This is a genomic window from Terracoccus sp. 273MFTsu3.1, assembly GCF_000383675.1.
GTDB lineage: Bacteria > Actinomycetota > Actinomycetes > Actinomycetales > Dermatophilaceae > Terrabacter.
The window spans coordinates 171,811-285,959 of sequence record NZ_KB911822.1; the positions used below are offsets into that span (position 1 = coordinate 171,811).

The 114,149-nt window shown below is 71.5% G+C and carries 106 protein-coding genes and 2 riboswitches (2 of these 108 only partly in view); of the genes, 61 read left to right on the forward strand and 45 right to left on the reverse strand.

Translation table 11 applies throughout. From position 1 onward, the window contains the following. The 4 genes from cobM to H283_RS0111080 all read left to right on the forward strand — a co-directional run. Positions 1-458 carry the 3' portion of a precorrin-4 C(11)-methyltransferase gene (gene cobM / locus H283_RS0111065; RefSeq protein ID WP_020143587.1) on the forward strand. The gene continues 307 nt to the left of window position 1, outside the view, so only the last 458 of its 765 coding nucleotides appear in the window; its start codon lies off the left edge, out of view; the stop codon is at positions 456-458. A 30-nt stretch (positions 459-488) separates the two neighbouring features. Beyond that, positions 489-676, forward strand: a riboswitch (cobalamin riboswitch). 29 nt (positions 677-705) lie between these two features. Further along, positions 706-912 (forward strand): CbtB-domain containing protein, encoded by a 207-nt coding sequence (locus H283_RS0111070; RefSeq protein ID WP_020143588.1) that lies wholly within the window; start codon positions 706-708, stop codon positions 910-912. 1 nt (position 913) lies between these two features. Beyond that, positions 914-1,687: a CbtA family protein gene (locus H283_RS0111075; RefSeq protein WP_020143589.1), complete on the forward strand. Its 774-nt coding sequence runs from the start codon at positions 914-916 to the stop codon at positions 1,685-1,687. 56 nt (positions 1,688-1,743) lie between these two features. Beyond that, the gene (locus tag H283_RS0111080; RefSeq protein WP_020143590.1) at positions 1,744-2,091 is read left to right on the forward strand and encodes a hypothetical protein; all 348 of its coding nucleotides are present in this window, start codon (positions 1,744-1,746) and stop codon (positions 2,089-2,091) included. Positions 2,092-2,100: 9 nt separating this feature from the next. Here H283_RS0111080 and H283_RS0111085 read toward each other — a convergent pair whose 3' ends face one another. Then, positions 2,101-2,553: a hypothetical protein gene (locus H283_RS0111085; protein WP_020143591.1), complete on the reverse strand. Its 453-nt coding sequence runs from the start codon at positions 2,551-2,553 to the stop codon at positions 2,101-2,103. Between the two features lie 18 nt (positions 2,554-2,571). After that, positions 2,572-2,862, reverse strand: a complete 291-nt coding sequence (locus H283_RS0111090; protein WP_020143592.1) for a DUF1905 domain-containing protein — start codon at positions 2,860-2,862, stop codon at positions 2,572-2,574. A 40-nt stretch (positions 2,863-2,902) separates the two neighbouring features. On the opposite strand from H283_RS0111090, the gene H283_RS0111095 reads away from it, so the two are divergent. Continuing rightward, positions 2,903-3,334, forward strand: coding sequence for a DUF1801 domain-containing protein (locus H283_RS0111095; RefSeq protein WP_020143593.1), 432 nt, complete (start codon positions 2,903-2,905; stop codon positions 3,332-3,334). 10 nt (positions 3,335-3,344) lie between these two features. Here the strand turns inward: H283_RS0111095 and H283_RS0111100 are convergent, their stop codons facing one another. From H283_RS0111100 to H283_RS0111115, 4 genes are read right to left on the reverse strand one after another with little or no spacing between them, the layout of a single operon-like run. Further along, positions 3,345-4,874 (reverse strand): precorrin-2 C(20)-methyltransferase, encoded by a 1,530-nt coding sequence (locus H283_RS0111100; RefSeq protein WP_020143594.1) that lies wholly within the window; start codon positions 4,872-4,874, stop codon positions 3,345-3,347. Further along, positions 4,871-5,539, reverse strand: coding sequence for a precorrin-8X methylmutase (locus tag H283_RS0111105; protein WP_020143595.1), 669 nt, complete (start codon positions 5,537-5,539; stop codon positions 4,871-4,873). The genes H283_RS0111100 and H283_RS0111105 overlap by 4 nt, the downstream gene beginning before the upstream one ends. Next, a complete protein-coding gene (locus H283_RS0111110) occupies positions 5,530-6,672 on the reverse strand; it encodes a precorrin-3B synthase (RefSeq protein WP_043649131.1) in 1,143 nt (380 codons plus the stop codon). The genes H283_RS0111105 and H283_RS0111110 overlap by 10 nt, the downstream gene beginning before the upstream one ends. Before the next feature lie 54 nt (positions 6,673-6,726). Further along, positions 6,727-7,506 carry a GNAT family N-acetyltransferase gene (locus tag H283_RS0111115; RefSeq protein WP_156023129.1) on the reverse strand — a complete coding sequence of 260 codons (780 nt, stop codon included), beginning with the start codon at positions 7,504-7,506 and terminating at the stop codon, positions 6,727-6,729. Between the two features lie 47 nt (positions 7,507-7,553). Further along, positions 7,554-7,688: riboswitch (cobalamin riboswitch) on the forward strand. Between the two features lie 40 nt (positions 7,689-7,728). On the opposite strand from H283_RS0111115, the gene cobN reads away from it, so the two are divergent. Both cobN and H283_RS0111125 read left to right on the forward strand, forming a co-directional pair. Continuing rightward, complete coding sequence (cobN, locus tag H283_RS0111120; RefSeq protein WP_020143598.1) at positions 7,729-11,382, forward strand: cobaltochelatase subunit CobN; 3,654 nt, start codon at positions 7,729-7,731, stop codon at positions 11,380-11,382. Positions 11,383-11,439: 57 nt separating this feature from the next. Then, complete coding sequence (locus H283_RS0111125) at positions 11,440-11,892, forward strand: hypothetical protein (protein WP_020143599.1); 453 nt, start codon at positions 11,440-11,442, stop codon at positions 11,890-11,892. Positions 11,893-11,910: 18 nt separating this feature from the next. Here the strand turns inward: H283_RS0111125 and H283_RS27200 are convergent, their stop codons facing one another. The 3 genes from H283_RS27200 to H283_RS0111140 all read right to left on the reverse strand — a co-directional run bounded on the left by H283_RS27200 (position 11,911) and on the right by H283_RS0111140 (position 13,461). Further along, entirely contained in the window at positions 11,911-12,393 is a 483-nt protein-coding gene (locus tag H283_RS27200; protein WP_081633842.1) for a DUF2510 domain-containing protein, read from the reverse strand. Positions 12,394-12,499: 106 nt separating this feature from the next. After that, positions 12,500-12,871 carry a VOC family protein gene (locus H283_RS0111135; RefSeq protein ID WP_020143601.1) on the reverse strand — a complete coding sequence of 124 codons (372 nt, stop codon included), beginning with the start codon at positions 12,869-12,871 and terminating at the stop codon, positions 12,500-12,502. After that, on the reverse strand, positions 12,868-13,461 hold the full coding sequence (locus tag H283_RS0111140) for a helix-turn-helix domain-containing protein (protein ID WP_020143602.1): 594 nt from the start codon (positions 13,459-13,461) through the stop codon (positions 12,868-12,870). The genes H283_RS0111135 and H283_RS0111140 overlap by 4 nt, the downstream gene beginning before the upstream one ends. A 61-nt stretch (positions 13,462-13,522) precedes the next feature. On the opposite strand from H283_RS0111140, the gene H283_RS0111145 reads away from it, so the two are divergent. Beyond that, on the forward strand, positions 13,523-14,098 hold the full coding sequence (locus tag H283_RS0111145; protein ID WP_020143603.1) for a dienelactone hydrolase family protein: 576 nt from the start codon (positions 13,523-13,525) through the stop codon (positions 14,096-14,098). 18 nt (positions 14,099-14,116) lie between these two features. Here H283_RS0111145 and cobF read toward each other — a convergent pair whose 3' ends face one another. Both cobF and H283_RS0111155 read right to left on the reverse strand, forming a co-directional pair. Next, the gene (cobF, locus tag H283_RS28430; RefSeq protein ID WP_020143604.1) at positions 14,117-15,493 is read right to left on the reverse strand and encodes a precorrin-6A synthase (deacetylating); all 1,377 of its coding nucleotides are present in this window, start codon (positions 15,491-15,493) and stop codon (positions 14,117-14,119) included. Beyond that, entirely contained in the window at positions 15,490-17,004 is a 1,515-nt protein-coding gene (locus H283_RS0111155) for a cobyric acid synthase (protein ID WP_020143605.1), read from the reverse strand. The genes cobF and H283_RS0111155 overlap by 4 nt, the downstream gene beginning before the upstream one ends. Positions 17,005-17,059: 55 nt before the next feature. On the opposite strand from H283_RS0111155, the gene H283_RS24815 reads away from it, so the two are divergent. Then, entirely contained in the window at positions 17,060-17,581 is a 522-nt protein-coding gene (locus H283_RS24815; RefSeq protein WP_020143606.1) for a nitroreductase family deazaflavin-dependent oxidoreductase, read from the forward strand. Positions 17,582-17,649: 68 nt separating this feature from the next. On the opposite strand, the gene H283_RS0111165 is transcribed toward H283_RS24815, so the two are convergent. Beyond that, positions 17,650-18,360: a PadR family transcriptional regulator gene (locus H283_RS0111165; protein WP_020143607.1), complete on the reverse strand. Its 711-nt coding sequence runs from the start codon at positions 18,358-18,360 to the stop codon at positions 17,650-17,652. A gap of 396 nt (positions 18,361-18,756) precedes the next feature. On the opposite strand from H283_RS0111165, the gene H283_RS0111170 reads away from it, so the two are divergent. The 4 genes from H283_RS0111170 (at position 18,757) to H283_RS0111185 (ending at position 22,345) form a co-directional block, all read left to right on the forward strand. Beyond that, the gene (locus tag H283_RS0111170) at positions 18,757-19,191 is read left to right on the forward strand and encodes an ATP-binding protein (RefSeq protein WP_020143608.1); all 435 of its coding nucleotides are present in this window, start codon (positions 18,757-18,759) and stop codon (positions 19,189-19,191) included. A 19-nt stretch (positions 19,192-19,210) separates the two neighbouring features. Continuing rightward, entirely contained in the window at positions 19,211-20,683 is a 1,473-nt protein-coding gene (locus tag H283_RS0111175) for an LLM class flavin-dependent oxidoreductase (protein WP_020143609.1), read from the forward strand. A gap of 100 nt (positions 20,684-20,783) precedes the next feature. After that, on the forward strand, positions 20,784-21,599 hold the full coding sequence (locus H283_RS0111180) for a DUF5926 family protein (RefSeq protein WP_020143610.1): 816 nt from the start codon (positions 20,784-20,786) through the stop codon (positions 21,597-21,599). 14 nt (positions 21,600-21,613) lie between these two features. After that, positions 21,614-22,345 carry a glycosyltransferase gene (locus H283_RS0111185; RefSeq protein WP_020143611.1) on the forward strand — a complete coding sequence of 244 codons (732 nt, stop codon included), beginning with the start codon at positions 21,614-21,616 and terminating at the stop codon, positions 22,343-22,345. Positions 22,346-22,614: 269 nt separating this feature from the next. Here H283_RS0111185 and H283_RS0111195 read toward each other — a convergent pair whose 3' ends face one another. Further along, positions 22,615-24,807 (reverse strand): hypothetical protein, encoded by a 2,193-nt coding sequence (locus H283_RS0111195; RefSeq protein WP_051103609.1) that lies wholly within the window; start codon positions 24,805-24,807, stop codon positions 22,615-22,617. Positions 24,808-24,904: 97 nt separating this feature from the next. Here H283_RS0111195 and H283_RS0111200 point away from each other — a divergent pair, with 97 nt between their 5' ends. Beyond that, positions 24,905-25,405, forward strand: coding sequence for a DUF4446 family protein (locus tag H283_RS0111200; protein ID WP_020143613.1), 501 nt, complete (start codon positions 24,905-24,907; stop codon positions 25,403-25,405). Continuing rightward, positions 25,402-26,352 (forward strand): prephenate dehydratase, encoded by a 951-nt coding sequence (pheA, locus tag H283_RS0111205; protein ID WP_020143614.1) that lies wholly within the window; start codon positions 25,402-25,404, stop codon positions 26,350-26,352. The genes H283_RS0111200 and pheA overlap by 4 nt, the downstream gene beginning before the upstream one ends. 33 nt (positions 26,353-26,385) lie before the next feature. Here the strand turns inward: pheA and H283_RS0111210 are convergent, their stop codons facing one another. Next, the gene (locus H283_RS0111210; RefSeq protein WP_156023131.1) at positions 26,386-27,159 is read right to left on the reverse strand and encodes a peptidoglycan-binding protein; all 774 of its coding nucleotides are present in this window, start codon (positions 27,157-27,159) and stop codon (positions 26,386-26,388) included. A gap of 436 nt (positions 27,160-27,595) precedes the next feature. Between H283_RS0111210 and H283_RS0111215 the strand changes: the two genes are divergently transcribed. The 4 genes from H283_RS0111215 (at position 27,596) to H283_RS0111230 (ending at position 32,909) form a co-directional block, all read left to right on the forward strand. Further along, positions 27,596-29,161, forward strand: coding sequence for a S8/S53 family peptidase (locus H283_RS0111215; protein ID WP_028785520.1), 1,566 nt, complete (start codon positions 27,596-27,598; stop codon positions 29,159-29,161). Continuing rightward, on the forward strand, positions 29,158-29,739 hold the full coding sequence (locus tag H283_RS0111220) for an RNA polymerase sigma factor (protein WP_020143616.1): 582 nt from the start codon (positions 29,158-29,160) through the stop codon (positions 29,737-29,739). Before H283_RS0111215 ends, H283_RS0111220 begins: the two co-directional genes overlap by 4 nt. Position 29,740: 1 nt before the next feature. Continuing rightward, positions 29,741-30,247 (forward strand): carboxypeptidase-like regulatory domain-containing protein, encoded by a 507-nt coding sequence (locus H283_RS26640; protein WP_020143617.1) that lies wholly within the window; start codon positions 29,741-29,743, stop codon positions 30,245-30,247. A gap of 106 nt (positions 30,248-30,353) precedes the next feature. Further along, on the forward strand, positions 30,354-32,909 hold the full coding sequence (locus H283_RS0111230) for a CHAT domain-containing protein (protein ID WP_020143618.1): 2,556 nt from the start codon (positions 30,354-30,356) through the stop codon (positions 32,907-32,909). 51 nt (positions 32,910-32,960) lie between these two features. Here H283_RS0111230 and H283_RS0111235 read toward each other — a convergent pair whose 3' ends face one another. Beyond that, positions 32,961-34,142 carry an NAD(P)/FAD-dependent oxidoreductase gene (locus H283_RS0111235; protein WP_020143619.1) on the reverse strand — a complete coding sequence of 394 codons (1,182 nt, stop codon included), beginning with the start codon at positions 34,140-34,142 and terminating at the stop codon, positions 32,961-32,963. 80 nt (positions 34,143-34,222) lie between these two features. Here H283_RS0111235 and H283_RS0111240 point away from each other — a divergent pair, with 80 nt between their 5' ends. Continuing rightward, positions 34,223-35,086, forward strand: a complete 864-nt coding sequence (locus tag H283_RS0111240; RefSeq protein WP_156023133.1) for a methyltransferase domain-containing protein — start codon at positions 34,223-34,225, stop codon at positions 35,084-35,086. A gap of 27 nt (positions 35,087-35,113) precedes the next feature. Here H283_RS0111240 and H283_RS0111245 read toward each other — a convergent pair whose 3' ends face one another. Further along, positions 35,114-35,791: a DUF2461 domain-containing protein gene (locus H283_RS0111245; RefSeq protein ID WP_020143621.1), complete on the reverse strand. Its 678-nt coding sequence runs from the start codon at positions 35,789-35,791 to the stop codon at positions 35,114-35,116. Between the two features lie 113 nt (positions 35,792-35,904). Between H283_RS0111245 and efeU the strand changes: the two genes are divergently transcribed. From efeU to efeB, 3 genes are all read left to right on the forward strand, one after another. Beyond that, a complete protein-coding gene (gene efeU, locus H283_RS0111250) occupies positions 35,905-36,783 on the forward strand; it encodes an iron uptake transporter permease EfeU (RefSeq protein ID WP_020143622.1) in 879 nt (292 codons plus the stop codon). 72 nt (positions 36,784-36,855) lie between these two features. Further along, positions 36,856-38,037 (forward strand): iron uptake system protein EfeO, encoded by a 1,182-nt coding sequence (gene efeO / locus H283_RS0111255; RefSeq protein WP_020143623.1) that lies wholly within the window; start codon positions 36,856-36,858, stop codon positions 38,035-38,037. Next, complete coding sequence (gene efeB / locus H283_RS0111260; protein ID WP_020143624.1) at positions 38,034-39,329, forward strand: iron uptake transporter deferrochelatase/peroxidase subunit; 1,296 nt, start codon at positions 38,034-38,036, stop codon at positions 39,327-39,329. Before efeO ends, efeB begins: the two co-directional genes overlap by 4 nt. A 15-nt stretch (positions 39,330-39,344) precedes the next feature. Here efeB and H283_RS0111265 read toward each other — a convergent pair whose 3' ends face one another. Next, entirely contained in the window at positions 39,345-40,451 is a 1,107-nt protein-coding gene (locus tag H283_RS0111265; protein WP_020143625.1) for a diacylglycerol kinase family protein, read from the reverse strand. An 80-nt stretch (positions 40,452-40,531) separates the two neighbouring features. Between H283_RS0111265 and H283_RS0111270 the strand changes: the two genes are divergently transcribed. The 4 genes from H283_RS0111270 to H283_RS0111285 all read left to right on the forward strand — a co-directional run bounded on the left by H283_RS0111270 (position 40,532) and on the right by H283_RS0111285 (position 43,228). Further along, entirely contained in the window at positions 40,532-41,080 is a 549-nt protein-coding gene (locus H283_RS0111270; protein ID WP_020143626.1) for a DinB family protein, read from the forward strand. Next, a complete protein-coding gene (locus H283_RS0111275; protein ID WP_020143627.1) occupies positions 41,077-42,132 on the forward strand; it encodes a Gfo/Idh/MocA family protein in 1,056 nt (351 codons plus the stop codon). Before H283_RS0111270 ends, H283_RS0111275 begins: the two co-directional genes overlap by 4 nt. Before the next feature lie 66 nt (positions 42,133-42,198). Then, positions 42,199-42,699: a hypothetical protein gene (locus H283_RS0111280; RefSeq protein ID WP_020143628.1), complete on the forward strand. Its 501-nt coding sequence runs from the start codon at positions 42,199-42,201 to the stop codon at positions 42,697-42,699. Positions 42,700-42,781: 82 nt separating this feature from the next. Next, on the forward strand, positions 42,782-43,228 hold the full coding sequence (locus H283_RS0111285) for a DUF2500 domain-containing protein (protein ID WP_020143629.1): 447 nt from the start codon (positions 42,782-42,784) through the stop codon (positions 43,226-43,228). A gap of 19 nt (positions 43,229-43,247) precedes the next feature. On the opposite strand, the gene H283_RS0111290 is transcribed toward H283_RS0111285, so the two are convergent. Then, the gene (locus H283_RS0111290; RefSeq protein ID WP_020143630.1) at positions 43,248-44,267 is read right to left on the reverse strand and encodes a hypothetical protein; all 1,020 of its coding nucleotides are present in this window, start codon (positions 44,265-44,267) and stop codon (positions 43,248-43,250) included. Positions 44,268-44,354: 87 nt separating this feature from the next. Further along, the gene (gene zwf / locus H283_RS0111295) at positions 44,355-45,788 is read right to left on the reverse strand and encodes a glucose-6-phosphate dehydrogenase (RefSeq protein WP_020143631.1); all 1,434 of its coding nucleotides are present in this window, start codon (positions 45,786-45,788) and stop codon (positions 44,355-44,357) included. A gap of 99 nt (positions 45,789-45,887) precedes the next feature. On the opposite strand from zwf, the gene H283_RS0111300 reads away from it, so the two are divergent. Further along, positions 45,888-46,958: a YhjD/YihY/BrkB family envelope integrity protein gene (locus H283_RS0111300; RefSeq protein ID WP_081633844.1), complete on the forward strand. Its 1,071-nt coding sequence runs from the start codon at positions 45,888-45,890 to the stop codon at positions 46,956-46,958. Between the two features lie 28 nt (positions 46,959-46,986). Beyond that, on the forward strand, positions 46,987-47,250 hold the full coding sequence (locus H283_RS0111305) for a GlsB/YeaQ/YmgE family stress response membrane protein (protein ID WP_020143633.1): 264 nt from the start codon (positions 46,987-46,989) through the stop codon (positions 47,248-47,250). A 12-nt stretch (positions 47,251-47,262) separates the two neighbouring features. On the opposite strand, the gene H283_RS0111310 is transcribed toward H283_RS0111305, so the two are convergent. The 3 genes from H283_RS0111310 to H283_RS0111320 all read right to left on the reverse strand — a co-directional run bounded on the left by H283_RS0111310 (position 47,263) and on the right by H283_RS0111320 (position 51,049). Continuing rightward, complete coding sequence (locus H283_RS0111310) at positions 47,263-48,921, reverse strand: ABC-F family ATP-binding cassette domain-containing protein (RefSeq protein ID WP_020143634.1); 1,659 nt, start codon at positions 48,919-48,921, stop codon at positions 47,263-47,265. Positions 48,922-49,106: 185 nt separating this feature from the next. Beyond that, on the reverse strand, positions 49,107-49,817 hold the full coding sequence (locus tag H283_RS0111315) for a response regulator transcription factor (protein WP_043649264.1): 711 nt from the start codon (positions 49,815-49,817) through the stop codon (positions 49,107-49,109). After that, positions 49,814-51,049, reverse strand: a complete 1,236-nt coding sequence (locus H283_RS0111320; RefSeq protein WP_156023134.1) for a sensor histidine kinase — start codon at positions 51,047-51,049, stop codon at positions 49,814-49,816. Before H283_RS0111320 ends, H283_RS0111315 begins: the two co-directional genes overlap by 4 nt. Before the next feature lie 186 nt (positions 51,050-51,235). Between H283_RS0111320 and H283_RS0111325 the strand changes: the two genes are divergently transcribed. The 3 genes from H283_RS0111325 to H283_RS24830 all read left to right on the forward strand — a co-directional run bounded on the left by H283_RS0111325 (position 51,236) and on the right by H283_RS24830 (position 54,295). Then, positions 51,236-52,135, forward strand: coding sequence for an ABC transporter ATP-binding protein (locus tag H283_RS0111325; protein WP_028785525.1), 900 nt, complete (start codon positions 51,236-51,238; stop codon positions 52,133-52,135). Next, complete coding sequence (locus tag H283_RS0111330) at positions 52,132-52,989, forward strand: ABC transporter permease (RefSeq protein WP_020143638.1); 858 nt, start codon at positions 52,132-52,134, stop codon at positions 52,987-52,989. The genes H283_RS0111325 and H283_RS0111330 overlap by 4 nt, the downstream gene beginning before the upstream one ends. Before the next feature lie 274 nt (positions 52,990-53,263). Continuing rightward, positions 53,264-54,295: a ScyD/ScyE family protein gene (locus H283_RS24830; RefSeq protein ID WP_196805969.1), complete on the forward strand. Its 1,032-nt coding sequence runs from the start codon at positions 53,264-53,266 to the stop codon at positions 54,293-54,295. A gap of 84 nt (positions 54,296-54,379) precedes the next feature. Here the strand turns inward: H283_RS24830 and H283_RS0111340 are convergent, their stop codons facing one another. Next, positions 54,380-55,966, reverse strand: a complete 1,587-nt coding sequence (locus H283_RS0111340; protein ID WP_020143640.1) for a catalase — start codon at positions 55,964-55,966, stop codon at positions 54,380-54,382. Positions 55,967-56,032: 66 nt separating this feature from the next. Here H283_RS0111340 and H283_RS0111345 point away from each other — a divergent pair, with 66 nt between their 5' ends. The 3 genes from H283_RS0111345 (at position 56,033) to H283_RS26645 (ending at position 60,854) form a co-directional block, all read left to right on the forward strand. After that, positions 56,033-56,563 (forward strand): hypothetical protein, encoded by a 531-nt coding sequence (locus H283_RS0111345; protein WP_020143641.1) that lies wholly within the window; start codon positions 56,033-56,035, stop codon positions 56,561-56,563. A 210-nt stretch (positions 56,564-56,773) separates the two neighbouring features. After that, on the forward strand, positions 56,774-58,099 hold the full coding sequence (gene serS / locus H283_RS0111350) for a serine--tRNA ligase (RefSeq protein ID WP_020143642.1): 1,326 nt from the start codon (positions 56,774-56,776) through the stop codon (positions 58,097-58,099). A 262-nt stretch (positions 58,100-58,361) separates the two neighbouring features. Next, positions 58,362-60,854 (forward strand): hypothetical protein, encoded by a 2,493-nt coding sequence (locus H283_RS26645; protein WP_020143643.1) that lies wholly within the window; start codon positions 58,362-58,364, stop codon positions 60,852-60,854. Here H283_RS26645 and H283_RS0111360 read toward each other — a convergent pair. The 6 genes from H283_RS0111360 to H283_RS0111385 all read right to left on the reverse strand — a co-directional run bounded on the left by H283_RS0111360 (position 60,791) and on the right by H283_RS0111385 (position 66,209). Beyond that, complete coding sequence (locus H283_RS0111360) at positions 60,791-61,963, reverse strand: Gfo/Idh/MocA family protein (protein WP_231372267.1); 1,173 nt, start codon at positions 61,961-61,963, stop codon at positions 60,791-60,793. The genes H283_RS26645 and H283_RS0111360 overlap by 64 nt on opposite strands. A gap of 47 nt (positions 61,964-62,010) precedes the next feature. Beyond that, positions 62,011-62,751, reverse strand: a complete 741-nt coding sequence (locus H283_RS0111365) for a GntR family transcriptional regulator (RefSeq protein ID WP_020143645.1) — start codon at positions 62,749-62,751, stop codon at positions 62,011-62,013. Between the two features lie 66 nt (positions 62,752-62,817). Beyond that, on the reverse strand, positions 62,818-63,231 hold the full coding sequence (locus H283_RS0111370) for a universal stress protein (RefSeq protein ID WP_020143646.1): 414 nt from the start codon (positions 63,229-63,231) through the stop codon (positions 62,818-62,820). 13 nt (positions 63,232-63,244) lie between these two features. Beyond that, complete coding sequence (locus H283_RS0111375) at positions 63,245-64,060, reverse strand: ATP-binding cassette domain-containing protein (protein WP_020143647.1); 816 nt, start codon at positions 64,058-64,060, stop codon at positions 63,245-63,247. A 1-nt stretch (position 64,061) separates the two neighbouring features. Further along, on the reverse strand, positions 64,062-65,123 hold the full coding sequence (locus H283_RS0111380; RefSeq protein ID WP_020143648.1) for an ABC transporter permease: 1,062 nt from the start codon (positions 65,121-65,123) through the stop codon (positions 64,062-64,064). An 84-nt stretch (positions 65,124-65,207) separates the two neighbouring features. Beyond that, positions 65,208-66,209, reverse strand: a complete 1,002-nt coding sequence (locus H283_RS0111385) for a substrate-binding domain-containing protein (protein ID WP_020143649.1) — start codon at positions 66,207-66,209, stop codon at positions 65,208-65,210. A 561-nt stretch (positions 66,210-66,770) separates the two neighbouring features. On the opposite strand from H283_RS0111385, the gene H283_RS0111390 reads away from it, so the two are divergent. From H283_RS0111390 to H283_RS0111440, 11 genes are all read left to right on the forward strand, one after another. After that, positions 66,771-67,775, forward strand: coding sequence for a Gfo/Idh/MocA family oxidoreductase (locus H283_RS0111390; protein WP_028785527.1), 1,005 nt, complete (start codon positions 66,771-66,773; stop codon positions 67,773-67,775). 14 nt (positions 67,776-67,789) lie between these two features. Further along, entirely contained in the window at positions 67,790-68,803 is a 1,014-nt protein-coding gene (gene iolC, locus H283_RS0111395) for a 5-dehydro-2-deoxygluconokinase (protein WP_051103624.1), read from the forward strand. Continuing rightward, complete coding sequence (locus H283_RS0111400) at positions 68,800-69,723, forward strand: hypothetical protein (protein WP_020143652.1); 924 nt, start codon at positions 68,800-68,802, stop codon at positions 69,721-69,723. The genes iolC and H283_RS0111400 overlap by 4 nt, the downstream gene beginning before the upstream one ends. Further along, positions 69,720-70,640, forward strand: coding sequence for a 5-deoxy-glucuronate isomerase (gene iolB / locus H283_RS0111405; RefSeq protein WP_020143653.1), 921 nt, complete (start codon positions 69,720-69,722; stop codon positions 70,638-70,640). Before H283_RS0111400 ends, iolB begins: the two co-directional genes overlap by 4 nt. Further along, positions 70,637-72,607, forward strand: coding sequence for a 3D-(3,5/4)-trihydroxycyclohexane-1,2-dione acylhydrolase (decyclizing) (iolD, locus tag H283_RS0111410; RefSeq protein WP_020143654.1), 1,971 nt, complete (start codon positions 70,637-70,639; stop codon positions 72,605-72,607). Before iolB ends, iolD begins: the two co-directional genes overlap by 4 nt. Then, positions 72,604-73,485: a sugar phosphate isomerase/epimerase gene (locus H283_RS0111415; RefSeq protein ID WP_020143655.1), complete on the forward strand. Its 882-nt coding sequence runs from the start codon at positions 72,604-72,606 to the stop codon at positions 73,483-73,485. The genes iolD and H283_RS0111415 overlap by 4 nt, the downstream gene beginning before the upstream one ends. 98 nt (positions 73,486-73,583) lie before the next feature. Then, a complete protein-coding gene (locus H283_RS0111420) occupies positions 73,584-75,083 on the forward strand; it encodes a CoA-acylating methylmalonate-semialdehyde dehydrogenase (RefSeq protein ID WP_020143656.1) in 1,500 nt (499 codons plus the stop codon). A gap of 32 nt (positions 75,084-75,115) precedes the next feature. Further along, positions 75,116-76,048: a TIM barrel protein gene (locus H283_RS0111425; RefSeq protein WP_020143657.1), complete on the forward strand. Its 933-nt coding sequence runs from the start codon at positions 75,116-75,118 to the stop codon at positions 76,046-76,048. A gap of 31 nt (positions 76,049-76,079) precedes the next feature. Then, positions 76,080-77,084 (forward strand): Gfo/Idh/MocA family protein, encoded by a 1,005-nt coding sequence (locus tag H283_RS0111430; RefSeq protein WP_020143658.1) that lies wholly within the window; start codon positions 76,080-76,082, stop codon positions 77,082-77,084. A 182-nt stretch (positions 77,085-77,266) separates the two neighbouring features. Continuing rightward, positions 77,267-79,084, forward strand: coding sequence for an amino acid permease (locus H283_RS0111435; protein WP_020143659.1), 1,818 nt, complete (start codon positions 77,267-77,269; stop codon positions 79,082-79,084). Positions 79,085-79,087: 3 nt separating this feature from the next. After that, on the forward strand, positions 79,088-79,984 hold the full coding sequence (locus tag H283_RS0111440; protein WP_020143660.1) for a universal stress protein: 897 nt from the start codon (positions 79,088-79,090) through the stop codon (positions 79,982-79,984). Positions 79,985-80,014: 30 nt separating this feature from the next. Here the strand turns inward: H283_RS0111440 and uvrA are convergent, their stop codons facing one another. The 3 genes from uvrA to H283_RS0111455 all read right to left on the reverse strand — a co-directional run bounded on the left by uvrA (position 80,015) and on the right by H283_RS0111455 (position 83,578). Then, positions 80,015-82,501, reverse strand: a complete 2,487-nt coding sequence (gene uvrA / locus H283_RS0111445; RefSeq protein WP_020143661.1) for an excinuclease ABC subunit UvrA — start codon at positions 82,499-82,501, stop codon at positions 80,015-80,017. 56 nt (positions 82,502-82,557) lie between these two features. After that, a complete protein-coding gene (locus tag H283_RS0111450) occupies positions 82,558-83,022 on the reverse strand; it encodes a hypothetical protein (RefSeq protein WP_020143662.1) in 465 nt (154 codons plus the stop codon). Positions 83,023-83,134: 112 nt separating this feature from the next. Beyond that, positions 83,135-83,578 carry a PA2169 family four-helix-bundle protein gene (locus H283_RS0111455; protein ID WP_020143663.1) on the reverse strand — a complete coding sequence of 148 codons (444 nt, stop codon included), beginning with the start codon at positions 83,576-83,578 and terminating at the stop codon, positions 83,135-83,137. A 205-nt stretch (positions 83,579-83,783) separates the two neighbouring features. Between H283_RS0111455 and H283_RS26650 the strand changes: the two genes are divergently transcribed. Next, positions 83,784-84,902: an ANTAR domain-containing protein gene (locus tag H283_RS26650; protein ID WP_020143664.1), complete on the forward strand. Its 1,119-nt coding sequence runs from the start codon at positions 83,784-83,786 to the stop codon at positions 84,900-84,902. A gap of 63 nt (positions 84,903-84,965) precedes the next feature. On the opposite strand, the gene H283_RS0111465 is transcribed toward H283_RS26650, so the two are convergent. The 5 genes from H283_RS0111465 to H283_RS0111490 all read right to left on the reverse strand — a co-directional run bounded on the left by H283_RS0111465 (position 84,966) and on the right by H283_RS0111490 (position 88,826). Next, positions 84,966-85,529 carry a DUF6529 family protein gene (locus H283_RS0111465; RefSeq protein ID WP_020143665.1) on the reverse strand — a complete coding sequence of 188 codons (564 nt, stop codon included), beginning with the start codon at positions 85,527-85,529 and terminating at the stop codon, positions 84,966-84,968. 159 nt (positions 85,530-85,688) lie between these two features. Next, complete coding sequence (locus H283_RS24845; RefSeq protein WP_081633845.1) at positions 85,689-86,525, reverse strand: Ltp family lipoprotein; 837 nt, start codon at positions 86,523-86,525, stop codon at positions 85,689-85,691. A gap of 108 nt (positions 86,526-86,633) precedes the next feature. Next, positions 86,634-87,038: a DUF1294 domain-containing protein gene (locus H283_RS0111480; RefSeq protein ID WP_020143668.1), complete on the reverse strand. Its 405-nt coding sequence runs from the start codon at positions 87,036-87,038 to the stop codon at positions 86,634-86,636. A 161-nt stretch (positions 87,039-87,199) separates the two neighbouring features. After that, positions 87,200-87,805: a dihydrofolate reductase family protein gene (locus tag H283_RS0111485; protein ID WP_028785529.1), complete on the reverse strand. Its 606-nt coding sequence runs from the start codon at positions 87,803-87,805 to the stop codon at positions 87,200-87,202. A 157-nt stretch (positions 87,806-87,962) separates the two neighbouring features. Next, complete coding sequence (locus H283_RS0111490) at positions 87,963-88,826, reverse strand: patatin-like phospholipase family protein (protein ID WP_020143670.1); 864 nt, start codon at positions 88,824-88,826, stop codon at positions 87,963-87,965. A 190-nt stretch (positions 88,827-89,016) separates the two neighbouring features. Here H283_RS0111490 and H283_RS0111495 point away from each other — a divergent pair, with 190 nt between their 5' ends. From H283_RS0111495 to H283_RS0111515, 5 genes are all read left to right on the forward strand, one after another. Next, positions 89,017-89,229 carry a helix-turn-helix domain-containing protein gene (locus H283_RS0111495; protein ID WP_028785530.1) on the forward strand — a complete coding sequence of 71 codons (213 nt, stop codon included), beginning with the start codon at positions 89,017-89,019 and terminating at the stop codon, positions 89,227-89,229. 4 nt (positions 89,230-89,233) lie between these two features. Beyond that, a complete protein-coding gene (locus tag H283_RS28635) occupies positions 89,234-89,872 on the forward strand; it encodes a Clp protease N-terminal domain-containing protein (RefSeq protein ID WP_020143672.1) in 639 nt (212 codons plus the stop codon). Positions 89,873-90,108: 236 nt separating this feature from the next. Beyond that, positions 90,109-91,518, forward strand: coding sequence for an alkaline phosphatase family protein (locus tag H283_RS0111505; protein WP_196805970.1), 1,410 nt, complete (start codon positions 90,109-90,111; stop codon positions 91,516-91,518). 49 nt (positions 91,519-91,567) lie between these two features. Next, positions 91,568-91,768, forward strand: a complete 201-nt coding sequence (locus H283_RS0111510) for a hypothetical protein (RefSeq protein WP_020143674.1) — start codon at positions 91,568-91,570, stop codon at positions 91,766-91,768. A 61-nt stretch (positions 91,769-91,829) separates the two neighbouring features. After that, on the forward strand, positions 91,830-92,390 hold the full coding sequence (locus H283_RS0111515; protein ID WP_020143675.1) for an NYN domain-containing protein: 561 nt from the start codon (positions 91,830-91,832) through the stop codon (positions 92,388-92,390). A 14-nt stretch (positions 92,391-92,404) separates the two neighbouring features. On the opposite strand, the gene H283_RS0111520 is transcribed toward H283_RS0111515, so the two are convergent. After that, positions 92,405-92,815, reverse strand: a complete 411-nt coding sequence (locus H283_RS0111520; protein ID WP_020143676.1) for an MmcQ/YjbR family DNA-binding protein — start codon at positions 92,813-92,815, stop codon at positions 92,405-92,407. A gap of 78 nt (positions 92,816-92,893) precedes the next feature. On the opposite strand from H283_RS0111520, the gene H283_RS0111525 reads away from it, so the two are divergent. Continuing rightward, a complete protein-coding gene (locus H283_RS0111525) occupies positions 92,894-93,487 on the forward strand; it encodes a GNAT family N-acetyltransferase (RefSeq protein ID WP_020143677.1) in 594 nt (197 codons plus the stop codon). Positions 93,488-93,524: 37 nt separating this feature from the next. On the opposite strand, the gene H283_RS0111530 is transcribed toward H283_RS0111525, so the two are convergent. Then, positions 93,525-94,202 (reverse strand): Type 1 glutamine amidotransferase-like domain-containing protein, encoded by a 678-nt coding sequence (locus tag H283_RS0111530; RefSeq protein WP_020143678.1) that lies wholly within the window; start codon positions 94,200-94,202, stop codon positions 93,525-93,527. A gap of 117 nt (positions 94,203-94,319) precedes the next feature. Between H283_RS0111530 and H283_RS0111535 the strand changes: the two genes are divergently transcribed. Continuing rightward, positions 94,320-94,679: a VOC family protein gene (locus H283_RS0111535; protein WP_020143679.1), complete on the forward strand. Its 360-nt coding sequence runs from the start codon at positions 94,320-94,322 to the stop codon at positions 94,677-94,679. Between the two features lie 22 nt (positions 94,680-94,701). Here the strand turns inward: H283_RS0111535 and H283_RS27700 are convergent, their stop codons facing one another. Then, on the reverse strand, positions 94,702-94,842 hold the full coding sequence (locus tag H283_RS27700; protein WP_020143680.1) for a hypothetical protein: 141 nt from the start codon (positions 94,840-94,842) through the stop codon (positions 94,702-94,704). A 446-nt stretch (positions 94,843-95,288) separates the two neighbouring features. Here H283_RS27700 and H283_RS28445 point away from each other — a divergent pair, with 446 nt between their 5' ends. Continuing rightward, positions 95,289-95,474, forward strand: a complete 186-nt coding sequence (locus H283_RS28445; RefSeq protein ID WP_231372269.1) for a GNAT family N-acetyltransferase — start codon at positions 95,289-95,291, stop codon at positions 95,472-95,474. Continuing rightward, positions 95,471-95,593, forward strand: a complete 123-nt coding sequence (locus H283_RS28600) for a hypothetical protein (protein WP_020143682.1) — start codon at positions 95,471-95,473, stop codon at positions 95,591-95,593. Before H283_RS28445 ends, H283_RS28600 begins: the two co-directional genes overlap by 4 nt. Before the next feature lie 47 nt (positions 95,594-95,640). On the opposite strand, the gene H283_RS0111555 is transcribed toward H283_RS28600, so the two are convergent. Further along, positions 95,641-96,093: a hypothetical protein gene (locus H283_RS0111555; RefSeq protein ID WP_231372270.1), complete on the reverse strand. Its 453-nt coding sequence runs from the start codon at positions 96,091-96,093 to the stop codon at positions 95,641-95,643. 150 nt (positions 96,094-96,243) lie between these two features. On the opposite strand from H283_RS0111555, the gene H283_RS24855 reads away from it, so the two are divergent. After that, positions 96,244-96,843 (forward strand): DUF2231 domain-containing protein, encoded by a 600-nt coding sequence (locus H283_RS24855; RefSeq protein WP_020143684.1) that lies wholly within the window; start codon positions 96,244-96,246, stop codon positions 96,841-96,843. Positions 96,844-96,873: 30 nt separating this feature from the next. Here the strand turns inward: H283_RS24855 and H283_RS24860 are convergent, their stop codons facing one another. Then, positions 96,874-97,899, reverse strand: coding sequence for a molybdopterin-dependent oxidoreductase (locus H283_RS24860; RefSeq protein WP_020143685.1), 1,026 nt, complete (start codon positions 97,897-97,899; stop codon positions 96,874-96,876). Between the two features lie 57 nt (positions 97,900-97,956). Between H283_RS24860 and H283_RS0111570 the strand changes: the two genes are divergently transcribed. Then, positions 97,957-98,373: a nitroreductase family deazaflavin-dependent oxidoreductase gene (locus tag H283_RS0111570; RefSeq protein ID WP_020143686.1), complete on the forward strand. Its 417-nt coding sequence runs from the start codon at positions 97,957-97,959 to the stop codon at positions 98,371-98,373. A 24-nt stretch (positions 98,374-98,397) separates the two neighbouring features. On the opposite strand, the gene H283_RS0111575 is transcribed toward H283_RS0111570, so the two are convergent. Next, the gene (locus H283_RS0111575) at positions 98,398-99,267 is read right to left on the reverse strand and encodes an oxidoreductase (RefSeq protein ID WP_020143687.1); all 870 of its coding nucleotides are present in this window, start codon (positions 99,265-99,267) and stop codon (positions 98,398-98,400) included. Positions 99,268-99,684: 417 nt separating this feature from the next. Here H283_RS0111575 and H283_RS0111580 point away from each other — a divergent pair, with 417 nt between their 5' ends. Together H283_RS0111580 and H283_RS24865 are read left to right on the forward strand one after the other, a co-directional pair. After that, positions 99,685-109,080 (forward strand): SpvB/TcaC N-terminal domain-containing protein, encoded by a 9,396-nt coding sequence (locus tag H283_RS0111580; protein WP_081633847.1) that lies wholly within the window; start codon positions 99,685-99,687, stop codon positions 109,078-109,080. Positions 109,081-109,307: 227 nt separating this feature from the next. Continuing rightward, a complete protein-coding gene (locus tag H283_RS24865; protein ID WP_020143689.1) occupies positions 109,308-110,909 on the forward strand; it encodes an alkaline phosphatase PhoX in 1,602 nt (533 codons plus the stop codon). An 82-nt stretch (positions 110,910-110,991) separates the two neighbouring features. Here the strand turns inward: H283_RS24865 and H283_RS0111590 are convergent, their stop codons facing one another. Together H283_RS0111590 and H283_RS0111595 are read right to left on the reverse strand one after the other, a co-directional pair. After that, a complete protein-coding gene (locus H283_RS0111590; RefSeq protein WP_020143690.1) occupies positions 110,992-111,978 on the reverse strand; it encodes a sugar phosphate isomerase/epimerase in 987 nt (328 codons plus the stop codon). Between the two features lie 51 nt (positions 111,979-112,029). Further along, positions 112,030-113,208: a Gfo/Idh/MocA family protein gene (locus tag H283_RS0111595; RefSeq protein WP_020143691.1), complete on the reverse strand. Its 1,179-nt coding sequence runs from the start codon at positions 113,206-113,208 to the stop codon at positions 112,030-112,032. Positions 113,209-113,372: 164 nt separating this feature from the next. Between H283_RS0111595 and H283_RS0111600 the strand changes: the two genes are divergently transcribed. Continuing rightward, positions 113,373-114,149, forward strand: partial view of a LacI family DNA-binding transcriptional regulator gene (locus H283_RS0111600; protein ID WP_020143692.1) — the 5' portion only. 291 nt of this gene lie beyond the right edge of the window; only the first 777 of its 1,068 coding nucleotides appear in the window; it begins with the start codon at positions 113,373-113,375; its stop codon lies off the right edge, out of view.

Genomic DNA, 114,149 nt, shown 5'->3' on the forward strand with positions numbered 1-114,149 from the left:
CGTGGGACGTGACGCCCGGCGTTCCCGCGTACGCCGCCGCGGCAGCCCTCATCGGCCGCGAGCTGACGGTTCCCGAGGTCGCGCAGTCCGTCGTGCTGACCCGGGCGCACCGCGACTCGACGCAGATGCCCGAGACGGAGTCGCTCGCCCAGTTCGCGCGGTCCCGGGCCACGCTCGTGCTGCACCTCGCGATCCGACGCACGCGCGAGCTCATGGCGTCGCTCGTCGGCGACTACGGCGACGACTGCCCCGTGGTCGTCGTCGCCAACGCCGAGCAGCCCGACCAGCTCGTGCTGCGCGGCACGCTGGCCGACATCGCCGACCAGGTCGAGGCCGCCGGTCTGCGCCAGGCCGCGGTCATCCTCGTCGGACGCGCGCTCGCCGCGCGCGACACCGACGACTTCGTCGAGTCGCACCTCTACGGCACGCGGATCACCCGAAACACGCCGGGCGCCTAGGGTCCCCGTGGCGTGTCCGGACGGGCTGTGTCAGGATGCGAGTGCCGCAGTGCACGGGAAGTCGGTGTGATTCCGACGTGGTCCTCGCCACTGTGACCAGGGAGCAAGTCCCCACCATTCGCCACTGGTGACCTCAGGTTGACGCCGGGTCGCTGGGAAGGCTGGGGAGGCGTGACGATCTGGAAGCCAGGAGACCGGCTGCGGCGCGATCTGTCCACGAGGCATGGAACGAAAGGGTCAATCTGCCATGACCACTGCTGCATCGGCGTCTGCCGTCTCCCCGTCCACGAGTGTCCGCGTCCCGGTCTGGGCGTGGGCCCTGCTCGCGTTCGCGGTCTTCGCGCTCTACTTCGTCTCGCAGGAGAACGGGGCCCTGCTCAGCGCGCCCGCTGCGCAGATGCTCCACGAGCTGACGCACGACGCGCGTCACGCTCTCGGCGTCCCCTGCCACTGAGGTGGGCCTGAGCTTCGGCTCCGTGCTGCGGCGCGGAGTCCTTGCCGGCGTGTCCGCAGGTCTCACGGCCGCCGTCGTCATCTGGCTCGTCGTCGAGCCCGTCATCCGGCGAGCCCTCGCCATCGAGGACCTGCGCTCGATGCACGGTGGCCAGTCGGCGCCCGCCGGCCTGCCGGCCCACGGTGGCGATGAGCCGCTCGTGTCGCGGGCCGCCCAGGTCGTCGGTGGCGCCGTCACGGCGGTCCTCGTCGGCGTCGCTGTCGGCATCATCTTCGCCGTCGTCTTCGCCAGGATGCGCGAGCGGCTCCCCGGTCGGGGCGACTTCGGCCGCTCGATGGTGCTCGCCACGATCGGCTTCGGAGCCGTCAGTCTCCTTCCGGCACTGAAGATCCCGTCGAACCCGCCGGCGGTCGGCGACCCGGAGACGGTCGGGCAGCGCACGATGCTGTATGCCCTCGTCCTCCTCCTCGGGGTCGCGATCGCCCTGCTCGTGCCGGTGCTCGACCAGCGCCTCGCGGCGCGTGGGACGGTGCCGTCGACGCGGTGGGCCGTCGACGTCGTCGCGACGGTCGTCCTCGTCGTCCTCGTGCTGGCGCTCGTGCCGGGCTCGCCCGATGCAGTGCCTGCCGACGTGCCTGCGGCCCTGATCTGGGACTTCCGGCTCGCGTCCCTGGCGCAGCTCGCGACGATGTGGCTCACGTTGGGTCTCGTCTTCGGGCTGCTCCTGGAACGGGTCGCGGCACCCAAGCGGGCTCTCGAGCCCGTGGCGGCGTGACGGCATACGCAAACGCCTCTGCTGACAGCGATTCCGCACGCACGTGCATCGTCCGCGTGTGTCGTGACTGCTGCTGCGGCACGGAACGCAAGCACCCCGGGGTCGACCACGACGGGCTCCTGGCCCGGCTCGAGGTCGACACCCGGGGGAGCGCCCGAGTGCTGCGGAGCGCGTGCCTGCTCGCGTGCGACGAGTCGAACGTCGTCGTCGTGACGCCGTCGGTGGCCGGTCGCCGCGCCGGTGGGCGCCCCGTGTGGGTGCGCGCGGTGCTCGACCAGGCGGCGGTCGACGCGATCACCGAGTGGGTCGCGCTCGGCGGTCCCGGTGTGGCGCCGGTGCCTGCGAGCCTCGACGACCGGGTCTTCGCGCCGAGCGGGCTGTCGCTGACGTGGACCGATGTCTGAGGACGGCGGTCAGACGAAGGACTCCAGGTCGTCGCGCATCCGGCTCAGGTCGGGCTGCTCACCGTAGAAGGACTCGAGCGCAGCGAGGGCACGGAGCACGGCGGCGCGGCCCTCGTCGTCGATCTGTCCGGTGAGGCGCAGCAGCGTGAAGCCGGCACCGACGACGATGGTCGCGGCGTCGACCCCGTCCTCGTCGTCGAGCTCGGCGAGCATGCCGTCGACGTCGGACGGCTCGTCGAAGCCCTCGGCGAGCAGGTCGCGGACGGTCGACGTCGGGCTGAGCTCGTCGGCGCGGGCCGCCCACTCGGCCAGGAGGTCCGCGCCCTCGTCGGTGCCGAAGGGCGTGAACTCCCCGGCGGGGTCGTCGTAGATCGGGCTCGTGAAGTGGTCGGTGAAGGCGTCGTCCGCCGGCGGGTCGATGCCCGGTCGGGTCTCGTCGTCGAGGGTGGTCTCGTCATCCATGGGATCCAGCATGCCGCGTCACGGGTCGGCGCGGACGTCCAGCCCCACGTCGACGGTGTCGCCCTCCTCGACGTCCTCGGCCCGGCGCACGGCGACCTTGAGGGGGACGACGTAGCCGCCGTCCTTGGGCCACAGCGACGTCGTCCACCGGGTGCGCCCGATGCGTGCGGTGACCGGGATCATGCCCCAGCCGTAGCTGACGTGGGCGACGTCATGGAGGGCCTGCGACTCGTCCTCGGGCACGGTGACGAAGTAGTACGGCGACGGACCGCGCCACTCCCAGACCTCTGCCGTGAACTCCAGCTCCATGCCCACAGGATGCCCTGAGGTCGCTAGCATCTCGACCGAGATGGACATTCCTCAGCAGGTCGAGGCCTACCTCGCCGGTCAGCCCGAGCCCAAGCAGACCGAGCTCCGAGAGCTGCACGCGCGGATGCTCGCAGAGTTCCCCGCGTGCAGGCTGTGGTTCATCGACGGGTCGGACGAGCAGGGCAAGGTCGTGGCCAACCCCAACATCGGCTACGGCGTGCGCACCATCACGTATGCCGACGGGTCCTCGCGCGAGTTCTACCGCGTCGGGCTCAGTGCGAACACGACGGGCATCTCCGTGTACGTGCTCGGCCTGGAGGACAAGACCTACCTCGCGCGCACCTACGCGGACTCGATCGGCAAGGCCAGCGTGACCGGCTACTGCATCAAGTTCAGGCGCCTCTCGGCCGTCGACGCCGATGCGCTCCAGGCGGCGATCCGCGACGGCATGACCGGCGACCAGGCGGGCTGAGCCGGAGGGGTCACCGGACGAAGCGGGGGGTCCAGACCTGGCCGGCGCCGGTGACGCGGGTGCCGGACGCGCAGACGATGACGAGGCACTTCATGTCGATCGCTGCGGGGTCGAGGTCGGTGAGAGTCGTCACCGTGAGGGACTCCTCGGCACGGCCGACGTCCCGCCCCACGACGACGACGGTGGCGGGGTCGCGCTTCTCGAGGAAGACCTCACGGGCCCGCGCGATCTGCTCGGTGCGGCTGCGCGAGGCGGGGTTGTAGAGGGCGACGACGAGGTCGGCCGCTGCTGCGGCGCGGAGCCGCTTCTCGATGACGGTCCACGGCTTGAGCCGGTCGGACAGCGACATGATGGCGAAGTCGCCGCCCAGCGGTGCGCCCGCGCGGGCTGCCACGGCCTGGGCGGCCGTGACTCCGGGCAGCACGCGCACCGGCACGTCGGTGTAGCCGTGAGCATCGGCCGCCTCGAACACGGCCGACGCCATGCCGAAGACGCCTGCGTCGCCGCCGGACACGACGGCGACCCGCTCGCCCTTGCGGGCGAGCTCGAGTGCGTCCCGGGCGCGGTCCACCTCGACGGTGTTGCCGGACGCGTGGCGCGTCAGCCCCTCGCGCTGGGGCACTCGGTTGACGTAGGGCGCGTAGCCGACGACGTGTCCGACCTGCGCGAGCTCGGCGGACACCTCTGGCGTGATCCAGCGGTCCGGCCCGGGACCGAGACCGATGACGACGACCTCTCCCTGACCGGATCCCTCCGGAACCCCCTGTGGGGCATGCGCATCGGCAGTACGCGAGGACTCTGCACGCCCGGCCGCGTCGGCCCGCAGGTCGCGTCCTGGCACGACGACCATCGACATGTACGGCACGGTCGAGGCGTCGACCTCGGCGACGGGAACCACCCGCTCGGCCTCCGTGCTGGCCCGCTCGACGTAGCGCGCCTCGTCGAGCCGCCCGGCCTGTCGCAGGGCTTCGCGGACGTTCTCGAAGGTGCGGCCGAGCTTCATGACGACGGCAGCCTCGGTGTCGGCGAGCCGGCGCGCGAGCTCCGGCACCGGCAGCGTCCCGGGCAGGATCGTCAGCACGTCCTCGTGCCGGCAGAGGCCGGTGGCGACGGCGGCTGCCGACCCGCTGACCGACGTGACACCCGGGACGACCGCGGTGTCGTAGCGGTCGGCGAGTCGGTCGTGGAGGTACATGTAGGTGCCGTAGAAGAGCGGGTCACCCTCGGCGAGGACGACGACGTTGCGGCCCGAGTCCAGATGTGCGGCAAGGCGATCGGCCGACTCGTCGTAGAAGTCGGCCATGAGGCCGTGGTAGCCGAGCGGGTGGTCCGTCGCGCCGGTGGTGACGGGGTAGACGAGGAGCTCCTCGACGACTCCCTCACGGAAGTACGAGGCGGCGATGCGGCGGGCGATCGAGTCGCCCCGCGGCCCGCTGTGGAAGGCGACGACGTCGGCCTCGCCGATGAGCCGCGTCGCCTTGACCGTGACGAGCTCGGGGTCGCCCGGCCCCACGCCGACGCCGCGGAGCCAGCCGGTCACAGCTCCTCCTCGCGGGCCAGGGCGTTGACGGCAGAGGCCGCGAGGGCCGAGCCGCCGCGCCGGCCGTGGACGACGAGCCATGGGATGTCGAAGGGGTTCTCGGCGAGGGCGACCTTCGACTCCGCGGAGCCGATGAAGCCGACGGGGATGCCGATGATGGCGGCCGGGCGCGGGCCCCCGTCGGCGATGGTCTCCAGGAGGTGGAAGAGCGCCGTGGGCGCGTTGCCGATCGCGACGACGGCACCTGCGACGCGGTCGCCCCAGAGCGAGACGGCGGCGGCGGATCGCGTCGTGCCCCAGGCCTGTGCGAGAGCCGGAACGCGCTCGTCGCGCAGCGTGCAGACGACCTCGTTGGCGCGGGGCAGCCGGGCCCGGGTGATGCCGGAGGCGATCATGTGCGCATCGGTGAGGACGGGAGCACCGGACTGCAGCGCGGTCCGCGCCGCCGTGACGAGCCGCGGGTGCACGGCGATGTGCTCGGTGAGGTCGACGTCGCCGCTCGCGTGCACCATGCGGACCGCCACGACGCGGGCGTCCTCGGGCAGGTGGTCGAGGCGGGCCTCCGCGCGGATCGTGGCGAAGGACCGGCGGTAGATCTCGGCCCCGTCCGTGACGTAGTCGTAGCGTCGCGTCGGCGCGTGCCGTGTCTCGGTGTTCACGTCCATGGGGACTCCTGCTCGGCGATGGTGGACAAGGCTTCCTCCGTGGACCGTGGGGTCAGCACGTCGACGTATGCCGTCGCCGGCGTTCCGCACCGTCGCTCGCACCCGCTGACGTGCACGGGAAGGTGGCCACGCGGCAGGACCGGAGCGAGGTCGCGGGCCAGGGCGCGGGTGTCGAGGGCGGACCGCGCGCAGCCAGGGAGGCCGGCGCAGGCGTGCAGTCGCGTCCAGGGGGAGTCGACGTGCGTCACGAGGCCGGCGGCCTCGAGCTCGGGTAGTGCCGGCGCGGCGTTCTCGACGACGAGCGAGCGCCACGGGGTCACGAGCACGCGATCCGTGACACGGGCGAGCGTGGCCACGTGGTCGGGTCGGAGGAGGCCCAGGGGCACGGCCACGACGGCGTGGTCGCCGACGGCCCCGCGCGGGCGCTCCGGTGGAGGTGGCAGGTCGAGCCCGGCCGTCGGCTCGGTCCCGAGTGGCATCGCGAGCTCACTGACGTGCCAGACGGACTCGTCGCCGCCGGCCCGCTCGACGAACTCCTGCGCGAGGGCCACCAGCCGAGGCACGGCGGCCGCCAGCGGCACCTCCCAGCCCCGGTCCGTGCCGCCGACCAGCACGACGCAACGCCCGGGTCCGGTCGCGAACACGCCCAGGTCGAAGGACTCGCCCACGACGTCACCACGCCCGTCGTCGAGGACGAAGAGGAAGCGGCCACCGAGGTGGGCGAGGACGGGGTCGGCGCAGAGCGCGGTGTCGAGCGCGCGGGTGACGGGACGCAGGTCACAGTGCCCGGCGCCGTCGAGGCCGGACAGCGGTGACGCGACGACGTTGCGGACCAGCTCGTGGCTCGCCGACGGGACGAGCCCCGTGGCCCGGATCGCCTCACGGATCCGCGGGGTCAGCGGGTCCGGCAGTCCGCGCAGCTGAAGGGCTCCGCGGGAGGTCAGCTGGATCGCTGGATCCGGTTGGACCGCAACGACATCCATGAGGCGGGACAAGGCGTCGACGGGCACGGTCCGGCCAGCCGGGCGGAGCCGCACGATCGAGCCGTCGGCCGCCACGAAGGGTCGGCTGACACCGGGGCAGGCGTCGCCTGCCCGGCGCTCTCGGCTCGACGGGGCGGTCACGCGGCACATGGTAGGCCCGACCACCGTGAGTGCAAGACGGCCGTCTCGGGCGTCGGCCGCGCGTCAGTGACTCGGCGTCCAGACGTACTGAGGGGTCTGGCACACCTCGACGAAGCCCAGTCGCTCGTAGGTCGGGCGACCCATCTCCGAGGCCATGAGGACCGCCTCACTGCACCCGCGGCCTCGTGCAAGGTTCATCAGGGTGGCCGTGACGGCATGTCCCAGCCCTCGTCGCCGAGCGGACTCGATGGTGGCGATGTTGTAGATCCCCACCGTTCGCCCGGTGACGAAGGCCGACCCCGCGCTCACGGCCGCGCCGTCGACCCGGGCGACAACGTGGAAGAGGACCTCCGGTCCGAAGTCGGCCAGTGCCAGCCGCAGCGGCTCCACGACGAAGGCCGGGAAGCCGAAGCCCGAGGCCATGACCTCCACGAGCTCCCCGGTGACCGGGCTGGGTGAGATGTCGACACCAGTCCCGAGACGCGGGTCCACGTCTCGGGTGAGCTCGACGTGCATTCCCGGCTCGGGGCTGGGTTCGATCCCCCGGGACCGCAGCACGGCGTCGATCTCGGGCGTCATCGTCGACGGCGTGGCCCACCACAGGAAGGGCAGGCCCCGGGCGATGTAGCCGTCGACCAGCGCGGCCGCCCGCTCCGTCTCCGAGCCCGGCCTGAACCGGGCTCCGCAGATCGCGTTGAAGAGGGGGAAGGCGAGGTCGCGCGTGAACGCCACGACGTCGTCGTCCGGGAGGGCGGTGACGTGCTCGGTGCTCGCCAGCAGCCGGAACTGCGCGATGAGGTTCTCCTCCACCGCCGCCACCCGAGGATCGCCGTGACCGCCCACGTTCGCACCGTAGCCGGACGCCGAGCGGGCCGCCGGGAAATGTGCGCGCACCACGGGCTAGGGTGGGCGCAGCGTCGTCGATCCAGGAACCCGGTGAGAATCCGGGACGGTCCCGCCACTGTGAGTCGCCACCCGTTGAGGGAGGCGGTGAGTCAGGAACTGCCGGCAGCGCTTCTCTTTCCTTTCGACCGCGGGGCGCGGACACCCCGCCGAGGAGTTCCAGTGACGCGCATCGCGCTGCTCTCGACGTCTGACACCGACCTGCTGTGCGCCCGCGGGAGCGGTGCCGACTACGTGCTCGCCAACCCGTCCCGGCCCGGTCACACGTCGATGGCCGAGGCGATCGAGGCTGCCGACATCGTCGTGGCTCGCATCCTCGGCGGTCCCCAGGACCTCTGCGACGGCTTCCGCCGGATCCGGGCCACGGAGAAGCCGATGGTCGTGCTCGGCGGCGAGCAGACCCCGCACGCCGCCCTCATGGAGCTCTCGACGGTCGCCCCCGGCGTCGTCGCCGAGGCGCACCGCTATCTCGCGGAGGGCGGGGCGGCCAACCTCCGCGAGCTGCACGCCTTCCTCGGCGACACGCTCCTCATGACGGGTGAGGGCTTCGATCCGCCCGTCACCCTGCCGACGTGGGGTGTCCTCGACCGCCCCGAGCCACAGCCCGCGGCCGACGGCCACCCACGTCCTCGCGTCGCGATCCTCTTCTACCGGGCCCAGTTCGCCGCCGAGAACACCACGTACGTCCACGCCCTCGCCGACGCGATCGACGCGGCCGGCGGCATCGGCGTGCCCGTGCACGTGTCGTCGCTGCGCGACGCGCCCGCCGACCTGCTCGAGCACCTCGCGGCATACGACGTCCTCGTGACGACCGTGCTCGCAGCGGGCGGCACCAAGCCCGGCACCGCGAGCGCCGGCGAGGACGACGAGGCGTGGGACGTGCAGGCGCTGGCCGCCCTCGACGTCCCGATCATCCAGGGCCTCTGCCTGACGTGGAGCCGCGACCAGTGGGGGGCGAGCGACGACGGGATGAGCCCGCTCGACGTGGCCACGCAGGTCGCCGTGCCCGAGTTCGACGGCCGCATCATCGGAGGCGTCTTCTCCTTCAAGGAGACCGACGCCGACGGCCTGCCGCACTACGTGCCGGACCCCGAGCGCTGCGCACGCCTGGCCACGCTCGCCGTCAACCACGCCCGCCTGCGCCACACGCCGCCGGCCGAGCGCCGGATCGCAGTCGTCCTGTCGGCCTACCCGTCCAAGCACTCGCGCATCGGCAACGCCGTCGGTCTCGACACGCCCGTCTCGATCATCCGGCTGCTGCGGGCGATGCGCGACGCCGGCTACGACCTAGGCGAGCCGGGCGAGATCCCCGGCACCGGGCCCCTCGAGCCGGTCGACGGCGAGTCAGCCGACACGACCGCGGGCAACGCCCTCATCCACGCGCTCATCGAGGCCGGCGGCCAGGACGAGGACTGGCTGACGCAGGAGCAGCTGAGCGGCCAGCCGGTGCGCATCCCGGCCGCCCGCTACCGCGAGCACTTCGACGCACTCCCGGCCGAGCTGCGTGATGCCGTCACGGAGCACTGGGGAGTCGCGCCCGGCGAGGTCTTCGTCGACCGCCACGCGGACCCCGAGGGCGAGCTCGTCGCGGCGAGCATCCGGGCCGGGAACGTCGTCGTCCTCGTCCAGCCGCCGCGCGGCTTCGGCGAGAACCCCATCGCGATCTACCACGACCCCGACCTGCCGCCGACGCACCACTACCTCGCCGTCTACGACTGGCTCGCAAGGGAGTTCGGCGCCCACGCCGTCGTCCACATGGGCAAGCACGGCAACCTCGAGTGGCTGCCCGGCAAGAACCTCGCCCTGTCCGCGGCGTGCGGGCCTGACGCGACGATCGGCTCGATCCCGCTCGTCTACCCCTTCCTCGTCAACGACCCCGGAGAGGGCAGCCAGGCCAAGCGTCGCGCCCACGCGACGATCGTCGACCACCTCGTTCCTCCCATGGCGCGCGCCGAGTCCTACGGCGACATCGCCCGCCTCGAGCAGCTCCTCGACGAGTACGGCAACGTCTCCGTCATGGACCCGGCCAAGGCGCCGGCCCTGCGCGCCGAGATCTGGACCCTCATCCAGTCCGCCCAGCTGCACCACGACCTCGGGCTCGAGGACCGTCCTGACGACGACGCCTTCGACGAGTTCGTCATGCACGTCGACGGCTGGCTCTGCGAGGTCAAGGACGTCCAGATCCGGGACGGACTCCACGTTCTTGGCGAGGCCCCCACGGGGGAGGGCCTCGCCAAGCTCGTGCTCGCGATCCTGCGGGCCAACCAGGTCTTCGCCGGTGCTGTCGCCGCGGTGCCTGGGCTGCGGACGGCGCTCGGCCTGAGTGAGGGGCACGCCGAGCGCTCGTCCGTCGACGACGCCGAGGAGCAGGCGAGCGCCCTCGTCGCCGCTCTCGCCGGGGCCGACTGGGACGAGGACGCCGTGCCCGGCATCGTGCGCGCGCGGCTGGGCGCGGACCCGCGTGTCGACACCGTCGGCGTATGCCGTTCGCTGGCCTTCGCGTGCCGCGAGGTCGTCCCGCGGCTGCGGGCGACGACGGGCGAGATCGACGCGGTCCTCCATGCGCTCGACGGCGGCTACGTCCCGGCCGGGCCCTCGGGGTCGCCCCTGCGCGGCCTCGTCAACGTGCTGCCGACCGGCCGCAACTTCTACTCCGTCGACCCCAAGGCGATCCCGAGCCGGCTCGCCTGGGAGACCGGACAGCGCCTGGCCGACGACCTGCTGGCCCGGCACCGGGCCGACACCGGCGAGTGGCCGCGCTCGGTCGGGCTCTCGGTGTGGGGCACGTCGGCGATGCGCACGTCGGGCGACGACATCGCCGAGGTGCTGGCGCTCCTCGGCGTCCGCCCGCGCTGGGACGAGATGTCGCGCCGGGTCGTCGGGCTCGACGCCATCCCCCTCGCCGAGCTCGGCCGCCCCCGCATCGACGTCACGGTCCGCATCTCCGGCTTCTTCCGCGACGCCTTCCCGCACGTCATCGCCATGCTCGACGACGCCGTGCAGCTCGTGGCCGGGCTCGACGAGTCCCACGACGACAACTACCTCAGGGCCCACGTCGCCGGCGACCTCGCCGAGCACGGCGACGCCCGCCGCGCCACGACCCGGATCTTCGGCAGCAAGCCGGGCTCCTACGGCGCCGGCATCCTCCCGCTCATCGAGTCGGGCAACTGGCGCTCGGACGCCGACCTCGCGGAGGTCTACGCGACGTGGGGCGGCTTCGCGTACGGGCGCGAGCTGGACGGCATACCTGCTCGGGCCGACATGGAGCGCACGTACGCGCGGATGGACGTCGCCGCCAAGAACATCGACACGCGCGAGCACGACATCGCCGACAGCGACGACTACTTCCAGTACCACGGCGGCATGGTCGCCACGGTCCGCGCGCTCACCGGTCGCGAGCCCAAGGCGTACGTCGGCGACTCCACGACGCCGGACGCGGTGCGCACGCGCAGCCTCACCGAGGAGACGGCGCGTGTCTTCCGAGCGCGTGTCGTCAACCCGCGCTGGATCGCGGCGATGCGGCGGCACGGCTACAAGGGCGCGTTCGAGCTCGCGGCGACGGTCGACTACCTCTACGGCTTCGACGCGACAGCCGGCGTCGTGACGGACTGGATGTACGAGCAGCTCGCCCAGACCTACGTGCTCGACAAGGAGAACCGCGACTTCCTCCAGCACGCCAACCCGTGGGCGCTGCACGGCATGGTCGAGCGGCTCCACGAGGCGGTCGACCGCGGGCTCTGGGAGGAGCCGGACGCCCAGCTGATGGCGGACCTCCAGCAGGTCTACCTCGACGTCGAGGGAGACCTCGAGGACTGAGGTGACCTCTCCCGCCATTGCCCGGACGCGGGAACGACCCCGGTCCTACCGTGGGGCATGGTCGGTCGGTGGGGTGGTCGGACACGGGGTGGCCTCGGGGTCGCCGCCGTCGTCGTGATGCTTGCGGGTCTGGCCGGCTGTGGCGACGACGACCCGGACACGGTGGGCGACAAGAGCTGCGAGCTGGCGATGAAGACGCTCGCGGCCGGCCTCGAGGACTTCGCGCGCACCAAGGCTGTCGGGAAGTTCCTCGACGACATCTCCCAGCCCGCCTCGGTCCCGTGCCGCAACGCCATCGCCAACCTGGCGCAGGGCCAGCCGGTGACCTTCGACCTGCTGCGTGAGGACGGGACGGTCTCGACACTCGTCGTGCCGCCGAAGGTGCTCGAGCCGGTCATCGGGCTCCCGGGTGGAACAGGTGCCGCCAGTCGAACGGCACGCTGCGCCAAGACCTTCGGAGGCAGTTACCTCTACAACCCGTGCCTCAACGGCGTCATCGACCCCTTCTGACCACGCGATCCCGGGGGGCTAGCTGAGAATGCCATGACGGGCGTTCCAGCGCCTCGCGCCCCGGGCGGCGTCGACCATGCCCCACACCCAGAAGCCGAAGACGCCGACGATCCCGACGAGGACGATGACGAAGATCCAGCTCACGAAGTAGCCGATGAGGATCCCGATGCCCTTGGCCACGTCGCCGTTGACCATGCTGCCGAGTCCCGGGACGAAGAAGGACGCGAGCACGGAGAGGGCTGGGCTCTTCGGAGCGACCTGCGCGTAGTAGACCGGTGCGCCGGCCATGCCGTACGGGCCGGGGGACGGTGTCGGCGGCGGCCACCCTGTTGGTCCCCACGGCGCGCCGGCCGGCTGGTGCGGCAGCCCGTGGACATCGGTCGCCGCGACCGGCGGCGGCATCGGGGGCCTGGTGTGCGGCGTCCACGCCCGCCCGTCCCAGTAGCGCTCGCCCTCACCGGCCGGGTACCAGCCAGGTGGAGCCGACGGTCCCTCGTTCATGCTCGACCTCCTCGTCAGCGTGGTCAGCGTGGTCAGCGTGGTCAGCGTCGTCAGAGTCCTGAGACTCCGAGCGTATGTCGGGACGCGGGCACGTCTCGACGTTTTGTCAGGGAGCGAAGGGTGTCAGGCAGAAGGGATGGCCGGCGGGGTCGAGTAGCACGCGCCAGCGGGTGTCGGGCTGGGGGTCCGCGAGGCGGGCGCCCAGTCCGAGGGCGCGCTCGGCCTGGGCGTCGAGGGCGTCGGCGTCGACCGTGACGTCGAGGTGCACGATCGAGTGGTGCGGCCACGTCGGCTCGCGATGGTCCTCGACCTCCTGGGCCACGAGGACCAGCCCGCCGACGTCGACAGCCGACGCGTGACCGTGAGACCAGAGCACCGTGCCGTCGAAGAGCTCCGCGTAGAAGGCCGCGAGCGCCGCGTGGTCGGCGCAGTCGAGCGAGACGGCACTGACGCGAAGGGGGCGCGGGTCGGCAGTCATGGTTTCTCCTCGTCGGCGGGCTCGGCCTCGGGCAGGACGGGCTGGTCGGTGGGGTAGAGGCCGACGGCGAGGCCGTAGACGGTGTCGCCCGAGCGGGGCAGGGCGGTGAACTCGCGCACGAGTCCCTCGACGCGGCGCCAGAACTCCGACGCGCTCTCCCTCGGGATCCTGACGTGCCGGAGCGTGGAGTAGAGCGTGTCGTCCTCGTGGGCCGGGACCGACTCGGCCGCGGCGACCGAGAGCCCGTTGACGCAGACGGGGACCGTCGGGTCACCGGGGTGGCGGGCGACGCCGATGGTGATGGTGCGGCCGGTGCGGCCGTAGAAGCGCTCGTCGATGGCGCGCACCCGGCGGGTCCGGACGACCCGCAGCATGCCGGCGTCGACGAGCACGCCGACGTGGTGGGCGACGGTGCTCCTGGGCCGGCCGACGGCAGCGGCCAGCTCGGCGACGGTGGCCGCCCGCTCGAGCACGAGGTCGAGCAGCGTCGACCGCAGCGGGTCGGCGATGGCGCGCAGCTGGGCAGGTGTCGTCAGCTCCACCGCGTCGGGGAGCTCGTAGTCGGGCAGCTGCGGGCTATTGATCGACATTGTTGGATCAGTCTAGATTGTTGGATCAACAGCAGGGAAACCATCGAGCACAGGAGCAAGCATGGCCGACGTCCTCCTCCTCCACCACGCCCAGGGCCAGACCCCGGGCTTCCTCGCCTTCGCCGACGCCCTCCGTGCAGCCGGGCACACGGTCCACACCCCCGACCTCTACGGCGGCGAGAGCTTCGCCACCCTCGACGAGGGCATGGCCAAGGCGCGATCGATCGGCTTCGGCACCCTGCAGGAGCAGGGCGTCGCCGCGGCCGAGGGGCTGCCCGAGGACCTCGTCTGTGCCGGCTTCTCGCTCGGCGTCATGGCGGCGCAGCGGCTCACCCAGACCCGGTCGGGCGCGCGGGGCGCCATCCTGCTCGACTCGGCCATCCCGCTCGGCGAGTTCGCGCCCGACTGGCCGGCCGGTGTCCCCGTGCAGATCCACGGCGGAGAGGCCGACGAGTACTTCATGGACGAAGGTGACGTCGATGCCGCCCGCGCCATCGTGGCGGCCGCCGAGGACGGTGAGCTCTTCACCTATGCCGGGTGCGGGCACCTCTTCGCCGACGCCAGCACCACGGCCTACGACCCCGAGGCCGCAGCCCTCGTGCAGCAGCGCGTCCTCGACTTCCTCGCCCGCCTCTGAGGGCTCAGGCCGGGGGTTTCACGCTGGGGGTTCAGGCTGGAGGGCCTCGCGCGTCAGGGAGTAGTAGATCTCGTCGGAGCGGGTGCCGTCCGGGTTGGGCAGACGGCCGCTGAGCCGGCCCTCGGCGCGGAAGCCCGCCTTGGCGGCCACCCGGCCCGAGGCCTCATTGCCCACCTTGTGGCCGAGCTCGAGGCGGGCGAGTCCCGTCTCCTCGAGCGCCCACCGCGACACGAGTCGCAGGGCCCGGGTCGTGAGGCCGCGACCCCGGAAGGCCGGGAGCACGCCGTAGCCGATGAGCCCGGTGCCGGGCGGGCCCATCCGCAGGACGCCGATGACGCCCGCACCCTCACCGGAGGCGACGTCGACGACGACGAACCGTGCCGCCCGCCCGCGGCGCCACTCGAGCGCGGCCGAGGCCGCCCGGCGTCGCGCCTCGTCGTCGGTCAGTGGCCGGCCCGCGAAGTCCCAGCGCAGCGACTCGTCGTTGTTGTGCTCGTCCCGCACCGTCTCCCAGTCGGCGGTGGTCATCGGCCGCAGCGTGACGACGCCGTCGGTCAGCGGCTCCGTCTGCGGGAAGGGGGTCGGGCCGGGGCCGGTCGGCGCGTCCGCGGGTGGCCGGAGTAGGTAGGTGTCCATGACCCAGCCGTGGCGCTCGCGGGCCTCCGCACGGACGCGGCGCACCTCGTCGACGACGTCGGCGAGCCGTCCGTGCACGAGCAGCTCGTCAGGCGTGCCGAGGTAGGCGCCCCACCAGAGCTCGAGGTCGGGGAACGCGCCCGCGAGCTCGGCGCACGCGAGGTGCCCGTCGAGCATGACGACGACGTCGCCGAGCGAGGGGTCGTACTCGTCGAGGAGCCGCCGACCCGTCGTGATGTGGATCGGCGCGCCGATGCGGTTGAGCGGGATGCGGTGGCGCGCGGCGAGCAGCTGCGGCGCGCTGATCCCGGCGATGACGTCGTGCGCGACGGTGACCCCCGCTGCCGCGTACCGCTGGACGAGGGCGTCGACGACGCGGATCGTCGAGTCGTAGAAGGCCGGGTCGCCCCACACGAGGAAGCCGACCGTGGTCTCGCCCTCGTCCAGCCCGTCGATGACGTCGGCGTACGCGTCCACCCGCGCCGCGTGCCAGTCGCGCACCCCGCGGTCGTATGCCGTCGCGTCGCGTCCGGCGTCCGGCCCCCGTCGCGGGTCGGTGACCTCGACGACGCGGTACGCGTGCTCGGAGGGGATGAGCGCGTCGCACACCGCCTGCCGGGCGGCGACGAGATCGGACTTCGCGTCGCCCTTGTCGGCGACGAGGAAGACGTCGACGGTGCCCAGGGCGCCGGCCGCCTCGCCGGTCACGTGGCCCGGGTCGCCCATGCCGATCCCGATGACCCGGATGCGCTCGATCATGCCGTGGCTCCCATCCGGGTGAAGGAGAGGAGGGCGTCGATGTCGACGTGCTCCTCGAGGGCGTCGGCCAAGGTGTCGAGCATCCGCTCGCGTCGCGCCGCGAAGCCCGGGGCGTCGTCGTGGGGCTGCCACCGTGACCCCGCCGCGAGGGCGACCTGCGCGAGCCAGGCTCGACGGAAGTCGTCGCTCTCGAAGGCGCCGTGCCACATGGTGCCCCACACCTGCTCGACGTTCCAGCCGTCGAGGAAGCCCTGCGCTGCAGGCGACTCCACGGTCGCAGGATGCCCGTCGGGCAGCCGTCGGGCGATGCCGTGGTGGATCTCGTAGGCCGTGTTGACGGCGTGGCGGCCCCACGACCCCGCGGGGCGCGCCAGCACCTTCGACTCGCCGAACTCGACCCGCACGGGCAGGTGCCCGAGCCCGGGCACGACCCCGACGCGGCCCTCGACGTCGTCCTCGATCTCGTGACCGAGCATCTGGTAGCCACCGCACACGCCGAGCACCGGACGTCCGGCGGCGACGCGTCGGCCGACGACCTCGGCGAGGCCGCGCTCGCGCAGCCACTCGAGATCGCTTGCCGTCGAACGGGATCCGGGCAGGACGAGCAGGTCGGCGGCCTCGGCGACGGTCGGGTCGATCGTCACGAGGACGTCGACGCCGGGCTCGGCAGCGAGCGCGTCGACGTCGGTGGCGTTCGAGATGCGGGGCAGCCGGATGACAGCCACCTTGAGCCGGTCGCGTGACGTGGCGGACAGGGCGGTCGAGGCCCGCCAGTGCCCGACCTCGAGGGTGTCCTCGCTGTCGAGCCACACGTCGAGCAGCCACGGGATGACGCCGTGGAACGGCACGCCCGTGCGGTCCGTGATCGCGTCCAGACCGGGCTCCAGCACGGACACGTCCCCGCGGAACTTGTTGATGACGAAGGACTTGAGCAGCGCGCGGTCGTCCTCGTCGAGCAGGGCCCACGTGCCGTAGAGCGAGGCGAGGATGCCGCCGCGGTCGATGTCACCGACGACGACGACCGGCAGGCCGAACTCGCGGGCCAGGCCCATGTTGACGTAGTCGCCCGAGCGGAGGTTGATCTCGGCGGGGGAGCCGGCGCCCTCGCAGACGACGAGCTCGAACGCGTCGGCGAGCTCGCGGTAGGCCGCGAACGCGGCGTCGGCCAGGTGGGCCCGCCCGGCGGCATACTGCCCCGCCTCGAGCGTCCCGGCGGGTTCGCCCCGCACGACGATGAAGGAGCGGCGGTCCGTGCCCGGCTTGAGCAGGACGGGATTCATCGCCGTGGTCGGCTCGACCCGCGCCGCGACGGCCTGGAGCCACTGCGCCCGGCCGATCTCGCCTCCGTCGAGGCAGACCATCGAGTTGTTCGACATGTTCTGCGCCTTGAACGGGGCGACCCGCACGCCACGGCGCACGAGGGCGCGGCACAGACCCGCGACGATGACGGACTTGCCGGCGTCGGACGACGTGCCGGCGACGAGGAGACCGGAGGGGTTGGGCGTGGGCACCCGACCATCCTGCCGGACGACCCCGCCGGACCCCGACGGGTCCTACGCTGCGGAGATGGCGGCGACCTTCGACCAGGCGAATATGTTCCAGCGCGGGCTCCGCCGGTTCTCGGCGAGCGCGCCGGGCTCGTGGTTCTTCAAGCGGGTCCTGCACCACCTGGACCTCCTCGGCCACCGCGTCGCACCGAGGCGCCGCGCTGTGAGCGCCGTGCTCGCCGGCATCCCGGTCGGCCTGCTCACGACCACGGGCGCGAGGTCGGGCGAGCCTCGCACCGTGCCGCTGCTCGCCGTGCCGCTCGACGACGGGTGGGGCCTCATCGCTTCGCGCTTCGGCTCCGAGCGGCCGCCCGCGTGGTACTTCAACCTCCGGGCCCACCCGCGTGCGACGTTCGAGGTCGATGGCGTCACGCACGCGGTGCGGGCCGTGCAGCTCGTGGGTCCGGACCGTGAGCGGGTGCGCTCCGCGGCGCTCGCGATCTACCCCGGGTACGCCGTCTATGAGGAGCGTGCGGGTGGCCGCGATCTCGGCTTCTTCGTGCTCCGCCCCGAGGACGCAGGACACCCCGAGCACGACTGAACGTGCCCGGGGTGCGGTCCTCTGCTCTGTCCACGCCCCGTGTGGTCAGGCCACTCGGGGCCCGCTGGTCACTCGGGGTCGCCGTCGGCGAGCAGGCGGTAGAGCTTGCGTCGGGTCTCGGTGAGGATCTCCGCCGCCTCCGCCCGCTGCTGGGAGGTGCCGGTCGTGACGACCTGCCACATCCCGCCCATGACCTGGCCGACGAGCGGCATGAGGTCGTTGGCGCCGCCGGAGGGCCGGGGAGCCTCCTCCTCGGACGACTCCTCGAAGGGACGCCAGGTGGCGGCCATCTCGTCGGCGTTCTCCTCGACGTAGGCGCGACCCGCGTCGGTGAGGCGCAGCAGTCGCCGGCCCTCGACGTCGCGGCCCTCGACGAGGCCTTCGTCCTCGAGCTGCTGGACGGTCGGGTAGACCGAGCCGGGGCTCGGCTTCCACGCGCCGTTCGTGCGCTCGGAGATCTGCTGGATGAGCTGGTAGCCGTTCATCTCGTCGCCCGCGAGGACGTCGAGGATGGCGGCGCGGACGTCGCCGCGTCGGGCGCGGGGTCCGCGGCGTCCGCCGAACTCGGAGCCGAAGCCGGGTCCGCCGAAGTGGCGGACGAGGTCAGCGACCCACGGGGGCGGGCCGGGGCGGCCACGGCCGCCGGGGCCGGGTCCTCCGGGACCGCCCCAGGGACCACGGCCGGGTCCGAAGCCGGGGCCGTTGCCCTGGCCTCCCCAGCCGCCGCCCCAGTTGCCGTCCCAGCCGGACTCGCGTCGATGGTGGTGGTGTCCGTGCATGGTGGTTCTCCTTCTACGAACGCGACTCACGAACAGTCGCGATAGGTCGACGATATATCGCGACTGTTCGTCGTGCAAGCATCTGTCCGAGACCTGCGCGAGTGGGTACGGGCGAGGCGGGTGCAGGAGCGCCCGCAGCGCGGCCCCCCGGCTTCCGCCGTATCCAGGCCTCTACGGCATCCGCTAGATGTCTGGATACGGACGAATCAGCAGGTCAGCGCCACGGGAAAAACTCGCACCTCATTGAGGTACGGCGCTGGTTTCGTTAGCGTTCAACGACGGGGGCATGCGAATCGCCCGTGAGGAGGACTTGACGTGGCGAGCACACAGGGGAGCGGCTCGGCGTCCCACACCGATGTGGACGCCCGACGAGCCAACGCGATCGCGAGGAGATCCATGAGCAACGTCCCGGCCGTTCCGCTGGGCGAGAAGCGCACGGTCCGCATCCAGTGGGCGCCGTCCGCGGCTCCTCGGATCCGCAAGGAGCTCGTCGAGGACCTCCTGGCCCGCGAGGTCTCGCCGGAGGTCATCGACGAGGCCGAGATCGTCGTCAGCGAGCTCGTCGCCAACGCCATCCGCCACGCAAAACCCCTCTCCGACGGTGCGATCCGCATCCACTGGAAGGTCAAGAACAACGTCGTCGAGGTCGAGGTCTCCGACGGCGGGGGTCCGACCGTCCCGCGCCCCGCCCCGCCGACCATGTGGGCTCCTGGCGGCCGGGGTCTGCGCATCGTCCGCTCCCTCGCCCACGAGTGGGGAGTCATCGAGGAGGCCCACGGCCGCACGGTCTGGGCCTCGCTCGGCGGTCCCTCGCGCCGCCGCTCGCACTGAGCCGAGAGCAGTCCGCGCCGTGTCCCTTCCCGACCCGGCGCTCGTCGTCCTCGTCGGGGCCTCCGGCTCGGGCAAGTCGACGTGGGCAGCCTCGCGCTACCGCGTTGCCGAGGTCGTCTCGTCCGACGCGCTGCGCGCCGTCGTCGGCAGCGGTGAGCACGACCTCGACGCGTCGACCGATGCCTTCGCGCTGCTCGAGCAGGTCGTCGCCGCCCGCCTCGGTCGCCGCCTGACGACCGTCATCGACACGCTCGGCACCGACGCCACCCGGCGCCGCGCCTGGCGGGACGCCGCTCGGGCCGTGGGACTCCCGACCGTCGCCGTCGCCCTCGACACGCCTGCGGGCGTATGCCGTTCGCGCAACGCGGCCCGCGACCGCCCGGTCCCGGCCCGCGTCCTCACGAGCCAGCTCGCGTCGGTCGCGGCCACGGTCGACCTGCTCGAGGCCGAGGGTTGGCAGGTCGTCCGCGTCGCACCGGACCACGAGCTGATCGAGCCGGGCGGAGGGGTCGACGCCGCGGCGGCCACACCCGGCCAGCGGTCGACGTCGCCCGTCGAATCGACGAGTCTGCGCGGCGTCGTGCTGCAGCTCTCGCGCTTCCCGGCCGAGGGTGACCTGCTCGCCTGGCTCCGCGAGATGGCCGCCGCCGCCGAGGAGGCCGGGCTCGCTGGCCTCGCCCTCATGGACCACCTCATCCAGATCCCGCAGGTCGGCCGGGCGTGGGACCCGATCCCGGAGCCGTGGGTGACCCTCGGCGCCCTCGCCGCCTCGACGACCCGTCTCCAGCTCGGCACCCTCGTCACGCCGGTGACCTTCCGGGCCCCGGGCGTCACTGCCAAGGCCGCGGCGACGCTGTCGGCGCTGACGGGCGGGAGGGCGTTCGTCGGTGTCGGCGCGGGCTGGTGGGAACGCGAGCATGCGGCATACGGTCTCGGGTTCCCTTCTGCGCGAGCGCGACTCGACGCCCTGGAAGTGGGCATCGAGACGATGAAGGCCCTCTGGGCTCCCGGCACGAAGCCGTATGCCGGACAGCGGGTCTCGCTGCCCGAGACGACGTCCTACCCTCGGCCGGTCGGCGAGATCCCGGTCATCGTGGGCGGTGGCGGCGACCGGACGCTCCGCATCGCGGCCCGGCTCGGCGACGGCTGCAACGTGCCCTCCGACGAGGTCGGTCTCGCCAAGATGGTGCGCTACCTCGCGCTCGTGGGGCAGGCTGGTCGGGACCCAAGATCGGTGCACGCGACGGTGCTCGACCTCCCGCTCGTCGGTCGGGACCGAGACGACGTCTGGGCCCGTGTCGAGCGACACCGTGGTCGCGCGGCCGCAGCGACCTTCGCCGCGCGGCACCACGCGGGCACCGCGACGGAGCACGCGACCCGTCTCGCGGGGCTTGCCGACCTCGGGGTCACCACCGCCTTCGTCGCACCGGTGGGGCTCGACGGGCCGGACGACGTGCGGGCTCTCGCCCCGCTCGCGACCGCGTTCGGCTGACCGGGCCCCGGCCACTAGGGTGGCGCGCATGGGTAAGGCATCACGTCGACCGCGCAGCGAGCGCGCAGACCGTTCCGCACGTCCGCTTCCGGCCCCGTTCGTGGCCCGCCCCTTCGAGGGCCTGCCCAACGAGACCGACTGGGTCGCGATGCGCGAGATCGTCCCGGCCGCGACCGCCACGGTGCGCTTCGCGAAGGGCAAGGCGCCCGAGGACGCGCCCGACGAGGTGACGATCGCGACGGTGCTCCCCCTGGCGTGGCCGGGCCTGCACCGCGAGAACGGCGAGGTGCTCGTCGGCATCCAGTCCGGCAACGCGAGCGGCGACACGAGCCGCGACATCGCCCAGGCGATCGCCCTCGCGTCGGTCGCCGAGGCCGGGTCGCCCGTGACGACGCTGCCCGTGTCGATGGCCGACACCCCGCGCCTGCAGGACATCCTCGACACCGACGCGGCCTTCGAGATGGAGCTGCACGAGGGCTTCGACTTCTGGGTCGCCGACGCCGACCTCGACGCCGACGGCAAGGAGTCGCTCGACCGCGCCAACGAGTCGGCCATCCCGACCGTCAAGCTCGACGCCGCGCCGTCCGCCTTCTGGTGCCGCATCGGCGAGCGCACCTACGTCCGCTGGGTGCTGCCCTTCGACGAGGACACCGCGACCGGCGCCCTGGCGCGCCTGCACGCCGCCGGCGAGAGCCACCTCGGCGAGGACGGCCGCCTGCTCGGCTGCTTCCGCTCGAGCGGGCTACTCATCCCGGTGTGGGAGGTCGACCCCGCCTCGACCGCCGCCGACTTCGAGGACGCCGTCGCGGCCATGAGGACGAAGATCGACGCGGGGGCCGCCTCGACCGAGCCGCTCACCGCGGCCGAGCGCGGCGCCAAGGCCGGCCTCACCAACCGCCAGGTCACCCTCCGCTGAGTGGACGCCCGACGATGACGACTCCGCCGCCGTCCGTCGCCGTCGTCATCCCGGCCAAGGACGAGTCGGTACGGATCGCCGAGACGATCCGTGGCGTGCGCACCATCCCCGGGGTCTCGGCGGTCGTCGTCGTCGACGACGGGTCGACCGACGGCACCGCCGTCATCGCGGCCCGCGAGGGCGCCGAGGTCGTGCGCCACGTGCGCAACCACGGCAAGGCCGACGCGATGATGAGCGGCCTCGGTCGCGTGTCGGGGCTGCGTCGCGTCGGCCGTCTCGACGCCGGCACGTCGGTCCTCTTCGTCGACGCCGACCTCGAGGCGTCGGCCCAGGCCGTGGGCGCCCTCGTCGGCCCCGTCTCGCGCGGCGAGGCCGACCTCACGATCGCCACCCTCCCCGAGCAGCAGGGCAGCGCCGGCGGGCACGGCCTCGTCGTCGGCCTCGCCCGCCGCGGGATCGAGGAACTGACCGGCTGGTCGCCCGTGCAGCCGCTGTCGGGCATGCGCTGCCTCTCGCCGGCCGCGATCGCCGCGGCGACACCCTTCGCCCGCGGATGGGGCGTCGAGGTCGGCATGACCGTCGACGTGCTCGACGCCGGCCTGACCATCCTCGAGGTGCCGTGCGACCTCCAGCACCGGGTCACCGGCACCGACTGGCGCTCGCAGGTGCACCGGGCCGCGCAGTACCGCGACGTCGCGCTCGCGCTCGGCGTCCGTCGGCTGCGTCGCCGCCTCGGCCCCGGCTGACGACCACCACCCCGGCCGCCTGAGTGCCTGCGCGGCGCGCGACTGCCCCGCGACGTCACGACCGGCACGGCATACCTCGTCGGTCGTATACACCGAGAGCAGTCGGCCTGACGGAGGGCACCCGTCCGCGGCTCAGGGGCGCGCATCCTCCCGGGCGGCGTAGAGGTCGCTGCGCGTCAGCACCGAACGGGTCGTGACGACGTCCTCGACGAGGGTGATCCGCCGCCCGGCCACGTCGGCCCCCTCGGCGAGCCGGCGTGTGCCGCTCGTCAGATGTGGTGGCGGTCGCGGCGTCTGCGCACGGGGGCGTTGCGCGCCTCGATGGACAGGAAGTGCATGACCGCCGACACGACGAGCGGCACGGTGAAGATCGCCGCGACGGGTGGGATCGCGGCGCCCGAGTCGTTGGTGAGGAAGCCGATGACGGCCATGACGATGACCGAGAGCAGGCCGCGTCGCATGAGCGGGGCCTCCTCGAGCAGGCGGCGGAGCGGCTCGGTGCCGAGGATGCCGGGGCGCAGCACGATCATGACGACGACCACCAGGAGTGCGACGACGACGAGGAGCAGCACCGGCAGGTGCACGGCGAGGGAGACGTTGGCCCACAGCTTGCGCGACATGACGTCCCAGGCACCGCCGTCGATGACGGTCTGGAGGAAGCGCCCCGGGTGCGAGCGTTCCGACTCCGGCCGGCGCCAGTCGAGGTAGCAGACGAGCCCGACGACGAGGCCCGCGACGACCAGGACGAGCGACACGTTGCGCACCGACGTGCGCCAGCCCATGACGCCCATGAGGAGGAAGCCGAGGGCCGGCACGAGCGCGATCGGCCCACCGAAGTCGGCACCCCAGGCGGGGAGCACGTCGACGGCCAGCGCCACGCCCCCGATGACGACGACCGCGAAGACCGCGAGCCTCGGGGAGTCGCGCCGCACGAGCGCGTGCGCGATGGCGGCGCACAGCAGCAGGACGGCGGCGGCATACAACGCGAAGGCGACGTTGCCCATGCCGTAGAAGCGGCCTCCGACGAGCGGCTGGAGTCCGAAGATCGACGAGATCTGCAGGTGTGAACCCGTCAGCAGGTCGATGCCGATGACGCCCGCCGTGATGGCAGACATCGCGGCCAGCGGGCCGAGGGCGGAGCTGCTCCACGGGCCCTGCAGGCACGCGAGGGTCAGTACGGAGCTGATCGCGAGCACGAGGACGAGGAGCACCGCCACGAGCACGACGGTGTTCGTCGACCACCGCCACCACGGGACGAGGTTGGCGAGGAAGGTCGCGGCGGGCATCGCGGCCGAGACGAGCCCGACGAGGCGCACGAGGCGCAGCACCCGCGCGCGGGTGAAGCGGCGGTTCCACGGGCGGGCCCGGCGCATGACGAGCCACAGCACGAGCATCGCCAGGGCCGTGCCCACGAGCCAGATGAGCAGGAACGGCGCGACGACGTCGTGCATCGCGTCGGCCTTGGTGTCGATGTCGGTGAGCACCGTCAGCTTGGCCGCGGCTGTCGACTCGCTGTTGTTGGCCGACGGCACGACGCTGAGCGCCCGGCCGCCGATGGCGGCCTGCGGCTCCACGCCGCCGCGCTGGAGGATCGTGGCCGTGATGTCGGAGAGCTGTGCGATGCCGACCATGCGCGTCGAGGCCGACGCGAGCAGCCCCGGGGCGTAGTGCGGTCCGCTCGCCGTGAGCAGCCGCAGACGCTCCTGCTGGTCACGGTCGGCCAGGCCGGCGACGACGAGGTCGGCACCGTTGGGCATGGCGTCCATGACGAGCTCGATGCGCCGCTCGATGCCGTTGATCTTCTCGAGGTGCCGCGTCGGGTCGGGGTCGGTCGAGCTGATGCCACCGACGTCGACGATGCTGACCGGGCACTGCGCCAGGTCGGACACGAGGGTCGTCGCCTGGAAGGGGGAGTACTTCGCGACCTTGCCGTCGGACGTCGCGGCGGCGAGGCCGGCGCCCGGGCCGACGGCCTGGATGCACGTCTTGGCCGCCGCGAAGCTGTCGCCGAGCAGTCCCAGCTGGGCCCGGAACTCCGCCTCGCGCGACGCCGTCGCGAGGGCGTCGAAACCGATGACGCGGTAGCCGGTCGTCGCGTCACCCGCGACGGGCGGCAGCGGCGTGCACTGCGGCCGGGACTCGGTCGTGTCCGGCCCGGCTGCCTCGCCGGCCGAGACCGTGGCCCAGCCGTCGGTCGGACAGGTCGTCAGCCGCAGGCTCTTGACCGACACCGACGCGGCCGAGCCGTCACGGAGCAGGCCCCAGAGGATGGGGGTGTCCTCGGCCGAGACGTCGTCCCATGAGAGGCCGCCGAGCCCCACGACGACGAGCGACTCGCCCGGTTTCGGCTGCGAGGTGGGCGGCACGGGGACGGTGGTGCGGTTGACGTACGCGAGCGTGAGCGCAGCCACCATCACCAGGAGCAGGACGACGAGCGTCTTGACGGGGTGGCGGCGGATCACGGGGGACAGACTACAAACCGAGCCTGTCCGCGGAGGGCGAGGTCACGGGCTGGAATCGAAGGGCTCCGGACGACCGGCGCGGCTACCCTTGCCGATCGTGGACGCCTCGACGCTGACGACCCTGGCCATCGCCGCCGTCGCCGTCGCGCTGCTCGCCCTCGCGCTCGCCGTCGGGGCCCAGCTGCGGCTCTCCAGGGTCCGGCGCGACTTCGCCGCCCTGGACGACGACGGCCAGACCGACATCGCACGCGTGGCCGCCACCCAGAACCACCGCATCGACCGGCTCACGGCCGAGCTGACCCGCCTGCGCGAGCAGGTGACGAGCGCCGAGGACGACGTGCGCCAGAGCCTGCGCAACGTCGCCGTCGTGCGGTACGACGCCTTCGGTGACATGGGCGGGCGGCTCTCCTTCTCGGCCGCCATCGTCGACGACTTCGGGGACGGCATCGTCATCAGCTCGATCCACGCCCGCGGCGAGTCCCGCACGTATGCCAAGGGCATCGTCGGCGGGAAGTCGAGCATCACCCTGACCCCCGAGGAGCAGCAGGCGCTCGCCTCGGCGACCCGCCTGCCCGACCGGACGAAGGACGCGTCGTGACGCCACCGCCCCGCACCCCGGACCAGCTGCACCGCTTCGGCTACCTCGGACCGCGCGGCACGTTCACCCAGATGGCGCTCGACGCCTGGGACGCCGCCGAGGGCCGCGACCACCTGCCGTTCGGCTCGGTCGACGCTGCGCTCTCGGCGCTGCGGGCCGGTGACATCGACGCCGCGATGGTCCCGATCGAGAACTCCGTCGAGGGCGGCGTCTCGGCGACCCTCGACTCGCTCGCGACGGGCGAGCCTCTCGTCGTCATCGGCGAGGTGCTCGTCCCCATCACCTTCGTCCTCTGCGCCCGGCCGGGTGTGCCGCTCGACGCGGTCCGCACGGTCGGCACCCACTCGCACGCCTGGGCCCAGGTGCGCGGCTGGATGGGGCAGCACCTCCCCGAGGCGGAGTACGTCCCGACGCTGTCGACGGCCGCGAGCGCCGCCGCGCTCGGGCAGCCGGGCGACGTCATGTTCGACGCCGGTGTCTGCGCGCCCGTCGCGGCCCGCAACGAGGGGCTCACGATCCTGGCCGAGGACATCGGCGACAACGCGTCCGCCGTGACGCGCTTCGTCCTCGTCGCGCGACCGGGCACGCTGCCCGAGCCCACGGGCGCCGACAAGACGACGGTCGTGCTCTTCCAGCGCGACGACCACGCCGGCGGCCTGCTCGAGCTGCTGGAGCAGTTCGCGGTCCGCGGCGTCAACATGACCCGCCTCGAGTCGCGGCCCACGGGCGAGGCCATGGGCTCGTACTGCTTCTCCATCGACTTCGAGGGCCACGTCCTCGACGCGCGCGTCGGCGAGACCCTCATGGGCCTGCGGCGGGTGTGCGCCGAGGTGCGGTTCCTCGGGTCCTACCCGCGCGCCGACGGCGGTCGCCCCGACGCGCGGCCCGGCACGTCCGACGACGACTTCGACCGTGCGAGGACCTGGCTCGACGACCTGCGCGCCTGACCGGCCTCCTCGGGCGGTGCGGCCGGTTCGGCGTCAGCCGATCGTCGCGCCCATCTTGAGCAGGAAGAGCGTCTCGTCGCCCACGACGCCGTCGTCCCCGATGCGGTTGGCCTCCTGGAAGCGCTTGACGACCTTCTTCGTCTCGGCCCCGAAGTCGCCGTCGACGGTGATCCTGCCGCCCGCGGCCCGCAGCGCCCGCTGGAGCGTCACGACGTCGGCGCCCTTCGAGCCGACCTTCAGCGTGCCGTCCCCGAGGGAGCGCGAGATGACCAGCACCCACATGCCGGCGTCGATGCGGCCCGGCTTGGGCGCCGGCCCCTCGAAGGTCGACTCGACCTTGGTCACCGCTGCGCGGGTCTGGGCTCCGTAGACGCCGTCGACCGCGACCGGGCCGTAGTCGGCGTCGTTGAGGAAGCACTGGAGCGCCCGCACCGCCGGTGCCTTCGCGCCGGGCTCGAGCACGGGGTATGCCGGCAGGGTCCGCTCGCAGGCGCCCGCGACGCTGCCCGGGTCGGTCGGCGTCGGAGCCGGTGTCGTCGGCGTCGTCGCCGTCGCGCTGGGCGTGGCGGATGGGCGCGGGGTGGGCTTCGTCGGGGTGAGCGGGTCGGCTGTCACCGTCGGGATCGGCTCGGTGGACCCGGGCTGGACGGTCCCCGTCGCCGTGGCCGTCACCGTGGGCGACTCGACGGCGGACGTCGTCTGCGGCGTCGTGCCGCTGCAGGCCGCGAGCGCCAGGCCGAGCACGACCATCGTTGCCGCGGAGGCGAACCCGCCCCGCCGACCGTGATTGTTCCGAACGCCTGACATGCCCTGCACCCTGACTCCCCTGAGCTCACGTCGTGCGGTCCCTGACGTCCGCACACGTTCGAGAAGTATGCGCCGCCGGGAGGGAGCGCGCGAGCCCGACGCGCGGCGACGGCATACGTGGGCCGTGCCCGTCCGAGGCGTCCATGCTGAGGCAGGGGAGGGGGCGCCGGTGCTGCCAGGCCCGGCGCCCCACGGACGGGACCGCCCCCTGGAAGTCCCGAACCCCTGTGCAGGTCACCGGGCCAGCTGCCCCTCCGCAGCGCCCCGTTGCAGCCCGGTGACCGTTCCCCCTGACCTCCCAGAGTCGTCCCGTACGGGCTTGATACGTCTCCGGACGAAAAAGTTCGGAAGGCCCGATGTATCAGGAAACCGAGTACGGACACTCAGTCGGGTGTAAGGGTCTTTCCAACACCATCCGCCCCTCAGGAGGTTGTCGATGTCAGAGTCGGGTCCCGACGCCCCACAGGGAGCGACCGGCGAGAACGCGACCGGTGGCGCCCGCCGCCCCGAACGTCCGCCCGTCCGCGCCCTCGACCCGGCCACGGCGATGCGCCTGACCGACGGTCGCCCGCCGCTTCCCGCCCTCTACCTCGCCGACCGCCTCCTCGTGCGCAACGAGGGTGGCAGGACCCGTGGCCTCGACGACCTCGGTGAGGCGCTCGCGAAGCTCGACCTCGACTACACGGTGACGCCGCGGCAGGACGGCGGCACCCGCGACCTCGACCAGCCCGGATGGGGCACGAGCATCACGATCCGGCCGACCCGGTCGCCCATCGAGCCCGTCGACGCGTGGAGCGTGCTCCAGCGGCTCCGCCAGGAGAACGAACCGATCGCCGAACGCCTGAGCCTCGAGCACGTGCTGCGCCCGGCCGACGGCTACTGGGGCGGCGTCGGAGGCTACTGGGGTGGCGTGGGCGGTTACTGGGGTGGCGTCGGGGGCTACTGGGGTGGCGTGGGTGGCTACTGGGGCGGTGTGTCGAACGCCGTCCAGGAGTATGCCGTCCCCGGACGCGGCGGCCGGATGCCGGTCGCGCTCGCACTGCCCGACCCGCGCCTGAGGGCGCGGACGCTCGAACGCAGCCCCGTCGTGGTCGTGCCCGACACAGCCATCGCCGGGCACCCGTGGTTCAAGGACGACTCCGGCATCGTGCGGCTCGAGCTCAAGGAGGGCCGACTCGTCCCGCTGCTCACCGGACCCCCGGTCGATCCTCCGATCTCCGTCCCTGCACCTGCCGAGCCGGTCGGGCTGCTCCAGGGGCATGCGACCTTCATCGCGGGCCTGCTCCGGCAGGGCTGCCCCGAGGCCACGATCGTCTCGATCCCCGTCATGGGCGACGACGGCGTCGTCGACGAGAGCTACCTGCTCGACGTGCTCCAGGCACTGCTCGACCGGCACGTGCACGGTCAGCAGCACGACGCGTCGGAGGTCGTCGACGTGCTCAACCTGTCGATGGGCTACTACGCCGAGGACCGCACGTACACCTCCGGCCCGGTCGCCGACCTGCTCGACCGGTTCGCCGAGCACGGTGTCCTCGTCGTCGCGGGCGTCGGCAACGACGGCACCGACGCTCCCTTCGTGCCCGCGGCGCTCGCCGCCGAGCCGCCCGCGCGGATCACGGCCAAGTCGGTGCCTCCGCTCGCGAGCGTCGGGGCGAGCAATCCCGACGGCGTCACCGTCGCCCTCTTCTCCAACAACCTGCCCGTCGTCAGCGCGGTGCGCGCCGGAGTCTCGGTCGTCAGCACCCTGCCGCTCACCAACGGCATGGGCCAGCCGTCGTCGCAGGTCTCGGCCGACGGCACGGTGCGCTGCACGGTCGACCCCGACGACTACACCGGTGGCTTCGGCGTCTGGAGCGGCACGTCCTTCTCCACCCCGGTCTTCGCGGCAGAGCTCGCGGCGGCCCTCATCGACGAGGGCGGCCTGACCGACGTCTCGTCGCCCGTGATGCGCAAGCGCGCCATCCGCGCGCTGCGCTCCTGCATCGGAAGGGCGCGATCATGACGCCGACCCCCACCGCCCCCGACGGACTCGGGACCCTCGCCGGCAAGGCGTTCGCCGCCTACCGCGCGGGGGAGCGCGAGCGGCTCTCCGAGCTCGTCGACCTCGTGACCCCGGTCCTCTGGAACGCCGCGCGTTCCCAGGGCGGGGCGCCGGCGACGTGCGAGGACGCCATCCAGACGGCGTTCCTCCAGCTCGTCGACCGGGCCGACTCGATCAACGAGCCGGCCGCGGTGCTCGGCTGGCTCGTCGTCGTCGTCAAGCGCGAGGTCTGGCGGCTGGCCCGCGGCGCCCGCCGCGAGTTCGGTGTCGAGGAGGTGCCGGAGGCCCCGGCGCAGCAGCTCGACCCGGAGGCGCAGTCGATCCTCTCCGAGCGCCAGCGCGTGCTGTGGAAGCACGTCTCGACCCTCTCACCGCGGTGCCAGGAGCTGCTCCGGGTCATCGCCTTCGCCGACCGCCCCGACTACGCCGCCATCGCGGAGTCGCTGGGGATGCCGGTCGGCAGCATCGGCCCGACCCGTGGCCGCTGCCTCCAGAAGCTGAGGACGACCCTCGGCACCGACCCCGGATGGGCGGTCTGACATGACATCTCACACTGACGCCATCGATGCCCGCGACATCGCCAACCTGCACCACGTGCGTGACCTCTTCGGGCACGCCGACCCCGTCCCGAGCGACCTCGCCGAGCGGATCAAGTTCGCGATCACGGTCCACGCCCTGCACGCCGAGGTCGCCGAGCTCATGGACTCGGCCCTGCTGACGACGCGGGGCGCCGACGCCAAGGTCGAGCCGACACCGACCGACTCGGTGACCTTCACGGCCGCCTCGGTGAGTCTCATGGTCTCGTCCGGCCCCGCGGACTCCGACGACACGGACGACGCCGACGACCGTGTGCGCGTCGACGGCTGGGTCACGACACCGGGTGCGCAGATCGAAGCCGTGACGACCGAAGGCAGCTCGACGGTGATTTCGGATGCGAACGGGCGCTTCGTTCTGGATGATCTACCCCATGGGCCGGTGCACTTCGTCGTCACCGACCCGGGCAACGCGGACATGCGACCGGTCATCACCCCCACCATCCAGATCTGACGATCCGGACTGACGTGGTGACCGGCCCCTGAGGAGAGGCCGGGCGGGAGCCATCGATCTGCTCGAGAGTGCACGCACGCTGCGCGAGCAGGGTGCCGCGGACAACATGGCCGGCAGGCCGGTCGACGCGGCGCGCTCGCTGACGGCGGCTCTCGACGAGATCGAGCGCGTGGCGGGCGCCGCGCCCTCGCGGGACCGGCTCGAGCTGCGGTGCAAGACGCTCGTCACGCTCGCCCTGACGGAGTTCATGCTGTCGGGGGTGGAGGCCGCCCTGGCCCGGCTCTCCGAGGCCGAGGTGCTCGTCGAGGAGCTCGGCGACGACGCGCTCCGGGCGCGGCTCGACTACCAGCGCGCCAACATCCACGGCCGCGTCGGTGACCTCGCCTCGGCGTGGGACGGGCTCGAGGGGGCGGTGCGCCGCCTCGACGCCTTCACCGAGCGCGAGCAGTGCTCGGTGCACCTGAGCCGCGGCATGCTCGCCTTCGAGCTGCTCCGGCCGCAGGAGGCGCTCGAGTCCTTCGCCGAGGCGGCGCGCCTCGCGCACGACCTCGGTGGCGTGGCCCAGGAGTTCATGGCCCGCCACAACGAGGGGTATGCCGCCTACCTCCTCGGTGACATCCCGCGGTCGCTCGCCGGCATGGCGCTCGCCGAGGAGCTCGAGTCCGACGTCTTCACCGGCCCCGCGCGCCTCGACCGCGCCCAGGTGCTGCTCGAGGCGGGGCTCGTCAAGGAGGCCGTCGAGGCGCTGCACGGTGGCCTCGACGCGCTGGAGGGCGAGGGCCACGACCAGATGCGGGCCGAGTTCGAGCTCGCCCTGGCACGCGCCCACCGGCTCCTCGGCCACCTCGACCTGGCAGCCTCGGCCGCGGCATCGGCTCGCGAGACGTACGCCCGCATCGGGGCCACCGCGTGGGCGGCCAAGGCGATGCTCGTCGGGCTGCTCGTCGAGCTGGACCGCCAGCGGCGCACCCGCCGTGGTCGCGAGCGGGACGGGCAGCCGGACGGGCTGCCGGACGGGCCCGTGGGTGGCGCGGATGCCACGGTGGCGCTTGCCGCGGCGGCAGCCGCGACCGCCGACGAGCTGACCGACACGGCGACCGAGTTGGGCGACTCCGAGCTCGCCGACAGCGCGCGCGTCGTCGCCGCGCAGGCGCTGCTGCTCGCCGGTGACCCGGCGGGGGCCAACACGAGGCTGCTCAGCCTCGAGCGGGTCTCGACCGGATCGCTCTCCGACGAGCTCGACGCCGCGGTCGTCACCGCGATGACGCTCGTCGCGACCGGTGACCTGGCGCCCGCCCGACGCATCCTCGCTCGGGCCTCCCGTCGCCTCGCGGCCGGTCAGGAGGGCAGTGCCAGCCTCGACCTGCGCACGGCCCGTGCGGTCCACGGGGCCCGGCTCTCCGAGCTCGACCTCGAGCTCGCGGTGCCGCGGGGCAGCGGCGCGGTGCTCGAGGCCCTCGAGCGGTGGCGCAGCGCGACCGACCGTCTGCCGTCGCTCGGACGACCGGACGACGAGCAGCTCGCGCGGCTCACCGAGCAGCTGCGCGCCGTCCGGGGCCACCTGCGCGGCGAGGGCGACCCGGAGCAGGCACGGGAGCTGCACGACCACGCGTCGCGCCTCGAGCGCCAGATCCGCGACCGCGACTGGGCCCTGAGCCGCAGCGGCGGTGCCTCCCGCGCGGTGCCCGTGCGCGTCCGGGAGGCCCGTGAGCACCTGGGCCGCGTCGACCGCGACCTCGTGTGGTTCTTCCGGCATCGTGGCCGCATCGGCGCGGTCGGGGTCGTCGGCGGCCGTGCGACGCTGCGTGACCTCATGCCGGCCGACCGTGCCGCCGAGCTCGCGCAACGCATCCGCGTCGACCTGCGGGCCGCGGCGACGCACCACCTCGGTCCGCTCGCCGGTGCCGTCTGGTCGTCGCTGCGTGCGAGTGCCACCGAGCTGGACGACGGACTGCTCCGGCCGTGGCGCACCGACCGCGGCCTCGTCGTCGTGACGTGCCCCGAGCTGTCGGCTCTCCCGTGGGCGCTCCTGCCGTCGATGACGGGACGGCCGTTCACGGTCGCCCTGTCGCTGACGTCGTTCACCCGTCGGGCCTCGTCGCGTGACGAGGCCCCCGGCCCGGCACCGGTCCACGTCAGCGTCGGCCCGTCGGTGCCCCGCGCGTCGGGTGAGGGTCGCGCCATCGTCGGCACGTGGGGCGACATCGCCAGCCTCGCCGAGCCGTCACGGCGAGCCGAGCTCGTCGGGGCGCTCGCCCGCCCGGGTGTCGTGCACGTCGCCGCCCACGGCACCCACCAGGTCGAGTCACCGCTCTTCTCCTCGCTCGTGCTGCACGACGGACCCGTCTTCGCGCACGAGCTGCAGCCCACCGGCGTGCGCGCCGACCACGTCGTGCTGTCGGCGTGCGAGGTCGGGCTCACCTCACCCCGCCCCGGTCACGAGTCCCTCGGCCTCGCCCTGTCGCTGCTCTCGCTCGGGGCGCGCTCGGTCGTCGCGGCCGTGGCGCCGGTGCCCGACGACGTCGCAGCGACGACGATGACGCGCCACCACGAGCTGCTCGCCTCCGGCGTCCCGAGCGACGAGGCCCTGGCCCGCTCGGTCGCCGAGACGGACGACGTCGCGGCCGCCTTCCTCAACCTCGGCGGCCAGCACCGCCCCTGACCCCGCCACCGATTTCCCGCCGAACGCCGCGTTCGGTCCGGGCTGGGCGCGTCAGGCGGCCTTGCGGCGCGCCCTGACCTCGCGACGCTTGCGCAGCGCCATGGCGAGGGCGATCTTGCGGGCGTCGATCGACAGCTCGCGGAGCATGCCGGAGATCGGGTTGGTGTAGCCGGTGAACCACAGACCCTTCGCGCCCCGGGCGGTCCGTCCGCCCCGTTCGACCGGCCGGCCCTTCGCGTCGAGCACCCCGAGGTGCCCGATGAGGGGCTCGAGCCCTTGGCTGTAGCCGGTCGCCAGCACGACGAGGTCGGGCGTCAGGCGCGTGCCGTCGGCGAGCACGACGGTGTCGCCGTCGAACTCGCGCAGCGCGGCCACCGGCTCGACGGCGCCCCGCTGGATCGCGTCGATGATGCCGACGTCCTGCACCGGGATCGCGTTGTCGCGCTCGACCCGGGTCAGCAGGCCGGTGTCGGGACGCGGCAGCCCCTGCGCCGACAGGTCAGGGGTCTGCAGGCGACCGACGATCGGCGCCACCTTGTCGACGAAGGCCGTGGGCAGGTGCCGCACGGCGATGCCGGTGTACTGCGCGGCATACGGCCCCGTGTTGCGGCGCAGGATGTGCGGCACCGTGCGCACGGCCAGGCGCACGCACGCGGCACCGTGCTCGACGAGGTCGACGGCGAGCTCGGTGCCGGTGTTGCCCGTGCCCACGACGAGGACGTCCTTGCCGGCGTGGGCCGACCCGTTGCGGTAGTCCCGCGCCAGCACGACCTCACCGGAATAGCCCTGCAGGCCGGGCACGTCCGGCTCGCGAGCCGTGTGGTTGAAGCCCGTGGCCACGACGGCGTACGGCGCCGTGAGGGTCGTCCCGTCCGCGAGCGTGAGCGTCCACGACTCACCGTCCGCGGATCGGTCGACCCGGTTCACCTCGGTGCCGAGGCGCACGTCGAGCCGGTGGTGGGCGGCATACAGCTCGAGGTAGCGCACGACGTCGTCGCGCGCGACCCAGCGGCCCATCTCCTTCGGGATCGGGAAGCCCGGAAGGCCGGAGAGCTCACGCGGTGTGTGCAGGTGCAGCCGGTCGTAGTGGCTGCGCCACGACGTGCCGACGCCGGTGCTCCGCTCGAGGACGACGCCGTGCAGGCCACGGGCCTTGAGGGCGGCGGCGACGGCCAGACCGCCCGGGCCGGCACCGATGATGTACGCGTCGACCGGGACGCTGCGCTGGGTCACCGGCCCAACGTAGCCGCCCACCCTCGACAGTTCTCGGCAAACCCTGCCCCGATCCGAACGGTGGGCAGCATGCTGGAGCGGTGACCCCTCAGTCGGGTCCGACTCCTCCCGAGGAGTCGGGCGCCGCCCCGAACATGTTCACGCGGGAGCGGATCGGCGAGGGCGGCGCTGCCCGCGTCGCGACCCTCGTCGCGCTCCTCGACGCGCAGGAGCAGCAGCCCGCGGTCCGGCGCCTGCGGGCGTGGGCGTTCGAGGCGCTGGCGCCGGAGCCGGGTGAGTCGGTCGTCGACGTCGGGGCAGGGCTCGGCACGGAGCTGCGACGCCTCGCCGAGGCCGTCGCACCGAACGGACGCGCGGTCGGTGTCGAGCCCAACCCCGGCCTGCGCGAGGAGGCGTCGCGGCGTGCGGCCCTGCTCGGGTCGGCCGCGACGTTCATCGACGGCGACGCCGCCGACCTGCCCTTCGCCGACGGTGCCGTGCACGTGCTGCGCTGCGAGCGCGTCTTCCAGCACCTCGCCGACCCGCAGGCCGCGGCCCACGAGCTCGCCCGGGTGCTCGCGCCCGGTGGACGAGCCGCCGTCCTCGACAGCGACTGGGGCACCGTCATCAGCCACCCCGGCGACCCCGACCTCGTGCGCCGTTACACCGAGGCCAACTGGCGACGGATGCCCAACCCGTTCGCGGCGCGACACCTGCCCAACCAGCTCCGGGCCGCCGGGCTTCTCGTCGACCACGACATCGGCTCGGCCGCGCTGGTCATGCCGCCGCGCGCGCTGCTCGGCAGCGGCGTGGTCCACCGGAACGCCGACGCGGCGGTCGAGGAGGGCGCGCTGACCCGCGAGGAGGCCGACCGGCTCCTCGCCGACGTCATGGCCGCGGCGCGGGCCGGCACGGCCTTCTTCTCCGTGACGATGTTCGGGGTCATCGGTCGCAAACCCGGCTGACCGGTCGCAGCCGGGACGCCGGGCACGTCACCGCCGGGCCGCGGGCTCCTCGGCCCCGACGTGCTCCTCGAGCCAGGCCGTCAGCGGTCGCACGGCCCGCCACGTGTCCCGGACCTCGGTGAGGGTCCGCTCCGTCGACAGCCACGCCGGCGCGCCGAAGTCGCGGGAGACCATCAGCTCCTTGTGGCGCAGCGTCGCGATGCGGGGGTGGTCGGCGGCATACCCCCTCGGGCTGGTCTTGACCTGCTCACCCATCAGCTCGAAGTCCTTGCCGCGCAACGTCTCGAGGATGGTCTCGAGCCCGAGCCCGCTCGACGGGGCGTCGACGGCTGCCCGAAACCGGGCGGTCTGCGCCGGGCTCACCGTCCGGAAGCCGCCGCCCGCGCGAAGACCGTCGGCGCTGACCTGGACGTAGTAGCCGAGCACCGTGCCGGAGCCCACGAGCGCGCCCTGGTGGGTCTTGTAGGGGGACTTGTCGGCGCTGAAGCGCACGTCGCGGTTCGGTCGGAACAGCTTGGCCGGGCCGAACTCGTCCTCGAGACCGTCGAGCAGGGCGAGCATCGGCTCGCGCACGTCGCGCTCGTAGACGTCCTTGTGGGCGAGCCACCAGTCCCGTGAGTTCACGTCCTCGAGCTCGGCGTAGAAGGACAGGGCGCCGGGAGGGAAGCCGGAGAAGGCCGGGGAGGAGGGCTCAGGCGTGCTCATGTGGCGACTCTGACACCGGGACCGGGTTGTTAGGCAAGGCTTACCTGTGCTTTCCTGATTTCCGTCACGTCGCCGTGGCGTAATTGCTGAGAACAACCTGAGAGAAGGCACCCGTGCTCGCGAGCAACGCGCTCATCGGACTCCGAGAAGGACTCGAGGCGGCCCTCGTGGTCGTCATCCTCGTGGCCTTCCTCGTCAAGACCGATCGCCGCTGGGCCCTGCGTCACGTCTGGACCGGGGTCGGCGTCGCCGTCGCCCTGTCGGTCGCCCTCGGCGCCCTGCTCACCTACGGCACGAAGCAGCTGACCTTCGAGGCCCAGGAGCTCATCGGCGGCAGCGCCTCGATCATCGCGGTCGTCTTCGTGACCTTCATGGTCTTCTGGATGAAGTCCGCCTCGCGGACCATCTCGGGCGAGCTCAAGGGCAAGCTCGACCGGGCCCTCGACATGGGCCCGCTCGCGATCGCCCTCGTCGCCTTCCTCGGCGTCGGGCGCGAGGGCCTCGAGACGGCGATCTTCTTCTACGCCACGACCGAGGCCGCCGGCCAGGGCAACAACCAGCCGCTCATCGGCTGGGTCATCGGTCTCGGTGGCGCCGTCGTCCTCGGCTGGCTCATCTACCGGGGTGCGGTCAAGATCAACCTCGCGAAGTTCTTCCGCTACACCGGCATCCTGCTCGTCCTCGTCGCGGCCGGCATCCTCGCCTACGGCATCCACGACCTCCAGGAGGCCGGCTTCCTGCCCGGCCTGACCACGCTCGCCTTCGACGTCAGCGCCACCGTCGACCCGGGCAGCTGGTACGCCACCCTGCTCAAGGGCATCTTCAACTTCACGCCCGCGACGACCGTGCTCCAGGCCATCGCCTGGGTGCTCTACGTCGGCGTCGTCCTCACCCTCTTCCTGCGCCCGGCCCGCCCGACGCAGCAGGCCCCGGCCCAGCCGGCCCCGGCCGCGACCCCGACGAGCGACGCACGTCCGACGGTCGCCGCCTGACCGGTCGGCTCCCGACGCGCCCGTCCGGCCCGCCCCTTCGCACTCACACCGAAGCCCTCCAGGAGAACCACCATGCCCCGCCCTGCCCTGCGTCCCGCCGCCCGCGCCGTGCGCACCGCCGTGCCCGTCGCCCTGTCCCTCGCCGCGGCCCTCGCCCTGACCGGCTGCGCCGACAAGCCGACCGCCACGGCCGGCTCGACCGCGGCCGGGGGCGCCGGCGGGCCGATCACCGTCAGCGCGACCGACACGGCGTGCACGCTGAGTGCCACGACGGCCAGGGCCGGCACCGTGACCTTCCAGGTCACGAACTCGGGCACCAAGGTCAACGAGTTCTACCTCTACGCCGAGGGCGACCGCATCGTCTCCGAGGTCGAGAACATCACGCCCGGCCTGAGCCGCGAGCTCAAGGTCGAGATCACCGAGCCCGGCACGTTCACGACCTCGTGCAAGCCCGGCATGGTCGGCGACGGCATCCGCGGCGCGTTCACCGTGACGGGCACCGCCGCGAAGGGCAGCGCCGACTCCAAGGTCGCCAAGGCCATCGCCGACTACAAGGCCTTCGTCGCGTCCGAGGCCGACGAGTTCGTCGACGCCACCGAGGAGTTCGTGGCCGCCGTCAAGGCCGGTGACGTCGCGAAGGCAAAGTCGCTCTACGCCGAGGCGCGACACCCGTGGGAGGCCATCGAGCCGGTCGCCGAGAGCTTCGGCGACCTCGACCCGAAGATCGACGGCCGTGAGGACGTCATCGCCGACGGCATGGCGTTCACCGGCTACCACCGCCTCGAGAAGGACCTCTGGAAGGACGGCCTCCAGAAGGACTCCAGCGCGATCGCCGACCAGCTGCTCGCCGACGTCACCGAGATCGCCGCGAAGAGCAAGACCGTCGAGCCGACCGCCCTGTCGATCGCGGGCGGCGCCAAGGCGCTGCTCGACGAGGTCGCGACGGGCAAGATCACCGGCGAGGAGGAGCGCTACTCGCACACCGACCTCTGGGACTTCGACGGCAACCTCGAGGGCTCGCGCCAGGCGCTCGACGTGCTGCGCCCCGTCATCCTCGAGCGCGACCCTGCCCTGCAGCAGGCTCTCGACGCCGACTTCAAGGAGTTGTCGAGCCTGCTCGCCAAGCACAAGACCGGCGCCGACTACGTGAGATACACCGCGCTCACCGAGGCCGACATCAAGGAGCTGACCGTCTCGCTCGACGCCCTCTCCGAGCAGGTGTCCAAGGTCCCGGGCGTCGTGGAGGCCACGTGAGCGACGACGGACTCAGCCGCCGTCGGCTCCTCGGCGCCTCGGGCACGGCTGCCGTCGCCGGCGTCGTGGCCGGCGCCGGGACCGCGTATGCCGTCTCGCGCGGTGACGACGTCAGCGCGACAGGTGCCTCGACTTCCACGACCACGCCCGCCCTCGCGCTCGATGCCGCCATCCCCTTCCGCGGCGAGCACCAGGCCGGCATCGTCACGCCCGCGCAGGATCGCCTCCACTTCGTCGCGCTCGACGTCGTGACGAAGGACCGCGAGCAGCTGCGCCAGCTCCTCGAGGACTGGACCCGTGCGGCCGAGCGCATGACGGCCGGAGCCGAGGCAGCACCGGGCGGACTCGTCGGTGGCGGTCCCAACCGGGCCCCGGAGGACACCGGCGAGGCCTACGGCCTCCCGGCATCGGGGCTGACGATCACGATCGGCTACGGCCCGTCCCTCTTCGACGACCGGTTCGGCCTCGCCCCGAAGCGCCCGGCCGCGCTCCAGGACCTCCCCGCCTTCACCGGCGACCAGCTCGACCCGCGTCGCACGGGCGGGGACCTCTGCATCCAGGCGTGCGCCAACGACCCGCAGGTCGCGGTCCACGCCGTGCGCAACCTCGTGCGCATCGGCTTCGGTGTCGTGGCCGTGCGCTGGTCGCAGCTCGGCTTCGGCCGCACGTCCTCGACGTCGACCGCGCAGGCCACGCCGCGCAACATGTTCGGTTTCAAGGACGGCACCAACAACGTCAAGGCCGAGGAGCCCGAGGGCCTCGCGCAGCACGTGTGGGTCGCGCCGGACGACGAGACCGGCGGCGGCGCGTGGATGGCCGGCGGCTCCTACCTCGTCGCGCGCCGCATCCGCATGCACATCGAGGTCTGGGACCGGACGAGCCTGCAGGAGCAGGAGGACATCATCGGTCGGGACAAGAAGGAGGGGGCGCCGCTCGGCCAGGCGAAGGAGTTCGACACGCTCGACTTCGCGAAGAAGGGCCCCGACGGCCAGCCGGCGATCCCCGTCCACGCCCACGTGCGCCTCGCGCACGAGAGCCAGCTCGGCGGCATACGCATCCTGCGGCGCGGCTACAACTTCACCGACGGCTCCGACGGCGTCGGCCACCTCGACGCGGGCCTCTTCTTCCTCGCCTACATGCGCGACCCGGAGAAGCAGTTCGTGCCGATGCAGCGGGCGCTGGCCAAGGCCGACGTGCTCAACGAGTACATCGAGCACAACGGCTCGGCCGTCTTCGCCTGCCCGCCCGGTCTGAAGGACGGGCAGCACTGGGGCCAGGCGCTCTTCGCCTGACGCGGCCCCCGAGCCCTACTGGCTGACGCGCACCGTGAGGCAGCCGGGGCGCACCGTCGCGCTGACCTCCGTGGCCTCGCCGATGACGTCACCGTCGATCTGGACGGGCACGGGCCGGTCGGTGCGCACGCGGATCTCCTTGCACGCCTTGTGGTCCAGGGTCGGGTGACCCTTGCGCTGCCTCGTCGCCACCCGCGTCGCCACGGGCACCCAGCCGACGACCCCGCGCGGCGACGCGATGACGGCGTCGAGCTGCCCGTCGTCGACCCGCGCGTTCGGCATGAGCACGAGGCCGCCGAGCAGGCGTCCGCAGTTGCCGATGACGACCATCCTCGCGCGGCGGCGGAACTCGAGGTCGTCGTCGACCTTGACCGCGATGCGGAACTCGGGCGAGACGAGGTGCTTGAGGCCCGAGACCATGTAGGCGGGCCAGCCGACCTTGGCCTTGAGGTTCTCGTTGGTGCCGGCCATGATCTGTGCGTCCATGCCGACGCCGCTCATGACGAGGAAGTAGTGCGTCTCGGGGTCGACCGGCTCGTCGGTGTCCTCGCCCGTCGCGCCCGCGGCCGCACCCAGGACGAGCTCGCCCACGTCGATGCGCCGGTTGCGACCCGTCAGCGCCACCGCCACGGCGGCCTCGAGGGCGACGGGCAGGTCGAGGTTGCGCGCGAGCAGGTTGCCGGTACCGGCTGGCAGGATGCCGAGGGCCGTCTCGGTGCCGACGAGGGCGGTGGCGACGTTGCGCACGGTGCCGTCGCCGCCGAGCGTGCACACGAGGTCGACGCCGTCGCGGACGGCCTGCGCGGCCTGCCCCTGACCGGGGTCCTCGACGGTCGTCTCGTAGAAGTGCGGCTCGCCCCAGCCGTTCGCGAGGCACGTGGCGGTGATCCGCCCGCGCACCGCGGGCAGGTCGGTGAACTTCGTCGGGTTGATGACGATCCCGGCCCGCTTGAGGGGGGCGGGGCTCTCGTCGCCGCTGCGGAAGTGGTCGCGCGGCGGGCGGGGACGCCGGCGAAGCGTCGCGGTCGCCTCAGGGGCGACGCGGGTCAGGACGACTCCTCCGATGACCAGCGCCAGCACGACGAGGCCGGCGACGATCCACGGCAGGTAGTCCTTGAGCACGAAGACATACGGTATCCCCCGCACGGTGGACTCCCGAACTGCCGCTCACCGGTGGGCGGCACGGCCCTAGGCTGGGCGCCATGAGCGAGCCCCTCACCGACCCCGGGCCGTCGACGCCGGACGAGGCGGACTGGACGTGGGTCCTGACGCGACCGTGCGCCGACTGCGGCTTCGACGCCACGGCGGTCGAGCCCGCCGACGTGCCGGCGCTGCTCCGCGACGCGGGTCGGCGGTATGCCGCCGCGCTGGGTCGCGGGGACGTGCGCGCCCGCCCGGCCGATGGCGTCTGGTCGCCGCTCGAGTACACCTGCCACGTCCGCGACGTCTGCGACGTCATGCGGGGCCGGCTCGAGCAGATCCTCGCCGGAGGCGGCGAGGTCGTCCGCTTCGCCAACTGGGACCAGGACGAGACCGCCGTCGAGCAGCAGTACTGGCGCTCCGACCCCGACGTCGTGGCACGCGAGGTCACGGCGGCGTTCGAGGCCGCGGCGACGGCATACGCCCTCCCGGCGGGTACGCAGTGGGAGTGGCCTGCCCTGCGCAGCAACGGCTCGGAGTTCACGGCCCGCACCCTCGCGCTCTACTTCACCCACGACATACGCCACCACCTCTGGGATGTGAACGCATGACCCTGCCCATCGACGTGCCCCTCCAGCTGCCCGAGCCCCGCACGCCCGACCCGCACGACGCCCCCGCCATCCGGTGGGGCGTCCTCGCGCCGGGCGGCATCGCGCACGCCTTCGCCGACGCCGTGGCGGTCGGGACGTCCTCGTCGGTCGTCGCCGTCGGCTCGCGCAGCCGCGAGCGGGCGCAGGACTTCGCCGACGAGTTCTCCGTCCCGCGCGCCTACGGCTCCTACGAGGAGCTCGTCGCCGACCCGGAGGTGGACGCGATCTACGTGGCGTCGCCGCACTCCGAGCACCGCGACCACGCGCTGCTCGCGCTCGAGGCCGGCAAGCCGGTGCTCGTCGAGAAGGCCTTCACCCGCAGTGCCGCCGAGGCCCGCGAGGTGCTCGCGGCCGCCGAGTCCCAGAACCTGCTCGTCGTCGAGGCGATGTGGAGCCGCTTCCTGCCGCACTACGACGTCGTGCGGCACGTCGTCGAGACCGGCCTCATCGGCGAGCTCGTCGCCGTGTTCGCCGACCACGGGCAGCGCCTCTACCCCGGCGGCCCGGCCCGTCTCTCGCAGCCCGAGCTCGCAGGCGGCGCCCTGCTCGACCTCGGCGTCTACCCCGTGTCGTTCGCCGACCTCGTGCTCGGCGCACCGTCCGCCGTCACGGCCACCGGCACGCTCACCGACCTCGGCGTCGACGCCACGACGACGATCACCGTCACGGGCGCCGGGGGAGCGCACGGCGTGCTCTCGTGCACGATGGCCGCCGTCACACCGGTGACCGCGGTGGTCGCCGGCACCCTGGCCCGCCTCGAGCTGTCCGGCGCCTTCTACGGTCCGGGCTCGACGATCCGGCTCGTCGGCCCCGACAACGAGGTCATCGACGAGCGGCCCGGTGGCCTCACCGAGGACGTGCGCGGCTTCTCCTACGAGGCGGCCGAGTTCGCCCGCTGCCTCGTGGCCGGGGAGACCGAGTCGCCGCTCCTGCCGCACGCCACGACGCTGCGCGTCATGGAGACGATGGATGCCGTACGCCGTCAGGTCGGGGTCGTCTACCCCGGCGAGTGAGGTGGGGTGGGCATCACCCCCAACAGGTGATGCCCACCGGCGTCGGCGCGACGAGGATCGAGTGCCATGACGACGACGACGACATCGCTCACGGCGGCCCAGGCCGACCTCGTCCGCGAAACCGAGCCGGCCCGCCTCGCCGAGCTGTCCGAGGACGAGCTCATCGAGCTGCACCAGAGAGTGCGTCGGGCCCGCACCAAGCACGTCGGCCTCTATCGCCGACAGGCCAGTGCGCGGGTCGCGGCCAAGGGGGCCCGCGGCGCGGCGCGACCGGCCAACCGGCTCAACGCCGACCGGGCCGAGGTCTTCGAGCTGGCTCTCGCACGGGTCAGTGCGAGGCTCGGCGTCGTCGCGCGAGCCGCGGCCGCCGACCTCAAGGCCGAGCGCCTCGCGGCGGCTCGTGAGGTCAAGGCCGGAACGGGTCCCGGGTCGGTTGCGTCGACGACCGGCGCAGCCTCGGTGCCGTCGGGCAGGAGACGCGCGACGAAGACGACGGGCGGCCTGAAGCGGGACGCGTCGTCGCAGTCGCAGGGCGCCCGCCGACAGGCGAAGAAGGACGCTCGATAGACAGAGCGCGGCGGCGTGCAACCATTCGGGCCGGGGACGCAGTCATAGAAGGTGACTCACCCGGACGACGACAGGGGTTGGCATGCTCACCGAGGAGCTCGGACCGTTCGACCAGACCCTCTCGGGTCCACCGCCGCTGTTCCTGGCGTTCTTCGTCCTCGTCGCCGCTATGGTCGTCGCGGGGTTCGCCTTCGTCATCGTCAAGGGTCTCGCGCAGTGGCGGGCCAACGAGGCCAGCCCGCTGCGCGGCGTCGAGGCGCTCGTGGTGTCGCGTCGCACCGACGTGCGCAGACGTTTCGGGTCTCCCGGACTCGCCGACGCCGGCGCCCCGATGAGCCCCGGCACTCCGTCGACCTCGAGCACGACGTACTTCGTGACGTTCGAGGAGCCGTCCGGCGAACGCCGTGAGCTGATGATGTCCGGTCGCGACTTCGGCCAGCTGGCCGAGGGCGACCGCGGCCACCTCATGCACCAGGGCACGCGCTACAAGGGTTTCACCCGCCAGACGGTCGTCGACGGCCCACGCTGAGGCACCCCCGGCCGTACCGTCAGGGCAGCTGGACGGAGCCTGTCGCGGTGACGAAGTCCTCGCCGACGAGTCGGGTGTCGAAGGCCAGGTCCACCCGCCCGTGGGTGTCGGCCGGGAGGGGGAAGCACAGGTGCAGTCGGCGCACCGGCGGGGCGTCCGCGCCCAGGACGAGGCCCAGCCCCGGCTCGGCGAGCGCCTCTTCGCCGCCGGCAGGAGTTGCCGTCGCCCGTTGGGCCGCAACGCCGCCCACCGAACGCGACGGTGACCGGATCGTCCCGACGAGCTCGAGGACGAGCTGGTCGGAGGCGAGCGGCACGTAGGTCACGTCGACCGGGTTGGTGCCCGAGCACGCTGCCGCCAGCAGGCTGACGTCCCGCGACTCGAACCGGGCACCCGTGTGGGCGTTGCTGATGACGACGGTGGCCGGCACGGCACGCGGTCGGGTGGCGACGGCGGTCGCGGTCGCCTGCTTGTCACCGAGAGCGAACACCGCCTGGTGGTCGCCCTCGCCACCGAGGACGAGCTGGGCCGTCGAGAGGTCGAAGTCGTCCGGCACCGAGGGGAAGCGGAGGCTGCTGGGCAGCGTCGTGCCGTGCGGGATGGTGTCGGACACGGTGTCCCACGCCGTGACGTGGTCGGGGGAGCCCACCGAGATCTCTGCTCGCGTCGCGCCGAGGTTGGTGTCGACGGGAGACGTGTTCGTCAGCCGCGCCTGCACCTCGAGCCCACCCGTCGCCGTGTCGAGATGCGCCGAGACGAGCTCGATCTCGAACCCGGACCACCACACGGGTGTGCCCGGAAGGTACGCCATGTCGGTGACCGCGCCGGACCCCGCCTGTGCCTGTGGGCCGTTCAGGGTGCCCTCGGCGACGGGGGTCGAGATCGAGGAGCTCGCCCCGGGGGTCGCCGCGGCCGGCACCGGGCCCGGGTTCGGCGTCCCGAGCGAGCTCCCGCAGGCCGCGAGGAGGCCGGCGGCGGCGGTCGCGACAGCAGCCGTGGTCGCGGTGGTCGCGGCCCTGACCAGACGTGTGCGCACCATGGCGCCTCCATCGTTAGCGGGCCACCCCAGTGTGCTCGCGAGCTCCGGGCCCGCGCAGCCGAATATCGACCTCGTGGTGCGAGCTGCTCAGGCGCCCATGGTGTTGGGGTCGCGCCACCGTCGCTCGAAGGGCAGGCGCCACGTGAAGGGCGCGACGAGCTGGTGGATCTGGTTCGGGCCCCACGTGCCCGGGTCGTACGGTCGCACGATCGGTGGGTTGTCGAGGAGCGGCTGACTGATCTCCCAGAGACGCTCGATGCCTTCGGCCGAGGTGAAGAGTGTCCGGTCGCCGCGCGAGGCGTCGTAGATGAGCCGTTCGTAGGCCTCGAGCACGGCGCCCGCCCACGTCGTCTCTCCCATCGAGAACTGCATCGAGAGCTTGTCGAGCTTCATGCCGGGGCCGGGCCGCTTGCCGTAGAAGGACAGTGACATGCGGGCCTTGTCGGCCAGGTCGAAGGTCAGGTGGTCCGGCCCGTTGTCCCCGACGCCGGAGCCCTCCGGGAACATCGAGCGCGGCGGCTCCTTGAAGGCGATCGAGATGATGCGGGCACCCTCCGCGAGACGCTTGCCGGTGCGCAGGTAGAAGGGCACACCCGCCCAGCGCCAGTTGTCGACGAAGCACTTGAGCGCGACGAAGGTCTCGGTCTGGCTCTCCGGCTTGACGCCGGGCACGTCGCGGTAGCCGACGTACTGGCCGCGCACGACGTCGTGCGGTTCGATCGGCGACATCGACCGGAAGACCTTGTTCTTCTCCTCGCTGATGGCGTGGGGCTCGAGCGCGGTCGGCGGCTCCATCGCGGTGAAGGCGAGCACCTGGAAGAGGTGCGTGACGACCATGTCGCGGTAGGCGCCGGTGCTCTCGTAGAAGTCCGCGCGCTGCGCGAGGCCGAGCGTCTCCGGCACGTCGATCTGGATGTGGTCGATGTGGTTGCGGTGCCAGATCGGCTCGAAGAGGCCGTTGGCGAAGCGGAAGGCGAGGATGTTCTGGGCCGCCTCCTTGCCGAGGAAGTGGTCGATGCGGAAGATCTGCTCCTCGTCGAAGACCTCGTGGAGCTCGGCGTTGAGCTTGCGGGCGCTCTCGAGGTCGGTGCCGAAGGGCTTCTCCATGATGATCCGGCTGCGCTCGACGAGACCGGCCTCGGCGAGCTGGTGCACGACGGCGAGGGCAGCCTTGGGCGGCACGGAGAGGTAGTGCAGCCGCCACGCGTCGGCGCCGAGGATCGCCTCGGACTCGTCGACGGCCGCCCGGATCCCCTGCGGGCCGGCGGTGCCCGGCACCCAGTGGATCCGCTCGGCGAACCCACGCAGGTCGTCGTCACTGACGTTGTGGCTGCTGTGCTCGCGCACCGACGCGAAGACGAGGTCGAGGAACTCCTCGCGGGTCATCTCGTCGAGCGACGTCGCGACGACACGCAGGCCCTCGAGGAGCTGGGACTCGTGCAGGTGCAACATCCCCGGGAGCAGCTTGCGCTTGGCGAGGTCTCCGGTGGCGCCGAAGAGGACGACCGTGGTGGCTGGCATAGGTCCAGCGTGGCGCAGATCGGGCGCCAGCGGGAGGTGCGGTCCGGTCCGAACGCGCGAAGACCCACCACGGGGGCGCCCGCCGTGGGAACCTCAGCCATGGCACACGGGGCCAGGCACCACGCAGACCTGCCCGCTGACAGGGGAACGGCGGAGCAGTCGTCGGGGCGCCTGGCACGTCTGCGGTCGCGCGGCGAGGACACCGCGACGCGGTATGCCCGGAAGTACATGGAGCTGTCCCGTCGCCTTCCCGCGGTCAAGGTCCCGCTCGAGATGGCCGCCCTCTACGTCGCCCGCCAGGGCATGCTGCTCGCGAGCGCCGTCGCGTTCCGGACCTTCCTGTGGCTGCTCCCCCTGGCGCTGCTGGTCGCCGGGCTCGTGTCCGGGCTCAGCCCCCTGATGCCCAACGCTGCGGACGACGCCGTCGACCTCGCCGGCGTGACGGGCGCGGTGCGACAGGAGATCGCGGGGGCTCTCGACCAGTCCCGCGGGTCATGGGTGGTGGCCGTCGTGGTCGGGCTCGTCCTGTCGCTGTGGACGACACGCACCCTCATGCGCAACCTCGTCATCGTCAACGCTCACGTCTGGGACGCCCAGGTGCCCCGTCGCACGCAGCGCGAGCTGATCCGCGCGACGTTGGTCTTCGGTGCGGCGTGGCTGGGCATCTTCCTCGGGGCGGCGCTCGTCGTGAGACTGGACAACCTCCTGCCGGGCGGCATCCTTCTGTCGTTCGTCAGCCAGGCGGCGATCTCCGGCGCAGGCTGGGTGCTCATCACCCTGCACCTGCCCGACCGGCGTCGGTCGTGGACGGACCTCCTGCCCGGTGGACTGTTGTTCGGAGTGGGTCTCGCCACGCTGCACGTCGTCAGCCGCGTCTACCTGCCGGCCAAGATCGAGCACTCCTCGGCTCTCTACGGCTCTCTCGGTGTCGCCGGCGCCGTCCTCGTGTGGCTCCTCGTCGCTGGCCACCTCATCGTCGGCTGCGCCGTCCTCAACCGGGTGTGGCTGCGCCACCGTGACCCGACGTTCGACCCGGACTTCGACGCGTCGCTGATGCTGTTCATCGAGCGGGTCGAGCAGTTCGAGCAGGCCGCGGCACCGTCCGTGCGTGTGACGTCCGACCCGGCCGGGGCTCCCTCCGAGGAGGACTCGGGCGACAACCGCCCCTGAGCCGGCTCGGCGGGCCTATGCTCGGCCCATGCTCATCATCGGCATGATCCTCTTCGGCATGCTCGTCGGCGCAGCCGCCCAGCTCATCCTGGGCCGCGAGGGCAAGAGCGTCGACTGGACGATGGCCATCGTCGCGGGCCTCGTCGGCTCCTTCGTCGGTGGTCTCCTCGCGAGCCTCATCGCGGGGGACGGCCTCGCGCTGCGCCCGAGCGGCATCATCGGCTCGATCGTCGGCGCCGTCATCGTGACGGCCGTCTGGCGCTGGAGCCGCACCCGCAGCGTCACCCGCTGACCCGGCCCGCCGTCACAGGGCCTCGACGCGGACGCGGCCCCGTGTGACGACCCACCGGTGGGTCAGGCGTATGCCGTCGAGCAGGCTCTCGTCGTGGCTCACGACGAGCACGGTCCCTCCGAAGGCCGCCACGGCGGCCTCGAGCTGCTCGATCGCGTCGACGTCGAGGTGGTTCGTCGGCTCGTCGAGGACGAGGACGTTGACCTCGCGACCCTGGAAGAGGGCCATGAGCGCGCGGGTCCGCTCGCCCATCGACAGGCTCCGGGCCGGACGTGACACGTGCTCGGACCCGAGCCCGAACTTCGCGAGGAGGGTGCGCACCTCGGCGACCGGCCACTCGCTGCCCGACCTCGGGTGGGTCCCGAGCTCACGCCGCACGACCTCGAGCACCGTGGCGTCGTCGTCGAGCAGGTGGCGGCGCTGGTCGATGACGCCGACGGCCACCCGGGTGCCCAGGCTCTGGCGGCCCGACGTGAGGGGCAGGTCACCGAGCAGGGCGCCGAGCAGCGTCGTCTTGCCCGATCCGTTGTCGCCGACGAGCGCGATGCGGTCACCACGACCCACGACGAGGCTGACCGGGCCGAGCCGGAAGCCGTGCCGCTCGACGACCGCGTCCGACAGCGTGGCGACGACGTCGGCGGAGGGCCGGCCCTCGGTGATGGCGTAGCGCAGCTGCCACTCCTTGCGCGGCTGCTCCACGGCGTCGAGTCGCTCGGCAGCCCGTTCGAGGCGGCCTCCCTTCGCCGCCTGGCGGTCGGCCCGGGCCTTGTGCTTCTCGCGGATGTGCTTGTCGGGCTCCTTGCCGAGCGCGACGTTGCGCCGTCCCCTGTCGGCCCAGTCGTGCCGCTGCCGGGACTGCGCGAGCAGCGAGTCCCGCTCGGCGGCATACCCCTCGTAGGCCTCCCACGCGTGGGCGCGGGCGAGCTCGCGCTGCGCGACGAAGCTGCTCCAGCCGCCGGTGTAGTGGCCGATGCGCTGCTGCTTGACGTCCAGCTCGACGACGCCGGTGGCGACCGCGTCGAGGAAGGTGCGGTCGTGGCTGGCGACGAGGATCGGGCCCTCGTGCGCGGCGACGAAGTCGGCCATGAGGGTGAGCCCGCGGGCGTCGAGGTCGTTCGTCGGCTCGTCGAGGAGCAGCACGTCGTACTGGCTGAGCAGCACGGCGACGAGGCAGGCCCGCGCGGCCTGCCCGCCGGACAGGGTGCCGAGCGGACGGTTCGACGCGACGTCGAGCCCGACGCGGGCGGCCACCTCGGGCAGGCGCTCGTCGAGGTCGGCGGCTCCGAGCGCGAGCCAGCGTTCGAGCGCGGTGGCGTAGCGGTCCTCGCTGCCCTCGTCACCGGCCGCGATCGCGGCGGACGCGGCCTCGAGCTCGGTGTCGGCGGCCGTGACGCCGGTGCGGCGACGGGCATACGTCAGGAGGGTCTCCGTCGGGTCGGGCACGACCTGAGGGAGCCAGCCGACCGTCGCGTCGCGCGGGGCGAGCCGGATCGCTCCGGCCTCGATCGGCAGCTCGCCGACGATGGTGCGCATGAGCGTCGACTTGCCCGACCCGTTGGGGCCGACGACGGCGAGCACGTCGCCGTCGGCGAGGGTCAGGTCGAGACCGGAGAAGAGGGTGCGTGCCCCGAAGGCGACGTCGAGTCCGGAGATGGTGAGGGTGGAAGACATGGGGGGTCCTTGATGGTCGGCTGGGCCCCGCGGGTGACGTCAGACGGTCGTCGTCAGGTCAGCGGCGGGCGGGCTCGAGGCATCAGGAGATCCACACGGGAGAGAAGGTATGGGGCGTGGCCCCCTCGCGTCCAGCCTTTTTGCGCGCGTGTCCGCCAAGCCCCGCAGAGGGGCGGCGGCGAGGCTCAGGTGAGAGCGGCGTCGTGGACGACGATGGCGATCTGGACGCGGTTGTCGGCGCCGAGCTTGTCGAGGACGCGCGACACGTGGGCCTTGACGGTCGGCACGGAGAGGTAGAGCTCGCGCGAGATGTCGGCGTTGGACAGTCCGCGGCCGATGGCGAGCGCCACCTCGCGCTCGCGGTCGGTGAGCGTCGCCAGGCGGCCCTCGGCGTCGGAGCGACGTCGGTCGCCCGCGTCTGAGCCACCGCCGCCGGTCGCGACGTGGGCCATGAGCGTCGCGGTGACGCTCGGCGACAGGATCGGCTCGCCGGCGGCGACGAGGCGCACCGCCTCGACGAGCCGGCGCGGCTCGGTGTCCTTGAGCAGGAAGCCGTGGGCGCCGGCCCGCAGCGCCTGCACGACCATGTCGTCGGCGTCGAAGGTCGTCAGCACGATGACCTTGAGGTCGTCGCCCCGCGCACCTCGGACGGCCCGGGCGCCTTCGGACAGCAGCGATCTCGTCGTCTCGAGTCCGTCCCGGCGTGGCATCCGGATGTCCATGAGGACGACGTCGGGCCGGTGCTCGTCGACGACCCGCTCACCCTCGAGGCCGTCACCCGCCTCCGCGACCACGTCGAGGTCGGGTGCCCCACCGAGGATCATCCTCAGCCCGGCACGCACGAGCGCGTCGTCGTCGACGATCACGACACGCGTACGCCCTGTGTCCTCGGTCATCGCGACCACGGTAGCCGGGCCGTGAGGACGAAGTCGCCCGCGCGGTCGGGGCCGTAGGTCAGCTCGCCTCCGGCGAGGACGGCCCGTTCCGTGAGGCCGAGCAGTCCCAGCCCGGCTCCCACCGTGACGTCAGGGCGTATGCCGTCCGCCGCGTCGCGGCCCGCGCGCGGGACCGTGTTGCGCACCGTCACCCGGACCGCCTCGTCGTCGAGGCCGCCCTCCGCGGCGGTGGACACGGTGACCCGGACGGCCGCGCCCGGGGCGTGCTTGCGGGCATTCGTCAGACCCTCCTGGACGATCCGGTAGGCGCCGCGCGACACCTGCTCGGGCACGCGCTCGAGGTCACCCGACCGGTCGAGCCGGACCGTCGTGCCGCCCGAGCGTGCCTCGGCGACGAGCGCGTCGAGGTCGGCGAGCGTCGGCTGCGGCGGCTGGGGCGTGCCATCCGCGGGAGCCCCCGAACCGGGCACGTCGCGCAGCACGCCGAGCACGGCCCGCAGCTCGGTCAGAGCCTCGTTGGCACTCTCGCGGACCACCTCGGCCGTCTCGGAGACCTGCTCGGGCGTCAGGTCGGTGCGGTAGGCGAGGGCGCCGGAGTGCATGGCCACGAGGGAGATCCGGTGCGCGAGGACGTCGTGCATCTCGCGGGCGATGCGAGCGCGCTCGGCCACCTGGGCCTGGACGACGCGCATCGCCTGCTCGCGCTCGGCGGTCAGCGCGCGGTCGTGGAGCGAGGCGACGAAGGCGCGGCGCTCGCCGATGGCCCAGCCGATGGCGACGCTGACGGCATAGCTGAGCAGGCCGATGATGACGTTCGGCAGGGTGACGACCTGGTCCTCGGTCGGGTAGACCATGGCGTTGACCCAGCCGGCGAGCATCCACGGCACCGCGACGAGGGCGATCCGGCGCCACTGACGTCCCGTCGAGAGCGACACGAGGGCGACCACGGACGCGCCCACGCTGACCGTCGAGACGCTCGAGATCGCCGCCGTCACGACGGCGACGGCGAGCGGCCACCGTCGCCGCCACAGCAGCAGGACCGTCGAGGCGAGACCGATGCCGACGTCGACGAGGAGCCAGTCCTTGCCGAAGGCCGGTTCGACGTGCCGGTGGTCGAGCTGCGCCTGGACGGCGCCCCAGATCGCGAGCCCGAAGAGGAAGGCGACCCCGAGCCGCCACGTCTCGCCCCACACGTGGCCCCGTCGGGTGCGGGCGATCCGGGGCAGCGGCACCCGGCCAGCGTAGGCGCGGACCGGGCGCGACGGCATCCGACCAAGGTCTCGTCCGCGGTCGCCGGCGGGGTCCGACCCTGAGCACGGACCCTGACTCCGGTCAGGGTCGGGTGCGACCTAGGTAGGGGTCGGAATCAGGCTTGTGACGGATGTGCGACCACCACCCCTCCCGAGAGGGTGGAGCCCATGATCACAGTGGAACGACTCACCAAGCGCTACGGCCCGTTCACGGCCGTCGACGACGTCTCCTTCGACGTCAAGCCGGGCCTCGTCACCGGCTTCCTCGGCCCCAACGGCGCCGGCAAGACGACCGCGATGCGCGTCATGGCCGGCCTGACGCCCGCCACGTCAGGACGGGCCACGGTGCTCGGCAAGCCGTATGCCGCCCTGCCGAACCCCGGCCGCCACGTCGGCCTCCTGCTCGACGCCTCGGCCCAGCACGCCGGCCGCACCGGCCGTGAGGTGCTGACCCTCGGCGCGATCCTCATGGGCGTCGGCAAGCACCGCGTCGACGAGATGGTCGAGCTCGTCGGCCTCACCGAGAAGGAGGCGAACCGCCGCGTCCGCAACTACTCCCTCGGCATGCGCCAACGCCTCGGCATCGCCCACGCGCTGCTCGGTGACCCCGAGGTGCTCATCCTCGACGAGCCGGCGAACGGGCTCGACCCCGCCGGGATCCGCTGGATGCGTGACCTGCTCCGCGGCTACGCCAACGAGGGCGGCACGGTGCTGCTCAGCTCGCACCTGCTCAACGAGATCGAGCGTGTCGCCGACGAGATCATCGTCATCGGCCACGGCAAGATCGTCGCCCAGGGCACCAAGGACGAGCTCCTCGCCGGGGCCGGAACCTACACGCGCTCCACCGACGACGAGGCCCTCATGGGCGCGCTCGCCGCGGCCTCGATCGTCGCCCAGCGCACCCCGACCGGGGGCCTGCAGGTGGAGGCCGAGCCGATCGCCGTCGGCCGCGTCGCCCTCGCCCACCAGATCGTCCTGACCGAGCTGCGCGGTGCCGACAGCCGGGGGCTCGAGGAGATGTTCCTCGACCTCACCGCCGGTGCCGCACGAGAGGAGGTGGCGGCATGACCGCCACGACCACGACCACGACCCAGGTGCCCAACGGGTCGGCCGTCTCCAAGAACGCCGAGTCGGCCCTGCCGACCCACGCGAAGGTGCCGAGCCGCATCGCCGGCCCGCGTCCCACGACCGGGGTGCCCTTCGGCCGCCTCGTCCACGTCGAGCTGCGCAAGATGCTCGACACCCGCGCCGGCCGCTGGCTCCTCATCGGCATCGGCGCCATCATCGCGGTCGCGCTGACGATCATGTTCTTCAACGAGGGCGGACAGCACGCCTTCGGCGAGTACCTCCAGGCCACGACGATGCCGATGGCGCTGATCCTCCCGGTCGTCGGCATCCTCGCCGTGACGTCCGAGTGGAGCCAGCGCACCGGCCTCGTCACGTTCGGTCTCGAGCCGCGCCGCATGCGCATCGCGTGGGCCAAGCTCCTCTCGGCCCTCTTCGTCGGCGTCTGCGCCTTCGCGCTGTCGCTCGTGCTGGCCGCCCTCGCCCACCAGGCCGCGATCACCTTCCGCGGCATCACCGGCGACTGGTCCACGGACGCGCTCGTGCTCCTCGGCGCCGGGGGCTACGTGCTGCTCGGCATCGCCCAGGGCGTCGGTTTCGGCATGCTCTTCAAGAACACTCCGGCCGCGGTCGTCGTCTTCTTCGTCCTGCCCACCGCGTGGTCGATCCTCGGCTCGATGGTCTCGTGGCTGGGCGACGCAGCGACGTGGCTCGACATGAACCAGACGATGCAGCCGCTCTTCGAGGGATCGCTGACGGGTGCCCAGTGGGCCCATCTCTGCACCTCGGTCGCCGTGTGGGTCATCGCACCGCTCGCCGTCGGCATCTGGCGCCTGACCCGCGCCGAGGTGAAGTAGCCGAGGTCACGGGCCGAGGTCGGATAACGGACCAACCCCCGCAGGTGGGCGGACGAATCCCAAACGGGACAAGTTCGCCCACTTGCGCGTGATGCCTTGGCCCGGTCGTTCCCACGGTCCTACCGTGGCTGGGTCGGGGGATGACCGAACAGGGATGTCCATGATCACGAAATCATTGGTTCGTCGTATGGCCGGCGTCGGTGTCATCGCAGTTGCGGCTGGCACTGCTGGAATGAGTTCCGTTACCGCGCAGGCGAGTCCGGCGCACAGTCACATGTCTAGTCACATGCCGAAGGTCATCGCCTCCGGCCTCAACAGCCCCCGACAGCTGGCCTTCAGCCCGAGCGGGGCCCTCTACGTCGCGGAGGCAGGGACGACCGGCACGACCGCCTGCCGACCCAACCCCATCGACCCGACCACCCAGGCGTGTGTCGGCCTCACGGGCTCCGTCGCTCGCATCGGTGCCAAAGGCTCCGTCAAACGAGTGGTGACCGGTCTGTCGTCCGCCGGCGGTACCGCGGATGCGCTCGGGCCCGCAGATCTCGTCTTCACGGGTGAGCACACCTTCGCCCTCACCATGGGCCTCGGCGGCTCGCCCGACTACCGGGACAGCTTCGGACCCCAGGGGGCCAACCTCGGCAAGCTGCTGAAGGTCGAGCTCAAGGACCACGGCAAGGCGCGCGTGACGTCGATCGCCGACCTCGCGCGCTTCGAGCAGCGCAAGAACCCCGACGGCACCGACGTCGACAGCGACCCGACGGGTCTGGCGCGGTCCGGAAAGGGCTTCGTCTACACCGACTCCGGCGGCAACTCCGTCAACGCGGTCCGCAAGCACGTCTCGAACGTGGCCGTGCTCCCGCCTGTGCTGACTACCGTGGCGTCCCCTGTCGGCCCGCCGGCCGGGTTCCCCGCCGACGCAGTGCCGACAGACGTCGTCAAGGGACCGGACGGGGCCTGGTACGTCTCGCAGCTCGTCGGCTTCCCGTTCGAGAAGGGGTCGGCGGCGATCTGGCGCATCAAGCCCGGCCACGCGCCCACGAAGTGGGCGACCGGCCTGACCAACGTCACGTCGCTCGCGTTCGACAAGGAGGGCCACCTGTACGCCGTGGAGATCGCGTCGAACGGGCTCGCGTCCCCGCCGCCGATCGGCGCGCTGGTGCGTGTCAGGCCGCACTCGACGTCCCCGACGGTCGTCACCGGCGGCCTCTTCATGCCGTACGGCCTCGCGTTGCGCGGTGACTACGCCTACGTGACCACGCACGCGACCGACGCAGGTGGTGGACAGGTGGTCAGGATTCACCTCTGACCCGGATTCACCCGCACGAGGTATGCCGTGTGCCTGACGGGGGCACACGGCATACCTCTGCGTGTTGCTGGGCGAAACGCCCTGTCAGTGGGCGGCGTTCGTGTCCGTCTCGACGATCGGGTCGTTGACGACCTTGGCGTCGTCGGCGTCTCCGCCCGGGTTGGCGCCGCCGAGGCCGGCGCGGACGAGCTCCTCGATCTGCTTGCCCGTCTCGGCGTCGACGCTCTTCCAGTAGTCGAAGGCGCGCTCAAGCACCGGTGACTTCACGCCGCCGAGCAGGTGGCCGGCGACGGTCTCGGTGAACATCTCGCGCTGCGCGTCGTCCCAGACCTCGCGGACGAGCAGGCCCGCCTGGCTGAAGTCGTCGTCGTCCTCGCGCAGCGTGTAGGCCTGGCGCACCATGGCGCCGTCGGTCTCCCAGCCCTCCTCGACCTCACCGACCTCGTCGGCGTAGCCGCGGCCCTCGCTGTTGGGGGCGTAGACGGGCTGGTCACCGTGGTGGTCGTAGGCCATCGGGCCGTCCTGCGTGTAGGTGTTGAGGCCGTCGACGCGGGGACGGTTGACCGGCAGCTGGAGGTAGTTCGGGCCGATGCGGTAGCGGTGCGTGTCGCTGTAGGCGAAGACGCGGCCGAGCAGCATCTTGTCGGGGGAGAAGCCGATGCCCGGCACGACCGCCGACGGCTCGAAGGCCGCCTGCTCGATCTGCGCGAAGAAGTTGTCCGGGTTGCGGTTCAGCGTCATCGTGCCGACCTTGATGAGCGGGTAGTCGCTGTGCGGCCACACCTTCGTCAGGTCGAAGGGGTTGAGGTGGTAGGTCTTCGCGTCCTCGTAGGGCATGGCCTGGATCGAGAGCGTCCAGCTCGGGAAGTCGCCCGCCTCGATCGCGTCGTGGAGGTCGCGCCGGTGGTGGTCGGCGTCCTGGCCGGCGATGCGCTCGGCCTCTGCCCCGGTCAGGCCCTCGACACCCTGGTTGCTGTGGAAGTGGTACTTGACCCAGTGCTTCTCACCGGCCTCGTTGATCCAGAGGAAGGTGTGGCTGCCGTAGCCGTTCATGTGGCGGAACGTCTTCGGGATGCCGCGGTCGCCCATGAGGTAGGTGACCTGGTGCGCCGACTCGGGGTTGAGGCTCCAGAAGTCCCACTGCATGTGGTTGTCGCGCAGGCCCGAGCCGCCGCGGCGCTTCTGGCTGCGGATGAAGTGCGGGAACTTCATCGTGTCGCGGATGAAGAAGACCGGGGTGTTGTTGCCGACGAGGTCGTAGTTGCCCTCGGTCGTGTAGAACTTCAGCGCGAAGCCGCGGGGGTCGCGCCACGTGTCGGGGCTGCCCTGCTCACCGGCGACGGTCGAGAAGCGCGCGAGCATCTCGGTGCTGGCGCCCTTCTGGAAGAGCGCGGCCTTGGTGTAGGCCGACACGTCCTCGGTCGTCTCGAAGGTGCCGAACGCGCCGGAACCCTTCGCGTGGACGTTGCGCTCCGGGATGCGCTCGCGGTTGAAGTGCGCCATCTGGTTGAGGAAGTGGTGGTCGTGCAGCAGGATCGGGCCGTCCGGGCCGACGGTGAGCGAGTTGCGGTCGCTCGGGGCCGGCGCTCCGTTGTCGGTGTGCGACCCGAGTCGCGCCTCGTCGCTCGGTGCGGTCTCGATCGACTCGCGGGACTTCGTGCTCTCACTCATGTCTGCTCCTTCGACGGCTGTACATAGGCCATACCCAGTCGGCCCGGCCGGTCCTAGAGTCGGGTCATGAGGCTGCGCCGCATCGTCGAGGCCGTGCCGGTGGTGGCTGCGGTGACCGCGGCGCTGCTCGCTGCCGGCTGCACGACGGACGGTGGCGTGCGGGTGACGCCGACAGGGCTGTCCGCCGGGAGGGTCACGCCGGAGGTCTCTCTCACCCCGATCGACCCCGGACCGCCCCCCGTCGTGACGGTGCCTCCGCCGGTGGCCGGTGAGGTGGCGCGGGTCGTCGTGACCAAGCAGGGCTCGGGCAAGGCGTTCCGCAACGTCCCCGGCGTGCCCGTCGCCGAGGGCCACACCTACACGGTCGAGGTCGCCTGCGCTGCCGGTCGGGCCACGGAGGGCTCGAGCTACGCCGTCTACGACGCCGCGCCCGGCACGTGGGGCCACGGCGAGCCGCTCTACTCCCGCCCCTTCGCGTGCGACGGCGCCGTGCAGCGGACCGTGCACCTGGGGCTGCCGTCAGGACGGGTCCAGATCGACGTCCGCGGCCTCCCGGCCGACGCCGTGACGGCATACGCCCTCATCCGCCCCGAATAGTCGAGTGAGCGCCCCGTCCCACTCGAGTGAGCGCTCCGTCCCACTCGAGTGAGCGCTCCGTCCCACTCGAGTGAGCGCCCAACCGCATGCGTCACGTGACGGATGGGGCGGAGCGCTCACTCGTCTGGGGTTGAGCGCTCACTCGAGTTGGGGGAGGGGTCGGCGGATCTCGGTCGTGGGTCCGCGCGGCGCGCGGATAGGCTGGCCCGCGTGATCGACATCAAGCTCGTGCGCGACGAACCCGACCGGGTCCGCGCCTCGCAACAGGCCCGTGGTGAGGACCCGGGGATCGTGGACGCGATCCTCGCTGCCGACGAGCGCCGTCGATCGTCCCTCGGCGAGTTCGAGAAGCTGCGCGCCGAGCAGAAGACCGTCAGCAAGTCGGTCGGTGCGGCCATGGGCGCCTTCCAGAAGGCGAAGAAGTCGGGCGCCGACGATGCCGCCCACCTCGAGAAGGTGGCACACGAGGCACGGGCGCACGCCGGCACGCTGAGCGAGCAGGTCAAGGCGCTCGAGAGCGACGCCGACGAGGCCGGGGCCGAGCTCGAGCGCCTGCTCCGCCGGGTCGGCAACGTCATCATGGACGGGGTGCCCGTCGGCGGTGAGGACGACTACGTCGTGCTCGAGACCGTCGGAACGCCAAGGGACTTCGCGGCCGAGGGCTTCGAGCCACTCGACCACCTCGCGCTCGGCGAGAAGCTCGGCGCCATCGACATGGAGCGCGGCGCCAAGGTCGGCGGCGCGCGCTTCTACTACCTCACCGGCGTCGGCGCCCTGCTCGAGCTGGCGCTGCTCAACATGGCGATGGCCCAGGCGACCGCGGCCGGCTTCACACCGATGATCACGCCGACGCTCGCGCGCCCCGAGATCATGGTCGGCGCCGGCTTCATGGACGCGCACGCCGACGAGGTCTACCACCTCGAGGCTGACGACCTCTATCTCACCGGCACGTCGGAGGTCGCCCTCGCCGGCTACCACTCCGACGAGATCATCGACCTGTCCTCGGGCCCGAAGAGGTATGCCGGGTGGTCGGCCTGCTACCGCCGCGAGGCCGGGTCGCACGGCAAGGACACCCGCGGCATCATCCGCGTGCACCAGTTCCACAAGGTCGAGATGTTCAGCTACTGCCGTCCCGAGGACGCGGAGGCCGAGCACCAGCGCCTGCTCGCGTGGGAGCGCGAGATGCTCGCCAAGATCGAGGTGCCCTACCGGATCATCGACACGGCGGCCGGCGACCTCGGCGGCCCCGCGGCCCGCAAGTTCGACTGCGAGGCCTGGGTGCCGACGCAGGGCAAGTTCCGCGAGCTGTCGTCGACGTCGAACTGCACGACCTACCAGGCGCGCCGCCTCAACACGCGTGAGCGCGACCCGAACGGCTCGGGCACTCGTGCCGTCGCCACGCTCAACGGCACGCTCGGCACGACGCGCTGGCTCGTCGCGATCCTCGAGAACCACCAGCAGGTCGACGGCTCGGTCCGCGTGCCCGAGGCCCTGCGCCCCTTCATCGGCATGGACGTCCTGGCCCCTCTCCCCTGACGGGCGTGGCTCGTCCTGTCCCGGTCTGTCCTCACCGAGGACACATCGGACAGCGACCCGTGTCAGAAAGGTGCAGGTCAGGGACGTTCTCCGACATTTTCCTGTGAGCTGTCTGAGTGCCGTGTTAGCGTTCGCGCGGCTGTCGGTGCCGGGTCAGCGTGACCCCTCCGCCCAGCCTTCCTTCATCTTCTGCCGGCATCCGTGGTGCTGCCGCGCACATCAACACAGGGGAATGCTCTTGTCATTGAAGCCTGCCCATCGCATGTCGGCTGAGGTGGCGCGACGCGCACCTGCGCGCCGACCCGCGTCGGTCATCGTCGCCGTCCTCGTCGCCCTCGTGGCCTCGGTCTTCGCCGGCACTGTGCCGGCCCGTGCGGACGTACTGCCCCCGGTGGCTCCCGCCGACACGATCTCGCTCACGGGTGAGCCGCGAGTCGGCCAGACCGTCACCGCGAACGTTGGAGTCTGGACGCCCGAGGGCGTCACGTTCTCCTACGAGTGGCTGTCGGACGACGTCGTGCTCGATGGCCAGACACAGCCGCAGCTCGTCCTTGCTCCTGAGCTGCTCGGCAGCTCCGTGAAGGTCCGGGTCACCGGGTCGGCCGACGGCTACACGCCGGCGAGCAAGGACTCCGATGCGGTGGTCGTCACGAAGGGCGTGCTCTCCAGCACGCCCCTTCCCACGATCACGGGTGCCGCCAAGGTGGGCAGCCCGCTCGTCGTCGACGGTGGGTCGTGGGACGAGGGCGTGACCCTTGACTACCAATGGCTGTCCGAGGGCACCCCCATCATTGACGCCACTGATCCGACCTTCACCCCCGACGCCTCACACCTCGGCAGCGCCATCACCGTCGAGGTGTCTGGTTCGATGCCGGGCTACGAGAGCGTCACGAAGACGAGCGGAGCGACCGCGGCGGTGGCGCCCGGTGACCTCGTCGCCGGCGTCCCGACCGTGAGCGGCACGGCCCGGGTCGGCGAGGCCCTCAGCGGCCAGACGGGAACGTGGTCGCCCGTCCCGGACTACTCGTACCAGTGGTTCGTCGCAGGAGCCCCGATCGCGGCCGCGACCGGAACGACGTTCGTGCCCGAGGCGGTGGACCAGGGCAAGGCGGTGACCTTGCGCGTGACCGGGGCCCTGCCGGGCTACACCTCGCGCGCCGCCCTGTCGGTCCCGGTCGTCATCGGCTCTGGTGTCTACTCGGTGGCCCCGACCCCGTCGATCGGCGGGGTCGCCAGGGTGGGCTCACCGCTCACCGCGAACACCGGAGGATGGGCGCCGGTCCCGACGTTCTCCTACCAGTGGTTCGCCGATGGCGCGGCCATCAGTGGTGCCACCGGCTCGAGCTTCACCCCGGCCGCCATCCAGCGCGGCAAGCGGCTCTCAGTCCAGGTCACGGCCACGAGGTCTGGCTTCCCGACCACGACGCGGACGTCGGCGCAGACGGCCGCAGTGGCCTATGGCGTGTTCACGGCGGCTCCGACGCCGACCATCTCCGGGACGGCACGTGTCGGAGCGGCGCTCAAGGCGATGCCGGGCATCTGGTCCCCCAGCGCGACCCTGAGCTACCAGTGGCGCGCCGATGGCGCCGCGGTGACCGGCGCGACGGGCTCGTCGTTCACGCCCCAGGCCGCGCAGCGCGGGAAGCGCATCACCGTGACCGTCGCGGCGCGACGTGACGGGTTCACCCCCGCGACGCGGACCTCCGCAGCCACCACCTTCGTCGCGTACGGCGTCTTCACGGCGGCCCCGACGCCGCGCATCTCCGGCTACCCGCAGATCGGCTGGGCCCTCACGGCCACGGCTGGCACCTGGGCGCCCTGGGCGTCGGTCAGCTACCAGTGGAAGGCCAACGGTGTCGCCATCAAGGGCGCCACAGCGAGCACCTACAAGCCCGTCTCCGCCGACTATGCCAAGCGCATCACGGTGACCGTGACGGCCAAGCGTCCGGGCTACTCCAACGGGGTGCGCACGAGCGCGGCCACGATCCCGGTCACCAAGCCATTCACGCGGATCGCGACGCCGACCATCGCGGGCACGGCCCGCGTCTTCTCGACGCTGACCGTCAAGCCGGGCTACTGGTACCCCGCTCCGACCTTCGGCTACCAGTGGAAGCGCAACGGGGTCGTCATCACGGGTGCCACACGCAGCACCTACCGTCTGGTCGAAGCGGACTACGGCAAGCGGGTCACCGTCAGCGTGACGGCTCGCCGCTCCGGCTTCACGCCCGTGACTCGCACGAGCGCGGCGTCGGCGACGATCCTCGGTCCGGCGGCGACTCTCACCAAGGACGGCACCTTCCGCGTGGGGGTCTCCCTTGGTCCCGGTACCTATGTCGCACCTGGTGGCTACGGCTGCTACTGGGAACGTCGGAGGAACGCGGGCACGGACTTCGACGGCATCATCGCGAACGACTTCTCTCTGGGCGGCCGCCGCATCGTCACCATCAGCTCGACCGATGCGTACTTCGTGACGGAGGACTGCGGCTCGTGGACGCGGCTTGCGAAGGTGGGCACGCCGCGGACCTCCTTCGGCGAGGGCGCGCAGGCGGTGGGAGTCCACATCCGGCCGGGGTACTACTACGCACCCGGCGGTGACGGCTGCTACTGGGAGGGGCTGTCTGGGTTCAGCGGGCTCTTCGGGGACGTGATCGAGAACGACTTCAGCTACTACGAGCCGCAGTACGTGCACATCTACTCGTGGGTCGTCGGCTTCGACAGCCATGACTGCGGCACCTGGACGCGTATCGGCGACTGACCGTCTCCCAGAGGATCGAGAGCGGTCCGCCCAGGCCTGACGGCCGGGCGGACCGCTCTCTCGCTTGGGTCAAGGGCTGACGTGAGGCCGAGCTGCCTCGCGACCTCGTCCAATGCCGCCATGTTGGCCTGGACCGACTTTGCCGGGTGCAGCGGAGACTCGAGCAGGCCGTCGCCGATGCAGCGGGCCACCTCGAGGGCGGAGTGGTAGAGCGCGCCGTGGCCGATCGGCTCGGGGTCGGTCCACGTCACCGAACCCGACCCGTCGGCGGCGGTGACGACGACGTCGCCGGGCATGAAGAACGGTCCGGGCAGGGTCAGCGTGGCCTCCGTGCCGGCGATGGTCGCGGACGTGGGCGTACGCGTGAGCAGCGTGGAGTGCAGCACGCTCGTCGCGTCGTCGGCATGGGTCAGGAGCATCGCGGCCTGGCCGTTGACGCCGGAGGCCGTCGTCTCTCCAGACGCCAGGACGCGCGTGGCCGGGCCGAGCGCCCACGTCGCGAGCGTCGTCACGTAGGTGCCGAGGTCGAGCAGCGAGCCGCCCGCCATGGCCGGGTCGAGGATGCGGTGCGCCGGGTCGAAGTGCTCGCCGTGGTCCGCGATGACGGTGCGCACGTCGCCGAGCACCCCGGACTCGAGCACCTGCCGCACGACGTCGAAGCGTGGCAGGAAGAGCGACCACATGGCCTCCATGCAGAAGACGCCGGCAGTCGCGGCGGCGGTCGAGATCGCCTCAGCCTCAATGGCATCGAGACCCAGCGGTTTCTCGACGAGCACGTGCTTGCCGGCATCGACGGCGAGCAGCGCGCTGGCCAGGTGCACGTGGTGCGGAGTCGCGACGTAGACGACGTCGACCTCGGGGTCGGCGACGAGGGCCGCCGGGCTCCCATGGGCCCGAAGCCCACCCGCCCGCTGGGCGAAGGCGTCGGCCGAGGCTTGCGACCGCGACCCCACGGCGACGACCTGCTGCGTCGTCGAGGCCTGGAGCGACGCGACGAAGCGCGATGCGATCCACCCGGTGCCGAGGATGCCCCACCGGAGGACGGGCACGCTCTCGGGCGACGGACGGCGTGGGGCAGGGAGGGCGCTGGGCAGCGCAAGGGTCGACACGGCATACCTTCTCGGTGGTCGGTGCGCCGCGAGGGACCCCGGCGCGGTCAGCGCTCGTCGAGCATGACCTCGATGGAGTAGTCCTGGGCGCGGTAGCAGTGGTCGCCGTACTCGACCGGGCCGCCGACGGCGTCGAAGGCGGTGCGAGACATCGTCAGGACCGGCTGGGACGGCGTGAGGTTGAGGTGCTTGCGCTCGGATGCCGACGGCTGTCGCGCACCGATGCGCTGGTGCGCGACGACTGGCTTGCCCCCTCGCGCGCGGAGGAGGGCGTAGAGCCCGTCGCGCTCGAGATCCTCACGGCTGATGTCGGAGTAGGCCGGGGGCAGCCAGTTGCGCAGGATCGCGAGGGGTCGGTCACCGTCGAGCCGCAGCCGGACGAGGCGCAGCAGCGGCGTGTCGACCGGCAGGCCGAGGGCCGCGGCCGCGACCTCGTCGGTCGTCACCTCGTGCGTCAGCACCTGGGTGCGAGGGTCCCCCGAGCCCTCGCGCCGCAGGTCGTCGTAGAGGCTCGTCAGCTCGGCCCGCCGGTGGATCTGGCGCCCCGCGACCGTCGTACCGAGACCCCGCCGGCGGAGCAGCAGCCCCTGCCCGACGAGCTCCTGGATGGCCCTGCGCACCGTCGGTCGCGAGAGCCCGAGCCGGTCGGCCATCGCGACCTCGTTCTCGAACGAGTCGCCCGGCTGGAGGTCGCCGTTCGCGATCGCAGCGCTCAGCTGCTCGGCCAGCTGGTGGTAGAGCGGGACCGGCGTCTCACGGTCGATGCGGACGTCAACGGGCTTGGGCATGGCCGCAGACTAACGAGACGGTTCGGCCATGCGCGCACATGTTCATGTCAGCACACCCTCGTGTCATCACCTCGGGCTCTTGACGACGAGGACGGGCACGTCGGCGTCGAGGATGATGTTCTGGGCCACGCTGCCGAGGAAGGCCTTGCCCATCGGCGAGCGACGGCGGGCCCCGATGACGAGCAGGTCCGGACCGAGCTCGCTCACGGTGGCGAGGATCGCCTCCGACACGTCCGCGATGTCCCGGCCGCCGGGGACGAGGCGCACGTCCCACTGGAGGTCGGGCAGGCACGCGGCCTCGAGGGCGTTCTCGACGGCATCGGAGATGCCGGCCTTGTTGGCCTCCGCGATGTCGTTGTCGAGCGACTCGACGACGTGGACGACGAGGAGATGGGTCCCGCGGTATGCCGCCTGGCGGGCTCCCTCCTGGAGCGCGAGCGCGCTCGAGCTGCGGGTGTGGTGGGCGACGGCGACGCTCATGACGCCACCCCGCTCACTTCTGCAGCTCGTGCGAGAGCTCGGTGAGCTCGTCGCCGCCGGCCATCTGGCGGGTCAGCTCGTCGAGACCGACGTCGGCGCGCTTCTTGTCGAGCACGGCCTGTCCGAGCTTGAGGATGACGAAGTGGTTGCCGACGAGGTAGGCGTGGTGCGGGTTGTGGGTGATGAAGACGACGCCGAGCCCGGCGTCGCGGGCCGCAGCCGTGTACTTCAGCACGACGCCGGACTGCTTGACGCCGAGAGCCGCGGTCGGCTCGTCGAGGATGAGCACGCGGGCGCCGAAGTAGACGGCCCGGGCGATCGCGACGCACTGGCGCTGGCCACCCGAGAGGGTGCCGATGGGCTGGTTGATGTCCTTGACGACGACGCCCATCTTGCGCAGCTCCTCGTCGGCGATGCGCTTCATGTCGGCGATCCGGAGGGTGGCGAACGGTCCCCTGCCGCTCGTCAGCTCGGAGCCGAGGAAGAAGTTGCGCCAGACCTCCATGAGGGAGACGACGGCGAGGTCCTGGTAGACGGTCGCGATGCCGTGGTCGAGGGACTCGCGCGGCGAGGAGAAGCTGACCTCCTTGCCGTCGACCTTCATCGTGCCCTCGTTGTGCGGGTGCAGGCCGGCCATGATCTTGATCAGGGTCGACTTGCCGGCGCCGTTGTCGCCGAGGACGCACGTCACCTCGCCGGCACGCACCGTGAGGTTGATGCCCTTGAGGGCGCGGATGGCGCCGTACGTCTTGCCGACGTCCTTCATCTCGATGAGCGGCTCACCCGAGTGGAGCTCCGGGTCCGCGTGCTCGGACAGGGTGTCAGTCATGTCAGCCCACCTTTCGGGCGGTCGAGAGCTTCTTGACGTAGAGGTTGACCATCACGGCGAGCAGGAGCATGACGCCGAGGAAGGCCCGGAACCAGTTGGGGTCCCAGCCGGCGTAGACGATGCAGAGGCTCGTCATGCCGAAGATGAACGCGCCGATGGCGACACCGATAGCGTTGCCGTAGCCACCGGTGAGCAGCGTGCCGCCCACGACCGCGGCGATGATGTAGAGGAACTCGTTGCCGATGCCGTTGCCGGCCTGGAGGGTGTCGAACTTGTAGAGCGTGTGCATGCCGACGAACCAGCCGAGGAACGAGACCGACATGAAGAGGCCGATCTTGACGGCCTTGACCGGGACGCCGACGGCGCGGGCGGAGTCGGCGTTGCCGCCGACGGCGTAGATCCAGTTCCCGATCTTGGTGCGCTGGAGGATGAAGGCCGACAGGGCGACGAAGAGGAACCACCAGAGGACGGTGATCTCGACGGTGACGCTGCCGATCTTGAAGCTCGAGGCGAAGATCGCGTCGAGGGTCTTGTAGCCGTCCATCTGGTTGATGTTGGGCGTCGAGACCGAGCCCGTGACGAGCTTCGTGACCCCGAGGTTGGCGCCCTGCAGCACGAAGAACGTGCCCAGGGTGATGAGGAAGCTCGGTATGCCGGTCCTCACCACCAGATAGCCGTTGAGGAAGCCGATGGCGAGGCAGAAGACGAGGGAGAGCACGGCGCCGACGATGAGGTTGATGCCGAGCTGGTAGCAGAACATCGCGTTGACGAGCCCCGCCGTGGTGACGATGACGCCGGCGGAGAGGTCGAACTCGCCGCCGATCATGAGCATTCCCACGGCGACCGCGACGATGCCGATGGTGGAGGACTGGTAGAGCACGGTGAAGAACGACGCGGGCGACCGGAAGGCCGGGGCGACGATAAGGAAGAAGACGAAGATGACGATCGCCGCGACGAGCGCCCCGACCTCGGGGCGGGCGAGCAGGCGGTTCGACCAGCCGAGCGTGACCCGGTTCGACGCCTCGGCTGGTGCCGAGGGTGGAGTCTTGGTGGTTTGACTCATGGACCTCTCCGATCCGTATGACGTGCGAGGAGTGAAGTGCGAGAGGGCGGCCGGCCCTGTTGCCCGGGCCGGCCGCCCCGTGGGTCAGCGCGTGTTGTTCTTGGCGAACGGGAGGATGACGCCGATGTTCTTGGCATCGACGAACGACGGTCCGGTCAGGACGGCGAGGCCGCCGCCGATGTCGTTGCCGTTCTTCTTGTTGAGGTAGAGCGACTGGATGGCGAGGTAGCCCTGGACGTAGGGCTGCTGGTCGACCGAGAACTGGATCTTGCCGTCCTGGATCGCCTGCGCGGCGTCGACGTTGAGGTCGAAGGTGGCGAGCTTGGCCTTGCTGCTGGCCGCGTCCATCGCCTTGAGCGCGTCGAGGGCGATCGGCGCGCCGAGCGTGACGATCCAGTCGATCGAGCTGTCCTGCGCGAGCTTGGCCTGCAGGGCCGAGACGACCGACGGGTCGTCGGCGCCGTTGACCTGGATGTTCTCCGTGGCCGGGATGCCCTTCTTGACGCCGGCGCACCGGGCCTCGAGGGCCACCGAGCCGGCGGCCTGGATGACGCAGAGGACCTTCTTGCCGCCGGCGGCGGCGATGCGCTTGCCGGTCGCCTCTCCGGCGAGGTTCTCGTCGGAGCCGAAGTACATCTTGGCGCCGACCTGCTGGTACTGGTCGATGCCGGAGTTGAAGGCGACGACGGGGATGCCGGCGTCGTCGGCCGACTTGACCGCACCGGCGAGGGCATCGGGCGTGGCGAGCGTCGTGGCGATGCCGTCGACCTTGGAGTCGACGGCGTTCTGGATCAGCGTCGCCTGCTTGGCCGGGTCGGGGTCGTTGGAGTACTTGAGCGTGATGCCGCTGTTCTTCGCTGCCTGGGTGGCGCCGGCCTTGATCTTGTCCCAGAACGTGTCGCCCGGGGTCTCGTGGGTGACCATGGCGAACGTGTAGCCGGAGTTGTCACCGGCGCCGCCGCCGCTCCCGGCGTTGGCGGTGCTGGAGGGGGCGCCGCCGCTGCTGCACGCCGCGAGGGCGAGGGCGGCGGCCGTGGCCATGCCGGCTGCGACGGTCAGGCTCTTGCGAGTCCGAGTCGGAGTCATCGTTGATTCCTTTCGTTGCGTCGCGGTGGCCCGGTCGCCGGAGTGGCGCGACGTTCTGTGACGGTGGATCCGTCGATGAGGGTGGAGCCCGTATGCCGTGTGCCGCCTGGCACGTGAGGTGGGGGCCGGAGGGGTGTCGGGTCGAGGTCGACCCGGCCGGTGCGTGTGTGGTGCGCGTGGCTCGAGGGGTCTGGCTGCGTCGCGTCCGGAGCGGACGGTGTGGGGCGAGGTCGTCGCCCGGACGGTGTGCGGGGTTCTCGGCGGGCCCCGGCGACGTCGTGGGTCACCGTGCTCGCACTGGCTCCTCCGTCGCGGGCGGACACCGTGGTCGGTGTCTGCCGGTCCCGGCGTCGGTGCCAGCGATTGGAGGATGCTCCTTTCCTTGCAGTGATGTCAAGAGATTGATCAAACATCAGAATGTCCTTACATTTGCTTGACACGACGAGGCCCGCGGCACGACCATCGTTCTCGAAGGGACGACGACGTCGAGAGGCTCGCCGACCGGAACCCGTGGCGACCACCCCCCGGCTCGCCGCCCACCGCGAACCCAAGGGAGTGTCCATGCGCATCGGACTGGCCGGAGTCGGCCGCATCGGGGCGTTCCACGCCGAGACCCTCCGCGACCTGACCGACGTCGACGAGGTCGTCGTCGCCGACCTGGACGCCGACGCCGCCCGCGCCGTCGCGGACAAGCTCGAGGTCGGCTTCGCTGCTTCGCCGGCCGAGCTGCTCGCCCACGGTGTCGACGGCTTCGTCATCGCCACGGCGACGCCGGGACACGCGCCGCTCATCCGTCTCGGTCTCGAGGCCGGGGTCCCCACCTTCTGCGAGAAGCCCGTCGCGGCCACGCTCGACGAGACGCTGGACCTCGCCCGTCTCGTCCGCACGACGAGCACGCCCGTCCACGTCGGCTTCCAGCGACGCTTCGACCGCGGCTACCAGCGCGCCCAGCAGGCCGTGGCAGGCGGCGAGCTCGGCTTCGTCCACAGCATCCGGGCGCAGACGCACGACCAGGCGCCGCCCCACGCCGCGTACATCCCGACGAGCGGCGGCCTCTTCCGCGACTGCTCGATCCACGACTTCGACATCATCCGCTTCGTCACCGGCCGCGAGGTCGCCTCGGTCTACGCCACCGGCGCCAACAAGGGCGCCGCGTTCTTCTCCGAGGCCGGCGACGTCGACACCGCCGCGGCCGTCCTGACGCTCGACGACGGCACGCTCGTCAACCTCTCCGCGACGCGCTACAACGGCGCCGGCCACGACGTGCGCATGGAGGTCCTCGGCAGCGACGGCACGATCGGCGTCGGCTACGACGACTCGCTCGCCGTCACCTCCGCCGAGCCCGGTGCAACCTACCCGGTCGGCCCCCGTCACTGGTCGTTCATGGAGCGCTTCCTGCCGGCCTACCGTGCCGAGCTGACGGCCTTCGCGGCCGTCGCCCGCGGCGCGCTGGCCTCGCCGTGCACCGTCGACGACGCGCTCCAGGCCTTCCGCGTCGCCGACGCCTGCGAGCTCTCCCGACGCGAGGGTCGTGTCGTCTCCCTCGACGAGATCCCGAGCCTGTGAACGACGTGGACGCCATGGACACCACGACCTCCGCGGCCGGCGACACGGCATACGACGTCGTCGCGATCGGCCGCACGGGCGTCGACATCTACCCGCTCCAGCACGGCGTGGGGCTCGAGAAGGTGCGCACGTTCGAGAAGTTCCTCGGCGGCAGCGCGACGAACGTCGCGGTGGCGGCCGCCCGCCACGGGCACCGGACCGCGCTCGTCACGCGGACCGGGCAGGACGCGTTCGGCCGCTACATCCACGAGGCGCTGCGCGACTTCGGCGTCGACGACACCTTCGTCTCCGCCGTCGCCGGGCCGCCCACGCCCGTCACCTTCTGCGAGGTCTTCCCGCCCGACGACTTCCCGCTGTACTTCTACCGCTACCCGACTGCGCCGGACCTCATGATCGAGCCGGACGAGCTGCCGCTCGACGCGATCCGCTGCGCCGGCGTCTACTGGTCGACCGTCACGGGGCTGTCGCAGGAGCCGAGCCGGGCCGCGCACTTCCGGGCCTGGGAGGCGCGCGGGCGTCGCACGCACACGGTGCTCGACCTCGACTACCGCCCGATGTTCTGGTCCGACCCGGCCGAGGCGAGCGAGCAGGTCGGGCGCGCGCTCGACCACGTGACCGTCGCCGTCGGCAACCGTGAGGAGTGCGAGGTCGCGGTCGGCGAGACCGACCCCCAACGAGCGGCCGACGCGCTGCTCGAGCGCGGGGTCGAGCTCGCCGTCGTCAAGCAGGGACCCAAGGGGGTGCTCGCCGCGACCCGCGAGGAGCGCCTGGAGGTCCCGCCGTTCCCCGTCGACGTCGTCAACGGCCTCGGTGCCGGCGACGCGTTCGGAGGCGCCCTCTGCCACGGCCTGCTCGAGGGCTGGGACCTGCGGCGCGTCCTCGAGTTCGCGAACGTCGCAGGTGCGATCGTCGCCAGCAAGCTCGAGTGCTCCACCGCGATGCCGACCTCCGCCGAGGTCGACGAGCGCCTGGCCGCCGCAGGCCGGCAGGCCTCCCCGTTCGCTACCACCGCCGAGGAGGCGCGATGACCACCACGCAGCACGAGCCCGCCGTGAGCCCGACCGTCCGGGTCGCAGACCTGACCGAGATCCGCGTGCGCGAGCCCGGGCGCATCGCCGCCGCGTGGGCCGCGCGCCGCCGCCGTCCACTCGTCCGCGAGGACGGCCGGATGCTCCTCGTTGCCGCCGACCACCCCGCCCGGGGCGCTCTCGGCGTCCGCGGCTCCGGCACCGCCATGGCGAGCCGCAGCGACCTGCTCGAGCGACTCGTCACAGCCCTCCAGCGGCCCGGCGTCGACGGCGTGCTCGGCACGCCCGACGTCCTCGACGACCTGCTCCTGCTCGGGGCCCTCGACGACAAGGTCGCCATCGGCTCGATGAACCGCGGTGGCCTCCAGGGCGCCACCTTCGAGCTCGACGACCGCTTCACCGCCTACACGGCGGCCGAGATCGCGGCGCGTGGCATCGACGGCGGCAAGATGCTGACGCGCATCTGCCTCGACGACCCGGGCACGGTGGCCACCCTCGAGGCGAGCGCCAAGGCGGTCACCGAGCTCGCCGAGCACCAGGTCATGGCGATGGTCGAGCCGTTCCTGTCGACGCGTGAGGGCGGGCGGGTCGTCAACCAGCTCGACCCCGACTCGACGATCAAGTCGGTCCACATCGCCGCGGGCCTCGGCGCCTCGAGCGCCTACACGTGGCTCAAGCTGCCCGTCGTCGACGAGCTCGACCGCGTCATGGACGCGACGACCCTGCCGACGCTCCTCCTCGGCGGGGACCCCCAGGGTGACCCGCAGGACACGTACGCCTCGTGGGGCCGAGCGCTCGACCTGCCCGCCGTGCGCGGTCTCGTCGTGGGGCGCGCCCTGCTCTTCCCGCCCGGCGGCGACGTCGCCGCGGCCGTCGACATCGCCGCGGAGCTGGTGCACGGGAGCGGGGTCGGCGCGTGAGCGACAACGAGCGCTGGGTGCGCCCCCGGGGGAGCGCCGGCACGACGGAGTGGTCGGTGGCCGTCGACGACGCCGTGGACGGGTGGTCGCACACCCGGTTGTATGCCGCTGAGCTGGCTGGTGGTGAGAGCCGCACCGTCGTGGCCGGGGAGTGGGAGCACGTCGTCGTGCCGCTCTCGGGTTCCGTCGCCGTCACGGCCACCGACCCGGAGGGCCTCGAGCACGAGGCCATCCTCACGGGACGGACCTCGGTCTTCGCCGGGCCCACCGACGTCGCCTACGCCACGCGCGACTGCGACGTCACGGTGACCGCCGAGGGCGGTCCCGCATCGGTCGCCGTCTGCGGCGCCCGCGCGGCGCGACGGCACACGCCGCCGTTCCGTCACGTGGGCGTCGCAGACGTGCCCGTCGAGCTGCGTGGCGCCGGCGCCGCGTCCCGCGAGGTCCGCAACTTCGGCATCCCGGGCGTCCTCGACGCCGACTCGATCATCGCCTGCGAGGTCATCACCCCCGGCGGCAACTGGAGCTCCTACCCGCCGCACAAGCACGACGAGGAGCGGCCGGGGGTGGAGACGGAGCTCGAGGAGATCTACTACTTCGAGGTCGCCCCGTCGGCCGGTGCTCCGGAGGCGGCGGGGGCGAGCCCGGTCGGCTACCAACGGGTCTACGGCACCGACGACCGGCCCATCGACGTCCTCGCCGAGGTGCGCTCGGGCGACGTCGTCCTCGTGCCGCACGGCTGGCACGGCCCGGCGATGGCCGCCCCCGGCTACGACCTCTACTACCTCAACGTCATGGCCGGCCCGGGTGCCGAGCGGGCCTGGCTCATCTGCGACGACCCCGCACACGGCTGGGTCCGCGACACGTGGTCCGACCAGCCGGTCGACCCCCGACTTCCCCTTGGAGGTGCTCGATGACGAGCGACACCCGCGCGGCCGGAACGGTGCGTCTGACCGTGGCCCAGGCCGTGGTGCGCTTCCTCGCCAACCAGTGGAGCGAGCGCGACGGCGAGCGGCAGAAGCTCTTCGCCGGCTGCTTCGGGATCTTCGGTCACGGCAACGTCGCCGGGATCGGCCAGGCGCTGCTGCAGAACGAGCTCGCCGACGGGGAGGAGCACCTTCCCTACGTGCTCGCCCGCAACGAGCAGGCGATGGTCCACACATCCGTCGCCTACGCCCGCCAGAAGGACCGCCTCCAGACGTGGGCGTGCACCGCCTCCGTCGGGCCCGGCTCGACGAACATGCTGACCGGCGCCGCCCTGGCGACGATCAACCGGATCCCCGTGCTGCTGCTGCCGTCCGGCACCTTCGCGACGCGGGTGAGCTCGCCGGTGCTCCAGGAGCTCGAGCTGCCGTATGCCGCCGACGTGACCGTCAACGACGCCTTCCGCCCGCTGTCGAGGTTCTTCGACCGGGTCAGCCGTCCAGAGCAGCTGCCGTCGGCGCTGCTCGGTGCGATGCGGGTGCTCACCGACCCGGTCGAGACGGGCGCCGTGACGATCTCGCTCCCGCAGGACGTGCAGGCCGAGGCCCACGACTGGCCCGTCGAGCTCTTCGCGCCGCGCACGTGGCGGGTGGCACGTCCGCTGCCCGAGGCCGTCGACGTCGCCGACGCCGCAGCGGTGATCCGCTCGGCGAAGCGGCCGCTCGTCGTCGCCGGTGGTGGCGTGCACTACAGCGGCGCCGAGGAGGCGCTGAAGGCTTTCTGCGAGGTCACCGGCATCCCCGTCGGTGAGTCTCAGGCCGGCAAGGGCTCGCTGCCGCACGGGCACCCGCAGGAGATGGGCGCGGTCGGCTCGACCGGCACGACGGCCGCCAACGCGCTCGCCGCCGAGGCGGACGTCGTCATCGGCATCGGCACGCGCTGGAGCGACTTCACCACGGCGTCGCGGACGGCCTTCCAGGACAACGGGGTCCGCTTCGTCAACGTTAACGTCGCGCGCTTCGACGCCGGCAAGCACTCGGGGCTCTCGGTCGTCGCCGACGCCCGGGAGGCGATCGTCGCGCTGACCGCGGCGCTCGACGGGTATGCCGTCGACGACGCCTACCGGTCGCGCCAGGCCGCGCTGTGGGCCGAGTGGGACGCCTCGGTCGAGTCGGCCTTCCACCCCGGTGCGGAGGTCACCGACCGGCTGGCCGACGGACTGCTGACCCAGGGCCAGGTGCTCGGTGCGGTCAACGAGCTGACCGACCCCCGCGACGTCGTGCTCTGTGCGGCGGGCTCGATGCCCGGCGACATCCACAAGCTGTGGCGGGTCCGCGACCGCAAGGCCTACCACGTCGAGTACGGCTACTCCTGCATGGGCTACGAGGTGCCGGCCTCGCTCGGCATCCGTCTCGCCGACGAGTCGCGCGACGTCTTCGCCATGGTCGGCGACGGCGGCTACCTCATGATGCCGACCGAGCTCGTCACGGCGGTGCAGGAGCGCATCAAGGTCGTCGTCGTCCTCGTCCAGAACCACGGCTTCCACTCGATCGGCTCGCTGTCGGAGTCGCTCGGCTCGCAGCGCTTCGGCACGAGCTACCGCTTCCGCGGTGAGTCGTCCGGGCGCCTCGACGGCGACGTCCTGCCCGTCGACCTCGCCGCCAACGCGCGCTCACTGGGTGCGCACGTCATCGAGGTGCACTCGCTCGACGAGCTGCACCAGGCGATCAAGGAGGCCAAGGCCGCTCCGGCCGACGGCGGCCCCGTCGTCATCCACGTCGAGACCGACCCGCTCGTCCACGCACCCGACAGTGCGTCGTGGTGGGACGTGCCGGTCTCGGAGGTCAGCGACCTCGACACGACGCAGACGGCATACGCCGAGTACGTCGACCACAAGGGCACCCAGCGTCCGCTCATCACTCCCGTCGACACCACCTCTCACCCGGAGTCCGCGTCATGAAGCTCGCCCTCGACCCCTACATGTTCCGTGAGACGCCGCTGCTCGAGCTGCCCTCTCTCGTGGCCGACCTCGGCTACGAGTGGATCGAGCTCTCGCCGCGCGACGACTTCATCCCGTTCTTCAACCACCCGCGCGTCGACGACGCCGGCGTGGCCACGTTCCGGTCGGCGCTGGCGTCGGCGGGGGTGGGGGTGTCGTCGCTCCTGCCCCTCTTCCGGTGGTCGGGTCCCGACGAGGAGGACCGCAGGGCGGCGGTGCGCTACTGGACGCGCGCCATCCAGATCGCCAGCGACCTCGGCGTCGACACGATGAACTCCGAGCTCAACGGCAACCCGCGCGAGGCCGCCGTCTGCGAGCGGATGTTCTGGCAGTCGATGGAGGACCTGCTGCCCGTCTTCGAGAAGGAGGGGATCCGGCTCGTCCTCGAGCCGCACCCCGACGACTGGGAGGAGGACGGCAAGCGCGCGGTCGACATCATCAGGGGGATCAACAGCCCCAACGTGTCGTTCCTCTACTGCGCGCCGCACACCTTCCACCAGGGCAACGATCCCGACGGGATCATGGACAAGGCCGGCGACCTGCTGACGATGGTCCACGTCGCCGATGCCTACGACCACACGGCGTCGTCGGGGCTGCGCTACATCGTCAACCCGCCCGGGTCGCAGGTCACCGTGCACCAGCACCTCGACATCGGCCAGGGCGAGGTCGACTTCGGCCAGCTCTTCGCCGGTCTCGAGCGCATCGGCTTCGACGGCATCGTCACCTCCTGCGTCTTCGCCTGGGAGGACCGCGCGCGTGAGTCGAGCACCTACATGCGCGACACCATCCGCTCCTACCTCGACAAGTGGTCGACGCCGCCCACGCTCGTCTCTTCTTGAGCTGCAAGGGATCCCATCGGATCCCAGCCGCTCCCACCCGAGCCGGCCACCCGGCACACACGCCCTCCACCGTGACCAGAACCCCGAAGGACACCGCCATGAGCACCCCCACCCGCATCACCCACCTCATCGACGGAAAGCCGTGGACCGGCACCGCCGAACGGACGTCGCCCGTCTTCAACCCCGCGACGGGGCAGCAGTCGGGCGTGCTCGACCTGGCCTCGGCGTCGCTCGTCGACGAGGTCGTGAAGTCCGCCGCCTCCGCGTGGGAGGAATGGGCCGACGCCTCGCTCGCCAAGCGGTCGGGCGTCCTCTTCGCCTTCCGCGAGCTGCTCAACGCGCGCAAGGAGGACGTCGCGGCGCTCATCACGGCCGAGCACGGCAAGGTGCTCTCCGACGCGCTCGGCGAGGTGACACGCGGCCTCGAGGTCGCCGAGTTCGCCTGTGGCATCCCGCACCTCATGCGCGGCGGCTTCTCGGAGAACGCCTCGACGAACGTCGACGTCTACTCGATCCGTCAGCCGCTGGGGGTCGTGGCCGTCATCTCGCCGTTCAACTTCCCGGCGATGGTGCCGATGTGGTTCATCCCCATCGCCATCGCGTGCGGCAACGCCGTGATCCTCAAGCCGTCCGAGAAGGACCCGTCGGCCGCGATCGCGGTCGCGGCGCTCTGGAAGGAGGCGGGGCTGCCCGACGGCGTCATGCAGGTCGTCAACGGTGACAAGGAAGCCGTCGACGCGCTGCTGACCCACCCCGACGTGAAGTCGGTGTCGTTCGTCGGCTCGACGCCGATCGCGAAGTACGTCTACGAGACGGGCACTGCCCACGGCAAGCGCGTCCAGGCCCTCGGCGGCGCCAAGAACCACATGCTCGTCCTTCCGGACGCCGACCTCGACCTCGCCGCGGACGCGGCGGTCAACGCCGGCTTCGGCTCGGCGGGGGAGCGGTGCATGGCGATCTCGGCGCTCGTCGCGGTCGAGCCCATCGCGGACGAGCTGATCTCGAAGATCAAGGACCGCATGGGCAAGCTCGTCACCGGCGACGGCACGCGTGGCTGCGACATGGGCCCGCTCGTCACCTCGCAGCACCGCGACAAGGTGACGTCCTACCTCGACGCCGGGGTGTCGGAGGGTGCGACGCTCGTCGTCGACGGCCGCCAGGACTCCTACGAGTCCGATGGTGAGGGCTACTTCCTCGCGCCGACCCTCTTCGACCACGTCAAGCCCGGCATGTCGCTCTACGACGACGAGATCTTCGGCCCCGTGCTGTCGGTCGTGCGCGTCGGCTCCTACGACGAGGGCCTCGAGCTCATCAACAGCAACCCCTACGGCAACGGCACGGCGATCTTCACCAACGACGGTGGTGCGGCCCGCAAGTTCCAGCGCAACGTCGAGGTCGGCATGGTCGGCGTCAACGTGCCGATCCCCGTGCCGGTGTCGTACTACTCCTTCGGCGGGTGGAAGAACTCCCTCTTCGGCGACACCCACGCGCACGGCCTGGAGGGCGTGCACTTCTTCACCCGCGGCAAGGTCGTCACGTCGCGCTGGCTCGACCCGAGCCACGGCGGCCTCAACCTCGGCTTCCCCCAGAACGACTGACCCGCAACACTTCTCGAGAGGAACGACTGACCATGGCCGAGTCCAAGGCCCGCAACACCGACGACCGCTACAGCAAGCTGACGATCGGTGTCTGTCCTGACCAGTGGGGCGTCTGGTTCCCCGAGGACGAGAAGCAGATCCACTGGGAGACCGCGCTCGACGAGATGGCCGAGGCCGGCTTCTCGGTCATGGAGACGGGGCCGTTCGGCTACTTCCCCAAGGACCCGAAGCGCCTGCAGGAGGAGATGGACAAGCGCGGCTTCCAGGTCGTCGCCGGCACCGGCTGGGGCATCCTGCACAAGCCGGAGGCCTGGGCCGACACGGAGAAGACCTTCCGCGAGATCGCCGAGACGCACGCCGCCGTCGGGGCGGAGTACATCGTGCACCTGCCGCCCCTCTTCCGCGACGACAAGACGTGGGAGTTCACCGACGACCGGGTGCTGTCGACGGAGGCGTGGAAGGCGTACATCTCCAACGCGGACAAGCTCGGTCGCATCATGAAGGAGGACTACGGCCTCAAGATGGTCCTCCACCCGCACGGCGACAGCCACATCGAGACGCCAGAGGACATCGACCGCGTCTTCCAGGCGACGGACCCCGACTACGTCGGCTTCTGCCTCGACACCGGCCACATCGTCTACGGCGGCGGGGACCCGATGGAGCTGTGCCGCAAGTACCCCGAGCGGATCTCCTACGTCCACATCAAGGCGATGGACGAGGGCCTCGTCAAGCAGGCCCACGACGAGGACTGGCCCTTCGGTCTCGCTGTCGCCAAGGGCTGCTCGGTCGCGCCGCCGGCCGGCGCGCCGGACATGCCGTCGCTCATCGAGGCCCTGGCCGACCTCGACAAGGAGCTCTACGTCGTGTGCGAGCAGGACATGTACCCCTGCGAGCCGTCCTACCCGTTGCCGAACGCCATCCAGACCCGCGAGTACCTCGCGTCCATCGGCCTCGGCCTCCGCTGAGCCTGCTCTCGCTGACGAAGGAGTCACACCTATGACCGTACGCATCGGCATGATCGGCCCGGGCGGCATGGGCCAGGCCCACATCGACCGGATCCACACCGTCATCGCGGGCGGCCGGGTCGTCGCCGTCTCCGACGTCGACCCGGCGCGCGCGGCCGAGGTGGCGTCGCGGATCGGCGGGACGGCCTACGCCTCGTCGGCCGAGCTCATCGCGGCCGACGAGGTCGACGCGGTCATGATCTGCAGCTACGGGCCGGCGCACGAGGTGGACGTGCTCGTCGCCATCGCGGCGGGCAAACCCGTCTTCTGCGAGAAGCCGCTGACGCCGACGGCGGAGGCCGCGCTGCGGATCATGGAGGCCGAGCAGGCGGCCGGGCGGCGTCTGGTGACCGTCGGATTCATGCGTCGCTTCGACCGGAGCTACCGCGAGATGAAGGCGCTGCTCGACTCGGGCGACCTCGGCGAGACGCTCATGGTCCACTGCGCGCACCGCAACCCGACCGTCCCCGAGCACTACACGTGGGACATGGCGATCAACGACACCGCGATCCACGAGGTCGACACGATGCGCTGGCTGCTCGGTGAGGAGTTCGTCTCGGCGCGCGTCGACAAGCCGAAGAAGACGTCGCTGCGCTTCGAGCACCTCCAGGACCCGCTCGTGCTCATCCTCGAGACGGAGTCCGGCGTGCGCGTCGACGACGAGATCTTCGTCAACTGCCAGTTCGGCTACGACATCCGCTGCGAGGCGGTCGCCGAGAAGGGGACCGTGAGCCTCGGCGACCAGAACGCCATCGTCGTGCGGGACGGCGTCGGAGTGCGCAACGCGATCGCCCGCGACCACAACGACCGCTTCTGGGGCGCCTTCGTCACGGAGGTGCAGGAGTGGATCTCCGCCGTCGCCCGGGGCGAGCACACGGGCTCGACGTCGTGGGACGGGTATGCCGCCGCGTGCGTCTGTGACGCCGGTGTCCGTGCGCTCACGGACGAGGGCGTCGTCAAGGTGGAGATGATCGCGAAGCCCGACTTCTACGCCTGACCCCGGGCGCCTCCGCGGCTTTTGACCAAGGTTGAACCGGCATGGACAGATGGTCCGGGCGTGGTTACTTTGGGCAGATCGTCGCGGGGGCGGTCAGCCTCCGCGGTCCGATCGAGAGGGCTGTCCCATGTCTCGTCACGTGACCACCCGTCCCTGGACCACGTCGGATCGGACGGCCTGACGTGGCCGGCGCGGGCCCGGAGCTCAAGCGGGCGCTCAACCAGCGGCAGCTGACGATGATCGCCATGGGCGGCGTCATCGGGGCGGGCCTCTTCGTCGGGTCCGGCACCGTCATCCACGACACGGGCCCCGGGGCCTTCATCACGTACGCCCTGTGCGGCGTCCTCATCATCATGGTGATGCGGATGCTGGCCGAGATGGCCGTGGCCAACCCGTCCACGGGCTCCTTCGCCGACTACTCCCGCAAGGCCCTCGGCGACTGGGCCGGCTTCTCCGTCGGCTGGCTCTACTGGTACTTCTGGGTCATCGTCGTGGGCTTCGAGGCCGTCGCCGGCGCCAAGGTCATCAACTTCTGGCTGCCGGGGGTGCCGACGTGGGTGCTGAGCCTCCTGCTCATGCTCCTCATGACGGGCACCAACCTCATCTCGGTCTCGTCGTTCGGGGAGTTCGAGTTCTGGTTCGCCGGGATCAAGGTCGCGGCGATCATCGTCTTCCTCGCCTGCGGAGCCCTCTTCGTCTTCGGGATCTGGCCGAACGCCGACCTCGACTTCAGCAACCTCACAGCGCACGGCGGCTTCTTCCCGAACGGTGGGCTGGCGGTCACCGCGGGTGTCGTGACGGTGATCTTCTCGATGGTGGGTGCCGAGATCGCGACGATCGCCGCCGCCGAGTCGGACAACCCGGAGCGGGCCGTGTCCAAGGCCGCGAACTCCGTCATCACCCGCATCGCGATCTTCTTCGTCGGCTCGATCTTCCTGCTCGCGGTGATCCTCCCGTGGAACTCGGCCACCCTCGAGGCGTCGCCCTACGTCGCGGCCTTCCAGGAGATGGGCATCCCGTACGCCGACCACGTGATGAACGCGGTCGTGCTGACGGCCGTGCTCTCGTGCCTCAACTCCGGCCTCTACACCGCGTCCCGGATGCTCTTCGTGCTGGCCGCCCGTCGTGAGGCGCCCGCGTCGATGGTCTCGGTCAACGCCCGAGGCGTGCCGATGGTCGCCATCCTGGCCTCGTCGGTGGTCGGCTTCCTCGCCGTCATCATGGCCGCCGTGTCGCCCGACACCGTCTTCTCGTTCCTGCTCAACTCGTCCGGCGCCGTCATCCTCTTCGTCTACCTGCTCATCGCGGTCTCGCAGATCATCCTGCGCTACCGGGCCGACGCGTCGACCCTCAAGGTGAAGATGTGGTGGTTCCCCGCCCTGTCGGTCATCACGGCGCTCGGCATCGTGCTCGTGCTCGTCCAGATGGGACTCACGGAGGACGTACGCATCCAGCTCGTGCTGAGCCTCGTGTCGTTCGGCATCGTGCTGGTGCTCTTCTTCATCAACCGCGCCCGCATCGCGCGACTGCCCGAGCGGGTCGCGCCCGACCACACCGGTGAGGCACGCCGCGTGCTCGTCCTCGCCAACCAGACGCTCGAGTCCGACGAGCTCGTCTCGGAGCTGCAGCGCATAGACGCCCAGGGCGACGCCACCTACTGGGTATGCGTCCCCGCCAGTCCCGTCGAGACCGGCACCGCCGCGACCCACGGGGCCGTGTCCGTCAAGGACGCGACGACCGAGGCGGCGCAGCGCCGGCTCGACCGCACCCTGGAGCTGCTGACGAGCCACCGGCTCGACGCCACCGGCGCGGTCGGTGACCAGCGTCCGCTCCGGGCGCTGCGGGCAGCGATCCAAGAGTTCGACCCCGACCAGATCGTCATCGTGACGCTGCCCGCGTCGGACTCGATCTGGCAGCGGTTCGAGGTCGTCGACCGGGCGTCCGAGCTCGGCCTGCCGGTGACCCACGTCGAGGCGGCCTCGCTCGTCGGCGCGGTCTGAGCCGTGACGATCGTCGTCGCCTACACGGCGCAGGACAGCGGCACGTCGGCACTCGAGCTGGCTGCCGTGCTGTCTCGGTCGTCGGGCGAGCCCCTCACCGTGGCCGTCGTCGTGACGACGCCGCACGCAGCGGGGGCGGCGGAGTTCGTCGACGGGGACTACCTCGGACCGCTCCGGGAGTGGGGAGAGTCGGTCCTCGAGCAGGCCCGGACGGCGCTGCACGCTGACGTCGAGGCGAGCTTCGTCGTGCGTGCGGCATCGTCGATCCCCGCCGGCCTGCTCGAGCTGGCGGCCGAGGTCGACGCGTCGGCGCTCGTGCTCGGCTCGTCGAGCAAGGGCGCGCTGGGTCGCATCTCCTTCGGCAGCGTGACCGACCGGCTCGTGCACTCGGCGCCCCTGCCGGTGCTCCTGGCCCCGCTCGGTTACCGACCCACCCCGGGCTCTCGCATCCGTCGCGTGAGCGTCGGCTTCGGCGGGTCAGCGGGTGCGTCGCACGTGGCGGCCGCGGCTGCCGGCGTCGCCGAGGCAGTCGGTGGGGTGCTGCGGGCGGTGTCGTTCGCGGTCCGGCCGCCCAAGCGGATCTACGGCAGCGTCGAGGAGTCGGCCGACGATCTCGTCGTCGGCCGGTGGGTGGCCCGGACGACGGCAGCTCTCCGGGCCGAGGTGGGAGCCCGGGACGCCGTCCTGGCCGAACGACTGTCGCGGTCGCTCGTGGTCGGTGAGGGCGTCTCGTGGAGCACGGCGATCTGGGACGTCGAGTGGAGCGACGGCGACCTGCTCGTCGTCGGTCCGAGCTCGTCGGCCCCGGCAGCCCGGCTCTTCCTCGGCTCCCGCGCCTCGAAGATCATCCGGTCGTCACCGGTGCCCGTCTATCTCGTGCCGGCTCCCCGCTCGAGCTGAGTTCCTCTCTGCGCCAGGCAGGTCCAGCGTCTAGCGACCCTTTGAGGCGACGAGGTGGGCCGCCAGGTAGGGCGCCGTCACGCTCCCCTCGACGCCCGCGACCTGCTCCGGCGTGCCCGTCGCCACGACACGACCTCCGGCGTCCCCGCCGCCCGGGCCGAGGTCGATGACCCAGTCGGCGCTGACGATCGTGCCGAGGTCGTGCTCGACGAGGACGACGGTGTTGCCGGCGTCGACCAGGGTGTGGAGCTGGCGCAGCAGCAGGGCGATGTCGGCGGGGTGGAGTCCGGCGGTGGGCTCGTCGAGCAGGTAGAGGGCGTGCCCGCGCCGGGCCCGCTGCAGCTCGGTCGCCAGCTTGATCCGCTGGGCCTCTCCGCCGCTCAGCTCGGTGGCGGGCTGGCCGAGACGCAGGTAGCCGAGGCCCACCTCGCGCAACGTCGTCAGGCTGCGCGCGGCCGCCGGCAGGTCGGCGAGGAAGTCGGCGGCCTCGTCGACGGACATGGCCAGCACGTCCGCGACGTTCCTGCCGCGGCAGGTGATCTCGAGGGTCTCGGCGTTGTAGCGCGCCCCGTGGCAGGTCGGGCACGGCGCATACGTCCCGGGCAGGAAGAGCAGCTCGACCGAGACGAAGCCCTCGCCCTGGCACGTCTCGCAGCGTCCCTCGGCGACGTTGAAGGAGAAGCGCCCCGCGCCGTAGCCGCGCTCGCGCGCCTCGGGGGTTGCGGCATACAGCTTGCGCACCGCGTCGAAGAGACCGGTGTACGTGGCGAGGTTGGAGCGCGGGGTGCGGCCGATGGGGCGCTGGTCGACGCGGACCAGCCGGTCGAAGGACTCGAGGCCGGTGGCGTCGTCGACGTCGATCTCGAGCTCGCTCTCCTCGGGGTCGTCGGGGCCCTGTCCGAGGTGGCGGCGCACGAGCTCGGAGAGCACCTGCGTGACGAGCGTCGACTTGCCCGATCCGGAGACGCCGGTGACGGCGGTCAGCACGCAGAGGGGAACGTCGACGGAGAGGTCGTCGAGGTTGTGCCTGCTGACGCCGCGCAGGTGCAGCCAGCCCTGGGGCTCGCGCTGGGGGCGCTGGGGCCGCTCGGCGCGCCCGAAGAGGTGGTGCCCGGTCACTGACGCCTCGACGTGCTCGAGCCCCTCGACGGGGCCGGAGTAGAGCACGTGGCCGCCCTGCTCGCCGGCGCCGGGGCCGATGTCGACGACCCAGTCGGCGCGGCGGACGATGTCGAGGTCGTGCTCGACGACGAAGAGCGAGTTGCCCGACCGCTTGAGGGCGTCGAGCACGTCGAGGAGCGGCGCGGCGTCGGCCGGATGGAGTCCGGCGGACGGCTCGTCGAGCACGTAGACGACGCCGAAGAGCCCGGAGCGCAGCTGCGTCGCGATGCGTAGCCGCTGCGCCTCGCCGGGCGAGAGCGTCGTGGAGCTGCGTCCCAGCGAGAGGTAGCCGAGGCCGAGGTCGAGCAGCACCTGGACGCGCGCGACGAGGTCGCGGCAGAGGCGGACGGCGACCTCGGTGGCCTCCCCGGACGCGGCGGACGACGTCGCCGCGGCGGCCTCGGTCAGCTCGGCGACCGGGCGGAGCAGCGCGACGAGGTCGGTGAAGGACAACGCGTTGGTATGCGTGATGCCGAGTCCCCGGAAGGTGACGGCGAGGGCGTCCTCCCGCAGTCCTGTCCCGTGGCAGGCCGGGCACTGCACGCTGCGCACGAAGCGCATCGCCTTGTCGCGCATCATCTGGCTCTTGGTGTCGGCGAGCGTGTGGCGCACGTGCTTGCGGGCGCTCCAGAACGTGCCGTGGTAGTCGCGGCCGGTGGTGTCGTCGGCCTCACCGCGTCGGTCGATGAGCACGCGCGGCTGCTCGTCGGTGTAGAGCAGCCAGTCCCGGTCCTTGCGGGGGAGGTCGCGCCACGGCGTGTCGACGTCGATCCCCAAGGTCCTCGTGACGCGCACGAGGTTCTTGCCCTGCCAGGCGCCCGGCCACGCCGCGATCGCACCGTCGCGGATGCTGAGCGACGTGTCGGGGACGAGCAGGTCCTCGGCCACGTCGTGGGCCTCGCCCAGCCCGTGGCACACGGGACACGCGCCGGCAGCGGTGTTGGGGGAGAAGGCCTCGGCCTCGAGCCGCGTGGCGCCCTCGGGGTAGGTGCCGGCGCGGGAGTAGAGCATCCGGACGAGGTTGGAGAGGGTGGTGAGCGTGCCGACGGTCGAGCGCGAGCTCGGGGCGCCGCGGCGCTGCTGGAGCGCGACAGCCGGCGGCAGCCCGGTGATCTCCTGCACGTGCGGGGCCCCGACCTGCTGCAGCAGCCGACGGGCGTAGGGCGCCACCGACTCGAAGTAGCGCCGCTGCGCCTCGGCGTAGAGCGTGCCGAAGGCGAGGGAGGACTTGCCTGAGCCGGAGACGCCGGTGAAGGCCACCATGGAGTCACGCGGCAGGTCGACGTCGACGGTCTTGAGGTTGTGCTCGCTGGCGCCGCGGACGTGGACGAAGTGGTCGGTCGGGTCGAGGTGCACGTGACCTGTCTAGTCGTTCGGGCCCGGCCGGGCACCATCGGCCGTGGCCGGTCGGATCAGTACTCGCCCTTGATGACGAAGTAGGAGCCCCGGATCGTGCCGGCCAGCTTCGACGTCTGCCGGGCGAACTTGAACCGGGACGCGAGCTCCTCGGGGACCTCCATGCCGTCGGAGAGCTTGAAGCCGACGGCGCGCTTCCCGGCCGGGTCGATCGCGTACATGACGTTGATCGACAGTCCGGACTCGTAGAAGACATAGGCCATCTTGAGCCCGTCGACCTCGAACGCCGTCGCCTCGAGGGGCCGCGACGCGATGGTGAGGTCACGCTCCTCCGCGAGGATGTGATGGACGTACTCGACGATCTCGCTCGCGTCTGCCGCGGGCTCGACGGTGAGGACGTGGTCGTACTTGTTCTTGTAGTAGCGCGCCTCGTTGGCCCGGAGGCCCGCCAGCGCCTCGGCGACGGGGGAGCTCTCGAGTCCCTCGGTGGACACGTCCACGAAGTCGACGACGTAGGACACGGCATACCTCCTGGTCTCGGGGCTTCGTCGCCACAGTAGCGCCGTGCCCACGGGATGACCCCTCCACCGGACCGAGTCCGGTGAAGGGGCCATCGGGTCGAGCCGGGCGCCGTCAGTCGGCGACGTGGAGGGCCTTGACCTCGTCGCGGGCAGCCACGATCGCGGCGTGCTGGCGGGTCACGACAGCACGGAAGCCGTCGCTGAGGTCGGCCTTCTCGGCCTTCTCGTACTCGGAGACCGCGTGGTCCTCGCCGGTCACGGCCGCTCCGAGGACGCTGCCCGCGTCGTCGCCGGTCAGGGCGTCCTTGAGCGAGATCCAGCCGCGGTGCAGGGTCGCTGCGACCGAGCCGCTCTCGTCGACGTCGTCGCCGTAGTCGTGGCCCATCTCGACGATCTCGCGGTGGAAGCCGGCGCGCTGCTCGGACAGCCGCTGCAGGGTGGTGGCCCACTCGGCGCGGTCGCTGTCACGCAGCTTCTCTGCGGCTGAGGCGAATCCGCGCTCGCCGTCCTTCAGCGTCTCCACGAGGTCCTTGGCGACCTTCTCGTCATCCGACATGTGCACTCCTTCGATCAGGTTGCTGGTCCCTCGGGTCCTACCCGACGGGGTCACGGCCCAATCGGGGGCCTCCCTGATCGGCTCGAACGACGGGTGCCCCCGCGCGCCGGCCCCCGCGGTCGGCGCTCCACGCACAGCGGTCCGGTCAGCACTCTCGACGGTAGAGTCGAGGCAGCATCCGGGCGTCTGGGAGGAGGCCACGGCGATGACATCGGAGTCGGTCGAGGACGAGCGCCAGTGGGCTGCCGAGAAGCGCGACTTCGTCGCCGACCGACGTGACGAGCTGGCGGCCGAGCGCGACGCCGCCGCGGACGCGAGGGATGCCATCGCGGACGCGCGACAGGCTCGGCTGGACGAACGGGAACGACAGCTGGACGCCCGCGCGGTCGAGCTCGGATCCACCGGTGACAGTGTCGAGTCGGCTGCCTCCCGGCTGGCCGACCGCTCCGGCCGGGCACGGGCGCGCCAGGACCGCCTGGAGATGGCCGCCTCACGCGATGCCGCCAAGACCGACCGGGACGAGGCTGCTGCGCGACGGCTCGCTGCCACGCCGACGACCAAGCTGGCCGCGGCGTTCGCCGAGGTCGCCGAGCACCTCTACACCGCCGACTCCTTCGACGAGGTCCTGTCGCGCATCGCCCAGGCCGCGGTGAGCACCGTCGAGGGCTGCCAGATGGCCAGCGTCACGCTCAGGGAGGGCGGGAGGTTCCGGACCGCAGCGACCACCGCGTCGGCTGCCTCGGCCGTCGACGAGGCGCAGTACGAGGCACGCGAGGGACCCTGCCTGGACGCGGTGGACGAAGCCGTCGTGTATGCGCGGGCCTTCCCCGACACCCGGTGGCCGACGCTGGCGTCACGCCCGGTCGACCACGGCGCCGAGTCCGCCGCCTCCTATCGCCTCGCCGCGCCGAGACTGTGGGGCGAGGGCGCCGGGGGGTCGCTGAACACCTACGGGTCCGAGCCGGATGCGTTCAGCGACGACGCGCGGAACATCGGGCTCATCCTGGCTGCGCACGCCGGGCTCGCGGCGGGAGCAGCCCACGAACGTCGCGACCTCAAGGATCTGGCCGAGGGGCTGAACCAGGCACTCGTGTCCAGGGACGTCATCGGCCAGGCCAAGGGGATCCTCATGGAGCGGCTGAAGCTCACCCCGGAGGATGCGTTCGACGCCCTGCGACGGGCGTCCCAGCGGCTGAACGAGAAGCTCCGGTCGGTGGCCGTGACCGTCGCGCAGACGGGCGAGTTCGACAGCAGCGACGCTCTGCGGGCGGACTCGGGTGCGTCCCGACCCCCTGGACGAGCCGGCGAGGCAGGCCGGGCCTGACCGTCCGGGACAGAACGGGTGACGATCACTGCTGAGCGGTCAGCCGCAGCCGCGCGAGCCCGGTCAGCCGCGGGCCGCGATGTACCAGATCGCCGACGTCAGCACGGTGCCGATGAGCAACGCGAAGAGCAGACCGCCGGCGACGGGAAGGAACCAGCCGGGCGCGCGCCTGGACCGAACGGCGACGACCTTGACGACGACGGCACCGATGACGGCGCACCCGAGGATGCCGTGCACGACCGTGCGGGTGGACACGGGTTGCCCGTCACGCAGCGTCCCGGACTCGAGGCCGAGGGCCCAGAGGCAGTGGTAGGCGACGACGACGACGAGCACGACCGCGACGGCGCCGCAGATGCGGTGGGCCGTGCCAAGCCATGGCGGCGCTTCGATGCCGAGCCTGCCGTAGAGCCAGAGGGCACCGACGAGCTGGAGCAGCGCGAGCACCCCGATCACCACGGAGAGCACGACCTTCATGTCGATCACCGTGCGGAAGCCGAACGTCGTCGTGCCGGCGAGCGTCGGGTCGTGGACCTTGCCGAAGACCCCGACGAGCAGAGCGACGACGGCGCCCGCGGCGAACGCCGTCAACGGGATCGCCAGGCTCTTGGCAGGCGTGCTGTCAGCCATGGGTTCAGGATCCTCCTGCCCGGCCCGTGCGGGGGAGGAACGGCTCAAGACCGAGCCCGGCGCCTGAAGCGCGCCGGGCAGGGCCGGACGTGCACGGGGCCGGTCAGTCCGTGCGGGCTGACCGGCCCCACGCCGAGACGGGTTGCGTCGGCGAATCGCTCAGAGTCCGACGGCGGTGACGCCGTAGGTGGCCTGGGCGGTGGTGAAGCCCTCGAACTTCAGCTGCGAGATGAGGCCTCCGCGGGAGAACGGCGTCAGGTCGAGGTAGGACTGGGCCTTCTTGGCGGCCTGCTCCTTCCAGTTCACCGTGATGTGGTCGACGGCGAACGTCGCGTCGGCCTTGGAGAACTGCTCGAACCGCAGCTGCTCGATCAGACCCTTGCGTGAGAACGCCGTGAGCTCGAGGTAGGACTCGGCCTTGGCGACGGCCTGCTCCTGCGACACGGTCATGGCGTTGGCGGCTTCCTCAGCCGCTGCCTTCGCTGCAGCGGCCTTGGCGGCGGCGGCCTTCGCAGCCGCAGCCTTGGCGGCAGCGATCTTGGCGGCAGCGGCCTTCGCGGCAGCGGCCTTGTCGGCTGCGGCCTTGTCCGCGGCTGCCTTGTCGGCGGCTGCCTTGTCGGCTGCGGCCTTGTCCGCGGCTGCCTTGTCGGCGGCTGCCTTGTCGGCGGCTGCCTTGTCGGCGGCTGCCTTGTCCGCCGCTGCCATGTCGACCGTGGCGGTCGGTGAGGACACGGGAGTCGTGGCGGCGCCCGTCGTCGTCACGCTCGCCGCGGTGGCGGCGGTCGGAGCGGTCTTGGGATCGCCGCCGGTCGCGCCGATGGCGATGAGAGCCACGACGAGGCCACCAGCCCACAGGCCGGCCTTCTTGCCCTTGCCCATCTTCGGCTTCGTCCTCCCGCCCGACTCCGTGAGCGGAGCGCCCTGCGGCGGTGCCCACGTCAACGGCGCGGTCGGCACTCTCTCGGGCGTGGGGTACTGGTAGCTGTTGTCGCTCATGGATGGCTCTTCCCTGTGGGTTCCCTGAAACTGCTAGGGAAGTGTCCGGCTCATTGCCGGTCGTGTCCCGGTTTCGCAGATTTCGGTGGGGAGACGGCCGGTCCAGCGCTAGACGGACGACAGCTCGTGCACGAGCCAGGCGAGAACCGCGCCATTCGCGAGGACGGTGATCCAGAAGACGGTTCGGAAGGGCTGCTTGACCGTCTTGTGCCGGAAGACGTGCCGCGCGACGAGCGCCCCCGGCCAGCCACCCAGGAGGTCGATCGTGTGCAGCGTGGACTCCGGCGTACGTCGTCTGCCACTGATCGAGGCCGCGGACTTGTCCGCGCGGTACATCGCGAACGCGACACCGCTGAGCAGGAGGTAGCCGGCCGGCAGCCAGACAGGGAGGATGCCCCGCACAACGAGGAACCCCAGGAGGCCGAAGAAGAGGAGGTCGACGGCGACTGCCAGCAGGCTGCCGCGCGCTCGACGGCGCCCACGCCGGTGTGCGGCGTGGTTGTCTGCAGGCATCGCTTCGGCTCCTCGGCTCGTGGATCGTCAGGCTGGACAGCCTGGCTCGAGGGGGGAGCGAGTCGTCCTGACCGGCATTATGCGTCCCGCCCCGCCGTCCGCGGCGAGGATTCGCGAACGACGTTCGGGTCGGCGACGCGGCCGATCCGGCGCGCGCGTCCTCAGGCAGACTGCATCGGGCGCACCGGGTAGCGCAGGTGCGTCACCCCGACGCCGGCGATGACGGTCGGGTCGCCGAGGACGGCCGGCGTCGTCGCGAGGTGGTCGAAGAGTCGCACTCCGGAGCCGAGCAGCACTGCGGCGACGTCGATCTGGAGGTAGTCGACCAGCCCGGCGTTGAGCAGCTGCTGGATCGTGTCGGCGCCGTGGACGCCGACGGACTTCGCGCCGGCGGCGTCCTTGGCCTGGCGCACGGCGCTCTCGATGCCGTCCGTCACGAAGTGGACCGTCGAGTCGGGCCGGGGCCACCCGTCCGGGACGTCGTGCGTGACGACGAAGGCAGGGCCCCACGCGTGGTTGCCACCCCAGCCCTGGGCGACGTCGAAGGTGCGACGCCCGGTGAGGACGGCCCCGAGCCGGGGGGTGAGCTCGCGGAGGTACCGGGCGCTCGGCTCGGACACCTTGAACGTCATGGGGTCCGAGCCTCCGGTGGTGAACTCGACGTCACCGGAGGCGAAGTACCAGTCGAAGACCTGCATCACGTCGTCGTCGGGACCGGCGACGAATCCGTCGAGCGACATGGACATGATGGCGACAACATCGGACATGGTGGTGGTTCCTCTCCACAGTGGGTGCGTGTGACCTGCTCTCACACTGGCAACGAACAGAACCGCCTCGGTCGGACAGCGACCTGCGAACTTTCTGCGGCGGCGCTCGGTCTGGCCCGCGAGGTGACCCAGGACCCGGGTGACGTCTACGCCGGGATCAGCCCCAGAACTCGCCCAGCTGCTCCGCGAGGTCGAGGCCCTCGTCGTAGCCGCCCCGTGCAGCAGGCAGACGCGTCGACGGGTCGAGCGCGTTGGCGCCGAAGACGTCCCCGGCGCGGCTGTCCGGAAAGACGGTCTCGACCCTGCTCCCGCCCGCCCTCAGCTCCGCGACCTGGCTGGCCAGGTCCATGCCCCACTGGGGCGGCATGCGCGTCCGGCCGCTGAAGGGGGACAGCACGATGACCCGCCCGAAGCCGGCGGCCAGATCGGCGTTCTCGCTTCGTCGGTAGCCGCCGTTGAGATAGCGGTGCTCGCCGATCCGATACGGCGTCATCGCCGAGGTGCTGGCGGCCACGGCGTCCACGAGGTCGACACCGCTGTCCCGGTCGAAGACGACAGGCTCCCCGGTGTCCGCATCGACGGCGGCGATGAGCAGGTGCTGGCGCGGCCAGTCGTGGTGCGGGAGCCGGGCTGCGACGACGTCGCGCCATCGTGTCGGGTCGGACGGGTTGGCCGCCTCCCGCTCCAGTGCGGCCGCGCCCATCCGGCGACGCATGTCGTATGCGTTCTCCGACGTCGCGATGATCGTGTCCGACCACGCCAGGTAGTTCGGGCCCGAGACGTTCGGTGCGCCTCGTCGGTGGGCCGCGCCACCGGGGGACGGAGGGTGTGGCACCTCAGCGAGGACGGCGGCATACAACTCCGCGGGGTGTGTGCTGCCGGTGATCTGGGCAGCGACGGTCGACCCGGCCGAGGTCCCGACGACGAGGTCGGCCCCGGTGAGGTCGACGCCGGCGTCGCAGAGACCGGCGATGAGGCCGAGCTCCCACGCGTTGCCGGCGGCTCCGGCGCCCGCCAGCACGAGGGCGCGCTGGTCGGGGTGAGCGGGCTGGCTTGGGGCGTGGGCCTGTTGGGCGATCGGCCAGTTCCCGTGCCGTGGGTCTGGTGGCGTCGAGGAGGGGGGTGTGGGGTGCATCGTCATGGGACCACGGTAGGGAGTCGATCGTCAGCATGTGTTGACGTCCGACGGTCGTCAGCATATGCTGACGGTCATGACCAGGACCGCCACGGACCTTGCAGGCGACCTCGACAGCTCCGACCCGAGGGTCGGACTGCGGGCCGTTGCCGCGCTGGGTCGGCTGCTCGACCAGCTCGAGGCCCTGCACGTGCGCAACGCCCGGGGCAAGGGCTGGTCCTGGCAGGAGATCGCCGACGCGCTCGGTGTCTCGAAGCAGACCGTCCACCGCAAGCACGCCCGGAGGTAGACCCGTGTTCGAACGCTTCGCCCAGGATGCGCGCACCGTGGTGGTCTCGGCGCGCGCCCGCTGTCGCGACCTCGGAGTCGACGAGGTACGCCCGGTCCACCTCCTCCTCGCGCTGACCGAGGAGGGCGGCGGGGCCGCAGACGTCCTCGCCGCCCACGGCGTGACGACGCAGGTCGTCGCCGAGTGCCTCGGTGTGGGGCCACCCCCGCCGTGGGTTCCGCTGGGCGAGGAGGACGCCGCAGCGCTGCGATCCCTCGGCATCGATCTCGACTCCATCCGTGAGGCAGCCGAGCGTCACTTCGGCCACGGGGCGCTCGACGAGCCGGTGACTGGAGCGACCCAGGACGCGGGCCGCGCGGAACCCTCGGGTGCAGTCGATGACGATGACGATGACGCACGAGCGGCCCGAGGGCGGTTCGGGTGGGGTGGGCGCATGCGGTTCGGACGCGGCTCGAAGAAGGTGCTCGAGCTGTCACTGCGTGAGGCGATCCGGGCCGGTGACCGCGAGATCCGCGCCGAACACATCGCCCTCGGTCTGCTGCGCGCCGACGACGAGGGGGTCACCCTGCTCCTGCGGTCCATCGGCGCCGACCCGCTGGCCGTGCGCGCCGACCTCGTGGACCACGGCCGCCGCGCCGGCTGATCCGCGCCGGCCGCGCTGGCCGCGCTGGCCGCGGGCAGAGATGTGTGCGAAACGGTGTCAGACCGGGCCATTCCGGCGCTAACGTCTTTACGTCGGAAAGTCTTCGGCCCTTAGGGGGAGCCGTGCGCACGACAGGGTGGCGAGTGGCCGTACTGGTGGCGGCGCCGATGGTGGGAGCCGTGTCCTTGGCCCCGGTCGGTTCGGCGTCCACGCAGCTGAATCCGAAGGTGGAGCACGTGCTGCTGCTCAGCCTCGACGGGTTCCACGACGCCGATCTGACGAACTACGTCGCGGCGCATCCGACCTCCGCGCTGGCGGACGTCGTGGCACGGGGACGTCGTTACGCGAACGCGTCGGCACAGACGCCGTCCGACTCGTTTCCCGGCACGCTCGCCATGACGACAGGCGGGTCACCGCGGTCGACCGGGGTCTACTACGACGTGTCCTGGGACAACAGCCTCTCGCCGGCCGGCTCCGACTGCAGCACTCGGGGCGCGCTCGTTCCGTTCAACCAGACGATCAACGTCAACGCCAACGCGGGCGACAGTGTCGCCGACATCAACCCGGCCAAGCTGCCGCGCGACCCGGACCACGGGTGCAGCGTGGTCTACCCGCACCAGTTCCTCAAGGTGAACACAATCTACGAGGTGGCCCACGCGGCAGGGCTGCGCACGGCAGTGGCCGACAAGCACCCGAGCTACGAGATCCTGTCCGGTCCCTCCGGGACAGGCGTCGACGACTTCTACGGCCCCGAGTTCAATGCAGCCAAGGCCGACATCACGAAGATCATGGCCAACGACGAGCTCAAGGTCCGAGCAGTGCTCAACGAGATCGACGGGCTCGACCACGCCGGCACCGCCGTCGTCGGCGTGCCGGCCATCTTCGGCATGAACTTCCAGGCTCCGAACATCGGGCAGAAGTTCTCCGGTTACGTCGACGGCGCCGGCACGATCCCCCAGAGCGTCACCACCATCGGGCCCCTCGCCGGGAGCGCCCCCGGGCTCGCGCAGGCGCTCGACTACGTGGACGGCGCGGTCGGCCGGATGCTGAGTCGGGTCGAGGCCGACGGGCTGGTCGGCGACACGATGATCATCCTCACCGCCAAGCACGCCAACAGCCCGGTCGACCGCTCCAGCCTCCAGTGGATCGACCCGTCCGGCTTCGCTCCGCTCATCAACAGCGTCCAGCCCGGGCTGACCGCCCAGGTGACGGCGGACACGATGGCGCTCATCTGGCTCAAGGACCGCACTCGTGCGGCCGACGTGGCGACCGTGCTCGAGGCGAACGCCGCAACGGTGGGGGCCGGCACCGTCACCAGCGGTGCCGCCGTTGCCGAGCTCTTCTCGGGACAGCTCGGCGGCAACGCGAGCCGGATCCCCGACGTCGTCGTGCAGCCGGCGCCCGGGGTCGTCTATGCGGCGCCGAACGCGAAGCTCGTCGACCACGGAAGCGGTAGCGCCGAGGACACTCACGTCCCCCTGGTCATCATCGAACCCGGTCGCAAGGGCGGCCGCACCCTCACCTGTCCCGTCTCGCTGCGACAGATCGCGCCGACCGTCCTACGCGCCCTCGGGCTCAAGGAGGACCTGCTCGACGCGGTGCGACTGGAAGGCACGCAGCGGCTGACGAACGGGGACGAGTGCTGAGCCGGCCTGCTGTGGGCTGCCCGACCCGGCCGAGTGCGTCCGGTCAGGCATGACGTACTTCTGGGTCGGCATCGGCGTGCTGCTCGTGGTCGGCCTCGGCATGATCGTGTGGGCCTCGCAGTCGGGGCCGGGGCGCTCCGGGCAAGACCTCTCGGCACGGCGGAGCAGGGAGACGCAGGTCGGCGCGCTCCTCGTGGCCGTCTCGCTCGGCGTCCTCGTCGTCGCCTACCTCACGGCCAACTGGCCCTAGGTGGCGGTCGCGTCGCTGTCGGCGCGGATGTGGGGGCGGCCGGGCACGTAGGCTCCGTCCCATGGCTGAGTCTCCTCGCATCACGTACGTCCTCATCGACGGGGAGAACATCGACGCCACGCTCGGGACGTCGATCCTGGGACGGCGCCCGCGCCCTGAGGAGCGCCCGAGATGGGAACGGCTCCTGCAGTTCGCTCAGGAGCTGTGGAACCAGCCGGCTGCCGGGCTCTTCTTCCTCGCGGCCAACAACGAGCTCCCGATGCCGTTCGTCCAGGCGCTGATGGCCATCGGCTACCGGCCGGTCCCTCTCTCCGGAGCGCCGGGCGAGAAGGTCGTCGACATCGCCATCCAGCGGACGCTCGTCGAGATCCGTCAACGCCGGGCGGACGTGCTCCTCGTCAGCAACGACGGGGACTTCGTCGAGCAGGTGGGTGACCTGCTGGACGGCCGACGGGTGGGCGTCGTCGGGTTCCAGGAGTTCCGCAGCAACGCGTTCCTCGAGCTGACCGCCCAGGGCCTCGCCACCTTCGACCTCGAGTACGACGTGCAGGCGTTCCGGGAGTCGCTGCCTCGGATCCGGGTCATCGCGATCGAGGACTTCGACCCGGCCGACTTCCTCTAGCCGACCCCGCTCCGTCAGCAGTCGAGCAGGCGCCTCAACTTGTCGGGCGCGCAGAACCGGTAGCTCTCGGTCACCAGCTCGGCGACCTCGTCCCAGTCGGTGTCGGCGTCGAGGACCATGCCGACGACGGTCGGCGACCACGGCGGCCGGTAGAACGGTGGGCCCGCGTTGATGAGGGCCGACAGCTCGTCGCCGGACGAGCGGAAGGTCAGCACCGTGGTCGGCTCGGTCACCCCGGTCACGTCGCGGTAGGCCGAGGTGTAACCCTCCTGGGCCACGAGGACGTGGGCGAACGTCCTGCTCCGCACCCGCCACCGTATGCCGGTCCAGGCGTCCTCCTCGTACGCGTCGGGCAGAGCCAGCGCCGTGGACCCGATGCGCTCGACGACGTCGCCGGAGGGCTCGATGCGCGGCGGCCTGGTCACACACCGACTCTGCCAGCGCACGCCGACAGTCGGTCGTTCGTCCGGGCGCGTGCCCACCGCCGCTACTAGTCTCGAGCTGTGCCCGAGTTCAGCTGGCGACCGGCCAACGATGCGACGATCGCGGACGTCGAGGCCGTCTTCGACGGAGGTGGCGCCGCCAAGTGCCGCTGCCAGGCGCTCAAGGTCCCGGGCTGGATCTGGCGCGACACGACCCAGGACGAGCGCGACGCCGCGCTCCTGGAGCAGACCGGGTGCGGGACGAGCGGCCCCACGTCCGGCCTCGTCGGCTACGTCGACGGCGAGCCGGCCGGCTGGGTCGCGGTCGAGCCTCGTGAGAACTACCCGAGGATCTGGGCCCGGCAGAAGACGTGGATGCGTCAGGACCCCGATCTCGAGGGCGTCTGGTCTGTCACCTGTTTCGTCGTGCGCAAGGGGTTCCGTCGACAAGGTCTGATGTACGAGCTCGCCGCCGCCACCGTCGAGTACGGCCGGCAGGTCGGCGCTCACGTCCTCGAGGGCTACCCCACGGAGCCGCCCCCGGGGAAGACCGTGATCTGGGACGAGGCGTCGGTCGGGCTGCTCCAGGTCTTCCTCGACGCCGGCTACGAGGTCGAGGCCTCACCGACCCTGCGTCGGAGGGTGGTGCGACACCGACTCGGCGCCCCGTCCTGACGGGTTGACCGTTCGACCCCTCTGGGGCGAGCCGTCGTCAACCGTTGCGAGGGAGTCGCGTCCAGTGCCCTTCTGACACGACCTCGACGCTGCCGTCGACGACCTTGATGGCCGTCTGGTCGTCCATGGCGTAGGCAGGACCCGAGACGGTGGCCGCCCACTGCTCCGCCTCGGCCATGGAGTTGCCCGGCATGCCGTCGGGAGCCAGATGCGGACAGATCGAGAAGTCGACGACGCCCAGGGTGCTGTCGTCACCGCTCGGTGGTCTCCACTGGATGAAGTCGTCCCCGACCTCGGGGGTCATGACCATGCTTCCGGCACTGAGTCCCACCCAGACCGTCTCGGTCAACGACGGCAGCAGGTCCGCGAGCCCGGACTCCCGCATCCAGTGGCAGAGGTACAGGACGTCGCCCCCGGCCACCACGAGCGCGTCGGTCTCCCGGACCAACGGCACCCAACGCTCTGCGTCGATGCTGGGGAGCGCGGTCAGCTCGAGCACGCCGACGGACTTCCAACCCAGGTCGACCATGGGGTTTTGAGAGTTGCCGCTGATGAACTGCCAGGCCTTGACGCCGGGGCCGACCCACGGATGGCCGTACTGCGCGGTCGGGATGCACAGCGCGGTGGAGTCGGCGATCGGCTTGCCGAGCAGCTCGACCAACGCATCGCGGATGCTCGTGTTGGTGACGCCGCCAGAGGTGAGGAGAAGCCGCATTGCCGTGCCTTCGTCTGTGGTCGCGTCCCGGGGGGATGGGTGGGGTCAACCCGCAACGGGGAGTACCGGGTGTGTTCACACCGTATACACCCGGAGGGCGGGTGGGAGACTGGACAGATGATCAGCGCTGGGAATGCCACGATCTACGTGACGGACATGGACCGATCAGTGGTGTTCTACACCGACACCCTTGGCTTGCGCTTGGACTTCCGCACCGGCGATCACTGGGCGAGCATCGACGCCGGGGAGGGGATGCTGATCGGTGTGCATCCTGCCAGCTCGCGCGCTCCAGCGCCTGGCACTCCGGGCGCGATCACGGTGGGACTGGCCGTCGACGAGCCCATCGAAGAGGTCGTCTCGACGCTCGAGAAGCGTGGGGTGGAGTTCGACGGGCCGGTTCTCGACGAGGGGCAGCTCAAGCTGGCGTTCTTCACCGACCCCGACGGCAACGGGCTCTACCTGGCCGAGACGCGTTAGGCCTGTGCGTCCCGTGGACGGATCACGGCTCGATGCGGTGGCCGCTGAACGCACCCGTCCCCGAGACCACCTCGGCGCCGGAGGCGTCGAACACCGAGAAGTCGTAGGTGCCCCGGATGCTCCCCTTGCGGACGCTTCCCCGGACACGGACGCGGACCGTCACTCCCGGACTGCCTGGACCACCTTGCCCGGGTTGACCCGTCCAGAACGTCCCCTTGAAGCCACCGTCACCTCGACGTGCCCACGTCCCGGTGCCGGGGGGACCGGCCGGGGCGATGTCGTGGCTGATCAAGACGCCACCGTCCGCGAAGCTGACGACGGTCGAGACCTGCGTCGGGTCACCGGGCGGGTCATCCTTGCGAGTGATGATCCAGCTTCCGCTCGGACCAGAGGCGCCGTTCCCGTCGGCTGACGCTGACGAGGCGCTGGCTACGCCCCCGATCGCTACCGCCCCGGCGGCGCTGGCTCCCAAGAGAACCCGACGCCTGTTCATGGTGCGCTCGTCCATGGTGACCTTCCCTTCGAGGGACCCGTGCGGACCAATCCTGAGCCTCCAGATTCGGGGTCCTCGACAGCACGCGTCAAGGCTCCCGATCGCTTCCACACCACATGAGTGGTTCGTCGGCTTTGTATCTCGAGGGCGTCTGGTCGGTCACCTGCTTCGTCGTGCGCAAGGGGTTCCGTCGACAGGGTCTGATGTACGAGCTCGCCGCCGCCACCGTCGAGTACGGCCGGCAGGTCGGCGCTCACGTCCTCGAGGGCTACCCCACGGAGCCGCCCCGGGAAAGACCGTGATCTGGGACGAGGCGTCGGTCGGGCTGCTCCAGGTCTTCCTCGACGCCGGCTACGAGGTCGAGGCCTCACCGACCCTGCGCCGGACGGTGGTGCGACACCGACTCGGCACGTCAACCTGAAGGTCGGCTGCCCTTGGGCGGATGCGACCTCCTCGCTCAGAGGCTCGTCAGGAGACGGCCTGCTTCACCAGCTCGATGATCTTCTTCTCCTCGGCCGGTCCGATCGTCAGGATCGCGAACGCGGTCGGCCACATGTTGCCGTCGTCGAGGTGCGCCGTGGGATCGAAGCCGATCGTGGAGTACCGGAACTTGAACTTCGTCGCCGGCTGCATGAAGAGGCAGACTTTGCCCTCACGCGCCCATCCCGGCATGCCGTAGTACGTCTTCGACGCGAGCATCGGGGCGTGCTCGCGCACGATCGCGTCGATCTTCTCTGCCATCGCCCGTTCGTCGTCGGGAAGCTGGGCGATCGCAACTGCGAGGGCCTGGTCGAGGTCCTCCTGCTTCTGTGACGCCTTGCGTTCGGCGGCGGCCGCTTTCATCGCAGCGCGTTCCTCGGCGCTGAACCCGCTCTTCGACGTCTTCTTGGTCTCAGCCATATCGCCCACGCTGCCGGACACGGGACGTCCTGTCGAGCGTCCGAAACCCTGTTGGGTTCACCCCGTCGACGCCGATCCCGCCGCGCCGGCCTCTGGTTGACCATGAGGCGGGCGCGGGGGTACGGGTTGGACAGGACGTAGAGGGAGACACAGGCCCCAGAGGAGAAGCGAATGAGCTCAGTCGAACGCCCCCCGACCATCGTGCGCTGGACCCTGCGGCTCGAGGAGACCGCCGCGCTCGACGGCGCCGTGCAGGCGCTCGAGCCGACGATACGATCCGCGTTCGGCACCGGCCGGCGCGGCTCCGTGCTGCGTGGCGAGTGGTTGGGTCACTCGATCCACCCCGTGCTCACCGACGTCGTCCTCGGCACCTGGACCTCGGCCACCGTGCTCGACCTCTTCGGCGGTCGTGAGTCGTACGCCGCGGCCCAGAGGCTCGTGGGCACCGGCCTCCTCGCGGTGGCACCGACAGCGTGGGCCGGATGGGCCGAGTGGTCGGCAGCGGGGTCGCGAGACAAGCGGGTGGGCGTCGTCCACGCGGCGACCAACGCCGTGGCGATCGGCGTGTACGCCGCGTCGTGGGTCGCGCGGCGACGGGGTCGGCACGGCACCGGTGCGGGTCTGGCTCTCGCCGGCGCAGCCATCTCCGGGGTGGGCGCCTACCTCGGCGGGCACCTGACCGAAGCCCGTGAGGTGGCCAGCCACGACCCGGCATACGACGAGGTTCCGCAGGCCCAGCCCCCCACCCCCGTGGACGCGGCTCTGCGTTGAGAGCGCCGTCAGCGCGCCGCCAGACACGTGTCACTGCAGGGGGAACGGCGGCTGCGACCACCATGACCGTGGGTCGACGCTCACCTCCTCGACCCACTTGACCCACCAGAAGCCGCGGCGTCCGGGGGCGACCAGCCTGACCGGCGCGCCGTGACCGGGCGAGAGCGGGGCGCCGCCGACGTGGGTGGCGAGCAGCAACGCGGAAGCATCCTCGGCGGGGAACAGCCGGGTGTATCCGGTCACCGAGCGCACCACGATCGACCCGTGTTCCGGCGTCCCGAGCAGCGCGTCGAGCGGGACGCCGCGCCAGGTCTGCCCGGCCCACCAACCGCCCGTGCAGTCCAAGACCGCCGGCCGGGTCGTGCCCGCCATTGCGAGCAGGTCGCGGTAGGGCACCCGCAGCCTCGAGGCATCCGCCCGGCCGACGAGCAGCTCGTACGCCGTCACGTCGACGCGGGGCACGCCGTCGGTGAACCACTGGGTCACCGGCATCGCGGCGGGCACACGTGACCCGACCTCGTAGGACCCGGTGGCGCGACGGCGGGCACCGGGCAGACCCGCTCCCGTCGAGACGGACTCCACCGCGCCGTAGACGAGTGCCGAGGCGCCCCCGACGGCCAGGGCTCGCAACGCGGTCCGCCGGGACACGTCGGTCGCCCGGAGCCGCTGCCGTCGCCGGACCACGTGGAGCAGCGCGAGCGGCACCGCAGCGACCGCGGAGGCCACGTGCACGGCGAGCACGCTGACCCCCGCTACCTCGACCGGACCGAGCGTGGCGTGCACGAGCCCCGAGAGCAGCGTGACCATGACGACGAGCGAGAAGGCGATCGCGAGCGCGTGCCGGCGTCGACGACGCATCCCGCGTCGCACGATGACGCTCTTCCACGGGGCGAGCACGAGGATGCCCAGGCCCAGGATGCCGTGGGTGATGCCGACCGCCCGGGACTCCGGAGAGCTCTCGAGCCCGAAGGCCAGCCAGCCCGTCACGAAGGCCCCTGACAGGAGCACCAGGAGTGCGACGTTGGTCTGCCGGATCGGCCGGGGCGGGGCGACCATCAGTCCAGTGTGCGTCCGAAGGCGCGGGACGGAAACGGCGGGCGTAGCGTTCCGACCATGAGCGACTGGAATGACAAGGTCATCACCGAGTTCCGGGACAACGGCGGGAAGGTCGGCGGCAACTTCGAAGGTGCGCCCCTCCTCCTGCTCCACACCACCGGCGCCAAGTCGGGGGAGGCGCGCGTCAACCCGATGATGTACCAAGCCGTCGACGGAGGCTGGGCCGTCTTCGCGTCCTACGCCGGCCTCGACGTGAACCCGGCGTGGTTCCACAACCTCAAGGCCCACCCCGACGTGGCGATCGAGGTGGGTACCGAGGGTGAGGTCGAGACGATCGACGTGCACGCGAAGGTCATGACCCCCGAGGAGCGCCAGCCGGTCTGGGAGGAGCAGAAGCGCCGCTACCCGGGCTTCGCCGAGTACGAGAAGAAGACCGACCGGGTCATCCCGGTCGTCCTCCTGACGCGCCGCTGACGCGCCGCTGACGCCGAGCCCCGGTCAGGCGGGGACCGCCACCAGCTCGGTCAGGTCCTCGTCGGTCAGCTCGAGCTCGGCCACCGCCATGTTCTCCTCGAGGTGCGCGACCGACGACGTGCCCGGGATGAGCAGCACGTTGTCGGCGCGGGCAAGCAGCCAGGCCAGGCCGACCCGCGCCGCCGGCACGCCACGGCGCTCCGCCACGGCCTGGACAGCAGGCTGGTCGACGACCTTCGGCAGGTGAGGGAAGGCAGACCCGAGCGGGAAGTACGGCACGTACGCGATCCCGGCCGCGGTGCACGCGTCGAGGACGTCTGCGTCCGTCTGGTCCACGAGGCTGAAGGGGTTCTGCACGCAGACGATCTCCGTGATCGCCTGCGCTGCAGCGAGATCCGCAGCCGACACCGTCGACAGCCCGACCCCCGCGATCTTGCCCTCGTCACGCAGGGCAGCGAGCTCGGCCACCTGCTCCTCGAGCGGCACGTCGCCGGCGCCGGGGGCGTCGGCATCCATCCGTCGCAGGTTCACCGCCGTCAGACGGTCGACCCCGAGAGCGAGCAGGTTCGCCTCGACGTCGGCCCGCAGCTCCGCCGGCTTCTGTGCCGGCAGCCACGCGCCGGCCGAGTCGCGACGCGCCCCCACCTTGGAGACGAGAGCCAGGTCGGCGGCATACGGGTGGAGGGCCTCACGGATCAGCTCGTTGCTGACGTCCGACCCGTAGAACTGGGCCGTGTCGATGTGGTCGACGCCGAGCTCGACGGCTCGGCGGAGCACACGCAGTGCCTCGTCGCGGTCGCGCGGCGGACCCATGACGCCTGGGCCAGGGAGCTGCATGGCGCCGAAGCCCACGCGTCGGACGGTGCGGTCGGCCAGGGGGAAGGTGTCGGTCATCCCGTCGACGCTAGGTGTTGGAGTGCGCTCCAACGCAAGCCCCCTGACCTCACCGAAGCCCCGACCGGTACCCCGAACCTTCGACAGCGACTCCGGATCCCGGACGCCCCGGCCGCCACAACCTGCGAAATCATGCTCTCCGACAACGGATTTCGTCGAATTCAAACAGAAGTGGGCGAAGTTCGTCATTTGCCTCACGCGCCGTGCGGCGCACCCATAACGTGAGTTCCCGTACCGCCGAACGCCGATCCTGGCCGACGCCGGACGACCCCTCACTCCAAGGCCGCCCTCGCCGACCCCTCCTGCGTCCTCTTCGTGGACGTGCACCTCGCCGCGGCTTCTCCACGTGCCGTGCGCTCCCGGGCCCACCCACCGTTGGGTCCGCGTGACTCGGGGAGAAGTACAGGGAGCTTCAGCATGGCCCGACGCCGCACGCCCATGTCCGCCGACCACGACCAGCAGCCCTCGCGACTGCTCCAGGGGCCCAGACGCCGTAGCTTCTGGGCCGTCGTGCTCGCCGCACTGCTGGCCACGACGACGGCGATCCCGATGGCGGTGGCCGGCTCGCCGGGCGGGGGCATCATCGAGTCGACGCTGCCCGGCATCGCTCCGACGACGCCGCAGGAGATCGGGGACGGCTCGACCGCCGACCTGCTCTACGCGAACGTCACGGAGGGCCTGTCTCAGGTGACGCCGCCCGAGGCGAACCCGAGCGGCACCGCCGAGCTGACCTATCCGCTCACCCTGCCCAAGGGGCGCGGCATGACGCCGGACGTCAGCCTCTCCTACAGCTCCGAGGGCGGACCGTCCTGGGCCGGGCTCGGCTGGGACCTGTCGGCGCCCGAGGTCGCGGTGGACACCTCCTTCGGAGCGCCGCGTTTCTGCGACGGCACCGCCAAGAGCCCGCCGTGCGGCAACGTCGAGAGCGAGTCGTACACGCTCGACGGCGACGCCCTCGTGCCCAACGCCGTGAGGGCCGTGCTCGACCCGCGCGTGGCCGAGCGCCAGGACTTCACCCGCAAGGTCGAGACGAGCTTCGAGCAGGTCATCCGCCACGGCGACAAGCCGAGCAACTACTGGTGGGAGGTCCGCGACAAGCAGGGCAACATCCGCTACTACGGCGGCACCCCCGACAGTGGCGGCCCGCTCGGCGAGGCCGGCACGCAGGCCGGCATCGACGACCGCACCCGTGACCCGAAGGGCATCCTCACCGACGCGAACGGCAACGGCGTCCGCTGGTTCCTGACGGCCAAGCGCGACATCGGCGTCAACATGTTCCGCTACGAGTACGAGACCGTCACCTACAAGCAGGACGACACCACCCCGACCGGCTGGGTCGCCCTCGCCGCCGGCACGAGCTGCCCCAGTGGACAGGTGTGCCCGAAGCACGTCTACCTCAGCAAGATCCTCTACACGGCCGCCAGCACCGTCAGCGGCGAGCCCGAGGACCCGGCCTACGAGGTGCGCTTCGTCCGCACCCCCGGAGGCCGCACCGATGCCGTCCTCGACGGCCGTGGTGGCGTGCTCGACCTCGACCAGGACGTCCTCGACCACGTCGACGTCGTCTACCGCAAGACCGGCGCGGTCGTCACCCGTTACGCCCTCGGCTACGACGCCGACCCGCACTTCGGCAAGACCCGGCTGCGGTCTGTCACCCAGATCGGTTGCAACGGCCTGTCCGCTTGTCCTGCAACCGGACTCAAGCACTCGTTCGCCTACTTCGACGACGTCGCCGCGGCCGGCAGTGGCTTCGACACCGCCGCCAAGTGGGACACCGGCGCCAACCCGAGCAGCGGGGGCACGGCCGCCTACATCAACCAGAAGCTCAGCGGTCTCGGCTCCTCGATGACCGACGCCGGCGACGGCAAGATCTACGTCGGCTTCAACCTCGCCGACCCGGAGAAGACCGGCTCGGTCGGCGGGTCGTTCGCCATGAACGGCACGACGAACCGCTCGGTCATCGAGTTCATGGACCTCAACGGCGACGCCCTGCCCGACAAGGTCTACCGCGAGGCGATCTCGGGCACCGGACCGTCCGGTCAGATCCGCTACCAGCTCAACACCAGTCGACCCACGACGTCACGCACCGCCGACCTCAGCTTCGGCCCGATGCACGTCCTCTCCGGCTTCTCCGACCTGCCCGTCCAGCGCACCATCGGCATCCAGGGCGGCATCGAGGCCTACTTCGGCGTCTACGGCGTCTTCAATGTCGGCGGTCAGTGGAGCTGGGTCGACAGCTACTTCACCGACGCGAACGGCGACGGTCTCGTCGACCTCGTGAGCGGCACCCAGGTGCTCTTCAACCACCTGGTCTGCACCCCGGGCCCCGTCACCGTGGAGTCGTGCCAGCCCACCTTCAGCGCCTCCGACACCCTGACGCGCGTCCCGCTCACCCCGCAGACCGTCCCCGCCAACGACCCCGCCTTCGAGGCCATGGTCGACCGTCTGCGCGACGCCGTGCCGCCCATCGACACCGTCCGCCGCTGGACCGCTCCCTTCACCGGCGACGTCACCGTGACGGCCAAGGCGACCCTCGGCACGCCGCTGCCGGACGCCGCAGGAGGCTCCGTCCGCGTCGCCATCCAGAAGGCGGGCACCGAGCTCGGTTCCGCCAGCGTCAGCGCCGCGTCCCCGACGTGGCAGCCCGCCGCGCAGACCACGCACGTCGACAAGGGCCAGGCCCTCTACTTCCGTGCCGGCTCCCGCCCCAAGGGCAACGGTGACTCCGTCACCTGGGATGCCACGATCACGTATGCCGGTGGGTCGGCTCCCGATGCCAACGGGCTCGACCAGCGCAGCTACTCGCTCGCCGACGACTTCACCCTGGCCGGTCGCCCGGGACTGTTCACCTCCGTCAGCAACGGCGGCACCGCGCACTTCAGCGCCGCGCTGGACAAGACCGCGGTGACGACCGACAACCTGCGCCCCGAGGTCGCCGTCCGCAACGGCACGACCAAGGCAGTCACGACGACGCCCGTCACCGTCATCCCGATCACCTCGACGGGCGCGGTCGACACCCCGCGCATCAAGACCGTCACCGGGTCCGGTTCGAACTGGTGCGTCAGCGACGCGACCCCGACGAGCTTCGGCTGCTTCACCACCGAGGCCGCCGCCGACGCGCGCCTCGCGATCATCGGCCAGTCCGAGGTCGGCCGCTTCCGCGTCACCGCGGACCCGACCGTCGACCCACCCGTCACGGACGCGGACGGGGTCGTGACGGCATACGACGCCGTGCGCACGCGGATCGCCGTCGACAGCCCCATCGACCTGTCGGCGATCACGTGGGTCGAGGCCGGGAGCCTCTGCTTCCTCAGCGGTGGCACCTGCGACCCGGCGAAGACGAAGGTCTCGCCGCACATGGACCTCGACACCTACCCCGTGACGACGCTCGGCGGCCCTGCGACCGCCTGGACCTCGACGCTCGGGCGCACCGTGAGCCCGACCCTGACCGGCACCCGTGACGGCGACAACCCCGGCGGCGAGGTCATCGTCACGGCGAAGACGGCCGCCGGCCTCGTCTACAAGGCCGCCTACAGCGTGCCCTCCGGCGGGGGAGCCATCAACCACGCCTTCCCCGACCTCACCCTGACGTCCGGCACTCCGTACTGGTTCGACGTCACGATGCGCAGCGCAGGCCTCTCGTCCCACGTCAGCGGCCTCAACCTGACGATGGACTGGACGGAGAGCTCCGTCGCCAAGTCCGAGGACGTCCCGCAGACGGTCAGCTGGGCCGGCCCGCAGGGCTACTTCCCGATCGCCTACCGCGGGTGGGCCGCCGCCGGCTACACCGCCACCGGCGCCCGCGCCACGACGGCCATCGTCGAGTCGGACTTCATGACGACGACCGCCTCCGGCGACCCCTTCGACAACAAGGACGACGCCTGCCAGTCGATGTTCGGCGGCTCGTGCCCGACCGACACGTCGGTCAACGACACCGGCTTCGGCAACTACCCACCGGGGTCCGGTGCCCCGCCGGAGTTCGACACCGCGAAGGCTACGGCCAACATCCCGAAGGCCTTCGCCTTCAACGCTGTCGTCGACCCCGACACCCTCGCGCAGCGCTGGCAGGGACCCAAGGCGAAGATCTATGCCGGTGCGGCCGGACTCACCGGCTCGGCGCGCTTCGGCGAGGACCTGCCGATCACGGGTGCTGCGGCCAGCGGGGGTACCCGCGCGCCGAACCTGCTCGGCGAGACCGGACCGATCTTCATGCTCATGGCGGGCGTCGGACCCTTCGGTGGCAGCTTCGCCGCCGGCTGGAGCCGCAGCCTCGTCGACTTCATGGACATGAACGGTGACGGCTACCCCGACACCGTGCGGCCCGACTCCGTCACGTACACGAATCCCCGCGGCTCCCAGGAGTGCGGCCCGGCGAACGCGCGCGTCGCGTGCATCGGTGGCGGCGTCGGCGTCGTCGACTCCTCGACGACCCTCGCCGTCTCGGGCGGCTTCGGTGGCGCCCCGATCGGGATCTCAGGCAACAACAAGGGCACGACGAACTCGACGAAGGGCAGCTCCTCGACGAAGGGCAGCAGCGCCTCCGACAGCTCGTACGGCGCCAACATCGGCGGGTCGATCGGCGCCGGGGCGAGCTTCACCAACCCGACGTCGCAGAACACCCACCAGGACGACAAGGCCCTGAAGAAGGTGCCGCGTGATGCGACGATCCCCGTCCAGGAGACCCTCGCCGACCTCAACGGCGACGGCCTGCCCGACCGGGTCACCGTCGACGACGACGAGATCCGGGTCCGCCTCAACCTCGGACACTCCTTCACGCCGCAGTTCCGTTGGACCGTCAGCGCGTTCAGCTCGACGAACTCCTACAGCGGCTCCGTCGGCGCGAGCTTCGGCTTCAACATCGACAACGGCGGCTTCGCCGGTGGCATCGCGGCGAACTCCAACGTCGACCTTCCCAACGTGTCGTGGGACGACGTCAACGGGGACGGCCTGCTCGACGCCGTCTACAGCGACAACGGCAACGTCAAGGTGGCGTTCAGCAACGGCACCGGTCTGACCGACCAGTCCGTCTACGGCACGCACGAGAAGTCCAGCTTCAACGTGCTCGGCGTCATCAACGTCGACGGCAAGCCGCAGATCCGCCAGGACAGCTCGGAGAGCCTCGGCGGCGGCGCGGACGTCACCATCGGCATCCCGCTCTGCCTCGTCGCCTGCTACCTCATCCTCAACCCGGGCGGGCACTTCGAGAACAGCATGACCTCGACCGACGTGGACCTCGCCGACGTCAACGGTGACGGCTACGCCGACTCCGTCTCGCGGGCCAAGGGCTCGTCCGACATCAAGGTGGCCCTCAACACCCAGGGCCGCACCAACCTGCTCAAGACCGTGACGACGCCCCTCGGCGGCACCATCGGCCTCGACTACCACCGCGACGGCAACACGACGGTCCACCCCGACAGCCAGTGGGTGCTCGACGACGTCGACGTGAAGTCGACCCGCGGCGCCGACGGCATCGCCGAGCGCAACAGCACGATCTCCTACGGCAGCGCCGCGCAGGACTTCGTCAACCGCACCGACCTCGGCTACGACGCGGTGACCGTCACCGAGCACTACACGTCCTACGACCACACGAACGTCAACAGCCCGACGACCACCGACAAGGTGCGCACGACGCAGCACAAGTACCTCAACGGCTCGGTCTTCGAGTCCGGCCTCGAGTACGAGACGACCGTCTTCGACGGCACGGCGAGCGGGACGGTCATGCAGCGCACCCGCACGACGTGGGCGCTCGGTGACCTCGACCGCACGACGGCCGCCACCGGGGCGTACGCAGCGCTCGACCTCGGCGGCGCGACGGTCGAGCAGCTGCTCGCACTCCGGGCCACGCCGCAGGTCTCGAAGGTCGAGCAGGACTGGTACTCAGGCGGATCCCTGCAACAGACGACTGCCATGACCTACGCGTACGACCGACTCGGCAACCCCGTGCGGATCGTCGACAGCGGGCTCCCCGGCACGACGAGCGACGACACCGTCGTCGACATCGCCTACGCCAACTGCGTCACGAGCACGTCGGAGGACATGAACACGTTCTTCGGCTGCGGGTCGACGATCAAGTACACCCCGGTGGCGCGGGCCCCCTTCTGGTCGGCCACCCACTGCCAGACGTGGGACAGCCAGCCCGTCGGCGTCACGGTCACGGCGCCCGACGGCACCGTGCTGCGCTCGCGCAGCGGCAACACCGCCTACTGCGACAACAACTCGGTGACCGTCCAGCGCGAGGTCCTGACGCCGACCGTCGGCGCGACGCCCGCGACGTACGCCGAGACCCGGCTGACCTACGACCAGTGGGGCAGCTACAACCGGATCGTCATGCCGCCCGACGCCAAGGGCAAGCGGTATGCCGTCCGCTACGTCTACGACGCCGACGCGAACCACGCGAACGTCAGCACTGTCACCGACTTCGCCCTGTCGGGCTCCGGTGACCCCACGGGCACCGACCCGGCCGACACGACACGGCGCTTCATCGAGGACGACGAGGACCCGACCGGCGCCGCTGTCGGCCTCGCCTCCACGGCCGACTTCGACGGCCCGACCGGACGCGTCAAGAGCCGTACCGACGCGAACGGCAACGTCACGAGCTACACCTACGACGCCTTGAGCCGCGTGCGGACCATCACCTCGCCCGACGGCGGCGTCGCGACCTTCGCCTACCACCCGGACAGCTCGGCCTACCCGTACGCGACGGTGACCCACACCGACGAGTTCAACCCGGGCACGACCATCGACACGGCGACGTATGCCGACGGCTCGGGACGCGTCACCGGACGCAAGCGCGACGCCCAGGTCTACGACCCCGTCACCGGCGAGACCGGGTCCGGCTTCGCCGCCGAGGGCGGCTCGGACGTCGACGGCCTCGGTCGCACCGTCCACCAGTGGAAGCCGTTCCTCCAGACCGGCGCCGCGCTCGCCGACTACAACGTCGACACGAGCAACCCGACGTACGCCATGGCGACGATCACGACCTACGACGCCCTCGACCGCACCACGTCGGAACGGATCTCCAACGGCGCGACGACGCGGACGGCATACGCCCACGCGGCGCTCACCGGCTACGGGACCGTCGCGACGGTCGACGTCACCGATCCGCTGGGACGGCACACGAAGACGTGGATGGACGCGCACGACAACGTCATCCGCAACGAGGACCGCACGGCTGCGGGGAGCTCGCTCTTCACGGGCTACACGTACGACCGGCTCGGGCAGCTGCTCCGCGTCGACTCGCCCGGTGGCCTCGCGACGACGCACACGTACGACCTGCTCGGCCGGCGGACCTCGACGACGACGCCCGACGGTGGGCTCGTCCAGTGGACCTACGACCTGGCCGGCAACAAGACCTCCGAGCAGAGCCCCGTGCTCCGCGAGGAGGGCAACGTCAAGACCGTCTTCGGCTTCGACTTCGGCCTGCTCACGTCGATCACCTACCCCGGTGAGAAGCCCGTGACGATGGACTACGGCGGCTACCTCGGTCACCCGACCGCGGGCAACGCCGCCGGCAAGATGGTCCACGTCGACGACAAGGCGCGGCTGCAGGACTTCGCCTACGACGTCAACGGGCGGCTCGCTCGCGACGTCACGACGATGACCGGGCCGCACCCGAACAAGGGTCCGTTCACGACGACCTACGACAACGACTGGCTCGGCCGCCTCGCGACCGTGTCGCTGCCCGACGGCGAGACGGTGCGCAACGACTACGACACCGGCGGACGGCTCAAGCGCGTCGTCGGCACGAACGACTGCACCGAGCTCGGCCTGCTGACGACCTCGGTCGACGCCACCGCGACGACCATCACCGTCACGGAATACCAGCACGGAGACCCGGCCTCGAGCTGGAGCCCGACGCTTCCGTTCACGATCCGGCTCGACGGTGAGCAGCTCAACGTCACCGCCCGCACGCCGGGCACGGTGCCGGGCACGTTCGACTACACCGTCGTGCGCGGTGTCAACGGCACCGTCCTGCTGCCGACCGCGACGCCCCACAGCTCCGGCGCCACCGTCCGTGTCGACGTCGCCGTGCCGTGCGTGCACAGCTACCTCGACAACCAGCGCTACGACGTCTACGGGGTGACGTCGCAGCGCAAGACGGGCGACGGTGTCCTCGACACGACCTACCGCGACGTCGACACGAGGCGGCTCACCGGTCGCTCGGCGATGTCGCCCGACGGGTCACGGCTGCTCATGAACCTGCGCTACGCGTACGACCTCGTCGGCAACGTCACGCAGTTCAAGAACGTGCTGCCACCGGACGTCCCGTCGCTCTTCGGCGGACCGACGACGCAGAACTACACGTACGACGGTCGGTACCGCCTCACCGCGGCGAACGGGACGTGGGACTACGCGCCGAAGACGACGCGCAACTTCACGTGGGCGGCGACGCTCGACGACGCCACGAGCCGGGTGACGCGGATGACCCAGCGGGACTGGACCGTCGACACCGGGTGCACGAAGAAGTGCACCGAGGCCACCGTCCTCGCCAACACGTTCGACAAGAGCGCCTACACGTACGACCCGGCCAGGCCGAACCAGGCGACCAAGGTCGTCGACTCGCTCAACAAGCGCACCGAGACGTACGCGTACGACTCGGACGGCGAGCAGACGACCGTGACGAACCCCGACATGATCCGCAACGTCACCTGGGACTGGGCGGGCAAGCTGACCGACATCGTCGACAACAACGCCAAGGGCAACGGACGCAAGACGACGAGCTACGTCTACGACTACGCCGGCCAGCTCGCCATCGAGATCAAGGAGCAGGGCGTCACCTACTACGTCAACCCGTGGGTGACGGTGCGCAACGGCACGATGCTCAAGAACATCTGGGCCGGCAACGACCGCCTCGCCGTCAACATGACGACGACCGGCGACTCGTTCCAGCAGAAGGTCTACTTCATGCACAAGGACCTCCAGGGCAGCACGAACATCGTCACCGACCGCGTCGGGAAGGTCTTCCAGCACCAGGAGTACTTCCCGACCGGGCAGGTCTGGATCAAGGAGGACAGCACGATCTTCCGCACCCCGTGGCAGTACGCCGGTGGCTACGTCGACGAGGACCACAACATCATCAACTTCGGTGACCGCTGGTACTCCACGACGCAGGCACGCTTCCTCACGGTCGACCCGGCGCTGACGGACGACGCCACGGCCCTGGTGGAGAACCCGACGCTGACGACCGCCTACACGTACGGGCAGTCCAACGCGATCGGCTACATCGACACCGACGGCCGGCTGCCCAAGGCCGCCAACCTCAGCGTCAGTGACATCACCAACACGATCGCCTCGCTCGAGCCCGGCGGCGAGCCGATCAAGAGCGCGCAGGTGGCCAAGCTGGCAGGCTTCTTCGCCAAGAACACCGACACCTTCCGTGGTCGGGCGACGCTGAGCCTGCTCAAGGGCTTCAACACGGCGCAGGAGCGCAAGGCGAAGTACTTCAGCCGCCTCGACTCCCGGCCGGTGCTCGAGTTCGAGCTCGAGGACGGCAAGCTCAAGGCGGTCAAGCTCGGCTTCGGTGTCGGCAAGCGGCTCAAGTTCGACGTGCCTGACAAGGGCGCGGGGGCGACACCGCAGCCGGCCACCTCGGTGGCGTCGAACCAGACCGGCGGCTCGGCGGCGGCGAGCGGCGGCAACGCCAACGGTCCCGGCGGCAGCGGCAAGTCGACGTCGGCCGCCACGACGGCCTCGACGGCCTCGACGACCTCGACTGCCGACACGGGCTCGTCGTCCGGATCGACTCAGGCGGCGACGAAGCCGGCGACGTCTGCCGGCGGCCAGCCGGTGACCTCGGAGGGGGCCACCAAGTAGAGGCTCGGGCCGGATCGACCCCGTCGAGGTGAACGCGCCGCTGCTTCCGCGGCGCGTTCACCTCGAACCCGGGCAGAGCGGTCGTCGAGACTTCACCGGCTCGTCGGCGCGATCTTCCACGCCGTTCACGGGATCCGAAGGGTTCTCCCAGACTCCGCCGAAAGTGTGGAGAGGTCTCAGCTCACCCACCCCGGGCACTCACACCGGGGCCCACGAGAGGCTTCTTCGTGCACACTCCCACCATCGTCAAGGCGGGGCTCGTCGGCACCCTCGTCGCAGCCGCCGCCTTCGCCCTCGGCAGCTCCTCCGCCGACGCCCACGGCGGGCTGCCCGTCGTCAACGTGCCGCACGCCAACCCGAAGTTCGGCGTGCAGAACAACGTCCTCACCCCGTCGGCCAGCCAGAGCTCCGTCGCCTGGGGCACCCTGCCGCTGACGAACCCGGACACCGCCAACGGTGTGACGCACTACGGCTACAACACGCTTGACGGCGCGCCCCTGACGCAGGCGAGGAACGAGGCCCACAAGACCGAGCCCGACAAGAACGTCTACCTCGTCCTCGGCGGCAGGCACTACCTCTACCAGGGCCACGAGACCGGCCCGCGCGGCTACGTCACGCGCATCGACCTCGACGAGACCGACCCCCTCAAGCGGGTCACGCTGATCTCCGACACCGACGTCGCGGGCAACGCCTACCCGACGATCGACGGCATCACGTGGGACCCCTTCACCAGGCAGCTCCTCCTCACGGCCGAGTCGAGCGCCCCCAAGGGCGGGGTCTTCGCCGTCGGCCTCGACGCGAAGGGCGACCCGGTCGACGGGGGCAGGGCGACGCGGCTCGCGGCGCTCGGTTCCGGTGGCTTCGAGGGCATCCAGAACGACGCCGCCGGCAACGTCTGGATGCTCGAGGACATCGGGGGTGCCGCGGCGAGCGGCGGCAAGGTGCCCAACAGCTTCGTCTACCGCTTCGTGCCGAACGACAAGGGCGACCTCACCCAGGGCGGCACGCTCCAGGCGCTGCAGATCAAGCGCGCCGACGGCACGCCGGCCACGACGTCGCAGCTCCAGTCCAACCCGTCGGACCCCTTCATCGGCGAGCTGCACACCTACGGCTTGTCCTTCGCGACGACGTGGGTGACGGTCCACACCGGCACGAGCGAGGCGTTCGACGCCACGGCCGCTGCCAAGGCCGCGAACGCGACGCCGCTCAAGCGCCCCGAGAACGGCGTCTTCCGGCCCGGCACGGGCTTCAAGGAGTTCTACTTCACCGAGACGGGTGACACGAGCACCTCGAGCACGCTCCCCGGGGCGTACGGCGGCGTCTTCCGCATCTCGCAGTCGAGCTCGACGTCAGACACCGGTCGCATCTCGATCGCCGCGGTCGGCGACGTCGAGCACACCGGTTTCGACAACATCACCTTCGCGACCAAGGACGACCTGCTCGTCGTCGAGGACGCCGGAGACGGCCTGCACACCCAGCGCAACGCGCTCGACTCCGGCTACGTCTTCAACCTCGCCGACGGTCGCGAGCGGGAGGGGTCGTATGCCGCTGGGCGCGGTCGCGCTCCGAAGCCCGTTCGCTTCCTCGCGGAAGGCCGCGATGCGTCCGCGACGTTCGACTCGATGAGCGGCCCGTCCTACAACGACGGCGACAACGAGATCACCGGCATCCACGTCTCCGACGGCGACCCGACGGTCGGCGGTCTCCTCGGTGCCAAGCTGCCCCAGCCCACGACGTCGAACTCCTGGCGGACGTTCTGGACCCAGCAGCACGGCGACAACACGACCTGGGAGATCAGCTGGAACGGCCGCTCGGCCGCCGGCGACTGACCCGACCGCCCGGTTGAGGTGTCCCCGCCACAAGAACTGCGGCCGGGACACCTCAACCGGGACATCCGGCCGGGTCCGGTGCTCAGATGCCCTTCGCGGCCTCGATGAGGGTGTTGGCGGCGAAGCGCAACCCCTCGAGCTGGTCGAGCTCCTGGTCCTCGTGCTCGATATTGACGGGCATGTCGGGGTCGACCTTGTGCAGGGCCCGGAGGAACTCGGTCCAGTAGGCGGTGTCGTGCCCGCGGCCGACGGCGACGAAGTCCCACGACGGGCTCTTGGGCCAGCCGCTGAGGGTCGTGCCTCCGCCGAGCGGCAGGTAGCCCGGCTCGCCCTCGGCGACGCGGTAGAAGCTGTCGTCGATGACGCCGTTCACCTTCGCAGCGTCGTTGATACGCGTGTCCTTGGCCGCGGCGACGAAGACGAGCTCGCCGAGGTCGGCCACGGCGAGGACGGGGTCGATGCCCTGCCAGAAGAGGTGGCTCGGGTCCATCTCGGCGCCGACGTGGGTCGCGCCGGTCTCCTCGACGAGGCGGTGCAGGGTGCGCGGGTTGAAGACGATGTTGCCCGGGTGCATCTCGATGGCGATGCGGACGTCCGCCGCAGCGGCCCGGGCCTGGACGTCCTTCCAGTAGGGCACAGCGACGGCCCACTGGTGGTCCTGCACGTCGAGGAAGGGACTCCACCACGGGAGCGGGTTCCACACGGGGACAGAGGTGCCCGGCTCGCCACCGGGGGCGCCGGACATGGTGATGACGCGCGGGACGCCGAGGAGTGCGGCGAGCTCGATCGAGTCGATGAGGTCCTGCGAGTGCGGGAAGCCGGCGGCAGGGTGCAGCGGGTTGCCGTTGCAGTTGAGGGCGGTCAGGGTCAGGCCGCGCGAGCTGAACTCACCGAGGTAGTCCTGCCGGGCCTGCTCGCTCGACCGGAGGTCGTCGACGGGCAGGTGGATGGGCGGCAGGAAGCCGCCGGAGTTGATCTCGACGCTCGTGAGCCCGAGGCTCGCGATCATGTCGAGGGCCTCGCCGAGGGGCTTGTCGCCGAGGCAGGCGTTGTAGGCGCCGAGCTGCATGGTCGTACCTTCCGAAAGTGTCTGGGGTGATGGGGGATTCGAGAACGCGTGTCAGCCGAGCGAGACGGACGCACCGTCGGCCGCCGCCGAGCGGGTGACCGCGTCGATGATGGCGAGGTCGCGCAGGCCGTCCGCGAAGGTCGCGACGGGCGGCAGGCCCTCGATGCCGGCGACCTGCTCGAGGAAGGCGCGGCACTGGTAGCCGAAGAGGTCGCCGACGCCGAAGGAGACGCCCGGGAAGTCCATCGGCAGGCCGCCCTTGACGTAGGGGTGGGCCGGGCCGGCGAGCACCTGGTTGTAGCCGTCGAGGCCGTCGTCGCGCAGCTTGCGGATGACGGAGAACTCGGCGGGACGGTCCATGTCCCACTTCGCGGCGCCGTGCTGGGCCATGAGGTCGAAGGCGAGCGAGTTGGCGTGCCCGGGGGCGATGCGCGAGATCGAGAACGTGCCGACGGCCCCGGACGCGAAGTGCGCGGTGAAGGTCGCGACATCGTCGTTCTCGACCGGCTCGCGCACGTCGGACAGCTCGGCCTTGGCGTGGCCGTACGTCGTGCCGAGTGGCACGGCACGCTCCTTCACCTTCGTCGTGAACGTCGCGCCACCCACGGAGACCATGGGGCCGCAGAGGAACTCGGCGAGGTCGATGAGGTGGCTGCCGATGTCGGCGAGGGCTCCGGTGCCGGGACCGCCCTTGTAGCGCCACGCCATCGGGGTCTCGGAGCTGCGGGCGTAGTCGCACCAGTAGCGGCCGTTGAAGTGGCTCACCTCGCCGAGCTCGTCGCGGAGCAGGTCGCGGATGGCGGCGACGGCGGGCTGGCGGCGGTAGACGAACGCCGTGCCCGTCGCGAGGTCCGGGCGCTTCTCGGCGGCGGCGATCATGGCCCGGGCATCGTCGATGCTCGCCGCGATCGGCTTCTCGCAGAGCACGTGCTTGCCGGCGTCGAGGAGGGCCTCGACGATCTCGCGGTGCAGGTGGTTGGCGACGACGACGCTGACGACGTGGACGTCGTCGGCCGAGAGCAGCTCGCGCCAGTCGGTGCCGTGGCGCTCGTAGCCGTAGCGGGCGGCGGCGTCCTTGGCGACGGCCTCGTTCGCGTCGACGACGGCGGCATACCGGATGGGTGGCAGCGGCGGGTCGAAGAGCGTGGGGGCGGTGCGGTAGCCGGCGCAGTGCGCCCGCCCCGCCATGCCGGCGCCGATGACGGCGACGCCGATGTGTGACTGCGTCATGGGATGTACCTCTCTGGACATCTCGATCGGGTTGGGCAACGAGCGGTTTAAAGCGCTTTAAGTTACGATGGCTCCAGTGTGCGGAGAGCCGCCCGCACCTGTCAACACTTTGTTCTGACAATCTGTCCTGAGTCCCTGCCGACCTCGCCACCCGAAGGAGCCGTATGCCGTCCCGCCCCGCGCGCCCCCGCCTCGAGGACGTCGCCTCCCGCGCCGGCGTCAGCACGGCCTCGGCGTCGCTCGTCCTGCGCGGACGGCCGGGACCCGGTGCCGCGACGCGCGAGGCGGTGCTCGATGCTGCCCGTGAGCTCGGCTATCGCGCCGACCGCACCGCGAGCCTCCTGGCTCGGCGGCGCACCCAGCTGCTCGGCGTGACGATGGACGTCAGCAGCACCTTCCACGGCGAGCTGCTCGAGGACCTCCAGGCCGCCGCCGACGACCGGGGATACGACATCGTCGTCAGCCCACTGACGCGCACCCGGGACGAGCGCCGTGCCGTCGAGTCCCTCCTCGACTTCCGCTGCGAGGCCCTGCTGCTGCTCGGTCCCCGGCTGCCCGACGCCGACCTCGCGGCCCTCGCCGAGGAGCACCACGTCGTGGCCATCGGCCGCCGGGCGCAGGCGGCCGGGGTCGACGTCGTGCGCGCGGCCGACGACGTCGGCGTCGGCCTTGCCGTCGAGCACCTCTTCGGGCTCGGCCACCGGCACATCGCCTTCGTCGACGGGCCGCGCGGGCCGATCGCCACGCTGCGCCGGCAGGGCTACCGCCGCGCCCTGAAACGCCTGGGTCTCGCGGACGGGACGGTCGTCGTCGACGGCGGGGGAGACGAGGAGTCCGGCGCCCGCGCCGCCGCTGCCCTCCACCTCCCTCAATTGTCGAAGGAGGCTCCCGGTCGCGTGCGTATGCCGTCCGCCGTCGTCGCCTTCAACGACCGGGCGGCG

Coding starts and splice junctions, on each gene's coding strand:
- H283_RS0111070 (WP_020143588.1), top strand. CDS start 706: ATGACCACTGCTGCATCGGCGTCTGCCGTCTCCCCGTCCACGAGTGTC.
- H283_RS0111085 (WP_020143591.1), bottom strand. CDS start 2,553: ATGGATGACGAGACCACCCTCGACGACGAGACCCGACCGGGCATCGAC.
- H283_RS0111090 (WP_020143592.1), bottom strand. CDS start 2,862: ATGGAGCTGGAGTTCACGGCAGAGGTCTGGGAGTGGCGCGGTCCGTCG.
- H283_RS0111095 (WP_020143593.1), top strand. CDS start 2,903: ATGGACATTCCTCAGCAGGTCGAGGCCTACCTCGCCGGTCAGCCCGAG.
- H283_RS0111105 (WP_020143595.1), bottom strand. CDS start 5,539: ATGGACGTGAACACCGAGACACGGCACGCGCCGACGCGACGCTACGAC.
- H283_RS0111110 (WP_043649131.1), bottom strand. CDS start 6,672: ATGTGCCGCGTGACCGCCCCGTCGAGCCGAGAGCGCCGGGCAGGCGAC.
- H283_RS0111125 (WP_020143599.1), top strand. CDS start 11,440: ATGGTCGGTCGGTGGGGTGGTCGGACACGGGGTGGCCTCGGGGTCGCC.
- H283_RS27200 (WP_081633842.1), bottom strand. CDS start 12,393: ATGAACGAGGGACCGTCGGCTCCACCTGGCTGGTACCCGGCCGGTGAG.
- H283_RS0111135 (WP_020143601.1), bottom strand. CDS start 12,871: ATGACTGCCGACCCGCGCCCCCTTCGCGTCAGTGCCGTCTCGCTCGAC.
- H283_RS0111140 (WP_020143602.1), bottom strand. CDS start 13,461: ATGTCGATCAATAGCCCGCAGCTGCCCGACTACGAGCTCCCCGACGCG.
- H283_RS0111145 (WP_020143603.1), top strand. CDS start 13,523: ATGGCCGACGTCCTCCTCCTCCACCACGCCCAGGGCCAGACCCCGGGC.
- cobF (WP_020143604.1), bottom strand. CDS start 15,493: ATGATCGAGCGCATCCGGGTCATCGGGATCGGCATGGGCGACCCGGGC.
- H283_RS24815 (WP_020143606.1), top strand. CDS start 17,060: ATGGCGGCGACCTTCGACCAGGCGAATATGTTCCAGCGCGGGCTCCGC.
- H283_RS0111165 (WP_020143607.1), bottom strand. CDS start 18,360: ATGCACGGACACCACCACCATCGACGCGAGTCCGGCTGGGACGGCAAC.
- H283_RS0111170 (WP_020143608.1), top strand. CDS start 18,757: ATGAGCAACGTCCCGGCCGTTCCGCTGGGCGAGAAGCGCACGGTCCGC.
- H283_RS0111185 (WP_020143611.1), top strand. CDS start 21,614: ATGACGACTCCGCCGCCGTCCGTCGCCGTCGTCATCCCGGCCAAGGAC.
- H283_RS0111210 (WP_156023131.1), bottom strand. CDS start 27,159: ATGTCAGGCGTTCGGAACAATCACGGTCGGCGGGGCGGGTTCGCCTCC.
- H283_RS0111215 (WP_028785520.1), top strand. CDS start 27,596: ATGTCAGAGTCGGGTCCCGACGCCCCACAGGGAGCGACCGGCGAGAAC.
- H283_RS0111220 (WP_020143616.1), top strand. CDS start 29,158: ATGACGCCGACCCCCACCGCCCCCGACGGACTCGGGACCCTCGCCGGC.
- H283_RS26640 (WP_020143617.1), top strand. CDS start 29,741: ATGACATCTCACACTGACGCCATCGATGCCCGCGACATCGCCAACCTG.
- H283_RS0111230 (WP_020143618.1), top strand. CDS start 30,354: ATGGCCGGCAGGCCGGTCGACGCGGCGCGCTCGCTGACGGCGGCTCTC.
- H283_RS0111245 (WP_020143621.1), bottom strand. CDS start 35,791: ATGAGCACGCCTGAGCCCTCCTCCCCGGCCTTCTCCGGCTTCCCTCCC.
- efeO (WP_020143623.1), top strand. CDS start 36,856: ATGCCCCGCCCTGCCCTGCGTCCCGCCGCCCGCGCCGTGCGCACCGCC.
- H283_RS0111270 (WP_020143626.1), top strand. CDS start 40,532: ATGAGCGAGCCCCTCACCGACCCCGGGCCGTCGACGCCGGACGAGGCG.
- H283_RS0111275 (WP_020143627.1), top strand. CDS start 41,077: ATGACCCTGCCCATCGACGTGCCCCTCCAGCTGCCCGAGCCCCGCACG.
- H283_RS0111280 (WP_020143628.1), top strand. CDS start 42,199: ATGACGACGACGACGACATCGCTCACGGCGGCCCAGGCCGACCTCGTC.
- H283_RS0111285 (WP_020143629.1), top strand. CDS start 42,782: ATGCTCACCGAGGAGCTCGGACCGTTCGACCAGACCCTCTCGGGTCCA.
- H283_RS0111290 (WP_020143630.1), bottom strand. CDS start 44,267: ATGGTGCGCACACGTCTGGTCAGGGCCGCGACCACCGCGACCACGGCT.
- zwf (WP_020143631.1), bottom strand. CDS start 45,788: ATGCCAGCCACCACGGTCGTCCTCTTCGGCGCCACCGGAGACCTCGCC.
- H283_RS0111300 (WP_081633844.1), top strand. CDS start 45,888: ATGGCACACGGGGCCAGGCACCACGCAGACCTGCCCGCTGACAGGGGA.
- H283_RS0111305 (WP_020143633.1), top strand. CDS start 46,987: ATGCTCATCATCGGCATGATCCTCTTCGGCATGCTCGTCGGCGCAGCC.
- H283_RS0111310 (WP_020143634.1), bottom strand. CDS start 48,921: ATGTCTTCCACCCTCACCATCTCCGGACTCGACGTCGCCTTCGGGGCA.
- H283_RS0111315 (WP_043649264.1), bottom strand. CDS start 49,817: ATGACCGAGGACACAGGGCGTACGCGTGTCGTGATCGTCGACGACGAC.
- H283_RS0111325 (WP_028785525.1), top strand. CDS start 51,236: ATGATCACAGTGGAACGACTCACCAAGCGCTACGGCCCGTTCACGGCC.
- H283_RS0111330 (WP_020143638.1), top strand. CDS start 52,132: ATGACCGCCACGACCACGACCACGACCCAGGTGCCCAACGGGTCGGCC.
- H283_RS24830 (WP_196805969.1), top strand. CDS start 53,264: ATGTCTAGTCACATGCCGAAGGTCATCGCCTCCGGCCTCAACAGCCCC.
- H283_RS0111340 (WP_020143640.1), bottom strand. CDS start 55,966: ATGAGTGAGAGCACGAAGTCCCGCGAGTCGATCGAGACCGCACCGAGC.
- H283_RS0111345 (WP_020143641.1), top strand. CDS start 56,033: ATGAGGCTGCGCCGCATCGTCGAGGCCGTGCCGGTGGTGGCTGCGGTG.
- H283_RS26645 (WP_020143643.1), top strand. CDS start 58,362: ATGTCGGCTGAGGTGGCGCGACGCGCACCTGCGCGCCGACCCGCGTCG.
- H283_RS0111365 (WP_020143645.1), bottom strand. CDS start 62,751: ATGCCCAAGCCCGTTGACGTCCGCATCGACCGTGAGACGCCGGTCCCG.
- H283_RS0111370 (WP_020143646.1), bottom strand. CDS start 63,231: ATGAGCGTCGCCGTCGCCCACCACACCCGCAGCTCGAGCGCGCTCGCG.
- H283_RS0111375 (WP_020143647.1), bottom strand. CDS start 64,060: ATGACTGACACCCTGTCCGAGCACGCGGACCCGGAGCTCCACTCGGGT.
- H283_RS0111380 (WP_020143648.1), bottom strand. CDS start 65,123: ATGAGTCAAACCACCAAGACTCCACCCTCGGCACCAGCCGAGGCGTCG.
- H283_RS0111385 (WP_020143649.1), bottom strand. CDS start 66,209: ATGACTCCGACTCGGACTCGCAAGAGCCTGACCGTCGCAGCCGGCATG.
- H283_RS0111390 (WP_028785527.1), top strand. CDS start 66,771: ATGCGCATCGGACTGGCCGGAGTCGGCCGCATCGGGGCGTTCCACGCC.
- iolC (WP_051103624.1), top strand. CDS start 67,790: ATGGACACCACGACCTCCGCGGCCGGCGACACGGCATACGACGTCGTC.
- H283_RS0111400 (WP_020143652.1), top strand. CDS start 68,800: ATGACCACCACGCAGCACGAGCCCGCCGTGAGCCCGACCGTCCGGGTC.
- iolD (WP_020143654.1), top strand. CDS start 70,637: ATGACGAGCGACACCCGCGCGGCCGGAACGGTGCGTCTGACCGTGGCC.
- H283_RS0111415 (WP_020143655.1), top strand. CDS start 72,604: ATGAAGCTCGCCCTCGACCCCTACATGTTCCGTGAGACGCCGCTGCTC.
- H283_RS0111420 (WP_020143656.1), top strand. CDS start 73,584: ATGAGCACCCCCACCCGCATCACCCACCTCATCGACGGAAAGCCGTGG.
- H283_RS0111425 (WP_020143657.1), top strand. CDS start 75,116: ATGGCCGAGTCCAAGGCCCGCAACACCGACGACCGCTACAGCAAGCTG.
- H283_RS0111430 (WP_020143658.1), top strand. CDS start 76,080: ATGACCGTACGCATCGGCATGATCGGCCCGGGCGGCATGGGCCAGGCC.
- H283_RS0111455 (WP_020143663.1), bottom strand. CDS start 83,578: ATGTCGGATGACGAGAAGGTCGCCAAGGACCTCGTGGAGACGCTGAAG.
- H283_RS26650 (WP_020143664.1), top strand. CDS start 83,784: ATGACATCGGAGTCGGTCGAGGACGAGCGCCAGTGGGCTGCCGAGAAG.
- H283_RS0111465 (WP_020143665.1), bottom strand. CDS start 85,529: ATGGCTGACAGCACGCCTGCCAAGAGCCTGGCGATCCCGTTGACGGCG.
- H283_RS24845 (WP_081633845.1), bottom strand. CDS start 86,525: ATGAGCGACAACAGCTACCAGTACCCCACGCCCGAGAGAGTGCCGACC.
- H283_RS0111480 (WP_020143668.1), bottom strand. CDS start 87,038: ATGCCTGCAGACAACCACGCCGCACACCGGCGTGGGCGCCGTCGAGCG.
- H283_RS0111485 (WP_028785529.1), bottom strand. CDS start 87,805: ATGTCCGATGTTGTCGCCATCATGTCCATGTCGCTCGACGGATTCGTC.
- H283_RS0111495 (WP_028785530.1), top strand. CDS start 89,017: ATGACCAGGACCGCCACGGACCTTGCAGGCGACCTCGACAGCTCCGAC.
- H283_RS0111510 (WP_020143674.1), top strand. CDS start 91,568: ATGACGTACTTCTGGGTCGGCATCGGCGTGCTGCTCGTGGTCGGCCTC.
- H283_RS0111515 (WP_020143675.1), top strand. CDS start 91,830: ATGGCTGAGTCTCCTCGCATCACGTACGTCCTCATCGACGGGGAGAAC.
- H283_RS0111530 (WP_020143678.1), bottom strand. CDS start 94,202: ATGCGGCTTCTCCTCACCTCTGGCGGCGTCACCAACACGAGCATCCGC.
- H283_RS0111535 (WP_020143679.1), top strand. CDS start 94,320: ATGATCAGCGCTGGGAATGCCACGATCTACGTGACGGACATGGACCGA.
- H283_RS28445 (WP_231372269.1), top strand. CDS start 95,289: ATGAGTGGTTCGTCGGCTTTGTATCTCGAGGGCGTCTGGTCGGTCACC.
- H283_RS24855 (WP_020143684.1), top strand. CDS start 96,244: ATGAGCTCAGTCGAACGCCCCCCGACCATCGTGCGCTGGACCCTGCGG.
- H283_RS24860 (WP_020143685.1), bottom strand. CDS start 97,899: ATGGTCGCCCCGCCCCGGCCGATCCGGCAGACCAACGTCGCACTCCTG.
- H283_RS0111570 (WP_020143686.1), top strand. CDS start 97,957: ATGAGCGACTGGAATGACAAGGTCATCACCGAGTTCCGGGACAACGGC.
- H283_RS0111575 (WP_020143687.1), bottom strand. CDS start 99,267: ATGACCGACACCTTCCCCCTGGCCGACCGCACCGTCCGACGCGTGGGC.
- H283_RS0111580 (WP_081633847.1), top strand. CDS start 99,685: ATGGCCCGACGCCGCACGCCCATGTCCGCCGACCACGACCAGCAGCCC.
- H283_RS0111590 (WP_020143690.1), bottom strand. CDS start 111,978: ATGCAGCTCGGCGCCTACAACGCCTGCCTCGGCGACAAGCCCCTCGGC.
- H283_RS0111595 (WP_020143691.1), bottom strand. CDS start 113,208: ATGACGCAGTCACACATCGGCGTCGCCGTCATCGGCGCCGGCATGGCG.